Source organism: Achromobacter sp. 46006 (genome assembly GCF_059761975.1).
This window is the reverse complement of record NZ_JCBANN010000005.1, coordinates 1-110,971: the sequence shown is the minus strand read 5'-3', so window position 1 is coordinate 110,971 and position 110,971 is coordinate 1. Positions and strand designations below refer to the sequence as shown.

General features: G+C 68.1%; 107 protein-coding genes, 4 tRNA genes, 1 pseudogene and 1 riboswitch (1 of these 113 cut by a window edge). Of the genes and pseudogenes, 49 read left to right on the top strand and 63 right to left on the bottom strand.

All coding sequences use genetic code 11. From position 1 onward, the window contains the following. The 10 genes from AC6LKG_RS04630 to AC6LKG_RS04585 form a co-directional block, all read right to left on the bottom strand. A protein-coding gene (locus AC6LKG_RS04630; protein ID WP_498163065.1) for a fimbria/pilus outer membrane usher protein crosses the window boundary here: on the bottom strand, positions 1-1,667 show its 5' portion. 763 nt of this gene lie to the left of the window's left edge; 1,667 of the gene's 2,430 nt are visible here — the first part of the coding sequence; the start codon lies at positions 1,665-1,667; the stop codon falls past the left edge of the window. Further along, positions 1,664-2,377 carry a fimbria/pilus chaperone family protein gene (locus AC6LKG_RS04625; protein ID WP_498163063.1) on the bottom strand — a complete coding sequence of 238 codons (714 nt, stop codon included), beginning with the start codon at positions 2,375-2,377 and terminating at the stop codon, positions 1,664-1,666. The genes AC6LKG_RS04630 and AC6LKG_RS04625 overlap by 4 nt, the downstream gene beginning before the upstream one ends. A 69-nt stretch (positions 2,378-2,446) precedes the next feature. Further along, positions 2,447-3,082 (bottom strand): DUF1120 domain-containing protein, encoded by a 636-nt coding sequence (locus AC6LKG_RS04620; RefSeq protein WP_498163062.1) that lies wholly within the window; start codon positions 3,080-3,082, stop codon positions 2,447-2,449. 38 nt (positions 3,083-3,120) lie between these two features. Continuing rightward, positions 3,121-3,753 carry a DUF1120 domain-containing protein gene (locus tag AC6LKG_RS04615; RefSeq protein ID WP_498163061.1) on the bottom strand — a complete coding sequence of 211 codons (633 nt, stop codon included), beginning with the start codon at positions 3,751-3,753 and terminating at the stop codon, positions 3,121-3,123. A gap of 93 nt (positions 3,754-3,846) precedes the next feature. Next, a complete protein-coding gene (locus AC6LKG_RS04610; RefSeq protein WP_498163060.1) occupies positions 3,847-4,587 on the bottom strand; it encodes a hypothetical protein in 741 nt (246 codons plus the stop codon). A gap of 46 nt (positions 4,588-4,633) precedes the next feature. Beyond that, positions 4,634-5,371, bottom strand: a complete 738-nt coding sequence (locus AC6LKG_RS04605) for a DUF1120 domain-containing protein (RefSeq protein WP_498163058.1) — start codon at positions 5,369-5,371, stop codon at positions 4,634-4,636. A 173-nt stretch (positions 5,372-5,544) separates the two neighbouring features. Continuing rightward, positions 5,545-6,630 carry an extracellular solute-binding protein gene (locus tag AC6LKG_RS04600; RefSeq protein WP_498163057.1) on the bottom strand — a complete coding sequence of 362 codons (1,086 nt, stop codon included), beginning with the start codon at positions 6,628-6,630 and terminating at the stop codon, positions 5,545-5,547. Positions 6,631-6,697: 67 nt separating this feature from the next. Continuing rightward, entirely contained in the window at positions 6,698-7,342 is a 645-nt protein-coding gene (locus AC6LKG_RS04595; RefSeq protein ID WP_498163056.1) for a response regulator, read from the bottom strand. Between the two features lie 65 nt (positions 7,343-7,407). After that, the gene (locus AC6LKG_RS04590) at positions 7,408-10,689 is read right to left on the bottom strand and encodes a hybrid sensor histidine kinase/response regulator (protein ID WP_498163055.1); all 3,282 of its coding nucleotides are present in this window, start codon (positions 10,687-10,689) and stop codon (positions 7,408-7,410) included. Next, positions 10,686-11,876, bottom strand: coding sequence for an EAL domain-containing response regulator (locus AC6LKG_RS04585; protein WP_498163053.1), 1,191 nt, complete (start codon positions 11,874-11,876; stop codon positions 10,686-10,688). Before AC6LKG_RS04585 ends, AC6LKG_RS04590 begins: the two co-directional genes overlap by 4 nt. A gap of 253 nt (positions 11,877-12,129) precedes the next feature. On the opposite strand from AC6LKG_RS04585, the gene AC6LKG_RS04580 reads away from it, so the two are divergent. Both AC6LKG_RS04580 and AC6LKG_RS04575 read left to right on the top strand, forming a co-directional pair. Then, positions 12,130-12,540, top strand: a complete 411-nt coding sequence (locus tag AC6LKG_RS04580) for a hypothetical protein (protein ID WP_498163051.1) — start codon at positions 12,130-12,132, stop codon at positions 12,538-12,540. Positions 12,541-12,571: 31 nt separating this feature from the next. Continuing rightward, the gene (locus tag AC6LKG_RS04575) at positions 12,572-12,742 is read left to right on the top strand and encodes a hypothetical protein (protein WP_498163049.1); all 171 of its coding nucleotides are present in this window, start codon (positions 12,572-12,574) and stop codon (positions 12,740-12,742) included. Between the two features lie 213 nt (positions 12,743-12,955). On the opposite strand, the gene AC6LKG_RS04570 is transcribed toward AC6LKG_RS04575, so the two are convergent. The 5 genes from AC6LKG_RS04570 to AC6LKG_RS04550 all read right to left on the bottom strand — a co-directional run bounded on the left by AC6LKG_RS04570 (position 12,956) and on the right by AC6LKG_RS04550 (position 19,024). Further along, the gene (locus AC6LKG_RS04570) at positions 12,956-13,537 is read right to left on the bottom strand and encodes a fimbrial protein (RefSeq protein ID WP_498163047.1); all 582 of its coding nucleotides are present in this window, start codon (positions 13,535-13,537) and stop codon (positions 12,956-12,958) included. Between the two features lie 206 nt (positions 13,538-13,743). Further along, positions 13,744-14,490, bottom strand: a complete 747-nt coding sequence (locus AC6LKG_RS04565) for a fimbria/pilus periplasmic chaperone (protein ID WP_498163045.1) — start codon at positions 14,488-14,490, stop codon at positions 13,744-13,746. Positions 14,491-14,531: 41 nt separating this feature from the next. Beyond that, positions 14,532-17,018 carry a fimbria/pilus outer membrane usher protein gene (locus tag AC6LKG_RS04560; protein WP_498163043.1) on the bottom strand — a complete coding sequence of 829 codons (2,487 nt, stop codon included), beginning with the start codon at positions 17,016-17,018 and terminating at the stop codon, positions 14,532-14,534. 167 nt (positions 17,019-17,185) lie between these two features. Beyond that, the gene (locus AC6LKG_RS04555; protein WP_498163041.1) at positions 17,186-17,737 is read right to left on the bottom strand and encodes a fimbrial protein; all 552 of its coding nucleotides are present in this window, start codon (positions 17,735-17,737) and stop codon (positions 17,186-17,188) included. Positions 17,738-18,232: 495 nt separating this feature from the next. Then, positions 18,233-19,024 carry a sulfite exporter TauE/SafE family protein gene (locus AC6LKG_RS04550; protein ID WP_498163187.1) on the bottom strand — a complete coding sequence of 264 codons (792 nt, stop codon included), beginning with the start codon at positions 19,022-19,024 and terminating at the stop codon, positions 18,233-18,235. Between the two features lie 71 nt (positions 19,025-19,095). Between AC6LKG_RS04550 and AC6LKG_RS04545 the strand changes: the two genes are divergently transcribed. Together AC6LKG_RS04545 and AC6LKG_RS04540 are read left to right on the top strand one after the other, a co-directional pair. After that, a complete protein-coding gene (locus AC6LKG_RS04545) occupies positions 19,096-19,761 on the top strand; it encodes a response regulator (protein ID WP_498163039.1) in 666 nt (221 codons plus the stop codon). Then, the gene (locus tag AC6LKG_RS04540; RefSeq protein ID WP_498163038.1) at positions 19,758-21,131 is read left to right on the top strand and encodes a sensor histidine kinase; all 1,374 of its coding nucleotides are present in this window, start codon (positions 19,758-19,760) and stop codon (positions 21,129-21,131) included. Before AC6LKG_RS04545 ends, AC6LKG_RS04540 begins: the two co-directional genes overlap by 4 nt. Here the strand turns inward: AC6LKG_RS04540 and AC6LKG_RS04535 are convergent. The 6 genes from AC6LKG_RS04535 to AC6LKG_RS04510 all read right to left on the bottom strand — a co-directional run bounded on the left by AC6LKG_RS04535 (position 21,067) and on the right by AC6LKG_RS04510 (position 25,303). Beyond that, entirely contained in the window at positions 21,067-21,702 is a 636-nt protein-coding gene (locus tag AC6LKG_RS04535; protein ID WP_498163036.1) for an IbrB-like domain-containing protein, read from the bottom strand. The two genes, AC6LKG_RS04540 and AC6LKG_RS04535, sit on opposite strands and share 65 nt — an antisense overlap. Continuing rightward, positions 21,587-22,132: an N-acetyltransferase gene (locus AC6LKG_RS04530; RefSeq protein WP_498163035.1), complete on the bottom strand. Its 546-nt coding sequence runs from the start codon at positions 22,130-22,132 to the stop codon at positions 21,587-21,589. Before AC6LKG_RS04530 ends, AC6LKG_RS04535 begins: the two co-directional genes overlap by 116 nt. Beyond that, positions 22,129-23,352, bottom strand: coding sequence for a phosphoadenosine phosphosulfate reductase (locus tag AC6LKG_RS04525; protein WP_498163034.1), 1,224 nt, complete (start codon positions 23,350-23,352; stop codon positions 22,129-22,131). Before AC6LKG_RS04525 ends, AC6LKG_RS04530 begins: the two co-directional genes overlap by 4 nt. Positions 23,353-23,565: 213 nt before the next feature. Further along, the gene (gene mntP / locus AC6LKG_RS04520) at positions 23,566-24,135 is read right to left on the bottom strand and encodes a manganese efflux pump MntP (protein WP_498163032.1); all 570 of its coding nucleotides are present in this window, start codon (positions 24,133-24,135) and stop codon (positions 23,566-23,568) included. A 4-nt stretch (positions 24,136-24,139) separates the two neighbouring features. Continuing rightward, positions 24,140-24,319: riboswitch (yybP-ykoY riboswitch) on the bottom strand. Between the two features lie 42 nt (positions 24,320-24,361). Then, positions 24,362-24,733: a tRNA-binding protein gene (locus AC6LKG_RS04515; RefSeq protein WP_498163186.1), complete on the bottom strand. Its 372-nt coding sequence runs from the start codon at positions 24,731-24,733 to the stop codon at positions 24,362-24,364. Positions 24,734-24,982: 249 nt separating this feature from the next. Continuing rightward, the gene (locus AC6LKG_RS04510) at positions 24,983-25,303 is read right to left on the bottom strand and encodes a hypothetical protein (protein ID WP_498163030.1); all 321 of its coding nucleotides are present in this window, start codon (positions 25,301-25,303) and stop codon (positions 24,983-24,985) included. Positions 25,304-25,618: 315 nt separating this feature from the next. Between AC6LKG_RS04510 and AC6LKG_RS04505 the strand changes: the two genes are divergently transcribed. From AC6LKG_RS04505 to AC6LKG_RS04495, 3 genes are all read left to right on the top strand, one after another. Then, positions 25,619-25,813 (top strand): hypothetical protein, encoded by a 195-nt coding sequence (locus AC6LKG_RS04505; RefSeq protein ID WP_498163028.1) that lies wholly within the window; start codon positions 25,619-25,621, stop codon positions 25,811-25,813. Between the two features lie 30 nt (positions 25,814-25,843). Next, positions 25,844-26,329 (top strand): GNAT family N-acetyltransferase, encoded by a 486-nt coding sequence (locus AC6LKG_RS04500; RefSeq protein WP_498163026.1) that lies wholly within the window; start codon positions 25,844-25,846, stop codon positions 26,327-26,329. 143 nt (positions 26,330-26,472) lie between these two features. Continuing rightward, positions 26,473-27,105 carry an FMN-binding negative transcriptional regulator gene (locus tag AC6LKG_RS04495; RefSeq protein WP_498163184.1) on the top strand — a complete coding sequence of 211 codons (633 nt, stop codon included), beginning with the start codon at positions 26,473-26,475 and terminating at the stop codon, positions 27,103-27,105. Here AC6LKG_RS04495 and AC6LKG_RS04490 read toward each other — a convergent pair. Next, complete coding sequence (locus tag AC6LKG_RS04490; RefSeq protein ID WP_498163025.1) at positions 27,065-28,339, bottom strand: MFS transporter; 1,275 nt, start codon at positions 28,337-28,339, stop codon at positions 27,065-27,067. The genes AC6LKG_RS04495 and AC6LKG_RS04490 overlap by 41 nt on opposite strands. A 77-nt stretch (positions 28,340-28,416) precedes the next feature. Here AC6LKG_RS04490 and AC6LKG_RS04485 point away from each other — a divergent pair, with 77 nt between their 5' ends. From AC6LKG_RS04485 to AC6LKG_RS04475, 3 genes are all read left to right on the top strand, one after another. Further along, entirely contained in the window at positions 28,417-29,157 is a 741-nt protein-coding gene (locus tag AC6LKG_RS04485; RefSeq protein WP_498163024.1) for an ArsR/SmtB family transcription factor, read from the top strand. A 162-nt stretch (positions 29,158-29,319) separates the two neighbouring features. Next, positions 29,320-29,970: an N-acetyltransferase gene (locus tag AC6LKG_RS04480; RefSeq protein WP_498163022.1), complete on the top strand. Its 651-nt coding sequence runs from the start codon at positions 29,320-29,322 to the stop codon at positions 29,968-29,970. A gap of 227 nt (positions 29,971-30,197) precedes the next feature. Continuing rightward, complete coding sequence (locus tag AC6LKG_RS04475; protein WP_498163020.1) at positions 30,198-30,470, top strand: hypothetical protein; 273 nt, start codon at positions 30,198-30,200, stop codon at positions 30,468-30,470. An 81-nt stretch (positions 30,471-30,551) separates the two neighbouring features. Here the strand turns inward: AC6LKG_RS04475 and AC6LKG_RS04470 are convergent, their stop codons facing one another. The 3 genes from AC6LKG_RS04470 to ypfJ form a co-directional block, all read right to left on the bottom strand. Continuing rightward, positions 30,552-31,319, bottom strand: a complete 768-nt coding sequence (locus tag AC6LKG_RS04470) for a DUF1828 domain-containing protein (protein WP_498163019.1) — start codon at positions 31,317-31,319, stop codon at positions 30,552-30,554. Beyond that, complete coding sequence (locus tag AC6LKG_RS04465; RefSeq protein ID WP_498163017.1) at positions 31,316-31,852, bottom strand: hypothetical protein; 537 nt, start codon at positions 31,850-31,852, stop codon at positions 31,316-31,318. Before AC6LKG_RS04465 ends, AC6LKG_RS04470 begins: the two co-directional genes overlap by 4 nt. Before the next feature lie 218 nt (positions 31,853-32,070). After that, the gene (ypfJ, locus tag AC6LKG_RS04460) at positions 32,071-32,925 is read right to left on the bottom strand and encodes a KPN_02809 family neutral zinc metallopeptidase (RefSeq protein ID WP_498163016.1); all 855 of its coding nucleotides are present in this window, start codon (positions 32,923-32,925) and stop codon (positions 32,071-32,073) included. An 89-nt stretch (positions 32,926-33,014) separates the two neighbouring features. On the opposite strand from ypfJ, the gene AC6LKG_RS04455 reads away from it, so the two are divergent. The 4 genes from AC6LKG_RS04455 (at position 33,015) to bamC (ending at position 36,509) form a co-directional block, all read left to right on the top strand. Then, the gene (locus AC6LKG_RS04455; RefSeq protein WP_498163014.1) at positions 33,015-33,641 is read left to right on the top strand and encodes an L-threonylcarbamoyladenylate synthase; all 627 of its coding nucleotides are present in this window, start codon (positions 33,015-33,017) and stop codon (positions 33,639-33,641) included. A gap of 85 nt (positions 33,642-33,726) precedes the next feature. After that, on the top strand, positions 33,727-34,374 hold the full coding sequence (locus AC6LKG_RS04450) for a site-2 protease family protein (protein WP_498163013.1): 648 nt from the start codon (positions 33,727-33,729) through the stop codon (positions 34,372-34,374). An 87-nt stretch (positions 34,375-34,461) separates the two neighbouring features. After that, entirely contained in the window at positions 34,462-35,367 is a 906-nt protein-coding gene (gene dapA, locus AC6LKG_RS04445; RefSeq protein ID WP_498163012.1) for a 4-hydroxy-tetrahydrodipicolinate synthase, read from the top strand. 17 nt (positions 35,368-35,384) lie between these two features. Next, entirely contained in the window at positions 35,385-36,509 is a 1,125-nt protein-coding gene (gene bamC / locus AC6LKG_RS04440) for an NlpB/DapX family lipoprotein (RefSeq protein WP_498163011.1), read from the top strand. A gap of 187 nt (positions 36,510-36,696) precedes the next feature. Here the strand turns inward: bamC and AC6LKG_RS04435 are convergent, their stop codons facing one another. The 6 genes from AC6LKG_RS04435 to AC6LKG_RS04410 all read right to left on the bottom strand — a co-directional run bounded on the left by AC6LKG_RS04435 (position 36,697) and on the right by AC6LKG_RS04410 (position 43,327). After that, positions 36,697-36,924 (bottom strand): endopeptidase, encoded by a 228-nt coding sequence (locus tag AC6LKG_RS04435; protein WP_498163009.1) that lies wholly within the window; start codon positions 36,922-36,924, stop codon positions 36,697-36,699. A 217-nt stretch (positions 36,925-37,141) separates the two neighbouring features. Beyond that, on the bottom strand, positions 37,142-38,335 hold the full coding sequence (locus tag AC6LKG_RS04430; protein ID WP_498163008.1) for a ribosomal protein uL16 3-hydroxylase: 1,194 nt from the start codon (positions 38,333-38,335) through the stop codon (positions 37,142-37,144). Then, positions 38,332-40,986 (bottom strand): DNA mismatch repair protein MutS, encoded by a 2,655-nt coding sequence (gene mutS, locus AC6LKG_RS04425; protein WP_498163007.1) that lies wholly within the window; start codon positions 40,984-40,986, stop codon positions 38,332-38,334. Before mutS ends, AC6LKG_RS04430 begins: the two co-directional genes overlap by 4 nt. A gap of 167 nt (positions 40,987-41,153) precedes the next feature. Further along, on the bottom strand, positions 41,154-41,780 hold the full coding sequence (locus AC6LKG_RS04420; RefSeq protein ID WP_498163005.1) for a pyridoxamine 5'-phosphate oxidase family protein: 627 nt from the start codon (positions 41,778-41,780) through the stop codon (positions 41,154-41,156). 273 nt (positions 41,781-42,053) lie between these two features. Next, the gene (locus tag AC6LKG_RS04415) at positions 42,054-42,317 is read right to left on the bottom strand and encodes a hypothetical protein (RefSeq protein WP_063579915.1); all 264 of its coding nucleotides are present in this window, start codon (positions 42,315-42,317) and stop codon (positions 42,054-42,056) included. A 110-nt stretch (positions 42,318-42,427) separates the two neighbouring features. Then, complete coding sequence (locus AC6LKG_RS04410; RefSeq protein WP_498163003.1) at positions 42,428-43,327, bottom strand: LysR family transcriptional regulator; 900 nt, start codon at positions 43,325-43,327, stop codon at positions 42,428-42,430. Between the two features lie 86 nt (positions 43,328-43,413). On the opposite strand from AC6LKG_RS04410, the gene AC6LKG_RS04405 reads away from it, so the two are divergent. From AC6LKG_RS04405 to AC6LKG_RS04395, 3 genes are all read left to right on the top strand, one after another. Further along, positions 43,414-44,409, top strand: coding sequence for an NAD-dependent epimerase/dehydratase family protein (locus tag AC6LKG_RS04405; protein WP_498163182.1), 996 nt, complete (start codon positions 43,414-43,416; stop codon positions 44,407-44,409). A gap of 92 nt (positions 44,410-44,501) precedes the next feature. Then, entirely contained in the window at positions 44,502-45,407 is a 906-nt protein-coding gene (locus AC6LKG_RS04400; RefSeq protein ID WP_498163002.1) for an aldose epimerase family protein, read from the top strand. Between the two features lie 78 nt (positions 45,408-45,485). Then, positions 45,486-45,842: a hypothetical protein gene (locus AC6LKG_RS04395; RefSeq protein WP_498163001.1), complete on the top strand. Its 357-nt coding sequence runs from the start codon at positions 45,486-45,488 to the stop codon at positions 45,840-45,842. 5 nt (positions 45,843-45,847) lie between these two features. Here AC6LKG_RS04395 and AC6LKG_RS04390 read toward each other — a convergent pair whose 3' ends face one another. The 3 genes from AC6LKG_RS04390 to AC6LKG_RS04380 form a co-directional block, all read right to left on the bottom strand. Continuing rightward, positions 45,848-46,099 (bottom strand): hypothetical protein, encoded by a 252-nt coding sequence (locus tag AC6LKG_RS04390; RefSeq protein WP_498162999.1) that lies wholly within the window; start codon positions 46,097-46,099, stop codon positions 45,848-45,850. Positions 46,100-46,255: 156 nt separating this feature from the next. Then, positions 46,256-47,269, bottom strand: a complete 1,014-nt coding sequence (locus AC6LKG_RS04385; protein WP_498162997.1) for a zinc-binding alcohol dehydrogenase family protein — start codon at positions 47,267-47,269, stop codon at positions 46,256-46,258. Between the two features lie 26 nt (positions 47,270-47,295). After that, positions 47,296-48,090: an SDR family NAD(P)-dependent oxidoreductase gene (locus AC6LKG_RS04380; protein WP_498162995.1), complete on the bottom strand. Its 795-nt coding sequence runs from the start codon at positions 48,088-48,090 to the stop codon at positions 47,296-47,298. Positions 48,091-48,199: 109 nt separating this feature from the next. Here AC6LKG_RS04380 and AC6LKG_RS04375 point away from each other — a divergent pair, with 109 nt between their 5' ends. Continuing rightward, positions 48,200-49,111 (top strand): LysR family transcriptional regulator, encoded by a 912-nt coding sequence (locus tag AC6LKG_RS04375; protein ID WP_498162993.1) that lies wholly within the window; start codon positions 48,200-48,202, stop codon positions 49,109-49,111. Positions 49,112-49,124: 13 nt separating this feature from the next. Here the strand turns inward: AC6LKG_RS04375 and AC6LKG_RS04370 are convergent, their stop codons facing one another. Beyond that, a complete protein-coding gene (locus tag AC6LKG_RS04370) occupies positions 49,125-49,628 on the bottom strand; it encodes a DUF6496 domain-containing protein (protein WP_498162992.1) in 504 nt (167 codons plus the stop codon). A gap of 188 nt (positions 49,629-49,816) precedes the next feature. Here AC6LKG_RS04370 and AC6LKG_RS04365 point away from each other — a divergent pair, with 188 nt between their 5' ends. Beyond that, entirely contained in the window at positions 49,817-50,035 is a 219-nt protein-coding gene (locus AC6LKG_RS04365) for a dodecin (protein WP_498162991.1), read from the top strand. 684 nt (positions 50,036-50,719) lie between these two features. Here AC6LKG_RS04365 and AC6LKG_RS04360 read toward each other — a convergent pair. The 5 genes from AC6LKG_RS04360 to hpxZ all read right to left on the bottom strand — a co-directional run bounded on the left by AC6LKG_RS04360 (position 50,720) and on the right by hpxZ (position 53,374). After that, positions 50,720-51,133: a MarR family winged helix-turn-helix transcriptional regulator gene (locus AC6LKG_RS04360; RefSeq protein WP_498162990.1), complete on the bottom strand. Its 414-nt coding sequence runs from the start codon at positions 51,131-51,133 to the stop codon at positions 50,720-50,722. A gap of 124 nt (positions 51,134-51,257) precedes the next feature. Further along, entirely contained in the window at positions 51,258-51,647 is a 390-nt protein-coding gene (locus AC6LKG_RS04355; RefSeq protein WP_498162989.1) for a DMT family transporter, read from the bottom strand. A gap of 55 nt (positions 51,648-51,702) precedes the next feature. Then, on the bottom strand, positions 51,703-52,023 hold the full coding sequence (locus AC6LKG_RS04350) for a DMT family transporter (RefSeq protein ID WP_498162987.1): 321 nt from the start codon (positions 52,021-52,023) through the stop codon (positions 51,703-51,705). A gap of 272 nt (positions 52,024-52,295) precedes the next feature. Beyond that, on the bottom strand, positions 52,296-52,850 hold the full coding sequence (locus AC6LKG_RS04345; RefSeq protein ID WP_498162985.1) for an NADPH-dependent FMN reductase: 555 nt from the start codon (positions 52,848-52,850) through the stop codon (positions 52,296-52,298). A 146-nt stretch (positions 52,851-52,996) separates the two neighbouring features. Then, complete coding sequence (gene hpxZ, locus AC6LKG_RS04340; RefSeq protein WP_498162984.1) at positions 52,997-53,374, bottom strand: oxalurate catabolism protein HpxZ; 378 nt, start codon at positions 53,372-53,374, stop codon at positions 52,997-52,999. A gap of 208 nt (positions 53,375-53,582) precedes the next feature. Between hpxZ and AC6LKG_RS04335 the strand changes: the two genes are divergently transcribed. Next, a complete protein-coding gene (locus AC6LKG_RS04335) occupies positions 53,583-54,128 on the top strand; it encodes an antibiotic biosynthesis monooxygenase (RefSeq protein WP_498162983.1) in 546 nt (181 codons plus the stop codon). A gap of 14 nt (positions 54,129-54,142) precedes the next feature. Here the strand turns inward: AC6LKG_RS04335 and AC6LKG_RS04330 are convergent, their stop codons facing one another. From AC6LKG_RS04330 to AC6LKG_RS04305, 6 genes are read right to left on the bottom strand one after another with little or no spacing between them, the layout of a single operon-like run. Beyond that, entirely contained in the window at positions 54,143-54,850 is a 708-nt protein-coding gene (locus tag AC6LKG_RS04330; protein ID WP_498162981.1) for a GntR family transcriptional regulator, read from the bottom strand. Between the two features lie 23 nt (positions 54,851-54,873). Beyond that, positions 54,874-56,259: an AtzE family amidohydrolase gene (locus AC6LKG_RS04325; RefSeq protein WP_498162980.1), complete on the bottom strand. Its 1,386-nt coding sequence runs from the start codon at positions 56,257-56,259 to the stop codon at positions 54,874-54,876. Then, positions 56,256-56,438 (bottom strand): DUF4089 domain-containing protein, encoded by a 183-nt coding sequence (locus tag AC6LKG_RS04320; protein WP_498162978.1) that lies wholly within the window; start codon positions 56,436-56,438, stop codon positions 56,256-56,258. Before AC6LKG_RS04320 ends, AC6LKG_RS04325 begins: the two co-directional genes overlap by 4 nt. Positions 56,439-56,490: 52 nt before the next feature. Next, entirely contained in the window at positions 56,491-57,312 is an 822-nt protein-coding gene (locus AC6LKG_RS04315) for an ABC transporter ATP-binding protein (RefSeq protein WP_498162977.1), read from the bottom strand. A 2-nt stretch (positions 57,313-57,314) separates the two neighbouring features. After that, positions 57,315-58,166, bottom strand: a complete 852-nt coding sequence (locus tag AC6LKG_RS04310) for an ABC transporter permease (protein WP_498162976.1) — start codon at positions 58,164-58,166, stop codon at positions 57,315-57,317. 3 nt (positions 58,167-58,169) lie between these two features. Further along, a complete protein-coding gene (locus AC6LKG_RS04305) occupies positions 58,170-59,177 on the bottom strand; it encodes an ABC transporter substrate-binding protein (RefSeq protein WP_498162974.1) in 1,008 nt (335 codons plus the stop codon). 275 nt (positions 59,178-59,452) lie between these two features. On the opposite strand from AC6LKG_RS04305, the gene AC6LKG_RS04300 reads away from it, so the two are divergent. The 8 genes from AC6LKG_RS04300 (at position 59,453) to AC6LKG_RS04265 (ending at position 68,777) form a co-directional block, all read left to right on the top strand. Beyond that, the gene (locus AC6LKG_RS04300) at positions 59,453-60,364 is read left to right on the top strand and encodes a LysR family transcriptional regulator (protein ID WP_498162973.1); all 912 of its coding nucleotides are present in this window, start codon (positions 59,453-59,455) and stop codon (positions 60,362-60,364) included. 122 nt (positions 60,365-60,486) lie between these two features. After that, entirely contained in the window at positions 60,487-61,155 is a 669-nt protein-coding gene (locus AC6LKG_RS04295; protein WP_498162972.1) for a hypothetical protein, read from the top strand. A gap of 46 nt (positions 61,156-61,201) precedes the next feature. Next, positions 61,202-62,521 (top strand): MFS transporter, encoded by a 1,320-nt coding sequence (locus AC6LKG_RS04290; RefSeq protein WP_498162971.1) that lies wholly within the window; start codon positions 61,202-61,204, stop codon positions 62,519-62,521. Positions 62,522-62,686: 165 nt separating this feature from the next. Beyond that, positions 62,687-63,985 carry an imelysin family protein gene (locus AC6LKG_RS04285; RefSeq protein ID WP_498162969.1) on the top strand — a complete coding sequence of 433 codons (1,299 nt, stop codon included), beginning with the start codon at positions 62,687-62,689 and terminating at the stop codon, positions 63,983-63,985. Beyond that, entirely contained in the window at positions 63,982-65,499 is a 1,518-nt protein-coding gene (locus AC6LKG_RS04280; protein ID WP_498162967.1) for a di-heme oxidoreductase family protein, read from the top strand. Before AC6LKG_RS04285 ends, AC6LKG_RS04280 begins: the two co-directional genes overlap by 4 nt. Next, entirely contained in the window at positions 65,499-66,590 is a 1,092-nt protein-coding gene (locus AC6LKG_RS04275) for an imelysin family protein (protein WP_498162965.1), read from the top strand. The genes AC6LKG_RS04280 and AC6LKG_RS04275 overlap by 1 nt, the downstream gene beginning before the upstream one ends. A gap of 13 nt (positions 66,591-66,603) precedes the next feature. Continuing rightward, positions 66,604-67,776 carry a DUF1513 domain-containing protein gene (locus AC6LKG_RS04270; protein ID WP_498163180.1) on the top strand — a complete coding sequence of 391 codons (1,173 nt, stop codon included), beginning with the start codon at positions 66,604-66,606 and terminating at the stop codon, positions 67,774-67,776. A gap of 167 nt (positions 67,777-67,943) precedes the next feature. Further along, on the top strand, positions 67,944-68,777 hold the full coding sequence (locus AC6LKG_RS04265; RefSeq protein ID WP_498162963.1) for a mechanosensitive ion channel family protein: 834 nt from the start codon (positions 67,944-67,946) through the stop codon (positions 68,775-68,777). A 100-nt stretch (positions 68,778-68,877) separates the two neighbouring features. Here the strand turns inward: AC6LKG_RS04265 and AC6LKG_RS04260 are convergent, their stop codons facing one another. Then, entirely contained in the window at positions 68,878-69,639 is a 762-nt protein-coding gene (locus AC6LKG_RS04260) for an IclR family transcriptional regulator (protein WP_498162962.1), read from the bottom strand. 161 nt (positions 69,640-69,800) lie between these two features. On the opposite strand from AC6LKG_RS04260, the gene AC6LKG_RS04255 reads away from it, so the two are divergent. Next, a complete protein-coding gene (locus AC6LKG_RS04255; RefSeq protein ID WP_498162960.1) occupies positions 69,801-70,790 on the top strand; it encodes a Bug family tripartite tricarboxylate transporter substrate binding protein in 990 nt (329 codons plus the stop codon). 69 nt (positions 70,791-70,859) lie between these two features. Here AC6LKG_RS04255 and AC6LKG_RS04250 read toward each other — a convergent pair whose 3' ends face one another. Then, positions 70,860-71,651, bottom strand: a complete 792-nt coding sequence (locus AC6LKG_RS04250; RefSeq protein ID WP_498162958.1) for an RNA methyltransferase — start codon at positions 71,649-71,651, stop codon at positions 70,860-70,862. 119 nt (positions 71,652-71,770) lie between these two features. On the opposite strand from AC6LKG_RS04250, the gene AC6LKG_RS04245 reads away from it, so the two are divergent. The 3 genes from AC6LKG_RS04245 to AC6LKG_RS04235 all read left to right on the top strand — a co-directional run bounded on the left by AC6LKG_RS04245 (position 71,771) and on the right by AC6LKG_RS04235 (position 75,249). Further along, positions 71,771-72,556, top strand: a complete 786-nt coding sequence (locus AC6LKG_RS04245; protein WP_175135774.1) for an inositol monophosphatase family protein — start codon at positions 71,771-71,773, stop codon at positions 72,554-72,556. Positions 72,557-72,776: 220 nt separating this feature from the next. After that, positions 72,777-74,360: a TerC family protein gene (locus AC6LKG_RS04240; RefSeq protein WP_498162956.1), complete on the top strand. Its 1,584-nt coding sequence runs from the start codon at positions 72,777-72,779 to the stop codon at positions 74,358-74,360. A gap of 25 nt (positions 74,361-74,385) precedes the next feature. Continuing rightward, complete coding sequence (locus tag AC6LKG_RS04235) at positions 74,386-75,249, top strand: undecaprenyl-diphosphate phosphatase (RefSeq protein ID WP_498162954.1); 864 nt, start codon at positions 74,386-74,388, stop codon at positions 75,247-75,249. A gap of 86 nt (positions 75,250-75,335) precedes the next feature. Here the strand turns inward: AC6LKG_RS04235 and AC6LKG_RS04230 are convergent, their stop codons facing one another. The 3 genes from AC6LKG_RS04230 to AC6LKG_RS04220 form a co-directional block, all read right to left on the bottom strand. Next, positions 75,336-76,109: a UDP-2,3-diacylglucosamine diphosphatase gene (locus tag AC6LKG_RS04230; protein ID WP_498162952.1), complete on the bottom strand. Its 774-nt coding sequence runs from the start codon at positions 76,107-76,109 to the stop codon at positions 75,336-75,338. Next, positions 76,102-76,611, bottom strand: a complete 510-nt coding sequence (locus AC6LKG_RS04225; RefSeq protein WP_498163179.1) for a peptidylprolyl isomerase — start codon at positions 76,609-76,611, stop codon at positions 76,102-76,104. The genes AC6LKG_RS04230 and AC6LKG_RS04225 overlap by 8 nt, the downstream gene beginning before the upstream one ends. 131 nt (positions 76,612-76,742) lie before the next feature. Then, positions 76,743-77,426 (bottom strand): tetratricopeptide repeat protein, encoded by a 684-nt coding sequence (locus AC6LKG_RS04220; RefSeq protein WP_498162950.1) that lies wholly within the window; start codon positions 77,424-77,426, stop codon positions 76,743-76,745. A 277-nt stretch (positions 77,427-77,703) separates the two neighbouring features. Between AC6LKG_RS04220 and cysS the strand changes: the two genes are divergently transcribed. The 9 genes and pseudogenes from cysS to AC6LKG_RS04175 form a co-directional block, all read left to right on the top strand. Further along, complete coding sequence (cysS, locus tag AC6LKG_RS04215) at positions 77,704-79,158, top strand: cysteine--tRNA ligase (protein ID WP_498162949.1); 1,455 nt, start codon at positions 77,704-77,706, stop codon at positions 79,156-79,158. A gap of 20 nt (positions 79,159-79,178) precedes the next feature. Next, positions 79,179-79,823, top strand: a complete 645-nt coding sequence (locus AC6LKG_RS04210) for a DNA-3-methyladenine glycosylase family protein (protein WP_175135784.1) — start codon at positions 79,179-79,181, stop codon at positions 79,821-79,823. Positions 79,824-79,859: 36 nt separating this feature from the next. Further along, the gene (locus AC6LKG_RS04205; RefSeq protein WP_024069860.1) at positions 79,860-80,825 is read left to right on the top strand and encodes an acetyl-CoA carboxylase carboxyltransferase subunit alpha; all 966 of its coding nucleotides are present in this window, start codon (positions 79,860-79,862) and stop codon (positions 80,823-80,825) included. A 61-nt stretch (positions 80,826-80,886) separates the two neighbouring features. Continuing rightward, positions 80,887-81,996: a tRNA lysidine(34) synthetase TilS gene (gene tilS / locus AC6LKG_RS04200; RefSeq protein WP_498162948.1), complete on the top strand. Its 1,110-nt coding sequence runs from the start codon at positions 80,887-80,889 to the stop codon at positions 81,994-81,996. A gap of 184 nt (positions 81,997-82,180) precedes the next feature. Next, a complete protein-coding gene (locus AC6LKG_RS04195) occupies positions 82,181-83,446 on the top strand; it encodes an aspartate kinase (RefSeq protein ID WP_498162947.1) in 1,266 nt (421 codons plus the stop codon). Positions 83,447-83,534: 88 nt separating this feature from the next. Beyond that, positions 83,535-83,627: transfer RNA gene (locus tag AC6LKG_RS04190), tRNA-Ser, on the top strand. A gap of 262 nt (positions 83,628-83,889) precedes the next feature. After that, complete coding sequence (locus tag AC6LKG_RS04185; RefSeq protein ID WP_498162945.1) at positions 83,890-86,661, top strand: ATP-binding protein; 2,772 nt, start codon at positions 83,890-83,892, stop codon at positions 86,659-86,661. After that, positions 86,658-87,974 (top strand): EAL domain-containing response regulator, encoded by a 1,317-nt coding sequence (locus tag AC6LKG_RS04180; RefSeq protein ID WP_498162943.1) that lies wholly within the window; start codon positions 86,658-86,660, stop codon positions 87,972-87,974. The genes AC6LKG_RS04185 and AC6LKG_RS04180 overlap by 4 nt, the downstream gene beginning before the upstream one ends. Positions 87,975-87,982: 8 nt before the next feature. Further along, positions 87,983-91,081: pseudogene (locus AC6LKG_RS04175) on the top strand (hybrid sensor histidine kinase/response regulator); the annotation flags it as partial. 192 nt (positions 91,082-91,273) lie between these two features. Here the strand turns inward: AC6LKG_RS04175 and AC6LKG_RS04170 are convergent. Together AC6LKG_RS04170 and acpA are read right to left on the bottom strand one after the other, a co-directional pair. Further along, positions 91,274-94,621, bottom strand: coding sequence for an autotransporter outer membrane beta-barrel domain-containing protein (locus AC6LKG_RS04170; protein ID WP_498162941.1), 3,348 nt, complete (start codon positions 94,619-94,621; stop codon positions 91,274-91,276). Between the two features lie 321 nt (positions 94,622-94,942). After that, a complete protein-coding gene (gene acpA / locus AC6LKG_RS04165; protein WP_498162940.1) occupies positions 94,943-96,679 on the bottom strand; it encodes an acid phosphatase in 1,737 nt (578 codons plus the stop codon). Positions 96,680-96,972: 293 nt separating this feature from the next. Here acpA and AC6LKG_RS04160 point away from each other — a divergent pair. Together AC6LKG_RS04160 and AC6LKG_RS04155 are read left to right on the top strand one after the other, a co-directional pair. Continuing rightward, a tRNA-Arg gene (locus tag AC6LKG_RS04160) sits at positions 96,973-97,049 on the top strand. 158 nt (positions 97,050-97,207) lie between these two features. Further along, positions 97,208-97,284: transfer RNA gene (locus tag AC6LKG_RS04155), tRNA-Arg, on the top strand. A 214-nt stretch (positions 97,285-97,498) separates the two neighbouring features. Here the strand turns inward: AC6LKG_RS04155 and AC6LKG_RS04150 are convergent. Then, entirely contained in the window at positions 97,499-97,741 is a 243-nt protein-coding gene (locus AC6LKG_RS04150; RefSeq protein ID WP_498162939.1) for a DUF3079 domain-containing protein, read from the bottom strand. A gap of 254 nt (positions 97,742-97,995) precedes the next feature. Here AC6LKG_RS04150 and AC6LKG_RS04145 point away from each other — a divergent pair. Then, positions 97,996-98,072: transfer RNA gene (locus AC6LKG_RS04145), tRNA-Arg, on the top strand. 148 nt (positions 98,073-98,220) lie between these two features. On the opposite strand, the gene AC6LKG_RS04140 is transcribed toward AC6LKG_RS04145, so the two are convergent. After that, positions 98,221-98,817, bottom strand: coding sequence for a short chain dehydrogenase (locus AC6LKG_RS04140; protein ID WP_498162937.1), 597 nt, complete (start codon positions 98,815-98,817; stop codon positions 98,221-98,223). A 128-nt stretch (positions 98,818-98,945) separates the two neighbouring features. Here AC6LKG_RS04140 and AC6LKG_RS04135 point away from each other — a divergent pair, with 128 nt between their 5' ends. After that, positions 98,946-99,854 (top strand): LysR family transcriptional regulator, encoded by a 909-nt coding sequence (locus AC6LKG_RS04135; protein ID WP_498162935.1) that lies wholly within the window; start codon positions 98,946-98,948, stop codon positions 99,852-99,854. A gap of 6 nt (positions 99,855-99,860) precedes the next feature. On the opposite strand, the gene AC6LKG_RS04130 is transcribed toward AC6LKG_RS04135, so the two are convergent. The 3 genes from AC6LKG_RS04130 to AC6LKG_RS04120 all read right to left on the bottom strand — a co-directional run bounded on the left by AC6LKG_RS04130 (position 99,861) and on the right by AC6LKG_RS04120 (position 101,784). Continuing rightward, entirely contained in the window at positions 99,861-100,109 is a 249-nt protein-coding gene (locus AC6LKG_RS04130; protein WP_498162934.1) for a hypothetical protein, read from the bottom strand. Between the two features lie 89 nt (positions 100,110-100,198). Further along, entirely contained in the window at positions 100,199-100,801 is a 603-nt protein-coding gene (locus AC6LKG_RS04125; protein WP_498162932.1) for a helix-turn-helix domain-containing protein, read from the bottom strand. Between the two features lie 203 nt (positions 100,802-101,004). Then, the gene (locus AC6LKG_RS04120; protein ID WP_498162931.1) at positions 101,005-101,784 is read right to left on the bottom strand and encodes an SIR2 family NAD-dependent protein deacylase; all 780 of its coding nucleotides are present in this window, start codon (positions 101,782-101,784) and stop codon (positions 101,005-101,007) included. A gap of 219 nt (positions 101,785-102,003) precedes the next feature. Here AC6LKG_RS04120 and AC6LKG_RS04115 point away from each other — a divergent pair, with 219 nt between their 5' ends. Together AC6LKG_RS04115 and AC6LKG_RS04110 are read left to right on the top strand one after the other, a co-directional pair. Continuing rightward, positions 102,004-102,630 (top strand): cysteine dioxygenase family protein, encoded by a 627-nt coding sequence (locus AC6LKG_RS04115; RefSeq protein ID WP_498162930.1) that lies wholly within the window; start codon positions 102,004-102,006, stop codon positions 102,628-102,630. Between the two features lie 71 nt (positions 102,631-102,701). After that, complete coding sequence (locus AC6LKG_RS04110) at positions 102,702-103,466, top strand: IclR family transcriptional regulator (protein WP_498162929.1); 765 nt, start codon at positions 102,702-102,704, stop codon at positions 103,464-103,466. Between the two features lie 81 nt (positions 103,467-103,547). Here AC6LKG_RS04110 and AC6LKG_RS04105 read toward each other — a convergent pair whose 3' ends face one another. The 5 genes from AC6LKG_RS04105 to AC6LKG_RS04085 all read right to left on the bottom strand — a co-directional run bounded on the left by AC6LKG_RS04105 (position 103,548) and on the right by AC6LKG_RS04085 (position 108,482). After that, entirely contained in the window at positions 103,548-104,444 is an 897-nt protein-coding gene (locus AC6LKG_RS04105; RefSeq protein ID WP_498162928.1) for a GntR family transcriptional regulator, read from the bottom strand. 4 nt (positions 104,445-104,448) lie between these two features. Next, positions 104,449-105,501 (bottom strand): 4-hydroxythreonine-4-phosphate dehydrogenase PdxA, encoded by a 1,053-nt coding sequence (gene pdxA, locus AC6LKG_RS04100; protein WP_498162926.1) that lies wholly within the window; start codon positions 105,499-105,501, stop codon positions 104,449-104,451. Further along, positions 105,498-106,718: a D-threonate kinase gene (dtnK, locus tag AC6LKG_RS04095; RefSeq protein ID WP_498162925.1), complete on the bottom strand. Its 1,221-nt coding sequence runs from the start codon at positions 106,716-106,718 to the stop codon at positions 105,498-105,500. The genes pdxA and dtnK overlap by 4 nt, the downstream gene beginning before the upstream one ends. Beyond that, entirely contained in the window at positions 106,715-107,743 is a 1,029-nt protein-coding gene (locus AC6LKG_RS04090; protein ID WP_498162923.1) for a 2-keto-3-deoxygluconate permease, read from the bottom strand. Before AC6LKG_RS04090 ends, dtnK begins: the two co-directional genes overlap by 4 nt. Positions 107,744-107,954: 211 nt before the next feature. Then, positions 107,955-108,482 (bottom strand): MarR family winged helix-turn-helix transcriptional regulator, encoded by a 528-nt coding sequence (locus AC6LKG_RS04085; protein ID WP_498162921.1) that lies wholly within the window; start codon positions 108,480-108,482, stop codon positions 107,955-107,957. A gap of 200 nt (positions 108,483-108,682) precedes the next feature. Here AC6LKG_RS04085 and AC6LKG_RS04080 point away from each other — a divergent pair, with 200 nt between their 5' ends. After that, positions 108,683-109,657 carry a Bug family tripartite tricarboxylate transporter substrate binding protein gene (locus AC6LKG_RS04080; protein ID WP_498162919.1) on the top strand — a complete coding sequence of 325 codons (975 nt, stop codon included), beginning with the start codon at positions 108,683-108,685 and terminating at the stop codon, positions 109,655-109,657. 12 nt (positions 109,658-109,669) lie between these two features. Then, positions 109,670-110,971, top strand: a 1,302-nt coding sequence (locus tag AC6LKG_RS04075; RefSeq protein ID WP_498162917.1) for a sulfatase-like hydrolase/transferase, incomplete at its 3' end; no start/stop codon positions are given.

Here is a 110,971-nt window from a genome sequence, read left to right as displayed (position 1 = left end):
GCGCTGCTGTCGCCGGCCTTGCTGACATAGACCCCGGCGCTGGCGCTGCCCAGCGGAAAACTGAGTGTCAGGAAATACTGGTTGTCCGAGCGCGCCCGGGTGTCGGCGCTGAGGTCCTTTGCCGCCGACAGCGTCACCGAGGTGCGTCCGAAGCTGCGGTTCCATGACAACGTGGCGCGTTGGCGGGTGGCATCCAGGCCGCTCAGGCGGCTCGCGGTATAAGTGGCGGACAGCGCGCCCAGCGTGGGCTGGAACCAGGAGACGCTGGCGGTGTAGGTCTGGCTCGCGCGGGCCCCGGCGCGCGGGTCCTCCACGCGTTGCAGCACTTGCGCCAGGTCACGGTACCCCTCCGTCTGCCAGGTCGCCGAAAAATTGGTGGACAGCCTTTCCAGGGGCGACACGGACAGGGTCGATGTGATCTGCTGGCCCTGGAGTTTTTGTCCGGCCGCCTTTGCGCTGGAGGCGCGGATGCCGATCGAGCCGTTGATGGCGTCGCTGGGCGAGGCGGTGAGGGTGGCGGCCAGGGCGCGGTAGGAAGGGGACACCAATGCGCCGGCATTGAGGCTGGCGCGGCGCCCGAGGGTCCAGCCGTTGCTGGCGGTGGCGACCAGCGGCGTCTCGCTATCGCTGTTGCGGTAGGCCTGGTAGCGGCCGATGGCAACCGAAAGCCCCTGCGCCGTGGTGTTGCGCACCGCGCCGAACGACGCCGCAGGCACGATGAACTGCTGCCGCCCACCGCTGGCGGAAATCACCTGCACGTCCAGATCGGAATTGCCGCTGATGATGGGCACATCGGTGATGGCGTAGGCGCCGGCCGGCACCTGCGTCATCAGGATCAGCGTGCCCATCTGCCGCACTTCGATCCGGCTCGGCCCGCTGGCGATGCCGTTGAAGCCGACGCCCGACGCCTGCGTCTGTCGCAAAGCATATTCGGGAAAAAACTGAGCGCCGCGCAGCGTGCCGACCGCGAACAGCGAACCGGCGGGCGAGATCTGGCCGGCCTGGAAGGTGGCGCGCAGGCTCGGCAGGGCGTGCTGCGCATACGTGTCGCCCTGGGTGAACGTGGCGCGGCCGCCCTGCGAGTAATAGTCATGGCGGCTGCGCAGGATCCAGTCGGCGACGTTCAGGCCCGTTTCGCCATAGGCGCGCAGGTACTGGTAACCCGAATCGCCGCCGCCGCTGCGCGATCCGCTCAGGTTGTAATTGATCAACGCGGCGGTGCCGCCCGAAACATACTGGCCCTGGATTGCCTCTTCCGCGGGGGCGCGGGCCGACAGCGGCGTGACAATGTCGACCTGCGACTGGTTCGGCAACTGGGTGATGTCGGTTTCGGGATAGGCCTTGCGATAGTCCTGGCAACCTTCGTCGGACGTGCCGTCCGGCACCTTCAGGCCGACGCGTCGCAGCAGCTCGGGCGTGAAGCACAGTGTGCCTTCTTCATTGAAGCGCACGTCCATCGTGCCCTGGTCGACGCCGTTGACTCTCAGGCGCACGCGGCTGGTGCCAGGCAGGAAACGCGCCGTTTTGCTGAAGTAGGCGGCCGCTTCGGGGGAAATGCCCAAGCGTTGCAGGGTCTGGGGATCGAATTGCTGCGCGAACGCGGCGGCCGGTAGCGCCATGCAGATACAGGCGGCCAGGCCCGCCGCCGCGTTCTTGAGCCGATTCATCTTGACGGTGTCGATTTGCAGGCATTCGACAACGGGATGCCATAGCTGCCCGCGGCATAGCCGTAGACCGTGGCGGGCCAGATCGTCACGGTGCCGGTGGCGGCCGCGTGCTTGCCGGCCAGCGGCAGCTCGAAGCGCTCTCCGGGCAGCAGGTAGGTCTTGGGCAGAGGCAGATTGACGTTGGCGCTTTCCAGCCGCGCCTGCTGCGCCAGCCGCACCACATAGCCGCTGTCATTGCACAGGCGCAGCTTGTCGCCATCCACGCTGCTGGTCAGGCGCGTCCACGGGTCCTTCAGTTTTTCCAGCGCGCGCGGCTGGATGATCATCGGGATGTTCTGGCGAAAGGTGGTCTGCACCTGGTTGTCGGCGCCGCGCGCGAACGGGATGCCTTCGAACGCCACGCGCTTGAGGCGCTGCGTGGCCAGCGGGCCTTTCTTGGTCAGCATGAAACGCACCAGTTGCGATTGGCCTGCTTCCAGCCGCGCCATGGGCGGGGTGGCCACCACCAGTTCCTCGGTATCCTCGGCGGTGTTCTCGATGGTGGTGTAAAGCAATACCGGTGCGGCGTCGGTGTTCTGGACGGTCATGGTGCCCTCGCCGGTGGCCTCATCGACGATGAGCACCGAGCTTTCCGGCACGACGCCGGCGGCGCCGGCGGGGCTGGCCAGCAGGGCGCAGGCCAGGGGAACGCAAGTCAGGAAGGATTTCATATCAGCAAGCAAAAGACGTGTTGACGCCGGCCGGTCGCGGCCTGCGGGAAAGGGCCATCGGTAGAAGGCCTACGGGAAAACGGCCGACAGGCTTATCGAGCCGTCGAGCTGGACCTCGCGGCCCAGGTACAACGTGGATGTCGGCGCGATGGCCGTTTCGATCCGCACGCCTGCCGTCAGCGTGCGGCCGCTGGCCGGGCGGCGTTGCTCGCCGCTCGCCCAGGCGATCAGGTCGGCGGCGCCGATGACCGTGTCGGACTCCATCTCGCGCCACGTCGCGCCGCCATCTGACGAGACGATCAGGCGCGCCGGCGCGCCGTCGATGGTGGCGGCGTCGCGGCGCCAGCGCAGCGCGAACGCGCCCAGGGGCCTGCCGGATGCCAGGCCGATGCCATGGACCGTTTCGCCCGGCAGGCCGAGCCTGCCGCCCGCCGCGCCGCTGGCTGGCCCGTCGCCGGCGGATTGGCGCAGCGCCAGTGTCGCCGGTTGCTCGCAGACTACCGTGACGCTGCGTTGCTGCGTCGGCAGCGGCGCGGCCTCGGCGGCGCGCAGCAGGCTGCGCCTGATCTTGCCGTAGTCCACCGTTGCCCCGCCACCCAGTTGGATGCGGCAACTGTTGGCCTGCGGCGCGGGCGGCGCGGCAAGGCTCGCCGCGCTGAGCAGGGCGCCCAGCAGGGCGCAGAGGGAATGCAGGTAAGGCTTCATGATCAGCCGGAACTCCCGGCGCGAGGCGGCCGCGGCCGCTAGAGGTAGACGAGCGTTATGACCGCGCCGCCAGTGAAGGGCACCTCGGTCGCCACGCCCAGTTGGGCGCTACGATCCAGGGCCACCTGGATACGCACGGTGCCAACGAATTCACGGCCAAACGCCGGCTCGCGCGGCCCGGGCATGCTCCAGGTCTCAAGGCTGCCGTCGTCGTGGAAGAAATTGCCGACGGAGGGGTCCCAGGACTTGCCGCCGTCGCCGCTGTATATCGACTGCGTGTCCTGCTGATCCACCTTGAAGCCGGGCACCAATTGCAGCGCCCAGGAGCCGATGCTGCGCCCCGCGTCATTGCGCAGCCCGTACTGGCGGCTGGGTGACCAGCTCTTGCCACGCCCGCCGAAGAACACCATGTCCTCCTTGAACGCCACCAGGCCGGGATTGCTGTCGCTGATGGTCAGCGCCACCTTGGTCCGCGATTCGCAGGAAATGCGCAGTTCCCGGTCGATGATCGGCAATTGCGTGTAGGTGTCCTTGTTCAGGTCCTTGAGCTTCACCTTGCCGTAATTGAAGGTGCCTTGGTCGGAAATCTGGAAGGTACAGGCGCTGGGTTTGATCGAGCCCTGCACGGCAACGTTCAGCGCAGTGTTCTGTGCCAGGGCAGCCAGAGGCATGGCCGCGGCGGCGCAGGCCAGGAGATATCGGAGTTTCATCGTGTTTTGGCCATCAGCCTGCCGGGGCGGCGAGCGCGCCGGCAGGGGCGTGGATCACAGGTAGCTGAGCGTGATGGTGGTCTCGCCACGGAACGTCAGATCGGTGTTGATCGTCAGTTCAGACTTCGGCTGGATGACGGCGCCGATCACGATGTCGCCGTTGAACAGCGACGCCGACACCGGAACGGTGGGCGTGGCGGGGTCCGCGAATGTCACGTACGTCGTGCCATCGGACTTCAGTTGCGCGGCATTCGCGGCCGTGTCCGCGGCATTGGCCCATGCCGCCCGGTCGCTGCTGGTCACCACCAGCGCCTTGGCTTGCTTCCCATTGGCCGCCGCGGTGGTGTATTGGAAGTTGCGGAACTGGAACACGTAACGCCCGATGCGGGTGGTCGAGGTGGCCGCATCGACCAGGTCATAGATGTAGCCTTTCTTGGCTTCCGCCTGGATGCCGGTGGCCTTGTGGTCGAGCGCGGCGTCGGACGGCGTGGGCGCTTTGACCGTGCCGGCGACGGACAATGCGACCGCGGCGTCGCCGCCATCGCACTTGATCGACAGCGGTTGGACGATAGGCGCCAACGGCGTCTCCGCCTTGTCCTTGAGCGAAGCCGGATTGATCTTCTTCATATCGAAGGCGATCGCGCCGGAGGTCGGGGTGCAGCTTCCCGGAGAGATGACGCCGCCGACGGCGACGTTCAGTGTCGAAGGCGCCGGGGCGTTCTGCGCCGATGCCGCCGCGCTGCCTGCGCAAGCCAGCACCGCGAACAGGATCTTGCGGGTGTGGGAGTGTTTCATTGTGGCTCTCGGTATATCGAAGCGTGCGTCACGCCTGACGCGTGGATCAGAGGTAGTTCAGCGTGATGGTCGCGCCGCCCTCGAACTTGAGGTCGCCTGTCAGCTTCAGGTCCTTCTTTGCCAGGATGAGCGGAGCCAGCATCAGCTCGCCTTCGAAGGTGCTGGCCAGCACCGGCGTGGTATTGGCCTTGGGGTCGGCGAAGGACACATAATTGCTGCCGTCTTTCTTGAGCTGCGCCGTGTTCCAGCCGTTCAGATTGGAGGTGTTGTTGCTCCACGAGTTCTTGTCGTCGCTCTTGATGATCTCGGCCTTGCTGGCGACGGCGCCAGTGCCGCCGCCCGTGTACACGAAATTGCGGAACTGCATGGCGTACACGCCGACGCGGCTGTTGCCATCGGCCGGGTTGACCAGGTCATACAGCGAGTCTTCGTAGGTCGAGGTGCCGGCCGGGTGGTTCTCCATGTTGGCGCCGTATGCCTTGGAGGCCTTGGTGTAGCCAGTCACGTTCAGCGCGATCGCGGTATCCGCGGTGCAGGTGATCTTGACCTTGTTGGTGATGCCGCTGAGCATCGAAACCTTGTCGTTGTTCAACGACTTCGGGTTGATGCTCTTCATGTCGAACGTCAGGTCGCCGGAGGTCGGCGTGCAGCTGCCCGGGGCGATCGTGCCGGTGACACTGATCTTGAAGCTGGGCGCGGCGGCGGGCGCGCTCTGGGCCAGGGCGCCGGTGCTGGCGGCGCACGCCACGAGGGCGGCGAAAAGCTTGCTGGTGTGGTGTTTCATGGATGTCTGTAAAACCAAAGTGAATGCGGATCGGTTGTCGTGTGGCAGCGCGCGAGGCAGGGAAAATGCCGTTGCGCTCACCACGGAAACTAAGGTAACAACTCGACACCGCACCGCACTATCAGACGATTCCGGTACTGGCGCTTTCAAATCAGGGACGGCATCTTTCCCGGTCAGGAAGCGGGTTTCATGATGCGTGTCAGCCACGCCGCGCGCATTCGCGCCAGTTGCTCCACGGTCACGCCAGCCCAGTCCAGGGGGATCAGCCGGGCGGCGATGTTGGGCGACAGCAACGGAATACGGGCGCGCGCGACGTCATTGACCTTGGCTTTCTGGTTCGATGGCGCGTAGTACATCGCCTCCGAGAACGCTTGTTGCGCCTGCGGACTCAGGGCGTGGTTGATGAAGGCCTGCGCCGCGCTGTCATTGGGCCGGCCCGCGACGCGGGCGATGAGGATCGGGACGGCGATGGTGCCCTCGGCCGGCACGGTGGTGCCATACCCGGCCAGATTGTCGATCTGGCTCTGGCTACGGGAGTTCCAGCCTACCGCCAGCAACGCCTGGCCGCGCGAGACCAGCCAATACTGGTTGGGCCGGGGCGTCCACGTCAATGCGTTCGGCGTGAGCTTTTCCAGGTAGTCCAGGCCGGGCTGGAAATTGCCTGTGCCATCGGGGGCGCCTGCCAGACGGTTGGCCAAAGTCGTCAGCGCGATCATGCTGCCGTTGACCGCCGGGCTGGTGGCGATGGCGACCTTGCCGCGATACTTGGTGTCCCACATTTCGCGCCAGCTCTTCGGAGGCTGGGCGAAGGCCGCCTTGGCATACACCAGGGTCATGGAGTCGTACATGGCCGGCAAGGCCCAGAAGCCCATTTCGCGGCCCCTCGCGCCCAGGTCGGCGGCGTTGGGGATCAGCTTGGGATCCATGGGCGCCAGCAGCCGCTCTTCCTGCGCCAGCCGCGCATTGGGTGGATCGAGAATCACGACATCGATACGCGGCGCCATCCGTTGTGCGCGCAGTACCGACAGCGCGTTGCGGGAGTCCCGCACCGCGTAGTAGTTCACCTTGATGGTTGGATGCGCCACCTCGAACGGTCGGATCACGGCCTTCACATACTTTTCGTCGAAGCTGTCCACGCCGTAGGCCATGACCGTCAGTTCGACGGGGGCGCTTGCCGCCGCCGGCCGCGGCGCAAGTATCGCGGCAGCGCCGGCAAATGCCAGCCTGATGAGCAAACGGCCGGGATATCGATGCATCATGGATGGCACTCCCTTTTGATACCGGCGCGCCCTTTGGGGTGGACGACCCGACCTCGTGGGCGCGGCTTCATTTGAAAAGATCGTGGTTGACACCGAACATGACCAGCTCGTGGTCCGTCGCCACATCCAGCTTGCGCATCGCGGCGATCTTGTGAGTACTGATCGTCTTGACGCTGCGGTTCATGATGCGTGCGATATCGCCCACCGAGGTGCCCGACAGGAAGTGCCGCAGCACCTCCAGTTCCTTGAGCGACAAGCGGGCGATGCGCGCCGCCGCATCCTGCGAGCCGCCCGGGTGCGATGTGGACAGGGGCTGCGGTCCGCTGCGATACACCTGGTCCTTTTCCATCGTGCCCAGGGCCGTCAGGATCTCATCGAGGTCGCGGCTCTTGAAGACCACCCCGCTGACGCCTTCTTCGTACAGGCTGGATACGATCACCGGCGAGGTGATCATGGTGTGGATCAGGATGCGCACGGCCGGAAAATTGCGACGCAGGAACTGCACCAGTGCCAAGCCGTCGCCGTAGCCGTCGTCCGATGGCATGTTGTAGTCGGTGATGATGATGTCCGGCGCCAGTTCGCGCGTCTTGCGGATCAGCTCGGCCGCATTGGTGGCTTCGCCGACGATCTGATAGCGGGGCGCGCGCTCCAGCATGTTGCGTACGCCCAGTATCACAACCCGGTGATCATCGGCCAGCAGGATTCGTGCCATAAGTCTTCGCTCCTTGATTGACGCGGGCGGCGAATGCCGCCGGTCGGGTCCGGCTGGGATCGGGGCTATAGATCCTTGAATTTTTCGGTCAACTGCGCCAGCGTACTCTTGACCGCGGTTTCGAGCATGGGTGTGATTCCGTCCTCGGCTATCTTTTGCTCCAGCACGCCGCAGAAGCGCGCGATTTCCTCCGCGTTCACCACCACCAGCGAACCGCGCATGCGGTGCAGCGTGGATACGGCGGCCGCGCCATCGCGCGCCTCCAGGGCTGCGCGCATCGCGGCCATGTCTTCGCGCATGGTCGAGGTGAATGCGGCCCATAGCTGGCCGTCATGGAACTCCCTGGGCTTGGTCGCGGGGGGCGGCCCGGCGAACTTGGCGCTGATTATCCGCGCGCAGGCGGTGCTCAGGGCATCGTGCAGCGTGCGCAGGTCGACAGGCTTGATCACCCAGGCATTCAAGCCCGCCGCGAAGCCGGCGTCGCGCTGGGTCTGCAGCGCATCCGCGGTCAAGCCGATGATCGGCGCCTTGGTGCTGCGCGCGCGCAGGGTACGCACCAACTCGTAGCCGTCCATCAGCGGCATGTTCATGTCGGTGACGAGCACATCGAATTCTTCCGCGTTCCAGCGCGCCAGCGTTTCGACGCCATCGGCGCACAACGTGACTTCGCAACCCAGTTCTTCCAACTGGCGCACCAGCAGGGCGCGGTTGACCGGGTTGTCCTCCGCCACCAGGACGCGCAGGCCCAGCCGCCGCAGGCCCATATCGGGCCGGTATTCGGGCGGGGCGTCGGCGGTGTCCGTTTCGACCTGCGGCTCGCCGGCCACGAGGGGGCGTCCGCGCTGCGCCAGCGCCACCGCCTCGACGATGCTATGGCGCTGATGGCTGCTTACATGGATTTCCGACAGGCTCCATTGGGGCTTGTCGGGTCCGTCAGGGATGCACGAAACCCGCGGACCGTTCCATTCGATCGGCGGCAGGCGCTCGGGCAGCAGTTCCACCAGCACGCCTTCGCGTTTGGCCGGAGGGGCGCCGCCGTGCAGCGGACGAGCGCTGGCGCCGGCCAGGCCAAGCCAGGCGCAGGTGTCCAATGCCAGATCGGCCACCGGCGCGCGTACCCATACCGGCGGCGCGGCGATCAGCTCGCCGCTGCCCGTCAGCCGCGTCGCGTCAGCGTTGACGCGCAGCGGCAGTCGGAAGATAAACGTGCTGCCGCGGCCGGGGCTGCTGTCCAGGGTGATGCTGGCTTGCATCAGTTCGCACAGGCTGTGGCAGATATACAGGCCAAGGCCGGTGCCGGGAATGGCGTGTCCGGGACCGCTCGCCTGATAGAAGGGCTGGAATAGCTGCGGCTGCTGGTCGGCGGAAATGCCAAGGCCTGTATCGGCGATGCGCCATTCCAGAACGGTTTGGCCATCGGCGCCGTCGATCCGCGCCAGGTCTATCCGTACCCAGCCAGCCTCGGTGAACTTGATGGCGTTGCTGACGAGGTTGTTCAGTACCTGTTTGATGCGCAGGGCATCACCGTGCGCATACAACGGGATGTCGACCGCGATGGTCGAGAAAAACTGCAGGCCCTTGGCGTCGGCGGTGGCGGCATAGGACTGCAGGGTTTCCTCCGTAAGCGCGGCCGGGTCCAGGCGCTGGTCCTTTAGCGTCATCTGTCGCGATTCGATCTTGGACACATCGAGAATGTCGTTGATCACGTTGAGCAGACCGGCCGAGGAGGCCTGGATCGTGCGCAAGTAGCCGCGCTGCAGGTTGGTCAGGGGCGTGAGTCCCAGCAACTCGACCGTGCCCAGGGTGCCATAGAGCGGCGTGCGGATTTCATGGCTCATGGTGGCCAGGAATACGGTCTTGCCCGCGTTGGCGTCGTCGGCGGCGCGCTTGGCCTGGGCCAGCGCGGTCTGCACCCGCTTGTGATCGCTGATGTCGCTGAAGGTGGCGAGGATGACGTCCTCGTCCTGATAGGTCACGCGCGAGGCGCTGAAGCTCAGGTGGCGGCCATTGATCTCGACCTCGCCCGTGCCCGCCGCGCTGTCGGGGGCGAAGGTCAATTGGCGCACGATTTCGACCTCGCCCAGCCATTCGTCGGCCAGGTGGTTCCTGGCAACAATCTGGTGATCGCTGACGCGCAGCGCGCAGACGGCGACCCGCGCCGCGTCGATCACCGCGCGGTTGAACGATTCGCTCTCGACCACGCGGGCATGGCCGGCCTGCGCCGGCAATACCACCAGGTTGCGATGGCGCCGGTACAACGCCACGCTGGCGACGATACAAGCCAGTATCAGCGCGGCGAACGAGATAAGCTGCCAGCGCGCCGCCTGGAAGAACTGATCGTAGGGAACCAGATAGCTGGCGTGCCAACCGTCTTCGCACCAGGCGTCGATATGAGCGCCGTACAGGCCGAAGCGCACATCGCTTTTCACTTCTTCCAGCGCGCCGTGCTCATCCGCGCTGGGGGTGGCGGGCATGGGGCCCTGGCGCGGCGTCGTGGTCAGGTTCTGGAAGTAGACGCGCCCGTACTTCGGGTCGCCAGTGTAGACATCGCGCATTTCAATGAAGGTCGCCAGCACCAGGTCGCGCTTGGGGGTGTCGGGCAGCCACAGGGCGTCCGGCAGCTCGATGGCGCTGTACACCACATAGCCGACACGGTCCTCGCCGCTGCCGAGCAGATTGACGCTGATCCAGCGATCGCCACCGGGACTGCTGTGTGCCTGCTTGGTATAGATCAGCTCGCGCACCCGGTTCGCCGACAGCGGGCAGCGCCACCAGCGGTGCACGTCGTCTGTCATCGAGTCCTCGGAGCAGGGCACCGCGATGCTGACCGCGCTGTTCAAGTCAAGCAGGAATGCCTGCATGCCGGGCTGCTGCCAGGCGCTGCGGTAGGTGCCGTAAACGCTCGATAGCGCGGCCGCCACGGTCTGCAGGCGGCGGCTGTGGTCGCCGCCTGTCGACGGGTCGCCGCGGCGGACCTTGATGATATACGGCATGGCCAGGCTTTCGCGTTGGCCTTCATAAGTGTTGGTAGTGGCGTCGCTGTCGATCAACTCGAAGGACGCCGTGCCGCCCTGTGGCAGCGACAGGCCGAGCCGCACCGCCTCGTTCTTGGTGGCGCGGGCCAGAAAGGACTCCTGGCCATGCAGGTTCATGGCCAACTGCTGGAAGTGCGTGCGGGCCTCGTTGCTCGCCAGATTGATCAGGCTGTTGATCACCCAATAGCACAGGACCAGCATCACGACGGCCAGGATCAGCGTCACGATGAACAGCACCTGTACGCGCAGCGAAACCCGGGCGAGGTCGCCGATGGACGCGATGGGAGTGTGTCGGGGCGCGGCGCGCATCATCGCGAGACGACGGGATTCCGTTTCAGGAAACCCAGCAGCAATTCCGGGGTCAGGGCACGGGAAATCAGAAAGCCCTGCGCCGTATCGCATTGCATTTTCTTCAACAACGCCAGTTGCTCCCAGGTTTCGACGCCTTCGGCCACCACGTTCAGGGCCAGTCGCCGGCCGAGCGACACGATACTCTCGACAGCGGCCTGCGCGCCGTCGTCCGCGATGCAGCGGCTGATCAGGGAGCGATCGATCTTGAGTTCGGTGAAGGGCGTGGACACCAGGTTGAACACCGAACTGTAGCCTTGGCCGGAATCGTCCTGGGCCAGACCGAAACCCTTCATCCGCAGGCGGCAGGCACCCGCGTAGTAATCGCTTATCTCGTCCGTGGTGGTGCCCTCGGTCAATTCGAAGCAGATATCCTGTGGGTCGCCGCCCAAGCGCATGACGTGGTCGTAAAGGCGGTCCGGCAGATCCGCGTCTTGCAGCAGGTGCGTCGGCAGATTTACGGACACCTCCACCCGGAAGTCTTGTTGCTGCCAGGCGTGCTGCGCCGCGATCGTCTGCGCGAGCATTGACAATAGCAGGTCGTCTTCGAGCTCGTCCAGTATCAAGGCGGGCAGGAATTGGCCTGGCAGCAACACACTGCCGTCTGGCCGCACCCAGCGCACCAGCGCCTCCGCGGCGGTGATGGTGCTGTCGGCAATGCGCATCTTGGGTTGGAACCAGGCGCGGATCTCGCCCGAATCCAGCGCATGCTGCAGTGCCGCACGATCGAACATCTGCCCGGAAACCAGCGACTCGGCCTTCAGCCGCGAGGCCGCCTTGAGCTTGGCCACCAGGGCGATGATGGCCTGTGGCTGCGCGGGCTTGGACAATTGGTCTATGACCCGCATGCCGAGGGTCTTGGCGACCAGGCTGGCGCCCGAGATCAGGCGTTTGGGCGAAGAGCTGATCACCGCCAGCAGCGGCGGCGTTTCGTAGGTGGACAGGCGCTGGATAAGCTGAACGCCGTCCAGTTCGGGCATGAGCAAGTCGCTCAGCACCAGGTCATAGTGGTGTTTTTCCAGCAGGCGCAAGGCATGACAGCCGTTCTCGGCGGTTTCCACATGGGCGATGCCGGCCTGCAGAAACAGGTTCCTCAGGTACTCACGTTGCAAGAGCTGGTCATCGACGATCAGGACGCGATAGGACAGCATGATTTGTAATCTCCAGAGGGGCGCCGCTACCCGTCCGGGCGCGCAACGGGCCCCGCGGGAGCGGCGTGCCCGCGTCGGCGGCCGGTAAATCGGCTATTGGAGCAGCCACTGGTCGCGGCCGATATCAGACATTTCCGAATCGATGGCGTGCCCCCGGGGGAGATATTGCAGAGGTCTTTCAGAACCGTCTGATTGGCGGGTGCCGCCGGGCCTTCTAGACTCGCCGGTCCTGACCAGACCGTTTCATTCAGCCGTGGCCCATTTCGCCTTTCTGCACAACCTGCACGTGCACGCCCAATACATCGATCGTGCCGCGCGGCTGGCCGCCAGCCTCCGGCCCTCGGTGGCCGCCATCAGTTTCTATACCGAGACGCAGGCCAGCCTGTATGCGCGCGAGGCGGCGCCGGGCAGGCACTATCTGCTGGTCGAGGGGCGCTCGGTGTGGTTGCAGCGTTTTTTTTCGGTACCGCATTGCCCGCAACTGGCCGGCGTGATCGCGGTGGTGACCGACCGGCCCGGTTCGGCCGAACGCGCCAAGCTGATGCTGGCCGGCGCCGACATCTGCCTGCCGGGCGCGACCCTGCCAGGCGAGGTGGTGGCTGCGCTGTCGGCGCTGGCGCGGATGGAGCGTCGCCTGGCTGTCGCGGGTGGCGTCAAGCCATGACAGAGTGGCCTTGAGCCGATGGTTCCGTAGCATGCGAAAGAACTGGCGCTCTTGCGTTCTGGCGGGGCTGATCGTGTTTGTCGCCGCGCTCGCTTGCGTTCTGTACCTGCAAGGCTCGCCTCGCGCCAAGCACGCGGCCATCGCCATCGTCTGGGCGCTGATCGGTATGCTCTGGCTGGGCTACAGGGTCTGCCGCCGCTGAGTGCCCAGGCAGGCCGATCCGAAGTGCGTCGGCTGCGCAGCGCGTTGGCACGGTATTGCCCCGGTGGGCGTTCCGCGGCGGCGGCCGTGCCCGGCAGTAGTTCGCCTGCATCGGCCGGCAACGCCGCCTTGATTTCCCGTTCCGAAAGCGGCGCCAGCATGAGCGCCGCGTTTCAAGGGGGATGCGGTCGTGGCGGCGTTGCCCGAGCAGCGCCTAGAAGTAAGTCAGCGAGTAAGTGGCGCTGGCCGAGATTGAACCGGTGCCGGAGGCAGCAGGCCCCGGCCCGCCGACCACGGACAGCCGGGCGAAATAGCGCAACACGTTGCTGCCATCTCGCAGTTGCACCGCATTGGCCGCGGTGGGCGCGGCGCCGATCGTGATTGGAGACAGGTTGTCGCTGTCCAATAGCTGGACGGCGACGGAGGTGGCGGTGCCCGCGTTGGTGATTTTGCCCAGGGCCGCGTTGGTGATGGCGCCGAGAAACTGCACGCCGACCTTTGACAGCCTGCCCGCCGGATTGGCGTTGGCGCCTGTATCCTGCGCGAATTGGCAGCCGGCCAGATGAATTTCAATCGGGACAGAGTCGGAAAACTTGCTTGGCGCGTTCAGCATGTTCTTCGAGACCTGGCCCAGGTCGATGGTCATATCGTTGTCGCCGGTCGATATGGAGCAAGGTGCCTCGGTGACGGAGCCTGAAAAGGTGATGGTGCCCTGGCCCATGTCACCGGCTGCGATGCCCACGGCAGGGAGGGCAAGCAAGCCGATGGCGGCGGCGAGGATTGTTTTCTTGATCATCGGATGGGTTCCTTTAGGTTGATGGGGGAGTTGGCCTCTGGAAGAAGGCAGATTCATGAACAAAAGTGAAGATCTATCTCAGGGTCGAAAGGCGTGCATGCTTCGCCCGATTCCATAGCGAAATTCTCCTTACGAAGGTTTCTGATGGTCCGCTTTCGTTCGGACCGGCGATAACGGTCGCGCGGGTCTGCCGCATGTCGTTTCACTTATTCATTCACCCGCTCCTCGAACACGCATTTGGCCGCCGCGCAGCGATATCGGCTCATGCGCAGGCCGCCATAGTCATCCACATTGCCCAGCATCATCTGGCTGGCGCCGGCAGGCAGTTGCAACTTCAGCGTCTGCTCGGCGAAGGGCGCCAGCATGATGGGCGTTGCAAAGCCGGGCAGGGGCTGCTTGCGGTCCTGGCCTATCCAGATCACCGTGGCGTAGTAGGGGGAGGCGTTCTTCAGTGTCAGCGCCTGGGCGCCGGCCTGTATCTGCAGGCTCTTCTCCGGTTCCGCCTCGCCCCGCTCGGCCAGCTTGGCCGGGCGCAGGAAGAGCTTCAGTCGGCTTTGCGTGGTCAACTGCAGGATGTTGGCGTCGGTCTTGGGCGGTTCCGGCGGAATCTCGCGCACGTTGAAATAGAACAGGGTCTCGCGGTCCTGCGGCAGGCTCGCGGCCAGGCCTTCGTTGGCGCGCATGATGCGCACCTGGGCCTTTTTGCCGCCATCGATCCGTTGCAGCGGCGGCAACGCCATCAGGTCGTTGACCGTATTGCCGTCGGCGTCCTCGACCCAGGTTTGCGCCAGGTAGGGCGTGTCCTGGCTTTCGTTGCTCAGCACGACCGATACCGATTTCTGGCTGCCGCCCATGATGATGCGGGTGCGGTCGACATTGATGGCCGCCTGGGCGTTCAGCCCCCAGGCGAGGGCGGCGCCCAGCAACAGGGCCCGCAGATGTCCGTTTTTCATGTTTGCTCCTTGCAGGAAATGGAGGCGCCCCGAAGAGTGGTTCATTGGCAGGGCAGGGGCCGCGGCCCCTGGTCGATGGGCGCCGTGGCTGGCAGCGTCAGGCGGCATTCGGTGGTGCCGGCCCAGGTCACGGTCAGCGCCTCGCGGTCGTCGGGTTCCACGTTCAGGTACACCAGCCCGCCGTCGGCCACCATGCCCGCGGTCTTGCCGCTGCGGGCGGACAGCACCAGCGCACCCAGGGGCGGATGGCCGCCGCTGGCCAGTTCGATGCGGCCCAGCACCTGCTCGCCATGGCTGGCGCTGACGCGGGTGTAGCCGATGGCGCCTTCGGTCAGCACCTGATTGATCATCGCGTCGGCCACGTCCACCCCCTCTGGCAGGGCGTTGACGTCCACCGCCAGGTTGCTCTCGCGGTAGCTCGACACGCCGTTGACGACGGCGATGCCGAAGCGGTTGGTGACGCCGTTGCCGTTTTCGATCCGCACGCCGGCGATGCCATCGGTGTCGATCATCACGCGGGGCTCGTTGCCCGCCGCGGGCGGACCGAAGGCCGCGCCCTCGGCGGTGGCGGTCAGCGAGCCGTACCAACTCAGGCCGGCACTGCGATACTGGCCCGGCTGCAGGGTGAAGTCGCCAGCGGCGCGGCCATAGGACGTCCGGCTCTGGATATTGCCGCTCAGGCTCTGGTTGCGCGAGTCGTCGCCGCGCTCGTCGCTGGCGCTCAGGTTCCAGGTGGTGTCGGGACTGCTGAAGTCGGTGTAGCCAACGTTCTGCTGCATGCGGCCGCCGCCGTTCTGGTAGCCGTAGCTCAGATGGCGGGTATCGCCTAGCGGGATGCTGATGCTGGCGTAGATCTGGTTCTGAACCGGTCCATAGAAGCCCTGGGTGCGCGCCAGGGACAGCGACAGGTTGACATTGCGCAGCGGCCCGAAGCTGGCGTTCTTGTTGAGCGACAGCATGTAATGGTTGTTGCCCGCCTTGTCGTTCCAGTAGTTGAGCCGGCTCAGCGACAGGGAAACACTCAGTTCCAGGGGCCGGATGTATTGGCTGTAGGAAACGGTGTAGCTTTGCTTTTCATCGCGGAAGTCCCCGCCATGCGCGGCCGAGCGCACGATGAATTCGCGCATCGACAGGAAGTGCCGCCCCGAGAAGCGGTAGCCCATGAAGGCCAGCGTGCTGCCCAGGTCGTCAAAGCTCTTGGCGTAGTTGATGCGGTAGCTGTAGCCCGCATGCCGCGGCGCCGACGAATACGGCAGGCGCGCATCCGAGCGCGTGACATCGGCGGAAACCGCGCCCCATTTGCCCATGTTCTGCCCCGCGCCCAGCGCCAGTGCGCGGTAGTTGTCGGCGGTTAGGATCAGGCCGCCATACAGGGAGGTGTTGTTGAACGCGCCCCAGGTGGCTTCGCCCGTCACGAAGCGCGGATCGGCCACGTGGTTGCCGCTGGGGCCGCCCAAGAGCGGGCGTCCCAGCGAGAGCTGGTAGCGCAGGTTGCCCTTGCGCGTCATGAACGGCACGCTGGCGGTGCTGACCTGCCAACTGCGCTTGGTGCCGTCGCTTTCCTGCAGCGTCACATCCAGGTTGCCGCTGATGTTCTGGCTCAACGCCGGCAGCACGAACGGACCGGGCGACACCCGGGTCTGGTACAGCAGGCGGCCGTTCTGGCTGACCGTCACTTCGGCGTTGCTGCTGGCGATGCCGGTGATCTGCGGCGCGTATCCCTGCAGCGATGGCGGCAGCATGCGATCGTCGCTGGCCAGCGTCACGCCGGCGAAGCGGAATGGATCGAAGATGGCGGATGACAGGTAGCTCTGGCCCAGCGTCAGCTTCGAGTGCCATTGCGGCAATGCGCGGAACAGGTAGGTCTGCGGCAGGACGAAGCGCGTTTGCGACTGGCCGCCGCTGTCGTAGCGGCTGTACTGGTAGTCGCCGCGCAGGCGCCAGGCGCCCAGGTTCAGGCCAGCGGTGCCGTACAACGTATAGCTTGCCGAGGCCGAGCCCTGGCGCGGCATGTAGCGGTTGGCCAGCAGGTTGTAGTCCAGGATCACGCCGTTCACGCCATCGCTCCAGCGCGCGGGCGGAATCCAGTCGGGGTCCTGGTATTGCAGCCAGGCCTGCGGCACCGTCAAGGTCAGGCTCTGGCGTTCGGCGCTGTAGACCGCCCGGCTGTCGGCGGTGTTCAGCTCGATGCAGGGGCCGCCCTGGGCGCCGTCGACCGTGGCCAGGCGCGCGCGGATGTCATCCCGCAGGTTCAGCATGTCGACCATATCAGGAGTGACACAGAACACCGTGCCGTCGCCGGCCACCGGCACCGCCCGGACCAGGGTCTGGCTCTGGATCAGCCGCCGATCCAGGTAGATGTCGAGCAGGTAGCTGCCGGGGGCGACATAACCATCGCGGCTGAAGGTCGAAAGATCGATGTTGCTCTTGTCTTTGATATTGAGAAAGCCGATGCTGAATTCCGTTGCCTGTGCCGCGCACGCAAAAGTACTGATCGCCACGAAGGATGCCAAACGGGCCATGGTCATGATGTCTGCTGCCGAATCGCCGGCCTGAAGGGGTGCCGGATTGTCTCGGCGTCGATACGGCGGCGCTGCGCGGCCGCCTCGGTAGGGTAAGGCTCGCGCGCGGGCCTGGCCCCGCCACCAGCGGGGCGGGGGGCGCGGGCGCGCGCGCGACGGGTGGGATCAGCCGTTCACTTGTAGTTCAGCATGTAGGTGACCTTGGCCGTGACCGAACCCGCGCCGGCCGCGGTTGCCGAGTTGCTGGCGATGCGGGCGAACAGTTGCAGGCTGCCGTCGCCGTTGCGCATTTCGGTCTCGCTGCTTCCCGTCGTGAAGTTGAGGTTCGTGTTGTCGCGGTTCAACATCTGGATGGCGACGTTCGTGGCGTTACCCGTGTTGGGGACCATGCCGCTGGTGCTGGTCAGGCCGGGAAACGAGACCGACACCTTCGACAGCGGGGCCGCGGTTGCATTAGCGGCGGGCGTAGCGAAGCTGCAGCCCGTCAGGTGGATCTCGATCGGCACCGCCGTACCGAACTTGCCCGTGCCGGTCAGCAAGTTCTTGGAGACCTGGCCCAGGTCGATGGCCAGGTTGGTGTCGGCCGCCGACACGGAGCACGGCGCTTCGGTGACCGAGCCGGTGAAGGTAATGGTGCCTTGGCCCATTTCGCCGGCGGCGAATGCCGCGACCGGACCGAGCAGGGCGGCGGTGGTGACGGTGGCGAGGAGCGTCTTCTTAAACATGGATAGTCCTTATGTGATATCCGTGGGGATGGCCTGCGGGGGTTGCCGCGCAGTGGTTGAAAAAAACGATGGGTCGGGAAAAAATTATGGGTTTGGCTGGCGCATTTTTTTTCGAGGGTCCATAGAGGGATCTATGGGTCCGCAGGGAAATGCGCGCCATGGGGTTGATATGTGGAATGCGGCCGTGGCGCGATCCGCGCAGCGCGGCGTGCCGGCGTGGCCAAGCGAGTCACAGCGGCGGGTTTGGGGGGTGTTGGCCGCAGGGTGCGCCGTCGATGCGGGCACGCGCACAGGCGCGGCCGGCGGCGAGTCGATCGCGACCCGCCAGGCATACGAAGGGATATGAGATCTTTTCGTCATGCAAGGCATCTTGCATGGCGGCGATTATCTGATCGTTAACACGATCCAGAGGCAGGGGCGGCGTCTATCGCGCCGCCTTAAGCGGTTGTGGGAGGTGGCCCCGCGACAGGGCCGAAGAGCGCTGGCGGGCGCCGTTCAGGCGCGCCAGGCAAGCACGCCGGCAACCACCACGCAGACCACGGCGAACACCCGTTGCAGCACTGCCTGCGGCACGCGCGGCGCCAGCATGCGGCCGCCCGCCATGCCGACGATGGCCGCGCCGACGAAGGCCCATTGCGCCGCCGACAGCGTCAGGCCGTGCAGCAGGGCGGAACTGACCGTGGCGGCCGACACCAGCGCGATGACCATCAGGGACGTGGAGACGATGCTGATCATGCGCGCATCGCTGAAGTGCGTCAGCGCCGGCACGATGATGAAGCCGCCGCCCACGCCCAGCATGCCGGTGCACAGGCCCGACACGGCGCCGATGCCGCCGAGCGTGGCGGCGGTGAGCCGGTTCCAGACGAAGCGGCCGGTCTCGGGCGACAGCCGGCAGGCCTTGGGCGGCGCCTCGGGCGCGCCGTCGACCGCCGCGCGGCGGCGCGATTGCTGCACCATGCGCAGCGCCACCAACAGCATCACGCCCGCAAAAGTCAGACTAAGCCAGTGTGCCGGCAGATGGCGCGCCAGCGACAATCCCAAGGGTGCGGTCAGTGCGCCCACCGCCGCCATCAGCATGGCGGCCTTGTAGCGCACCAGGCCGCGCATCAGGCCCTGCAAGGCGCCGACCGCCGACGCGATACCCACGGCGATCAACGCCACTGGCGCCGCCTGCGTCAGGGTCAGGCCCAGGCCGAACATCAGCGCGGGCACGGCCAGGATGCCGCCGCCCGCGCCGGTCAGGCCAAGGGAGACGCCGATACACAGTCCAAGCAGGGTTGCGGTCATCATTTTTAATGACTTTTAGAAATTAGCTTATTACTTCAGATAAGTATAACGTGCCGGGACGGGGTGCCGTGATGCGCATTTTGTTGATCGAGGATGACGCCTCCATCGCCTTGGCGATCCAGGTCGGGCTGGGGCTGCAGGGCTTCCTGGTGGATACGGTCGGCTGCCTGCGGCAGGCCGACCTGGCGCTACAGACGTCGCATGTCAGCGCCTGTGTGCTGGACCTGGGCCTGCCCGATGGCGACGGCATGGCGCTGCTGGCGAAGTGGCGCGCGCGGCGCGAGACCCTGCCGGTGCTGGTGCTCAGCGCCCAGTCCGAGGTGTCGCGGCGCATCGGCGCACTGCGCGCCGGCGCCGACGACTACGTCCCCAAGCCATTCGACCTGGACGAACTGGGCGCGCGCCTGCACGCGGTGATACGGCGCGCGGCCGGGCATTGCGCCGATCGCATCGACCACGGCCGCCTGACGCTGTTCCTGTCGCGCGGCGAGGTATTGTTCGATGGCGTCCGCGTCCCGCTGCAGCGGCGCGAGCTGGCACTGCTCAAGACCCTGTTGCAGCATCCCGGGCAGATCCTCACCATGGACCAACTGCGCGACAGCCTCTATGGCTTCGACGACCGGGTCGAGAGCAATGCCGTCAACGTGCACATCCACAAACTGCGCCGCAAGTTTGGCGCCGGCCTGATCGAAACCGTACGCGGCTGGGGCTACCGGCTGGGGACGCCGGGGCCATGAGCCTGCGCGCCCGCCTGATGCTGTTGCTGGGCGCTGTCTGGCTGGTTGTGGGTGGCGCCGTGACACTGTGGGTGTTCGAGCGCGCCAGCGCCGAACTCGACGCCGCGCTGGATTCGCGCCTGGCGGCTTCGGCGGCGATGGTGGCGCGCCTGATGGCGCCGCCATTGCCGCCGTCGCCGCCCGCCAGCGACATGGTGGCGGCCATCGGCCGGCCGGCGAGCGGCGGCGTGGCCTGCGAAGCGGATTCGCGCGGCGGCGCCAGGCGCACTTGCTCGCCCGACGGACCGGCGCTGGAGGCCGCGCCGCTTGGCTTTGGCTCGCTTGCCCGCGACGGTGCCGTATGGCGCACCTACGCCCTCGATACAGGCGAATTGCGCGTCATCACCGCCGGCCGCGTGGACATCCGCAAGGCGCTGCACCGCGAGATGGTCTGGACGGCCCTGGCGCCGGGCATGGCCGGCCTGCTGGTGGGGATCGTGCTGTTGTGGTTCGGCGTGGGCCGTGGCCTGGCCATGGTCGAAGGGTTGCGCCGCCGGTTGGCGCGCGAAGAGCCCTGGCTCGCGCCGGACCTGGCCGGCGATCGGGTCCCGCGCGAACTCATGCCGTTCACGCAGACCCTGGCAAACCGGTCGCGGCGCATGGAAGAAATGTTGCGGCGCGAGCGCCATTTCTCGGATCAGGCGGCGCACGAGATGCGCTCGCCGGTCACCGCGATCAAGGCGCACCTGCAGGTGTTGCAGCGGTTGCCAACGGCGGCCCGGGATGCCGCAAGCCAGCAGGCGATCGCGCACGCCTTGCAGGGCACCGTGCGGCTGGAACGCCTGATCGAACAACTGCTGATACTGGCGCGCGCCGATGGCTGCGAGGCGGACGCGGCTTGCGATGCGGTGGCGGTGCTGCAGTGGGTGGCCTGCCGCAAACCTGCCCGCGTGCATTGGCGCATGCCCGTCGGCCAGCCGTGGGCGGCCCTGCCGGATGCCCTGCTCGATTGCGCCGTGCGCAACCTGGTGGAAAACGCCCTCAAGTATTCGCCCCAGGACATGCCGGTGGAGGTCGACGCCAGGGTGGCCGCCGACTGCCTGGTGGTGGGGGTGCGCGACTACGGCCCGGGGTTGAGCGCCGCGCAGTGCGCGCGGGCGACCGAACCATTCTGGCGCGGCCAGCGCCAGGCCGAGGGCGCGGGGCTGGGGTTGTCGATCGTGGCCACCATCGCTGCGCGCCATGGCGGCAGGCTGGCGCTGGCGCCGGCCACGGGCGGCGGCCTGTACGCCTGCCTCACGCTGCGCCTGGCCGAGGGGCCGCGGGCTACTCCCAGGAACGCGAGTACTGGTGATCCTGGAACAGTTCAGGCAGGCCAGACACCTGTTTGAAGCGCAGCACCTCGTCGTCGTCCATGCCGAGCTGGCGCGCAACGTCGGCATCGCTCCAGCCGGCTTGCAGCAGGCGCACCACGATGTCGGTCATGGGCATCACGCCGTGCACGCCGCGGGCGCGGTTGTGGCGGATGGTGGCGGCGATGCGGTCGGCGGCCGCATCGCGGCCGGGACGGATCGTGACCAGCGGCAGGTAGCCGTGCAGGCGCGACTGGATCGGGCCTTTCTTCTTGCCGACGCGCTGGCGGTGGAAACCGTCGACCACCACGTAGCGGCGCGGCGCGGCCTGGTGGGCGACGATGGGCTGGGTGTAGCCGTCGGCCGCGATCGACAATTCCAGCAGGCGCATTTCCGGGGGCGCGACACTATTGGGGTTGTAGTCATTGGCCTCGACCTGCGGGCCGGGGACCCACTGCACGCAATCGACCGGCTCGGCCGCGAAAGGGCTGTGCTCATGCAGGCAGCGCCGGATCCGGTTGATGGCATCGATGCGCGAGGTCAGGGGCAGGTCGCGCAGTTCCTCGAACAAGGCCCGGGCCCGGTTCTCCAGATCCGTTACGTGTGGCATGCGTGTTCCTTTTCAAGGTGACCCAGTTTCCCCGGGAGGTTTGGACCTGGAAGCCGTGCGGCAGCAGCAGCGCCGCGCAGTCGCGCGGCACGCGCAGCGTGCAGGGCTGGTCGCGTTCGTCGATGAATTCGAGCACCTGGCGGCGCAGCTCGCGGAACAGGCCGCGCTGGCGTGCTTCGGGCCGGATGTAGCCGTCGCGGATGCGGACGGCGCCGGTCAGAAGTTCGATGCCGATGAAGCCGAGCAGGCGCCGCTGGCCGCGCCGGCGCACCACGAACCAGCGGTGGCGCGCGCTGTCGCTCAAGGGGTAGCCGCCGCAGTCGCGCCGCACGGTGGCGCTGGCGAAGAAGCGGCCCATCTGGGCGAAGAACGCAGCCTCGTCTTCGTAGGAGTTCAGGCGCAGGAAGTCGTATTGGTTCAGGGCGGTCATGAGTGCGTCCGCTGTGTCGGTGCAACCACGATGTCGATGTCGCGGCGCGCGGGGCCGAACGACAGCGAGCGGGCCATGTCCTGCTTGAGCAGCGACAGGCCGATGCGCCGCCAGGACGGCTGCGCCTTGCGGTTTTCGAGATCGGGAACGCCGGCGTCTGGCCACTGCGCCAGCGGTTGGCCATGCTGTTCCCACCAGGTGATGAAGACGTCGATGCGGCGCGCATACACCTGGCGCAGCGTGGCGGGCATGCTGTCGAGCAGGAAGAGGCTGTACTGGCGCCAGGTGCTGAAGGTGGGTGGCAGGCCGAGGCCGCCGCGATAGCCGAGAAAGCGCTGGCGGCAGTAGCGCGCGGCGTAGTTGGCGCCTTCGACGCGCCTGACGGCGCGAAACCAGGTGGCGGGCTCGAGCTTGTGGAACAGGTCCAGCCCCTTGCGCTGGTCGTCGCCGTAGGGCTGGCAGATGCGCATCTGCGAGAACGCCACGCCGGCGCGCAGCATCTGGTCGTAGAGGCGGTTGTAGGGGTGGCGGTGCTCGCCGGTGTAGCGCCAGAGGTCTTCGAACTTCCAGTCGTAGATCGGGAAGAACGTGACGGCTTTGTCGTTTTGCCTGTCGCGCGTGCTCCAGGCCAGCGCCTTGCGCGCGCCGGGTGGCGTCCAGGCGCACTTCTTGCTGCGGCGCTTGACCGCCAGGTAGCGGTTGAGCGATTCATCGGAGCGGATGCCGACCAGGAACGCGGTGGACGCATCGCGCGACAGCCATTGGTTGAATTCGGGCACGAATTCCTCGAATTCCATGCGATGGCGGAAGAAGGGGAAATAGTCGGGGTTGTTGATCACCGCGGGATGCTGCGGCAGCGGCCGGATCCACTCGGCTTCGCGGCCCGGCTCCCAGGCGCACCAGTAGGGTTCGCGCAGGCTGGAGGCGTTGCGCAGGTTGATCGGCAGGCAGATCCACCAGGGGTGGACGTCGGGCCGCTGGAACATCTCGGTGACGTGCGCGATGGTGGCCTGGTATTGGCCTTCGAGGTCGATGAAGATGGCGTGCACCGGGCCGCGGCCCATTTCGCGCGCGACCTCCAGCGCCAGGTGCAGGGTGACGGAGCTGTCCTTGCCGCCGGAGAACGCCACGCAGACGCGCTCGAAGTGCTGGAACACCAGGCGGATACGCGCCCTGGCGGCTTCGAGGACATTGCAGTCGCGGTAATGCTTGACCGCCATTCTTTCCCTCCATTCGCACGGCGTGCCGGACGCGCCGCGCGTGTGCAGCCGCGGCGCGATGTGTCTGCCGGCCAGGGGAAATTTATGCGTATCCGCCGCGACAGGCCTGTGAGGATAGCCCGAGCGCGAGGTGTCAATGCGGTCAATGCGTCCGACATTGATGGAGACGTACGAGCTGCGCCGCGACGCGCGCTGCGCGAGCCGGCGCGCGCGTCACGCTGCCTTCAGGTGCTCGTACAGGATGGTGGCGCCGATGCCGATCAGCGCCAGGCCGCCCAGCACTTCGGCGCGCTTGCCGGCGACGTTGCCGATCAGGCGGCCGACCATCACGCCCAGGGTCACCATCAGCATGGTGGCCAGGCCGATGGCCAGCGCGGTGATGGCGATGTTGTTGTCGATGAAGGCCAGGCTGACGCCAACCGCCATGGCGTCGATGCTGGTGGCGAAACCGGTGACGGCCAGCAGCCAGAAGGAATGGCGGGCGACCGGCGGCGCGGCTTCGTCATGGTCCGCGCGCCAGCCGTTGCGGATCATCATGCCGCCCAGGATACAGAGCATGACGAAGGCGATCCAGTGATCCCATTCCTGCACGTAGCGTGCGGCCACGGAGCCAAGCGCCCAGCCGATCACGGGCGTGATGGCTTCGATCACGCCGAATATCACGCCAGTGCGCAGGGCTTCGGACAGGCGGGGCTTGTGCAGGGCGGCGCCCTTGCCGACGGCGGCGGCGAAGGCGTCGGTGGACATGGCGAAAGCCAGGACGAGCGTGGAGAGGGCGTTCATGCGGGAGAGGCTCCGACCGGGCGAAACACACAGACCGTCCATATCGCCCGGTCGTGAGCTATGGATCAGTCCGTGGTCTCGCCTGACCGTGTCGGTCGCGCGCGCCATGGCCAGGTGGGCCAAGAGTGTTGACGCGGGCGCTTCCGGCCGGGGCCGGAAGAGGCTACTCCCCAAGGAGGCTTGCAGTGTACCAAACGGCGCATGGCGCCGGTGTGACACGGCGGGTTCAGGTCAGCCGGGCGCCGTTGGGGACGTCATGCTCGGGCGTCACCAGGATGGTGTGGTCGTTGGCGTCGGCCAGCCCCAGCACCAGCACTTCGGAGCGCACCGGGCCGACCTGGCGCGGCGGAAAATTGACGATGCCCAGGATGCGCTTGCCCGGCAGTTCCTCGAGCGTGTAGCGGCCGGTGATCTGCGCCGAGCTTTTCTTGACGCCGACACCGGCGCCGAAATCGATGGTCAGCTTGTAGGCCGGCTTGCGCGCCTCGGGGAACGGGTCGGCGGCGACGATGGTGCCGACGCGGATGTCGACCTTCATGAAGTCGTCGAAGCTGACGGTGGGAGCGGGCGGGGTGGCGGGATCCTGGGTGTAGTGCATGGGCGTGGGCGATCGGTTCATGGGGAGCGGGCGGCGATGCCCGCGATGGTCCCGCATCATGCCAGATCGATGCCGCCGATGGTCGGGCGCAGGCCGGCCGGCGCGGCCAGGTCAACCCGCGCGATGCGGCCGGCGTCCCTGGGCGCGCGGCGGATTCGGGCCTCGCGGGCCACGGACCGGCCGCGCGAAGGCGGCGGGAAGCAGCGCGGTGGCGGGCGGGCGCATGGGCGCGGGGCCTTCAATGACGCGTCATGATTTGGCGGCGGCCGTGGAGGCGCTTTTCTTGCCGCGCGGCTTGGCCGCTGGCGTTTCGGTTACCGGCGGCGTGTCGAACTCCTGTTTGTTCCGTTCGCCCCGCGGGGTGTTTTCCGGATGGGGTTTGGGAAAGGCCCAGGGCTTCGTTTTCTGATCCATTGCTTGTACTCCTTGCACAGGCGGAACAGTAGCATTTGCCGTGGCCGTGAGTAAGTGAGGGTTGACGTCAATATTCATCGCATCGTGATGAGGTAAATCGGCAAGCGCGGCATCGCGCCGGCTGCTATACGACCGCCGCGACGGCGGTGCGTTCACTGATTGATGGGAGCGGGTTTCGTGAGGGGTTGTCGAGGGGGCCGCGATACGGATCGCGGGCCGGGCGCGCGGGCCGGCGCGGAGGCGCAATATACCCGGTTGGCGCGCCGCGCGTGCCGCGACGCCTGCCGCTACCCGCGTGGCGGCGCCTGTGCCGCGCGCGGATAGCGGAATTCTACCGCGCCCGCGCCGCGCCTGCGCCCGCGGGCATCATCCGGATGGCATCCGGACTCATCCGTTTGCATCGGCAAAAGTCTCTATTGCATGCGGCGATGGCGGGACTACGATGGGGCTCGCGCACATAGGGAGGAAGCTATGGACACGACCAAGGAATGGTATGCCTCCGTCAAGGAATGGCAGCGCGCGCGCGATGAACTGACCAGCGCCATCGCCGCGATCAAGTGGCCCGACCCCACGCCGGATTGCCTGGCCACTTATGACCGCGCCTATGCGCATGAAACCGCGGCGCGCGAGCGCATGAAGCTGGCGTACGAACGCGTCCGACGATAGGGGCGCGGCGCGGTTGCTACACTGCCGCGCATGAAGCAACCTACCAACCCCCTGATGATCAGGATGGCGCGCGCCGATGACGCGGCGGCGCTTGAAGATGTGCTGACGCGCACCTACGAAGGCACCTGGCAGCCACAGATGACGCCGGAGAAATACCGGTACTTCCTGGACAGCGGCAAGATCCCCCGCTATGTCGCCGAGCGCGGCGCGCGCTTCCACGTGTGCGAGGTCGAAGGCCGCGTGGCCGGCATGGTCGATTGGGAACAGAACTTCATCTGGGCGCTGCACGTGCACCCGGATCTGCAGCGCCGCGGCGTCGGCGCGGCGCTGCTGGCCGTGGCCGAGGCCGGCATGCGCGCCGACGGGCACGCCGAGGCGCGGCTGGAGACCGATACCTTCAACACGCAAAGCCGCGCGTTCTACGGCAAGCAAGGCTACGCCGAGATCGACACCTATCCCGACGAGGAATGGGATAGCGGCTTCACCACGGTGCTGTTGGTCAAGCCGCTGGCCTGAATGCCGGCCGCGCGTGGGAGGGCGGCCGTCCGGCCGTTTCCGGGCTTGTGCCCGTGGCCCCATGATTCGATGCGCATCTGGCTCTGGCAATGGGGCCAGGGCGGCGCTATGGTGTGCCTTTTCCCCCGCCCACGCCATCCGCCATGTACCTGCCGTCCGCTTTCCGTGAAGACTCGCTGGAGGTCCAGCACGATTTCATCCGCGCGCATCCCCTCGGGGTGCTGATGACCAGCGGGGAGGGCGGGCTGATGGCCAATCACATGCCCTGTCTGCTGTATCCCGACGGGCCGCAAGGCGTGCTGCGCCTGCATATGGCGCGCGCCAATCCGCAATGGCGGGAGCTGGCCGCGGGCGCGGAATGCCTGGTGGTGTTCCATGGCGCGCAGGCCTACATCACGCCGTCCTGGTATGCCACCAAGACCGAGACGCACAAGGTCGTTCCGACCTGGAACTTCGTCGCCGTGCATGTCTGGGGCCGGCCGACAGTGCATGACGAGCCGGCCTGGGTGCGAGCCCAGATCGGCGCGTTGACCGATGCGCAGGAGAAGGCCCGGGTCCTGCCCTGGCGGGTCGAGGACGCACCCGAGGATTTCATCGCCGCGCAGATGCGCGCGATCGTCGGCGTGGAGATCGCCATCACGCGCATCGAAGGCAAATGGAAGGTCAGCCAGAACCGCAACGCTGCCGACCGCCAGGGCGTGGCGGCCGGGCTGGCGGGCGAGCAGGGCGATGCGGTCATGGCCGGCCTGGTGGCGCGTCGCGGCGGGCTGGACTGACGGGGCGGGGCGCGCCCCGGCCGTACGCGAGGCAGGCAAGCGCGGCCGCCTGCAAGGCCGCCGCCAGCGCCAGGAACCAGAACATGGGATGCGGCCCCTGGCCGGACAGCGCGCGCAGTACGCCGAACACGGCGGGCGCGAAGGCATAGGCGGCCTGCGACAGGGCCACGATCAGCGGCACCACCCGCGCCGCGTCCGCGCCCGTGAATTCCGCCTGGGCGATCAGCGGCGGCAGCGAAGTGGCGTTGCCGATGCCGGCGCCGAACAGCAGCACGCCCAGCCATACCGCCCAAGGGTGGTCCATGGCCAGCATCAGCACCAGCGAACCGGCGATCTGCGCGCCATACGACAGGCAGGCCACCAGGCGCCGATCGGCCGCCGGCGGCATCAGCCAGCCCACCAGGCTGCGGCCGGCGACGGCGCTGGCGGTTGCCAGCCCCATGGCGATGCCGGCGGTCTGCGCGCCCAGCAGCGGCGCCAGCAGCGACAGCAGGTGGGCGATCAGGCCGATCTGCGCGAACAGGCCCAGCGCCATGCCCGCGGCCAGCGACAGGAAGGCGCGGTCGCGCCATAGCCGCGGCACGGGCGGCACGGCGGCGCCGCTGGCCTGCGCCGGCCCTTCCGGGGGCAGGCCGTCGGGATGCTGGCCCAGTTGCCGGGGGGTGACGGCGAATACCTGGCGCGCCAGTAGCGCGATGACGATGACCATCGCCACGCCGACCCACCAGGCGGCCTGCGCGAAGCCATGGCGGCCGATCAGGAACACCCACAGCGGCGAGAACACGATGCCGCCAACGCTGGCGCCGTTGTAGGCCATGCCCAGCGCGGCGGGCCGGCGCCGCACGAACCATGGCGCGATCAGCGCATTGACCGCGGCCGCGCCCAGCGTCACCCAACCCATGCCGGAGAACACTGCCGCCCCATACAACTGCCATGGCGCGGCGGCGCGCGCCCAGCCGGACACGCCCAGCGCCAGCGCCACCGCGCCCGTCACCGTCACCGCCGGCACGCCCCATCGCCGGTACAGGCGCGGCAGATTGGCCACGATCAGCGTGCCGCACAGGAAATGCAGCGTGACGGCGGCCGATACCAGCGCCACGCTCCAGCCGGTGCGCTGCACGACCGCGTGCAGGAACACGGGCGGGCCGTAAAAGCCCACGCCCCAGCCGAAGATGGCCAGCACGAAGGTGGCCTGCAGGACGGTCCAGCCGAAGAAACGTGAAGGGGTGCGCATGGCGGTGCGGGCTGTCTTGTTGCGATGACTCGCAGTATGCTTGCGCCTGCACACAACACTTTGGCCTGGGCCGAATCATGGAATCCGAGTTCGCCGACATCAATCTCTCGGCTGTCGCCGGCGCCATCGCCGATCCGGCGCGGGCTCGCATGCTGTGCCTGCTGCTCGATGGCCGCGCCCGCACCGCCACCGAACTGGCCGCGGCCGCCGACATCGGCGCGTCCACGGCCAGCAGCCATTTCCAGCGGCTGCGCGAGCAGGGCCTGGTGGCGCAGGCGGCGCAGGGCAAGCACCGCTATTACCGGCTGGCCAACGCCGACGTGGCGAGCGCGCTGGAGGCCCTGCTGGTGGTGGCGGGGGCCGAGCGCACGCCGTTCAAGCCCAATACCCCTTTGGCGCTGCGCGAGGCGCGCACCTGCTACGACCACATGGCCGGCACCCTGGCGGTGCGTATCCACGATGCGATGCTGGCGCGCCGCTGGCTGGCCGCCGATGGCGCCGATTACGCGCTGACATCGCTGGGCGAGGCCTCGCTGGCGCAGTTGGGGGTCGATGCGGCATGGGCGCGCCAGCGCCGCCGCCGGTTCGCCTGCCCGTGCCTGGACTGGAGCGAACGCCGTTCGCACCTGGGCGGCGCGCTCGGCGCGGCGCTGCTGGAAGCGCTGTTGCAACGCGGCTGGGTCGCCAAGGACCTGGACTCGCGCGCGCTGTCGGTCACGCGCAAAGGCGCGCGGCAGTTCCCCGCATTTTTCGGCATGCCCGGGGAGGCGGCCGCCGATGCGGTGGACTGGAACCACAAGGGCGGCCACGCCGCCTAGCGCATAAGGGCGGCCACGCCGCCTGGCGTCCGCGGGGCCGGTGTCCACCCGGTTCCGCACGCTTTCCCTCGAATTCGCTTTCGCCCCCCCGCGGACCGGCAGGCCGCGCAGGGGGCGCACATCTTTTTTTCATCGGGCATTTGCCCTGTACAGGAGGTGGCCTTGCCTACGCTGGCCCTGCACGTATTCCGCCGCGCCTTGCCTTTCGTGGCGGAACTGCGCATCGACGTCAACCACGGCCCGCGCGAAGTGGAAGCCGAACTCGATGCCATCCATGACCGCATGAACCGACCCTCGGATCGCCTGCACGGATTGCCGGAGGTTCAAACCGACATCCCTGGCTTGGTGCTGCGCCACCGCGAAGCCGATGGCGAGTATTACGTGTATGTGGTGGACGCGCGGCGCGGCCGGCTGGCAGGCTATACGGTGTTCAACCGGCTGATCGAGGTGGGCCGGCGCGCCGATCCCTACGTGCGCGCGCCGCATTCGAAATACGCGGCGCCGTACCAGGGCATGGGCCTGGCCACGGCGGTCTACCGCTGGGGCCTGGACGCGGGGCTGTGCATCATGAGTGGCGCGCGCCAGTCGGTCGGCGCCCATCGCCTGTGGCAGGGGCTGGCGCGCCACTATCCGCTGGGCTATGCGGATCTGCGGCACAAGCGCCTGACGTATCTGGGCCCGGCGGTGACGCCACAGGTGCTGGACGATCTGCATACCCGCATGTTCCTGCTGGGGCGCGGCTGGCGCCTGCCGGATTATCTGCGCGCCACCGGCATGCAGGCGGGCGCAAGTGCGCTTTCACAACAGCCCTAGGGGTAATCCCCGGGACGGATCAGCGCGGGGCGGCCGGGCGGGTCTTGTCATGCGCCTGTAAGCCGCGCCCCGCCTGCCTGTCGGCGCTGCCGTCCGGCAGGCGGCGGAAACGGGGACGCAATTTCGGCATTGCAACAATGTTTCCATTGGCAGCCGGCGTTACAAAACATATCCGAACTGTCATGGACAGCAGGAGTATGCTGGTCCGTAGAAAGAGGGCATCCGAAGTGCATCAGAACAACTTGATCTACAAGGGATACCGGCTTACGGCCAAGGTTTCCCGGGGCGACGGCGCTGAAGTCCAGGCGCTGCCCAGCGGCCCCGTTTTCATCGCATCGATCATGGTGGTCCAGGCGGGCGCCGTGCAGGAAGGTGGCGACGAATACCCCGTGCCACGCTTTGCCGAGGGCGGCTTTGTGTACAGCCCGCGCGAGGCGGTGCATGCCGCCATCCTGCATGGCCGCGAGATCGTCGACGGCCTGACCCACATGTCTTCCTGACGCCATGGCGCGCCGCCAGGGCGCGCCATGGCAGGCAGGCGCCGCCGCGCCCCGGGCGCTGCGGGCGCTCGCACCCGCGCCTTAATCGGCGGCGAAAACCGCCTTCCAGTCGCGCGTCTTGGCCAGCGTCAGCACGCTGGCCGATTGTTCCAGGATGGTCACGGCCTTCTTCAGTTCCTCGGCCGGGGCGCCGTCTTCCAGGATCACCATGCGGGCGTTGCGTGCATCGGCCATTTTCACGTCCGACATCTTGCCGTGGGTCTGGTAGACCTGGGTCCAGTCCATTTTCTTGCCGGCCTTGAGGGCGATCGGCTCGATATAGGTGAGCGCGGTGCTGCCGGCCGCGCGCACGGCGAAGGCGAAGTCGGCGGTGTGGCCGCTGCTGCCCTTGGCGCGCGCGCCCTTGACCATGCGGTTGGGGCCGACACCGGCCGCCAGCGCCCGGCCCACCTGGGCGCGAAAGCGCAGTTGGCTGAAGCGCGGCATCCATTTGGCGCATTGGAACGACAGTGCCATGGCCAGCTTGACGGCGTCCCACAAGGCTTCCTGCAACTGCTCGTTGGGACCGGTGGCGACGATGGCGCCGGAGTTGTCGAAGTGCGCGAGACTCACCCCCGGGGTTTCGTTCAGGAGGTCGATGCGCTTGGCCGCCACCTCGATCCCATAGCTGGAGGCGTGCATCGCGGTCTCGCAGGCATCGGTGAGATAGAAGGTGTCGTCGTCCGGATGGGCGATGAAGAACGCCGCGTGCTGGCCATCCAGGCCCAGCGTCATCGGCGAGATCGCGCGGATCGCGTGTTCGCCGGCCGGCAGGACGGTCCAGCCGGCGGCTTCCAGGAAATTGCTCATAGGATCAGTTCGATTTGTCGGCCCTTGAGGGGATGCGCGAAACCGCCGGTCAGGGTCAGGTTGGCCCTCGGCAGGAAATACTGCATCAGCTCGGCGATCGTGTGCAGGGCGGGCACGATGGGCTCGGCGTAGCCTTCGCCCTCGTCGACCCAGATATGTTCGTGGCTGCGGTCGGCCAGCGGTTTGCGGTAGTGCGGCCGCCCCTGGCCCACCAGGCTGGTGTGGAAGGCGTCGTCGGTGTCCACGCCGAAGACGCGGTGCGGGCCGACGAACAGGCTGGCGCAGAACGCCTCCGGCAGGAAGATGGTGGCCTGGCCATGCACGTCGGTGCGGGCGCCGCGGTAGATGGCGCGGAAGATCACGTCATCGCGCACTTCGCCCTTGACGCGACAGGGGCTGGCGAATTCCAGCCATTGGCTGTCGCTGGCGGCCGGCTTGGGGATCCAGGTGATCTGCCTGACCGTTTCCTTGGGCTCGGCAAGGATCTCTTGCACCTCATCAACGGTGATTAACGGTTCGAACTTGTTGGCCATGGAATGGATCTGGTAGCGGAAAATGCGCCGGGCCGCCCCTGTCGCCGCGGCGGGGCGGGGAGCATGCTGTTCGCGCCGGACCGGCCAGCGGGAAAAGCCCCCCTGTCCGGGGAGCCCAGGCCCGCGCGGCGGTCGCGGCGCGGGGGCGTAATCTTACAAGATGAAGACGGCGCCGGTCCGGGGCTGGATGGATATCCAGCGAAAGCCGGGTCCGCGCGCTACAGTGAACTGGCGGCGAAAGTATCGCATTGCTTGAGGTTGCCGCTGTCCAGGCCGCGCTTGAACCAACGCACGCGCTGCGCCGACGAGCCATGGGTGAAGGCGTCGGGCACCACGTAGCCCTGGCTCTGTTTCTGCAGGCGGTCGTCGCCGATGGCGGTGGCGGCGGCCAGCGCTTCCTCGACGTCGCCGCTTTCGAGGATGTTGCGCGCGGCGTTGGCGCGCTGGGCCCACAGGCCGGCGAAGCAGTCGGCCTGCAGTTCCATGCGAACCGACAGCGCGTTGGCCTGCGACGGGTTGCGCCGGCGCAGGTTGTCGACCTGGTCGGAGATGCCCAGCAGGTGCTGGACGTGGTGGCCGACCTCGTGCGCGATGACGTAGGCCTGGGCGAAATCGCCGGGCGCCTTGAAGCGGTTCTGCAACTCGTCGAAGAACGCCAGGTCGATGTAGACCTTGCTGTCGCCGGGACAGTAGAACGGCCCCATGGCCGCCTGGCCCGTGCCGCAGGCCGTGGGCGTGGCGCCGCGGAACAGCACCAGCTTGGGCGGCACGTACTGGCGGTTGAGGTCTTTCTGGAAGATGGCGCTCCAGGTGTCTTCGGTCTCGCCCAGCACCTTGGAGACGAAGCGCGCCTGCGGGTCGTTGGCGGGCGGCCGCGCGGCCGGGCCCTGTTGCTGCTGGGCGGGCGGGCCTTCGGCCATCTGCAGCACCACGCTCGGGTCGACGCCGAAATACATGGCCACCAGGGCCAGCACGATGGTGCCGATGCCGATGGTGCCGCGGCCGCCGATGTGCGGCCCGCTGGCGCGGCGGTCTTCCACGTTGTCGCTTTCGCGGGAATCGTCCAGGCGCATACTGTGTCTCCGGGCGGGCCGGCAAGGCCGCCATGTGTTGCCATGGCCGCCAATGGTGAAGCGGCCTTCAAGAGTGTTAGGATAAACCCATGGCTCTCCATTTAGATATCCACCCCGCGAATCCCCAACCGCGCCTGCTCAAGCAGGCCGCCCAATGGCTGAACGACGGGGGCCTGGTGGCGGTGCCCACCGATTCCAGCTACGCGGTGGTCGCGCGCCTGGACGACAAGAACGCGGCCGACGGCCTGCGCCGCCTGCGCGGCCTGGACGAACGCCACCACCTCACGCTGCTGTGCCGCGACCTGGCCGAGATTGGCCACTTCGCGCGTGTCGACAACCGCCAGTACCGCCTGCTCAAGGCGGCCACGCCGGGGCCCTGGACCTTCATCCTGGAAGCCACCAAGGAAGTGCCGCGGCGCGTTTCGCACCCGTCGCGCAAGACCATCGGCATCCGCGTGCCGGATCACGCCGTCATGCTGGGCCTGCTGGAACAGATGGGCGCGCCGCTGCTGTCCACCACCCTCATCCCGAAGGGGGAAGACGACGCCCTGAACGACGCCGAGGCCATCCGCGAGCGCTACGACCACGACCTGGCCGCCATCATCGATGCCGGCGCCTGCCCGCATTCGCCGACCACCGTCATCGACCTGACCGGCGCCGAGCCGGTGGTGGTGCGGGTGGGCCGCGGCGATCCGGCCACGCTGGGCCTGGCCTGAAGCCCGGCCGCGCGCGCCAGCGGGGCGGCCGGCCGTCCGCCCGCCGCGCATTTCTTCACGCGGCTCCTCTACAATCCGGTTCGCCATGAACGACATCATCCAAACCATCGCGGTCTACGCGATACCGGTCATCTTTGCCATCACCCTGCACGAGGCCGCCCACGGCTACGTGGCGCGCATGTTCGGCGACCCGACCGCCTACCAGGCGGGGCGCATCAGCCTGAACCCGGCGCGCCACATCGATCCGGTCGGCACGTTGCTGGTGCCGGTGGTGATCCTGCTGACCTCCAAGCTGCTCGGCAGCCCCGGCATGCTGTTCGGCTGGGCCAAGCCGGTGCCGGTGGATTTCGGCCGCCTGCGCCGTCCCAAGAAAGACATGCTGTGGGTGGCGCTGGCCGGGCCCGCCGCCAACCTGCTGATGGCCATCCTGTGGGTGTTTTCGCTGCGCCTGTTCCTGGAAACCGGCATGCAGGAGAGCTTCTGGTTCGAGATGGCCATGGCCGGCGTGCAGGTCAACCTGGTGCTGATGGCGCTGAACCTGCTGCCGATCCCGCCGCTGGATGGGGGACGCATCCTTTTCAGCCTGCTGCCGAACCGCCTGGCCTGGCAGTATTCGAAGATCGAGCCCTACGGCCTGGTCATCGTGGTGGTGCTGCTGGTCACCGACGTGCTGTGGATATTGATGCGTCCGGTATTGGCTTTGGGGACGGCGATCGTCCAGTGGTTTCTGTAGGAATTTGGCCAATATCCGTTAAACTCAGCGGTTTCACTGATTCTGGCCCTGGGGCATCCCGCCATGGGGCTTTGGAGCCCTTCATTTATGGCATCCCCTGCAACCGCCGCAGGCGTTAATTTCCAGGGCAGCATGGTGGCCCTCGTCACCCCGATGCAGCCCGATGGCAGCCTGGACTACGCTGCCTACCGGTCGTTGATCGACTGGCACATCCAGGAAGGAACCGATGCACTGGTGGTGGTGGGCACCACCGGGGAATCGCCGACGGTCTCCATGGAAGAGCACGCGGAACTGATCCGCGTGGCGGTCGAGCATGCGGCGGGCCGCATCCCCGTCATTGCCGGCGTCGGCGCCAACTCCACCGACGAAGCCATCCACCTCACGCGCCACGCCAAGGCCGTGGGCGCGCAGGCCGGGCTGTCGGTGGTGCCTTACTACAACAAGCCGTCCCAGGAAGGCCTGTACCGCCATTTCCGCACCATTGCGGAAACGGTCGACCTGCCGACCATCCTGTACAACGTGCCGGGCCGCACCGTGGCCGACATGAGCAACGAAACGGTGCTGCGCCTGGCGCAGGTGCCGGGCATCATCGGCATCAAGGACGCCACCGGCGACATCGCCCGCGGCGGCCTGCTGCTGCGCGAGGCGCCGGCCAGCTTCCAGGTGTTCAGCGGCGACGATCCCTCCGCCGCCGCCCTGATCCTGCTGGGCGCGCGCGGCAACATCTCCGTCACCGCCAACGTGGCGCCCAGGCTCATGCGTGAGTTGTGTGCCGCCGCCCTGGCGGGCAACGTGCCGAAGGTGCGTGAACTTAATGCGCATCTGGCCCGTCTGAACAAGGCTTTGTTCGTTGAAGCCAACCCCATCCCCGTCAAGTGGGCGCTGGCCGAAATGGGCCGCACCGCACTGGGCTACCGGTTGCCGCTGGTGGAACTGGGCGCGCAGCACCACGAAACGGTGCGTCGCGCGCTCCAGGAAACGGGCCTGCTCTAAATATCGTGAGGATACGTATGAACAAGCGTCATGCCGGTTTGTCGGCATTGATGTCTCTGGTGTTGTTGGCCGGCTGCAGCGAGGTCAACCAATTCCTGGGCAATGAAGAGTCCGTCAATTACAAGAGCGCCGTCACCCAGCGTGGCGAGCCCTTGAGCATCCCGCCCGACCTGACCCAGGCCGCCAGCGATCCGCGCTACCGTGCGCCGGCCTCGGGCTCCACCACCTACTCGCAGTTCCAGCAGCAGGGCCAGGCGCAAGCCAGCGCCCCCAAGACCAGCAATGTGCTGCCCGGCCGCCAGGACATGCGCGTCGAGCGTGACGGCGACCTGCGCTGGCTGGTGGTCGATCGCCCGCCCGAGGACGTGTTCCCGCGCCTGGTCGACTTCTGGACCGAAAACGGCTTTACCGTCGCCAGCAACAACCCGGCCGCCGGCCTGATCGAAACCGACTGGGCGGAGAACCGCGCCAAGATCCCGGAAAGCTGGCTGCGCCAGGCCCTGGGCGCGGTGCTGGAATCGGCCTGGGATAGCGGCGAGCGCGAAAAATTCCGCACCCGCGTCGAGCGGGTCAACGGCCACACCGAAATCTTCGTCAGCCACCGCCAGATGCTCGAAAAGCGCGTGGGCGGCGATGGCATGCAGGTGCAGTGGCAGAACGGCAAGGAAGATCCAGGCCTGAACGCCGCCATGCTGGCGCGCATGATGGTCTATCTGGGTACCGACGTCGACAACGCCCGCAAGCTGGTGCAGCAGGCCGAGGCCGCGCCGCAAAAGCCGGCGGTGCAGCAGGACGTGCGCGCCCAGGGCGCGGCCCTGATCGTCAGCGAATCGTTCGACCGCGCATGGCGCCGTGTCGGCGTGGCGCTGGACAGCGGCGGCTTCTCGGTCGAAGACCGCGACCGTTCCGCCGGCGACTACTACGTGCGCTACGTCGACACCGACACCGGCGAGAAGATCGACCAGCCGGGCTTCTTCAGCCGCATGTTCTCGGGCGACAAGAAGGCCGAGGCGCCGCAGTACCGCATCCACCTGAGCGCCAGCGGCGACCAGACCAACGTGACGGTCCTGGATGCCAAGGGCACGCGCGACAACAGCGCCACCGCACAACGCTTGCTGAGCGTGTTGAAAGACAAGATGTGATGCCGCTCCGGCGGGCGCCCTGGCGCCCGCATGGACCCGTAAAGGCCCCTCCGGGGCCTTTTCTTTTGGCCGCGCAGGCATGGGCCGGCATGGCGCGTTCAGGGCGCGATGGCCCGCGCACAAAAAAAAGACCCCGGCGCGGGGCCGGGGTCTTGTGTTCCTGGATCAGGGCGGGGGTGTTTGCTGATCAGGAAGCGGGCGTGGTCGCGCCGCCTGGGGCATTGGAGCCGCCGCCGGGCGTGCTGCTCGGGGCAGGAGCGGGCGCCGGCGAGGTGGCCGGCGGCGTGCTGGAAGGCGCCGGGGCGCTGGCGCCCGGCGTGGGGTTGTTCGCGGGGGCCGGGGCATCTTCCTTCTTGTTGCACGCGCTGAGCGAGACCGCCAGCACCGACGCAATAATCAAGGTTTTGCTCATCATTTTTGGACTCCTGTAGATGACGACTCTTGAAACCCCGTCAGGGGAAACCAGAATCCAGGCTACAGGAACGCGTAAGCCTTGCGAGTGTGAAAGTTAAAAAGGTCGCATCCCAACGGCAACAAACCTTTCCGCGCGGTGTGATGTCTTGCTTTATGTGACCCTGCGCATAGACCTCATTGCGTTCTGTGCAAGACGGATACGCGCAGGTTTCCGGATACTACGAGGCGACGTAATGGATCCAGCCCGAGTCGAGCCAGTCCGCCAGGCAGGCGCGCGCCTCGTCCGACAGGCGTGCGCAGGCCGGATCGGCGCAGTCCAGGCTGCGCGCATCGGCCAGCTTGCATAGCGCGGGCGTCGCGGGCGTCATGGCGGTTTCGCCGTTGATGAAAAGCTGCTTGCCGCGATAGAGCATGCGGCTGCGGCGGTCCAGCACCAGCCTGCCGCGGGCGGGCCAGTCGTCTTCCAGGTCCACGTCCAGGCCTTCAGGGCCGTCGAACACGCTGAGGTTGCTGGGCTCGGTCAGCCAGCAGCCCAGGAAGCGCGAGGCCAGCGCGTCGTCGAAACGCAGCTTGCTGACGGTGTCGAGCGTGGCCTGCACCAGCGCATCCGGCACCTGCGCCGGCGTGGCCACGGCGGCCTGGGCCGGATCACGGTAGACGGCCGACAGCTTGGGACCGGGCAGCGCCGGTTCGCCGTAGGGACCGCCCAGCAGGCCGACGCGCGCCATCACCTGATCGGCGGCGGCTTCGAGCAGGCCGCGCGCCAGCGTGGCCTGCGTGGGGGCGCGGAAACCGATGGAGATGGTCATGCAGCCATCGCCGGCGGCGATGCCGTCGTGCGCGGCCTGCGGCGGCAGGTAGAGCATGTCGCCCGGCGCCAGCACGGCCTGTTCCTCGGGCTGGAAATGGCTGAGGATCTTGAGCGGCAGGCCGGGTTCGAGCGACAGGTCTTTCTGGCGGCCGTAGCGCCATTCGCGCTCGCCGGCCGCCTGCAGCAGGAACACGTCGTAGCTGTCGAAGTGCGGGCCGACGCCGCCGCCGTGGCTGGCGATGCTGATCATCACGTCGTCGAGCCGCGCGTCGGGAATGAAGCGGAACTGCTGCATCAGTTCGGCCGCGGCGTCGCTGTGCAGGTCGACGCTTTGCACCAGCAGGGTCCAGTCGCCTTCGTTGTCCTTGGGCAGGCGGGCGAAGGGGCCGTTTTCCATCTGCCATTCGCCATTCTCGCGCCAGATCAGACGCGATTCGACGTCGTCGCGGCGCGCCAGCTTCTTGATCGCGGCGATGGTCACCGGCGGCTTGAAGTCGGGGATGGCCTGGCGGATCAGCAGCGGCTTCTTCTGCCAGTAGCGGCGCATGAAGTCGTTGGGGCTCTGGTTGCCCAAGAGCGGCAGGGGATGGTCGAGGTTCATTGCAGGTGCTTCTTCAGGCGGTAGAGGGCGTCCAGCGCTTCGCGCGGGGTCAGGCTGTCGGGGTCGATGCCGGCGAGTTCCTCGCGCAGCGTGTCCAGCGCCTCGATGGCGTCGGCGCGGTCGGCTTCGGCGCAAGCCTGCGCGTCGGCCTCGGCCGCGGCCGAGAACAGGCCGAGCTGCGGCGTGGGCGCGCCTTGCGCTTCGAGCCGTTCGAGTTCGCGGGTGGCCTGGCGGATCACGGCGGCGGGCACGCCGGCGCGCTGCGCCACCTGGATCCCGTAGCTGCGGCTGGCCGGGCCTTCGCGCACTTCGTGCAGGAACACGATGCCGCCGGCCGACTCGGCCGCGGCCAGGTGCACGTTGGCCGCAGCGGGCTGCTCGGCCGGCAGGCGCGTCAGTTCGAAGTAGTGGGTGGCGAACAGCGTCAGGGCGCGGTTGTGCGCCAGCAGGCGGCAGGCGATGGCCCAGGCCAGCGCCAGGCCGTCGTAGGTGGAGGTGCCGCGGCCGATCTCGTCCATCAGCACCAGGCTGTTGGGCGTGCTGGCCGCGAGAATGGCGGCGGCCTCGGTCATCTCCATCATGAAGGTCGAGCGTCCGCCGGCCAGGTCGTCGGCGGCGCCGATGCGGGTGAAGATGCGGTCGATGCGGCCGACGCGGGCGCGCGCCGCCGGCACGAAGCTGCCGATGCGCGCCAGCAGCACGATCAATGCCACCTGCCGCATGTAGGTCGATTTACCGCCCATGTTGGGGCCGGTGATGAGCAGCATGCGGCGCGCGGGATCGAGGCGGCAGCCGTTGGGCGTGAAGCGTTCGATGGCCTGTTCGACCACCGGATGGCGGCCGGCGTCGATGTCGATGTCGGCCTGCTCGGACAGTTCGGGCGCGATCCAGTCGTGGCGCCGCGCGTGGTCGGCCAATGCCGCCAGCGTATCCAGTTCGGCCAGCGCGCCGGCGCAGTCGGACAGCGGCCGCACGTGTTCGGCCAGCACGTCCAGCAACTGCTCGAACAGCCACTTCTCGCGCGCCAGCGAGCGGTCCTGCGCCGACAGCACCTTGTCTTCCCAGGTCTTGAGTTCCGGGGTGATGTAGCGTTCGGCATTCTTGAGCGTCTGGCGGCGGCGGTAGTCTTCGGGCACCTTGGCGGTCTGGCCCTTGGTGACTTCGATGTAGAAGCCATGCACGCGGTTGAATTCGACGCGCAGGTTGGCGATGCCGGTGCGCTCGCGCTCGCGCGCTTCCAGTTGCACCAGGAAGTCGCCGCCGTCGGCGGCCAGGGCGCGCAGTTCGTCGAGTTCGGCGTCGAAGCCGGCGGCCAGCACGCCGCCGTCGCGGATCGCCACGGCCGGTTCGGCGGCGATGGCGCGCACCAGCAGGGCGGCCAGCGCCGGGTCCACCGACAGGTGCGAGACCAGGTCGTTCAGGCGCGGCGCGGCGGCCATCGGCGCGACCAGGTCGCGCAATGCGGGCAGCGCCTGCAGCGCGTCGCGCAGGCTGGCCAGTTCGCGCGGGCGCACCGAGCGCAGCGCCAGCCGCGCGGCGATGCGTTCGATGTCGGGAAAGGCGTTGAGCGCGCCGCGCAGCGTCTCCAGCAAGCCTGCAGAGCCGAAGGTCTGTTCGACGTCCATGCGGCCGGCCAGCAGCGTCGAGATGGCGTGCTGGCGGGCCTGGGCCGGAGCGTTGTCGCGCAGCGGATGGTGCAGCCAGCGGCGCAGCAGGCGGCTGCCCATCGGCGTGCGGCAGCCGTCCAGCAGCGAGAACAGCGTGGGCGAATCCTCGCCCGACAGCGTTTGCGTCAGTTCGAGGTTGCGGCGCGTGACCGGATCGAGCAGCACGAACTGGCCAGGCCGCTCGGCCGACAGGCTCTGCACGTGCGCCAGCGCCTGCGACTGGGTGCGGGCGGCATAGCGCAGCAGTGCGCCAGCGGCGCAGATGCCGGCCGGCATGTCTTCGATGTCGAAGCCCGCCAGCGTGTCGGTCTTGAAATGCGCCAGCAGGTGCGCGTGGGCGCCGTCGCTTTCGAAGTGCCAGTCCGGCACGCGCGAACGCGCGCCTTCGAACGGGAAGTCGAATTCGGCGCTGTCGGCGCAGACGATCTCGGCCGGCGCGATGCGATGCAGCTCGGATTCGAGCTGCGCCGGCGCGCATTCGGTGACGCGGAAGTCGCCGCTGGCCAGGTTCAGCCAGGCCAGCCCGGCGCGCGGCGCGCGCGCGTTGCCGGTGACGAACACCGCGGCCAGCGCGCGGTCGGCCTTGGCCGGCAGCAGCGCGTCGTCGGTCAGCGTGCCTGGGGTGACGATGCGCACGATGCGGCGCTCGACCGGGCCCTTGGAGGCCGCGGGATCGCCGATCTGCTCGCAGATGGCGACGGACTCGCCCATCGCCACCAGCCGCGCCAGGTACTGCTCCATCGCGTGCACTGGCAATCCGGCCATCGGGATGGGGGTCCCGTTGGACGAGCCGCGCTTGGTCAGCGTCAGGTTGAGCAGGCGCGCGCCGCGTTCCGCGTCTTCGTAGAACATTTCATAGAAGTCGCCCATGCGGTAGAACAGCAGCAGGGGGCCGGCCTCCGCCTTCAGGCGGAGGTATTGCTGCATCATGGGAGTGTGGCCGGCGTGGGCCTCGGCGGCGGTGGTCTGTGTTGCGGAATTCATGCCCGTGATTGTATCGGGCCGGGGCGGGGCGGTGGAGCTGAGGCAGAGGGGGCGCGGCGCCCCCCCGCCAGGTTGCCCGGCGCGGGAACCTTCAGGCCAGGAAGGGCAGCAGGACGATGCCGTGGACCAGCACGAAAATGCCGACGAGGCTCATGGAACCGCGCGTCTCAGTACAACGTGCTGGCGACCCGCGCCGGCAGGTCGCGGTCGTAAGCCACGCCATCGAAGGTGCCAGCGGTCAGGTCGGACAGCATGCGGCCGACGCTGGGCAGCGCCGTGCGCGGGATCTGGGTGGCGGGGTCCCACAGCCGCGAGCGCAGCAGGGCGCGCGAGCATTGGAAGAACACTTTCTGTACGTCGACGATCAGGACCGAGCGCGGCTGCTTGCCGTCCATCTCGAACCGTTGCAGCAGCGCCGGGTCGACGCTGATGCGCGCGCTGCCGTTCACGCGCAGCGTTTCGTTGACGCCCGGAATCAGGAACAGCAGCGCCACGCGTGGTTCGGCGAGGATGTTGCGCAGGCTGTCGATGCGGTTGTTGCCGCGCCGGTCCGGCAGCAGCAGGGTCTTTTCGTCCTCGACCACGACGAAGCCGGCGGGATCGCCGCGTGGCGACACATCCAGGCCGTCGGGCCCCGAGGTGGCCAGTGCCGCGAACGGTGCGGCCTCGATGAAGGCGCGGTAGTGCGGGTGGACGTGGTCCACTTCCTTTTTCAGGGAAGCTTCGCCTGGTTCGCCATACAGGGCCTGCAGGGCGGCGGCGTCGGTGATGAGATGGCTGGTGTCCTGGGGCATGGCGAAGGCTCGGTGGGTGTGCGCGGATACTAGCGATTCCCGTTGCCTGTGACAACCTGCGTGCGGCGTGCTGCGGACACGCCCCCGGCAAGGGCAGGCGCCGGTTCAGCCTTCCTGGCCGTAGCCGAAGGGCCAGCGGCGGCGGGTGGGTTCGGGCTTGGCGGTGTCTTCTTGCATGTTTTTCTCCGTAGGGTGCGCTTCGGGGAATTCTATTTCCCGAGATGTAACAGCATTGCAAGGGATCGTTAGCACTCTATCGCCACGGGCCGCGGGCTAGTCGGCCGCGAACAGCGTGACCTGGCGTTCGAGCGCGTAGGTGGCGCGGTAACTGGCGGGCGTGGCGCCGCGATCGATCAGCAGCAGGCCTTCGCGTTCGGCCGCGGCCAGCACGTCGCGCAGTTTCTGGCCGCCATCCAGGCCGGTGGCTTCCTGCAGCCGCCGCAGGGGCAGGTAGTCGCCATTCTTCACGCCGGCCAGGCGCGGGAAGGCGCTGAGCCAGATGCTGCGGCTGGGTGGGGAATTGATCAGACTGGTCATGGGGTGAGGCTCCCTTGCGGTCGGATTACTGTATGAATGAACAGTATATCCGAACGTCAGACCGAATCCCGGCGGCATGTCGCATCGGCACGGAGCCTGGCCCGTCGGTATCAGCGCGCTGCCCCCGTATGGGCCAGCAGGCATTGCACCAGCGCGTCGAACACCGTTTTGCAGCGCGGGCTGGCACGCAGGTCTTCGTGCATGGTGATCCAGGTTTCGAGCTGGAATGACACATGGTCGGGCAACACGGGCACCAGTTGGCGGTCGCGGCGGGCCAGCGCCACCTGGCAGAAGCCGATGCCCGCGCCGGCGCGGATCAGGGCCAGTTGCGCCAGGTCGCTGTCGGCCCGCAGGGCGAAGCGGTCGCGGCTCCAGGGGACCGCCAGGCGCTTGCCGGCGCCGCGCAGGAAGGGGGTTTCGGCGTCATGGCCGATGAGCGTGTGGCCGGCCAGGTCGGCCAGCGTGGCGGGCGTGCCGCAGCGGCGCAGGTAGTCTTTGCGCGCGTACAGGCCGATGTCGACATGGCCGACCGGGCGCGCGATCAGTTGGTCCTGCTTCGGCGGCGCCATGCGCACGGCGATGTCGGCTTCGCGCAGCAGCAGGTTCTGCACGCGGTTGGTGGGGGCCAGCTCGAGGGTCAGGCGCGGGTGTTCGCGGCGCAGGCGCGCCAGCACCGGGGGCAGCACCTCGATGCCGATGACCTCGCTGGCGGAGATTCGCACGGTGCCGGCGACACCGGGGCCTTGCGCGGCAGCCGCGCGTTCCAGGGCCGCGGCATGGCTGTGCATGGCTTCGGCGTAGCCGCGCAGGGCCAAGGCGGCATCGGTGGCCAGCAGGCCGGTCTGCGAGCGGGTGAACAGGACCTGGCCCAGGGCCCGTTCGAGCGCCACGATGTGGCGGCCCACGGTGGGCTGGGTGATGTCCAGCGCCCGCGCGGCGCCCGACAGGGAGCCCTCGGCGAGCACGGCGAGAAAGCTGCGATAGAGTTCCCAGCCGATCGGTTTGGTCATGCATAAATGTATAGCCGCAGGGCGAAGTTCGGCAATTTATTTCGTATGGCCACCGCGCCAGAATGGTCGCCATGGATTCACGGGAGATGACCATGACGATGATCGAATCGAGCCGGCCGGGCACCGCGCTGGTGCTGGGCGCCACGGGCGGCGTTGGCGGCGAGGCGGCGCGCCGGTTGCGCGACGCCGGTTGGGGCGTGCGCGCGTTGGCGCGCGGGTTGGCGACGGAAACGGCGCAGCGCGACGGTATGACGTGGCTGCGCGGCGATGCCATGAATCGCCAGGACGTGGCGCGGGCGGCGCTGGGGTGCGAGGTGATCGTGCATGCCGTCAATCCGCCGGGCTATCGCCGCTGGGGCGAACTGGTGTTGCCGATGATCGACAACACCATTGCGGTGGCGACCGCCCAGGGCGCGACGATCGTGCTGCCGGGCACGATCTACAACTATGGGCCGGATGCGTTTGCGGTGCTGCGCGAGAGTTCGCCGCAGCATCCGCTGACGCGCAAGGGCGCGATCCGGGTGGAACTCGAACGCCGCCTGCGGGCGGCCAGTGAACGCGGCGCACGCGCGCTGGTGCTGCGCGCGGGCGATTTCTTCGGCCCGCGCGCCGGCAACAACTGGTTTTCGCAAGGACTGGTCAAGCCGGGGCGGCCGTTGCGGCGCATCAGCAACCCGGGGGCGCCGGGGGTGGGGCATCAGTGGAGCTATCTGCCGGACGTGGGCCGGGCGCTGGTCGAGCTGCTGGCGCGGCGCGAGGCGCTGGCGCCATTCACCGCCCTGCATATGGCGGGGCATTGGGATCCGGACGGCGCGCGGATGACGGCGGCGATTGTGCGGGTGGCGCGCCGCCACGGCCTCGACCCGCGCGTGGCCGCGTTTCCGTGGGGATTGCTGCGGCTGGCGGCGCCATTCTCCGAGACCGTGCGCGAGCTGCTGGAGATGCGTTACCTGTGGCGTCAGCCGCTGCGCATGGACAACGCGCGCCTGGTCGGCGTGCTGGGCGTCGAACCGCATACGCCGCTGGACGAGGCGGTCGCGGCGACGCTGCGCGGGCTGAATTGCCTGCCGGCCGCGGCCTGAAGGGGGGAGGCGGCGCATCCGGCTTGCTGGCGCCGGACCGGGCCATGCACAATGGCGCCACGCGGCCGTTTGCAGCGCCGCGGGAGCGTCCGATGCCTGATTTGCCCTTTCCCGCGACGCTGGATGCCAGCGAACGCGTGACCATCGCCCACGGCCCGCACCGCGCCGAGTTCGCGCCCGGCGGCGGCGGGCGCCTGACGCGCCTGTCGACCGATGCGCACGACTGGATCGTGCCGCTGGCCGAGACGGATTGGCCGCCCGCGCAATGGCCGCGCGCCGGTTCCTATCCGCTGGCGCCGTACTCGAACCGGGTGCGCGACGGGGTGTTTACCTTTGGCGGCGCGCGGCATGCGCTGCAATCCTTGCCGGGACGGCCGCAGTCGATCCACGGCGGCGCCCTGTACCAATCCTGGCAAGTGCGGCATCTGGCCGACGATGCGGTGGACCTGGTGCTGCGCCAGCCTGCCGGTGTGCTGGGCTGGCCCTGGGCCTTCGAATGCGTGCAGCGCTACCGGCTGGATACGCGCGGCCTGTCGCTCACGCTCCTGATGATCAACGACAGCGATGCGCCGATGCCGTTCGGCTGTGGCATCCATCCGTATTTCACGGCGACGCGCGTGGCCTTGCATGCGCGGCGCATCTGGCCGGCCGATGCCGATGGCCTGCCCGGCGCCAGCCAGACCACCCACGTGCGCGAGCTGGGCCAGTCGGCCGAGGGCTGCGATACCTATCTGTCGCAGTGGGGCGGCCGCGCCACGCTGCATTGGCCGGATGGCCATGAACTGGCGCTGCACGCCGATCCGGCTTTCGCGCACTTGGTGGTCTACTCCGCGCCGGGAGCGGATTTCCTGTGCGTGGAGCCGGTTACCAATGTGGCCGACGCCTTCAATCTGGCGGCGGCGGGCGAGACGCGAACCGGCCTGCGGGTGTTGGCGCCGGGGGAACGTTTCAGCGCGTCGATGCTGCTGGCGCTGCAGGCGCCGCGCGCCGTGCGTTGACGGCGAGCGGCGATGCCGCTGGCGACGGGCGGACGCTCCGGCGATAATCCGGCAAAAACCCAATCCAGGAGTCGTGACGTGAAAAAGCTCAGCACCGAACAATTGCAGGCGGCCGCCGAAACGCTGCGCCGGGTGCAGGCCAGGCTGGCCCGTTCGGGCAACATGCCGCTGGAACCGACGATCTACGCCTGCGCCAAGGGATTCCGGCGCAACGTGCCCGACTATGTCTGGTCGTGGCTGTCTGGGCTGCTGGCGCCGCACAAGAGCCTGTCGGCCTGGATGGACGCGCACCAGCCGGGCTGGCGCGATGGCAAGATTCCGGCCGCGGCAGTGTATGCGCGTACCGAGAATGGCTGGTTCGACTGGTTGATCGCGCAACTGGAAGACGAGATCCGCGATCCGCACGCCCGCGTCCGGCGCGACGGGCGCGCCTGAGCGCCTCAGGCGCGGCGGCGGCGCGCGCGCAGGCGCCGCTGCAACAGGCAGAGGGTTTCCAGCACCGCGGCCGCCAGCAGCGCGGCCAGGATGGAGCCGAGCACCAGCTCGTCCCACATGCGCGGCGGACCGACCCGGAACTGGATGGTGTCGAACACCAGCCCGCTGGTGACGCCCGCGACGATGACGGCCTTCCAGCCGTGCAACGGCACCAGCCGCAGCATCAGCAGGGCGACCGCCACCATGCCCCAGAGCATGGGTTCCAGCGCTTGGTCGGACAGGTAGGAAATCAGAGCAAACTCCCGAAAGCGCGGCGGCGGGCTGTCGATCCGCCGCGCGCAGTCGGCTTTTTACCTCTTTCCGCGCGGCAATGCGAGACGCCCGTCCCAATTTTTGCGCCGCGCCGGGGCGTGTCAGAAGCCTTCCAGCACCACTTTGCCGCGCGCCTTGCCGCTTTCGATGAAGGCGTGGGCGCGGCGCAGGTTTTCGGCGTTGATGCGGCCGTAGTGTTCGCCCAGCGTGGTGCGCAGGGTGCCGTTGTCGATCAGCCGCGCGGCCTGGTTCAGCAGCTCGTGCTGGGCGATCAGGTCGGGCGTGTTGTGCAGCGGCCGGGCAAACATGAATTCCCAGTGCAGCGAGGCCGACTTGCCCTTGAGCAGGCGCACGTCGATGGCCGCCGGGTCGTCGATCAGCGCGATCTTGCCCTGCGGCGCGATGGCCTCGGCCAGTTGCGGGAAATGCTGGTCGGTGTGGGTCAGGCCGGCGATGAAGCCGACCTGCGGATGGCCGATGCGCTTGAGCTCCTCGGCCAGCGGGCGGGTGTGGTCGATGACGTGATGCGCGCCCAGCGCGGTGACCCAGGCCTGGGTCTCGGGCCGCGAGGCGGTGCCGATGATGGTCAGGCCGGTCAACTGGCGCGCCAGCTGCACCAGGATCGAGCCGACGCCGCCGGCCGCGCCGACCACCAGCAGGGTGCCCTGGCTTGGGGCGGCGTTGTCCAGCACGCGCAGGCGGTCGAACAGCAGTTCCCAGGCGGTGATGGTGGTCAGCGGCAGCGCGGCGGCCTGGGCGAAGTCCAGGCTCTGCGGCATGCGGCCGACGATGCGCTCGTCGACCACGTGCAGCTCGCTGTTGGCGCCGGGGCGCGTCAGGGCGCCGGCGTACCAGACGCGATCGCCGGGCGCGAACAGGCTGGTCTTGGCGCCGACGGCGCGCACGATGCCGGCGGCATCCCAGCCGATGATCTCGGGCTGGCCGTCCTTGGGCTTGCGGTTGGCGCGGATCTTCACGTCCACCGGGTTGACGGAAATGGCCTTGACCTCGACCAGCAGGTCATGGTCGCCGGGCACGGGCTCGGGCGCGGTGATGTCCTGCAGCGATTGCGGATCGGCGGCGGGCAGGTTCTGGAAGTAGGCGATGGCTTTCATGGGGTTCTCGAAATGGGAAACGGGGATCAGGCGATGGTGCGGACCACGCCGCCATCGACGCGCAGGGCGGCGCCGTTGGTGGCCGAGGACTGGCGCGAGCAGGCGTAGACGACCATGTTGGCCACTTCCTCGACCGTCGCCAGCCGGCGCAGCAGCGAGCTGGGGCGGTGCTGGGCGATGAAATCGCGTTCCATCTGCGCTTGCGCCACGCCCTGTTCCCTGGCCATTTCGGCGAAGAAGTCGACCACGCCTTCGGAGCGGGTCGGGCCGGGCAGCACGGCGTTGACGGTGACGCCGCTGCCGGCGGTCAGCTCGGCCAGCCCGCGCGAGACGCCCAGCAGCGCGGTCTTGCTGACACCGTAGTGGATCATCTCGGCGGGGATCTGCAGCGCCGATTCGCTGGAGATGAAGACGATGCGGCCCCAGTCGGCGGCCAGCATGCGCGGCAGGTAATAGCGCGACAGGCGCACGCCGCTCATGACGTTGGTGTCGAGCATGTAGCGCCAGTCGTCGTCGGTGATTTCGGTGAATGACTTGGGGGCGAAATAGCCGGCGTTGTTGACCAGGATGTCGACATCGGGATGGGCGGCGCAGATCGAGGCGGCGCCGTCGGCGGTGGACAGGTCGGCCTGCACGGTGTGGACCTGGGCGCCCGGATGCTGGCGCGCGACGGCGTCGGCGGCCTGCTTGAGCTTGTCGGCGTTGCGGCCATGCAGCACGACCTGGGCGCCGGCCTCGGCCAGGCCTTGGGCGATGGCCAGTCCGATGCCGCCGGACGAGCCGGTCACCAGGGCCTTCTTGCCGTCGAGTTCGATTTTCATGGGGGACTCCAAAAGCGTGGGGGTGACGCCATCATTACCCAGTGGCGAATGCGGAAAAACCGGCTAGCATCGGACTCAGTTTCAATGAATTTTTGAAAATGAGCCCTTCATGGTTCGGTTTGAAGACCTGCGCATCTTTGTGGCGGCGGCGGATCACGGCAGCTTTTCGGCCGCGGCGCGCGAGCTGGATTTGACGCCGGCGGTGGCCAGCGCCGCGCTCAAGCGATTGGAACTGTCGCTTGAAGCCCGCCTGTTCGTGCGTTCGACGCGCAGCCTGCGGCTGACCGGCGATGGCGAGCGCTACCTGGAGTACGCCCGCGCCGCGCTATCCAGCCTGCAGGCCGGCCAGAGCGCGCTGGCGCGCGACAAGACGGCGATCTCCGGCACGCTGTCGTTGTCGATTCCCTCGGACCTGGGCCGCCATGTGCTGCTGCCCTGGCTGGACGACTTCCAGCAGCGCCATCCGCGCGTGAATTTCCAGGTGCGCATCAGCGACCGGCTGGCCGACCTGTACCGGCAACCGGTCGATATCGCGCTGCGCTACGGCACGCCTGGCGATTCGGGCCTGGTGGCGCTGCCGCTGGGCGAACACAACCGCCGCGTGGTGTGCGCCGCGCCGGCTTACTTCGCGCGCCACGGCATGCCGCGCACACCCGCCGACCTGCGCCGCCACAACTGCCTGTGCTTCGTGCTGGGCGAGTCGCTGCACGACCGCTGGGCCTTCGAACACGAGGGCGGGGCGCTGACCGTGGCGGTCAAGGGCGACCGTGTCGGCGACGATGGCGACCTGGTGCGGCGCTGGGCGCTGGCCGGCCACGGCGTGGCCTACAAGTCGCGCTACGACGTGCTCGCCGACCTGCGCGCCGGGCGGCTGGTGCAGGCCTTGCCAGACTACATCGGCGAACCGTCGCCGCTGCACCTGCTGTGCGTGCACCGCATGCTGCTGTCGCCCGCCGTCAAGCGCCTGCGTGAATTCCTGCAGGCGCGCCTGCGGGAATTCGAGGCCGGCGCCACGCCGTGATACGCCCGCGCGCTCAGTGATGGGCGGCGGCGCGGTTGGCGGCGCGGGTGCGCGCGGCCTTTTTGGCGGCGGCAGAGCGGCCCGCCGCGCCCTTGGTGGCGGCGGCCTTTTTCGCGGCGGCCGAACGATCCGCCGCCGTGCGCCGGCTGGCCGTCTTGGACGCATGGCGCGACAGCGCGGATTTGGACGCCGGCTTGGCGCTTTCACGCTTGAGGGCGCGGGTGGTGGCGCGGGAGCGGGTGGCGGATTTTGCGTGGCCGTCGTGCGCCGCCTCGCTGTCCTGCTTGGCCTTGCGCCGGGTGGACGCGGCCGCCTTCTTCGGCGTGGGCAGGTCGACGCCGGCGCGGCGCGCCTTCGACAGGCCGATGGCGATGGCCTGCTTGGTCGAGCGCGCGCCGTGCTTGCCTTCGCGCACGTGGTCGATTTCCTCGCGCACGAATTCGCCCGCTTGGGTGGATGGGGACTTGCCTTGCTTCTTGTCGCGCGCGGCGCGTTGCAGCGTTTTCCGTTCAGGCATGACAACCTCCTGGCTTGCGTTTCAGAAGCGAGACCGGGACGCGGACGAGGCCGCGCCGACGGAACTCGTAACACCACTCTATGCCCCACGCGGTATCCTGTGTGTTCGAATGGATTGCCGGTCGTAAGCGCCGGAACCCCGCGCGCGGCCGACGATTCGCAACGCTTCCCCCTTAAAGGAGACAAGCCATGTCGAATCATGTCTACAAGCAGATCGAACTGGTGGGCTCGTCCACCAAGTCCACCGACGATGCGATCAGCAAGGCCATCGAACGCGCATCCGAAACCCTGCGGAACCTGGATTGGTTCGAGGTCACCGAGGTGCGCGGCCACATCAAGGACGGCAAGGTGGCGCATTGGCAGGTCGGGCTGAAGATCGGCATGCGCCTGGAGGACGGCGACGCCTAGCATCGCCAGCGCGCGTTGCGGGCGCGCGGCGCTCATGCCGAGGCCGCAGGCGCGTCCGCGCTGCTGCGCCTTTTTTGAGCGGTCTTTGCAAGTGCTTGTCGGATAAGCTTTTTTTCAGCTTGTCATGAGACTGTTCAGAGGTTTGTCCACATTCGATGGGGACAAGTGCGGCGGCGCGCATGCAGGGACGCCGCCTGTGCATGGCGGGCCGCGCTCGGCCCCGCCGCTGCGCCCTTATTGACCAGCAGGCGCAAGGCATTGGCGGCAAAGGGAATTTTGCCGCTGGGCGCAGGCTGTCCTCAGCCTTATCCACATTTCCCGGGGACAACCGGGAGAGTGGCGGCACGGGATTGGGCGATTCTTGAGCAGCACCTGCAGGCAGTTGATGTGCAAGGGAAAAATCCACCTGCCCTCATACTGTCCTCATGCTTGTCCACAGAATGCTGGGACAAATGCCGGCCGGGTGGGGGCAAGTCCGCGGGAGGCGCGCGAGGCAGCCCGGATACAGTGGATAAGTCCGGCGGGCATGCGCTGCGGGCGCGATTGCGCATTTTTTGACCGGCACGCGCAAGTGCCTGGCCCGCCAGGCTTTTTTTCACCTGCCCCCGGACTGTCCTCACACTTCTCCACAGCGGGCGGGGATATCCGGGCGCGCCCGCTTCGCTTGCAACCAGGCGGTTGCCGCTAGGCCGTGCCGGCTTTGGCGCCCGCCGCCAGCAGCTTGTCGCCGCCATGCTGCCTGAGCGCGGCATCCAGCGCCTTCTGATAGTCGGGCTGCGCGCTTTCGAGACGCGCCAGTCCGTCCTGGGTCAGCACGGTATAGACCCCGCGCTTGTCGTCCGGACACAGGTCGCGGATGGTGAGGCCGGCGCGTTCCAGCCGCTCGACCATGCGTGCCACCGAACTCTGGTGCAGGCCCAGGTGCGCGGCCAGTTCCTGCATGCGCAGCTCGCTGTCGGGCGAGCGGGCCAGGATTTCCAGCGCGCGGTACTCCGACAGCCCGAGCCGGTGGCGGGCCTGCAGCATGCTGCCCAGGTCGGCCTCGACATCGGCGACGATTTGAATCAGTTTGAGCCATGCATCACTTTTTCTGGACATGAGCTGTGTGCTCCCTTTGCTGGACATTCGATTGGCCATTCTCCCATATGTATGTCCATGCAAGTGGCCGGACGACCGGGGCCCGCGGGCGCAGCGCGCCCGGCGGGCCGCGGCGGATCGCCATTCAAGCGGGCTGGGCGCGCTTGCGGCCGCGCAGCCTGGCGCTGTCGGCCAGTTTCAACCAGACCACGCCGCCGATGATGACCGCCAGCCAGAAAGCCTGGGCCAGAGTCAGCGGTTGATCGAGCAGGATGCTGCCGAAGACGGCGGCGCCGACCGAGCCGATGCCGGCCCATACCGCGTAGCCGATGCCGACGTCGATGGATTTCAAGGCGACACTGAGCGCATACAGCGTCAGCAGGAAGAACACCGCGGCGGAGATCGACCAGCCCGGTACCGTGAAGGCCTGGCTGCCGCCGACGCTGAGGGCGTAGCCGATTTCGAAGGCGCTGGCCAGCAGCAGCATGATCCAGGCGCGGCCGTTGCCCGGCTTGGTTGGGTTGATGGTGCTCATGTTGGATTCCTTGTTGTGTACGGGGGAGTAAGGGTGAATAGACGGTTGCGGGGTGTCAGGCCGCGCCGCTGAGCCGCAGGCCCACCACGCCGCCAATGACCAGGGCGATGCCGACGGCCTTGCCCGGGTTCAGCCGCTGGCCGAAGAACAGGGCGCCCAGTACGACGATGCCGACGCCCGCCACCGAGGTCCAGATGGCGTAGCCGACGCCGACGTCGAATGTCAGCAGGGCCAGGCTGAGGAAGTAGGTGGCGATCGCCCCGCTGACCAGCGTGGCGGCAGTCCAGCCGAAGCGGGTGAAGCCCTTCGCGTTGCCCGCGGCAATGGCGACTGCGATTTCAAAGACCACGGCGATTGCCAGATATAGCCAACTCATGATGAAGCTCCTTGTGCAGAGGGTGTGCCCCGGGGCGGGGCGTGCGGACATTAAAATGCATGTGCATGCATATTAATGAGGATTCCGGAGTGCGTCAAACTATTTGCGCGTGCATGTAGTTCACCGGGGGGGAGCCACTGCGCCCGCGCGCTCGGACGGCGGCGGTCGATAAAAAAAGCCCCCCGACGCATCGGGGGGCTTGATCGCCCGGAGGTAGGCGGGCGATCGGCGCCGGGCGGGGGGCGGCGCCCCGGGCCCGGCAGCGGCGGCAATCAGCTATTGAACTTCTTGACCCAGTCGACGTAGCGGTCGATCCAGCCTTGCAGGAACTTGCGCGTGCCTTCGTTGGTGATGTTGTACTGGTCGTCGATCAGGCCGTCGGTGTATTGCAGGAAGACTTCGGGCGTGGTCAGGGCGATGGCGCCTTCAGCCGCCAGGATGTTGCGCAGGTGCTGCTGCATGAGGGCGGTGCCGGCGGCGCTGGGCGAGGCGCCAAGGATGCCGACGGCCTTGCCGGCCCACGAATTCTGGCCCCACGGACGAGTGCCCCAGTCGATCGCGTTCTTGATGGCGGCAGGCACCGAGCGGTTGTGCTCGGGCGACACGAACAGGATGCCCTGGGCATCGAGGATCTGTTGCTTGAGCTTGGCCGCGGGCGCGGGCAGGTTGTTCTCGTTGTCCTGGTTGTACAGCGGCACGTCGCCCAGGCTGACGTAGTCGAACTTGAAGTCCGCGGGAACCAGTTTTTCCAGTGCGCGCGCCAGGCGCAGGTTGATCGATGCGGCGCGCAGGCTGCCGACGAAGACGGCGATCTTGTAGGTGCTCATGGGGTGGGGCTCCTGTGTCGGGGATGGTCCAGTGTAGACCTGTCCTCATGATGGCTCAATGTCGGCGAACCCATAAGGTTATGGGCGGTGTTGACTTGTGTCAGGGTGCATCGGCCCGGCCCATTGCCGCAGGCGGCGCGGCCGCTTCATGCGGTCATCAGGCTGACGTGCGCCGACACCACGCGCCAGCCTTGCGGCGTGCGCATCCAGGTCTGGCTCTGGCGGCCGATGCGGTCGCTGCCATCGCGCTGGAATTCGATATGGGTGGTGGCGAAATCACGACCATAGGTGGTGATGGCGGTGCGCAGCACACGGCGCGCCAGGCCTTGCGGCGACCGGGCGGCGCGGAAGGCGCGGATCGCATCATAGCCGTAGAGGTTTTCGCCGGCGCCGTAGCGCAGTGTGTGCGGGCTGTTCCAGAACAGTTCGTCCAGCACCTCGACCTGGTTGTTGACCAGGGCGGTTTCGTAGCGGGCGAAGGCCGCGGTGATGTCGGCGACGACGTCGGGCAGATTGATGTCCATGGATTTTCTCGGGTGGCTCAGGAATGCACCGTCGTGGTGCATGGTTTAGGGTAATCACCAATATGGTGTGTGTTGCGGTGCGCAAATCCACCCTGTGCGGAGCGCCGCCAGCCGCGCGCCGGGGCGAATGCCGCGCCGCCGAGCTGGCATGCCGCTTGCTAGGGTTTACACCACATAACAGGCTGCACCTCGCTCCAGGAGTTTCATCATGTCCAGTTCCGCCGTTCCCGCCCCGGTCACCATGCTGGTGACGCGGCACATCACGCCCGAACGCTACAGCGACTTTCTCTCGTGGATGCGCCAGGGCGAAATCCTCGCCGCCGGCTTTCCCGGCTTTCTCGGCTCCGGCGTACTGCAGCCGCCAGAGGGCGGCGACCAGTACCAGATCGTGCTGCGCTTTAACGACGAGGCCAGCCTCAACCGCTGGGAACAATCGCTGCCGCGCCGCATGTGGCTGGAGCGCGGCGCCGCGCTGGTGCGGGCCAGCCACGCGCGCCGGGTCAGCGGCATGGACGGCTGGTTCGGACCGCAACATGCCGCCGGCGCGCCGCCACGCTGGAAGCAGGCCGTGAGCATCTGGCTGGCGTACTTCCCGGTGTTGCTGGCGTTCACGCTGTTGGTAAGCGAGCATCTGGCGTCCCTGCCGGTGTTCTGGCGCGCCCTGCTCACCAGCGTGACCATGACGCCGGTGATGGTGTACATCTGCATTCCTTTTGTCACGCGCCGGCTGGCGCGCTGGTTGCGGCCGCGCTGACACCGACCGCGCCGCTAGGCCGCCTGCGCGCGGCGCGTGGCATAGAGCCGGTGCAGCGTGATCTTGCGCACCGCGGCCTGGCTGTCGTCGATATGCGCCTGCAGCAGCGCCGTGGCGCGTTCGGCGTCGTGCGCCAGGATGGCGTCGAGGATGGCGCCGTGTTCCGTGTAGGTGCGGTCGATGCGATCGGGCTGGGTGAAGTCGAGCCGTCGCACGATGCGTATGCGTTCGGTGGCCGCGCGGTGCACGCGCGCGATCTCCGGGTTGCCGGCGGCGGCCACCAGATCCATGTGGAAGCGTTCATCGAGTTCCGCCAGCCATTCGCCATCGCCCGAGTGCTGGGCGGCGTCGACCCGCCAGGTATCCACCAGTGGTTGCAGTGCGCGCAAGGGGTCGGGGATCTGGCCCGGCGCGCAGAGGGCGCGCACGGCGGCGATTTCAAGCACGCTGCGCAGTTCGTAGAAATGGTCTAGCGTGTCGAAGTCCAGCGGTTTGACCAGCCAGCCGTTGCGTTGGCGGACTTCCAGATAGCCTTCGCGTTCGAGCCGGAACAGGGCTTCGCGCACCGGCGTGCGGCTGACCCGCAGGCGCTCGGCGATCTCGGTTTCGGTGAAACGGTCGCCCGGCGCCAGGCGGAATTCGAGGATGTCGTGCTTGAGCGTGCCGTAGGCCGAGTCGGCCAGGCTGCGGGGCGTGTCGATGACGGCGAATGCGGAATCCATATCCGGACCTCGGTGCGGCGGAGCTATACGGGGCGGGTGGTGGCGGTGCCGGCCTGTTCCAGCCGCCGGGCGGCCAGCAGGCAATCGGCTTCGCGCCACGGCGCGGCGATCAATTGCACGCCCAGCGGCAGGTGCGCGTCGGCGCCGATGCCGGGCCAGACCGGCGCGACACATACCGGCAAGCCCAGGCAGGAGAGCGGTTGTGTCAGCAAGCCCATGCTGGCGCGGGCCGGCAGCGTCTGGCCGGCCAGCGCCAGGCTCTGGGTGCCGATGGCCGTGGCGGGCACCGGCGTGGCCGGGGCGATCAGGACGTCGTAGTCGGCGAACAGCGCCAGCGCCTCGCGGTAGGCGCGCTGGCGCACCCGCTGGGCCTGTTGCACCCAGGAGGCCGGCACCAGGCTGCCGGCGACCAGGCGGTCGCGCGAATGCGGTTCGTAGTAGTCGTAATGGGTGACCAGGCGGCGGCGATGCAGCGCGCCGCCTTCGGCCGCGGTGATCACGAACGCGGCGGCGCGCGCCTGCGCGGCGCTGGCCAGTTCGACGCTGGCGCTGGCCCCGAGCGCGCGCGCGGCCAGTTGCACCGCCTGGCGCGCCTCGGGACCGGTCCAGTGGGCGAAGTAGCCGCCCAGCACGGCCACGCGCAGCGGACGCGCCGAGGCCAGTTCCGCCAGCACGGGTTCGACCGGACGCTGGCCGCAGGCCGCGTCCTCGGCGTCGGGGCCCTGCAGGGCGTCGTAGACCGCGGCCAGGCCGCCCGTGTTGGCCGCGAACGGACCCAGATGATCGAGGCTGCCGACAAAGGGAAACGAACCGGTGCGGGGCAGGCGGCCGAAGGTCGGCTTCAGGCCGAACACGCCGCACAGCGATGCGGGTACCCGGATCGAGCCGTTGGTGTCCGAGCCCAGCGTCAGCGGCACCAGTCCGCCGGCCACCGCCGCGGCGCTGCCGCCGGAAGAGCCGCCGGCGATTCGGCCGAGGTCGTGCGGGTTGTGGCAGGCACCGTAGTGCGAGTTCTCGGTGGTGAAGCCGTAGGCGTGCTCATCCATGTTGAGCGCGCCCACCAGCACCGCGCCGGCCTCGCGCAGGCGCGCCACCAGCGTGGCGTCGCGCCGCGCGGGCGGATTGGCGGCGTTGACGCGGCCGCCAGCCAGCGTCACTTCGTCGGCGGTGTCGAACAGGTTCTTGACGGCGTAGGGCACGCCGGCCAGTGGCGGCAACGTCTCGCCGCGCGCCCGGCGCGCGTCGATGGCGGCGGCCTCCTGCCGGGCGCGGGCTTCGGTGATGCTGGTGAAGCAGTTGTAGCGCGCATCGGCCGTGCGGATGCGCGCCAGCGTGGCTTCCAGCACCGCCGCCGCGCTGCGTTCGCCATTGCGGATTTGCCGCGCGAGGTCGAGCAGGGCGCTGTTCACGGGCGGAACACCGAAGCCGATTCCAGCTCCACCGGCAGCGCTTCGTCGATGAAAATCGAGGCGATGTCGTGGATGCGGCTGAACTGCTGCGCCACTTCGGCGGCGGCCGGCTCGCGCAGGGCATAGCCGGCCAGCGCCAGCGCGCTGCGTACGTATTGGTCGATGGTTTCCTGGGTCATGGCGGGCTCCCGGCGGGGGATGGATGGAACGGACGGATGGCGGCGCGCGGGCTTACCTGCGCACCTCGCGCTGGAAGATCTCCAGGCTCAGTTTCTTCATGCCGATGAAGCTGGGCTCGGACAGCGTCTCGACCGTGCGCGGGCGGGCGTCGCCGTAGTCCAGTATCTCGGCCACCCGCGTCGGGCGCTTGGTCAGCAGCAGCACCTGGTCGGCCAGGTACACGGCTTCCTCCAGGTCGTGCGACACCAGCAGCATGGTGGTGCCGGTCTGCATGAAGACCTCCTGCAGTTTTTCGCGGATGAACAGCGTCATCTCGAAATCCAGCGCCGAGAACGGCTCGTCCAGGAACAGCACCTCGGGTCCGGGCGCCAGCGCGCGCATGATCGAGGCCGTCTGCTGCTGGCCGCCCGACAGTTCGTAGGGATAGCGCTTGAGGTCGAACTTGACGTCGAACGAGGCCACCAGTTCTTCCACCCGCGCATCCACCTCGGCCTTGCTGCGGCCTTCCAGCCGCAACGGGTAGGCGATGTTGTCGATGGTGCGCAGCCACGGGAACATGGCCTCGCGGTAGTTCTGGAAGACGTAGCCGATCTTGGTCTGGGCCAGCGATTTGCCGTCGAACAGGATCTCGCCGGCATCGATGGGGATCAGGCCCGCGATCATGTTGATCAAGGTCGATTTGCCGCAGCCGTTGGGGCCGAACACCGAGACGATCTTGCCCTTGGGGATGTCGAGGTTGAAGTCCTCGTACAGCGGCCAGCCGGCGAAATACTTGGTCAGGCCGCGGATGGTGATGTGGGTGCCGGCCGGACCCGGCTGGAACGGCGCGGGCACGGGGGCGGGGGCGATGACGGGGTTGATGACTGTGGACATGATTATCGGCCGCTCCAATGGACCACGCGCTTTTCCAGCACCAGGAACAGAATGTTGAGAACGTAGCCGAGCGCGCCGGCGGCCAGGATCGAGGCGTACATGTCGCGCACGTTCAGCACCTGCTGGGCGTTGATGATGCGGTTGCCGAGCCCGCTGTCCGAGCCGATGAACATCTCGGCCACGATCACGATGACCAGCGCCATCGACACGCCGCTGCGCAGGCCGACGAAGGTGGGCTGCAGGCTTTCCCAGATCAGCACGTCCTTGAAGATCTGCCAGCGCGAGGCGCCCATCACCCGCGCCGCCATCACGCGCTGCTTGCGCGCGTTGATGACGCCGTAGGCGCTGTTGAACAGGATCACCAGCACCGCGGCGAAGGCGGCGATGGCGATCTTGTTCATGTCGGTCACGCCGAAGATCATCAGGAACAGCGGGATCAGCGCCGACGACGGCGTCGAGCGGAAGAAGTCCACCAGGAACTCGACGCTGCGGTAGGCCTTTTCGTTGCTGCCCAGCAGCACGCCCAGCGGCACGCCGATGACGCCGGCGATGACGAAGGCCTGCAGCGTGCGGCTGACCGAGGCCAGGAAATCGCCCAGCAGCGGACCACCGGCCATGCCCTTGGCCAGGGCCACCAGCGTGGCGCCGGGCGTGGGCAGCAGCACCGGGCTGACCAGTTGCAGGCGCACCACCAGGTCCCACACCACGTACAGCGCCAGCGGGCCGATCAGCGGCAGCAGGCGCGCGGCGGTCCAGGTGCGCGGCGGGCGCGAGACCGCGGGTGCGGCGGCGGCCGGCTTGGCCGCGGCGGCAGCCAGCGCCGGGCTGGCGCGGTTGGCGTTGCTCGCTTCCATGGTTCAGCCCTTGTACAGCATCGAGGCCACGTCCACCTTCTGCGCGAAGATGCCCTTGTCGGTGAACAGGTCGAAGAATTTCTGGAAGTACTGGATGTCGCTGGGGGTGAACTCGTTGTAGAGCGTGTAGGCGGCCAGCGGCACGGCTTCGGTCATGGGGCCTTCGATGGCGGTGTAGCCCTTCATGAAGGGGCGCGCTTCGTCGGGTTTGGTACGGATCAGCTCGATGCCGCGGGCATAGGCGGCGATGAATTTCCTGCTTTCCTCTGGATGCTTCTTCAGGAATGCGGTGGTCAGCGAGGCCGAGCCGCCGAACCACGGCGCCATCGGATCGCCCAGCACGTATTTGGCGATCACGCCCGCTTCCAGCACGCGGGTGGTGCCGTTCAGGCGGCCGACCGTGCCGGTGGGTTCAAGTGTGTAGCAGGCGTCCAACTGGCCGGCGGCGACCGCGGCCACGTGCTGGCTGATCGCCAGCTCGACCACGGTCGCCCCGGTTGCGCCGGCGCGCTCCAGTACTGCTTTGGCCAGCGTGGAATTCTGGATGCCGGGACCAGAACCGACCTTTTTCCCCTTGAGGTCTGCGATGGATTTGATGGGACTGTCTTTCGCGACGATGAACTCGTCCAGCACGTTCTTGGCGTTGCTGGGGTTGGAGGCGAAAATCCTGAACAGGCCGGGCGAGGCGATCTCGCCGATGGCCAGGTTGGCCGAGCCGGTGCCGTTGGCGCTGCCGTCGGCGCGGCCCGCCAGCATGGCTTCCATGACCTGCTGGGCGCCGGCGAACTTGAGCGCCTCGACGTTCAGGCCGGCTTCCTTGAAGTAGCCTTTCTCGATGGCCGCATAGAACGGCAGGCCGGCGGCGACCGGCCAGTAGCCGATGCGGATGACCGGACCGGACTGTGCCCGCACCAGGGCCGGCGCGGCCAGCGTGGCGGCGCCCAGCGCGGCGCCCTGCATCAGCCGGCGGCGGGTGGCGTTGAAAGCGAAGGGCGCGGGGCGTTGGGTCATGCGGAACTCCTGGTCGAAAGAGGGACGGGCGCTTGTAGACAAGCTTGCATACCAGTCATCAAGCAAGACCCGTGCCAACCTTCGCAAGCCGGTTTTTTGGCCCTGGCGGGGCGATCATGGCGCGTTGCGTGAACCATGCTGGTGCATGCGGCACCGCGGCAGGGCGTGGCCGCCGTGGCGCGCACGTTCCGCCAGGCGTAGGATGTGCGCAGGCCGGGGCTGCCGCCCCGCGGTTCCAGGAAGAAAGGCGCGCCCGCACGCGCCGCGGCGTGGATATGAATACCCGTTTTGTCGAAGCGTTTCTGTGGTCGGCCCGCCTGGGCAGTTTCCGTGCGGCCAGCGACCGCCTGCACATCACCCAGGCGGCGGTGGCAAACCGCATCGCCTCGCTCGAGGAGGACATCGGCGCGCGCCTGTTCGAACGCGATGCCAAGGAGCTGCGGCTGACGGCGGTGGGCACGCGCCTGCTGGATTATGGCGAGCGCCTGATGCAGTTGCGCCAGCAGATCCTGTCGCTGGGCCGCACCGGCGACGAGGTGTTCGGCCTGGTGCGCATCGGCGCCATCGAGACGGTGGTGCATACCTGGCTGATCGGTTTGCTGACCAATCTGCGCTCGACTTACCCGGGCATCGAGGTGCAACTGACCTCGGAAACCACGCGCGCGCTGCATCGCGGGCTGCGAGAGGGCACGCTCGACATCGCCTTCCAGACCGATCTGCTGACCGACGCCGGCATCATCAGCATGCCATGCCTGCCGATGGAGATGGGCTGGGTCGGGCCGGCGGGCGATGAAGAGACGCTGACGCTGCGGCAATTGCTGAGCGAGCCGGTGCTGACCATGAGCCCCGGCTCGCAGCCGCACGAGGCGCTCAAGGGCCTGTTCCGCGAGGCGGGCCTGCCGCTGGGCAAGGTGCACTGCGTCAGCTCGATCTCGGCGCTGGCGCGGCTGGTGCGCAGCGGTTTTGGCCGCGCCCTGGTGCCGTTGCCGCCGATCTACGAATACGTGGCGCGCGGCGAGGTGCAGATGATCCGCTGCGACGTGCCGGTGCCGCCGCAGTTGCTGGTGGTCAGCTACCTGGAGGGCGCGGGCTCGGATGCGATCCGGCTGGTGGCCGAACTGGCCTGCCGCGCCTCGGACCAGTACACCGCGTCGGCCACGCCGCCAGGATTCGCGTCCGCGCAATAGCGTTATCCCTAGGCCGGCTTTCAGTAATTCTGTTGCTGGCGTCAAAAATTACTCGTTTGGCGGGCCGGGCCGAGTCGGCCGAAGATGAGTCCCTTCCGCAATCGAAGGGATCTTCCTTTTCCATGAGCCAAGCCACCACGTCCCCCACGCCCAACGGCATGCTGTTCGTCGCCTGCGACGTCGATCCGGTCTTCGAGACCGATTTCAATCGCTGGTACGACCGCGAGCACATCGAGGAGCGCGTGCGCATCCCCGGCTTTCTGTCCGGCGCGCGCTATGTTTCGCTGTCCGGCGGCCGCAAGTATCTCGGCCTGTACCGCACGCAATCGCTGGGCGCCTTCACCAGCCCGGACTACCGCGCCGCCTTCGAGCGCCAGACGCCGTGGTCGGTGGCCAACCTGGACCGCATGCGCGATCCGATGCGCCGTGTGTGCGCGGTGCAGGCCGTGACGGGCTTCGGCAGCGGCAGCCACATCGCGGTGCTGCCGCTGGTCTATGGCGGCGATGCGGCGGGCCTGGCGGCGCGCGCCGCCGAGGCGGGAGACGTCCTGGCGCAGGCGGAGGGCTTCGTCCAGTCCTATTTGCTGGCGCCGGATGCGGCGCTCAGCGGTCCCTTGCCGCGAGAATCGATGGCCAATCGCCGCCTCGACCCGCTGTTCGTGATCGAGGCCAGTTCGGCTGCCGCCGCGAGCGCCATGGGCAAACAGGCCGCGGCCGCGTTCGGCACGCGGGCCGCCGACAACTGGCTGCTGGCTCTGGGCTGGAAGCTGGCCGCGGCCGACCTGCGCTGAGGCGCGCGCCGCGACAACGCCACACACACCGCATAGGGACAATCCAATGGCTGAGAACACTTTGCACGCGCCGGCTGCCGCGCACCGCGGCGCGTCGCCGGACAAGATGAAGAAACTGGCGATGGCCAGTTCGGTCGGCACCACGCTGGAGTGGTACGACTTCACGGTCTACAACCTGATGGCGGCGCTGGTATTCAATGCCATCTTCTTTCCGTCGTTCGACCCGCTGACCGGCACCATCCTTGCATTCTCGACCTACGCGGTCGGCTATGTCTCGCGGCCGCTGGGCGGTTTCGTCTTCGGCCACCTGGGCGACCGCCTGGGCCGCAAGTTCGTGCTGGTGGCCACGCTGGTCATCATGGGCGTGTCGACCGGCCTGATGGGCATGCTGCCGACCTACGCGCAATGGGGGGTGTGGGCGCCGGCGGCGCTGGTGGCGCTGCGCTTCGTCCAGGGCGTGGCGTTGGGCGGCGAGTGGGCCGGCGCGGTGCTGCTTTCGATGGAACACGGCAAGCCGGACCAGCGCGGCCGCAACGCGTCCTTCACGCAGATCGGGCCTTCGTGCGGCACGCTGATCGGCACCGGCTTCATCGCCCTGATCTCGCTGTGGCTCACGCCCGAGGCGTTCCAGGCCTGGGGCTGGCGCGTGCCGTTCGTGTCGAGCGTGGCGCTGGTGCTGTTCGGCCTGTGGCTGCGCCGCGGGGTCGAGGAAACGCCGGTGTTCCTGGAAATGGAACAGAAGCGCGAGACCGCCAGTACCCCGATCAAGGAGGTGCTGGCGCAACACTGGCGCCAGCTACTGGTGGCGGGCGGTTCGCGCATCGGTTCGGACGTGCTGTACGCGCTGGTGGTGGTGTTCACGCTGACCTACGTGACCACGGTGCTGCATCTGTCGCGGCCGCTGGCGCTGGGCGCCACCATGCTGGGCGCGGCGCTGAACGCCATCGCGGTGCCGCTGTTCGGCCACCTCTCGGACCGGATCGGACGGCGTCCGGTCTACCTGGCGGGCGCGCTGCTGGGCATGGCCTGGGCCTTCGTGTTCTTCACGCTGATGGACAGCGCGCATCCCGTGGCCATCTGCGCCGCCGTGGTGGTGGGCCTGTTGATCCACGCGATGATGTACGGACCGCAGGCCGCTTTCGTCACCGAGCAATTCCCGGGCCGGGTGCGCTATGCCGGCGCCTCGCTGGCCTACACACTGGCCGGCATTGTCGGCGGTGGCTTTGCGCCGCTGATCATCGCCAGCCTGTTCAAGTCGTGGAATTCGACGCTGGCGGTATCGCTGTACGTGGCCGCCGCGCTGGTGGTGACCGCCGTGTCGGTGCTGGCCGCCACGGAAACCGCCAAGGCGCCGCTGCGGCGTTGAGCGCCCGGGCCCCGCCTGCAATGTGTCCATTTCATTCGGAAAAACGTCAGGTAGCTGACTTAATTCTGAATAACAAACGAAAATTGTTTACACTCGCATCCACAAAATTCAAGTCTGGACGGGGCCGCCGCGGGGTGGACCCTGTCCACGTTACGGGAGAAAGTGATGCGCAAGTTGTTGTTGGGGGCGGCGCTGGCCGCCGCGGTGTTCGGCGGCACGGCTCACGCCGCGGCGGAGCCCAAGGCCGTGGTCGCCAATTATTCGGACCTGGCGCTGGCCGGCTATGAAGACGCGCTGACTTCCGCCAAGGCGCTGCGCGAGGCCGTCAACGCCCTGGTCGCCAAACCCAGCGCGGACACGCTCAAGGCTGCCCGCCAGGCCTGGCTGGATGCGCGCGTGCCGTACCAGCAGACCGAGGCGTTCCGCTTCGGCAACCCGATCGTCGACGACTGGGAAGGGCGCGTGAATGCCTGGCCGCTGGATGAAGGCCTGATCGACTACGTCGACGCCTCCTACGGCACCGAGAACGACGAGAACGCCTACTACGCGGTCAACGTCATCGCCAATTCCAGGATCTCTGTGGGCGGCAAGACCGTCGACGTCAGCGAGATCACGCCCAAGCTGTTGTCCGAGGTGCTGCACGAGGCCGACGGCAACGAGGCCAACGTGGCCACCGGCTATCACGCCATCGAATTTCTGCTGTGGGGCCAGGATCTGAACGGCACCAACCCGGCGCCGGCCGACCGCAAGGGCACGCCGCAGGAACGCCATGCGGGCGACCGCCCGCACACCGACTACGACGTCAAGCATTGCACCGGCGGCAACTGCGAACGCCGCATCGCCTACCTGAAGGCCGTGACCGACCTGCTGGTGAGCGACCTGGAAGAGATGGTCGGCAACTGGCAGAAGGACGGCGCCGCGCGCAAGGCGGTGGAGGAAGACCCCAAGGCCGGCCTGGTGGCGATGTTGACCGGCGTGGGCAGCCTGTCGTACGGCGAGCTGGCCGGCGAGCGCATGAAACTCGGCCTGATGCTGCACGATCCCGAGGAAGAGCACGACTGCTTCTCGGACAACACCCACAACTCGCACTTCTACAACCAGATCGGCATCCGCAACGTCTACCTGGGCGCCTACACCCGGGCCGATGGCAAGAAGCTGCAAGGCGCCAGCCTGTCGGAACTGGTCAAGGCGCGTGATCCCAAGCTGGACGCCGAAGTGCGCGCCAAGCTCGACGCCACCGTGGCCGCCATGCAGGCCATGAAGACCCGCGCCGAGACGGTCGAGACCTACGACCAGATGATCGCGGACGGCAACAAGGAAGGCAACGCGGTGGTGCAGGCCGCCATCGACCGCCTGGTCGACCAGACCCGCAGCCTGGAGCGCGTGATCACGCTGCTGGACCTGGGCAAGGTCGCCATCGAAGGTTCCGACAGCCTGGACCAACCCGACGCCGTATTCAAGTGAAGCTCGTATTCGCCGCCGTACTGGCGGCGTCGGCTCATGCCGGCGCCGCTGCCGCTCCTGCCGTGCCCGCCGGGCGTGACGATCTGAGCGCCGAGGACCTCAAGCGGGTCCTCGCCATCACCGCGCCGACCCGCGATTTCTCCAAGGCCGAGGCTTTCGAGACCATGCAGGCCGGCGCCACCACCACCAACAAGCTCATCAACGCCGACATCTTCTCGCAGCCGTCGGCCAACATGAGCTTCGAGCGGCGCCAGGAATTCCAGGTCGGCAACGGCCTGTTCCGCAAGGACTGGGTGTCCGCGCCCGCGTCCACGCAGGCCTCCGACGGCCTCGGGCCGCTGTTCAACGCGCGCTCCTGCCAGGCCTGTCACACCAAGGACGGGCGCGGCTCGGTGCCGGGCTTCGATCCGCTGGAGCGTCCCGACGCGGTGGCGCTGCTGCTGCGCCTGGCGGTGCCGGAAGGCCCGGACCGCGGCCATCCGCGCCTGGCGCCGGGCGAGATCGCGCTGCTGCCCGAACCCGTCTATGGCGTGCAGTTGCAGAACTTCGCGGTGGCCGGCCTGCCGGCCGAAGGCCGCATGGAAATCGAATACACCCCGGTCACCGTCAAGCTCAATGGCGGCGAGACCGCCACCCTGATGAAGCCGGCCTACCGCATCGACAACCTGGGCTACGGCCCGATGCGCAAGGACACGCAGATCTCGCCGCGGCTGGCGCCGCCGATGATCGGCCTGGGCCTGCTGGAATCGATCCACGAGGCCGACATCCTGGCCAACATCGGCGCCGACAAGCGCGATGGCATCGTTGGCAAGGCCAACTGGGTGACCGACGCGCGCACCGGCCAGCGCGCGCTGGGCCGCTTCAACCTGAAGGCCGGCCAGCCCACCGTGGAGCAGCAGAGCGCCGCCGCGTTCTCCAACGACATGGGGCTGTCTACGCCGCTGTTTCCCAACCACTACGGCGACTGTACGCCGGCGCAGCCTCAGTGCCTGGAGATGCCGCACGGCGCGCAGCCGCGCTTCGGGCCGGAGGAAGTGCCGGCCAAGCTGATGGACTTCGTCACCACCTACTCGACCAACCTGGCGGTGCCGCAGCGGCGCGATGCCGACGACGCCCGGGTGCTGGCCGGCAAGAAGCTGTTCTACGAGGCCAATTGCGTGGCCTGCCACGTGCCCAAGTACGTCACCAGCCGCAATGCGAAGCAGGCCGAGCATCGCTTCCAGTTGATCTGGCCGTACACCGACATGCTGGTGCATGACATGGGCGATGACCTGGCCGATGGCGTGTCCGACGGCTCGGCCAGCGGCCGCGAATGGCGCACCCCGCCGCTGTGGGGCATCGGCCTGACCAGGACCGTCAACCCCAATGCCACCTGGCTGCATGACGGCCGCGCCCGTACCTTGCTGGAGGCGGTGTTGTGGCATGGCGGCGCCGGCCAGCCGGCGCGCGACCGCGTGGTGGCGATGACGCCCGCAGAACGCGCCGACCTGATCCGTTTCCTGGAGTCGCTGTGATGGCTATCTTTGATGCACGCTGGCGTGCGCCGGTCCAGGCCCTGGCCGCGCTGGCGCTGGCCTGGCCGCTGGCCGCCGGCGCCGAATTGCCTGCCGATCTGGGCGAGCGCCTGGCGCAAGGCTACGCGCGGCCGGCGGCCGCCGGCATGGTCGCCGCCGCGACCGACCTGGAAGGCGCGCTGGTCCCGTGGTGCGGCAGGCCGGATGCGGCCGGCGCCAAGCGGGTGGAAGCGGCTTTCGCCGACCTGGCGCTGGCCTGGGCGCGGCTCGAACCGCTGCGCTTCGGACCGCTGGTGCAGGCCAACCGCTACGAGCGCCTGGCGTTCTGGCCGGACACGCGCGGCGTGATGCCGCGCCAGGTGCGGGCTGTGATCGCCGCGCAGGATGCCGACCTGCTCAAGCCGGGCGCGCTGGCCGGGCGCAGCGTGGCGGTGCAGGGGCTGCCGGCATTGGAGTTCGTGCTGTATGGCGAGCCGGCGTTGCTGACGCAACAAGACGCGCCCACCTTTGCCTACGCTTGCGGCTACGCCCGCGCGCTATCGGCCAACGTCGCCGCGATCTCGCGCGACGTGGCCCAGGCCTGGGACGGCAAGGCCGACTTCGGCCGCCAGTTCGCGCGGCCGCGGGCGGGCAATGATCTCTACCGTGACCCGCAGGAAGTGGCGGCCGAAGCGATGAAGGCGCTGTCCACCGGCCTGCAGTTCGCGCGCGACGTGAAGCTGCTGCCGGTGCTGGGCGCCTCGGCCGATGGCGCCAGGCCCAGGCGCGCCGCCTTCTGGCGCAGCGGGCTGTCGACGCGCACGCTGGCCGCCGGCCTGGACGGCCTGGCGGCGTTCTACCAGGCGGGCGGATATGCCTTGCCCAAGGGCGAGGACTGGATGGCGGGCGCGGTGCTGGCCGAACTGGGCAACGCGGCGCGCGCGCTGCGCGAGGTGCCGGCGCCGCTGGAGCGGGCGCTGGGCGATGCCGAAGGGCGCCGCCTGCTGGGGCTGGCGGCGTTGACGCTCAAGAACGCCAAGGCCATCGTTGACCAGGACCTGGCGCCGGCGCTGGGCGTGACTATCGGCTTCAATGCGCTCGATGGCGACTGAGCGCGACCGCATGATGGCCGGCATCGCTGGCAGTGTGTCGGCCGGCAACCAGCCGACGCGGCCCGCGCGGCGCGATTTCCTGGCCTGGGGCGCGGGCGGCGCGCTGGGCGCGGCTCTCGGCTGGCCGCGGCAAGCGCTGGCCGTCCCCGGCGACGATGCCCAGGCGCGCTATCTGGCCGCGCGGCAGCGCGGCGGCCGCGACGAGGCGGTGGTGCTGGATGGCGCCGGCCAGGACCGGCGCGTGGTGCCGATGCCCGCGCGCGGCCATAGTTTCGCGATCGACGCGCCAGCCGAACGCGCCGTGGTGTTCGGCCGCCAGCCGGGCTTTTTTGCGCTGGCGTTCGACCTGGGCGGCGCCCGCCCGCCGCTCGAACTGCCATTGCCGGAAAACCGCCATTTCTTCGGCCACGGCGCCTATTTCGACGGCGGCCGGCTGTTGGCCGCGACCGAGAACGACTTCGACGGCGGCCGCGGCGTGCTCGGCATCTACGATGCCACGCCGGGCGGCGGCTACCGCCGCATCGGCGAATACGATACCGGCGGCATCGGGCCGCACGAGGTGCTGTTGATGCCCGACGGCAAAACGCTGTGCGTGGCCAATGGCGGCATCCTGACGCATCCGGACTACGGCAAGCTGGAACTCAACCTGGATACCATGCGGCCGTCGTTGGCGTATCTGGACGCGGCCAGCGGCGCGCTGCTGGAGCGGGTCGAGCTGGCGCCCGAGCTGCAGCGCCTGTCGATCCGTCATCTGGCGCTGGCTGGCGATGGCAGCGTCTGGTTCGGCTGCCAGTACATGGGGCCGGCCGGCGACCGGCCGGCGCTGGTGGGGCGCCATCGGCGCGGCGCGCAGCCGGTGCTGTTCAACGGCCCGCAGGACACATTGCGCGCGATGCGCAACTACATCGGTTCGGTGGCGGCGGACGCGGCCGGCGCCGTGATCGCCACGTCCAGCCCGGTGGGCGGGCGGGTGCTGTACTGGGATGCCGCCAGCGGCCGCTGCCTGGGCGAGACCCGCCTGGCCGATGGCTGCGGCGTGGCGCCGGCGACCGACGCCGGCTTTCTCGTCAGCAGCGGCCTGGGCGCCATGGTGCGCACCGATGCGTCGGGCGGCCAGCGGCCGGTGCTGGCGCCGTCGCGCGAGCGTTCCTGGGACAACCATTTCCGCAAGGTCGCGGCCGCTTGATGCGGCCGCCGCCACGCCCGACCGGGGCGATGCGGCTCATGCGATGGCCAGCCAGAGGGCCAGGCGCCTTACAAAGCCTGACACACCGGAAGCGCGCGACGGCCCTTTCCGCAAGACGCATCTGATAAAGTTTTCGGTTGTCTTTTTTGCATGAGGGAGCGACAACGATGGAAGACGCGTTGAAGGAATTCAATGCCTGGGCCCCCAGGCTGGTGGACCTGGGCATCAATCTTCTCGTGGCCTTGCTGATCCTGGTCATCGGCTGGTGGGTCTCGGCATTGCTGGGCCGCTGGGTGCGGCGCATCGCCACGCGGTCCAGCAAGATCGATCCGACCATCGTGCCGATGTTCTACAGCACCGTGGTCTGGACGGTGCGCATCTTCACCCTGATCGCGGTGCTGGCACGCTTCGGCGTGCAGACCGCCAGCCTGATCGCCGTGCTCGGCGCCGCCGGCCTGGCCGTGGGCCTGGCGCTGCAGGGCACGCTGCAGAACATCGCGGCCGGCATCATGCTGCTGATCCTGCGTCCGGTGCGCGCCGGCGAATACATCGGCCTGAGCACGGGCGCCGAGGGTACGGTCGAAGAGGTCGGCCTGTTCCTGACGCGGCTGGTGCAGGTCGATGGCATCCACCTGACGCTGCCCAACAGCACCGTCTGGAACGCCACCATCACCAACTACAGCCGCAACAAGACGCGCCGCCTGGATATCCCGGTGCCGGTGCGCTATGGCGATGATCTGAACGCGGTGGTGTCCAAACTGCAGCAGATCGTCGCGGCTAATCCCAATGCCATGCAAGACCCGCAGCCCATGGTCAAGGTCGTCGACTACAAGGAAAACGGCGTGGTCGTGAATGTGCGGGTGTGGGCCGAGGCGGCCAAGTACTGGGATTTGCGCTGGGACCTGTATCAGCAGATCCGCAGTTCACTGGAGGCGGCGGGCTTCCAGGCGCCGATCCCGCTGCGAGAGATCCAGAATCCCAAGGCTGGTGCCGCGGCCTGACCGGCGGGCGGCAAGGCAACGGGCGTCCGGCGCAAGGCGGACGCCCTTTTTTCATTGCGCCAGCCGCGCGCCGCAATCGGCGGCGGGCGTGGCGCCGGATTCAGGCCTGCACCGCCAGCCGCGCCAGTTCGGCCTTGATCCAGCCGGCGATCTCGCGCTGGCGCTGCGCCGGCATGCGATCGATGATGGCCGTGACGCTGACCGCCAGCAACGGTTCGCCGTGGGCATCGAGCAGGGCGCAGCCCACGCCCAGCGCGCCGCGCACGGCATGGTTGCCCACCACCGAATAGCCGCGCGCGCGGGTGTTCTCGATCAGGCGGAACATTTCCTGCGGCGTCATGCCGCCGTACTCGTCCAGGCGGCTGGAGTTGCGCTCGACGATGCCGCGAGCGACGTCATCGGGCAGCGCCGCCAGCAGCGCCATGCCGCCCGAGCCCACGCCCAGCGGCTGGCGCTTGCCGGCGTAGGTCGCCAGGATCTGCACCGGATAGCTGCCGATCTCGCGATGCAGGCTGATGGAATCGTCCTCGTCGCGCACCACCAGGAACACGGCATCGCCGGTGCGGTCCGCCAGCCGCCGCAGCACCGGCAGCAACTGGCGCACGCGCGGGTCGCGCGAGCGGGTGTCGGGGTCCACCGCCAACTGGGCGCGGTATTTCTTGGTGCCCGCCACCGGCAGCACCAGGCCCGCGTCGAGCAAGGCCGCCAGCAGGCGGTAGATGGTGGGACGCTGGATGCCCGTCAGGCGGGCGATATCGGTCACGCTGAGCCCGTCGGGCCCTTGGTCTCGCAGGGCGGCCAGTACGGCCAATCCGCGCCGCAATGTGCGTGGGCCTGCGGCCGCGGCATCGCTGTCTTGCATGCAACTCTCTGAAATCTTGGGGGTTATGGCGGAATGGTTGAGGGAAAACCATAGTCCGTAGAGTGGACTCTACCTTGATGCACCGCTCATGTATAGATCAGAATGCACCATCCAATAATTCGAATCGTCCATCTAATGGACAGTATCAGCACGGAGACTATATGAAGACCGGTCACAAGCCTGGACTGCGGCGCTTTGCCGCCACGCTGTTGGCTACCGCCGCAAGCGCTTTCGCCATGGGTTCCGCCCAGGCTGCCTATCCCGATAAACCCGTCCGTATCGTGGTCGGCTTTTCCGCCGGTGGCACCACCGACGTGATCGCCCGCATCATGGCCAAGGAACTCACCGAGAGCCTGGGCCAGTCGTTCGTGGTCGAAAACAAGCCGGGCGCCGGCAGCAATATCGCCACGGACATGGTGCAGCGCGCCGCGCCCGATGGTTACACGCTGCTGTTCGTGGCGGTCACCAGCGCCATCAACCAGACGCTGTACAAGAACGTGTCGTTCGACCTGACCCGCGATTTCGCGCCGGTGGCGCTGGGCGCCAAGGTGCCGAACATCCTGGTGGTCAATCCGCAAGTGCCGGTGAAATCGGTGCAGGAACTGGTCGACTACGCCAAGAAGAACCCCGGCAAGCTGGCTTTCGCCTCTTCGGGTAGCGGCACCTCGATCCACATGGCGGGCGAGCTGTTCAAGATGAAGGCCGGCATCGACGTGCTGCACGTGCCCTACAAGGGCAGCGCGCCGGCCATTACCGACCTGATCGGCGGCCAGGTGCAGTTCATGTTCGACAACATGCCGTCGGCCTGGCCGCACGCGCAATCGGGTAAGCTGCGCGCGCTGGCGGTGACCACCGCCGAACGCTCCAAGAGCGCGCCGGACCTGCCCACCATGCAGGAAGCGGGCTTCGCCAACTTCGACGTCTCGTCCTGGTTCGGCCTGATCGCGCCGGCCGGCACGCCGCCGGATGTGATCAACAAGCTCAATGCCGCCATGGTCAAGGCGCTGGACAAGCCTGAAGTGCAGACCAGCTTCGAAAAGCTGGGCGCCGTGGGCGTCAAGACCACGCCGGCCGAGTTCGGCCAGTTCATCAAGTCGGAAGTGGAAGGCTGGGCGCCGGTGGTCAAGGCGTCGGGCGCCAAGGTCGACTGAACACGCGCTTCGCGCCGCGGCGGGACAACCGCCGGCGGCCGATGACAGGGGACGGGCGGATGCCCGTCCCTATTTTTTTGCGCCGTCGTCGCGGCGGACGCTGGCCAGCATGGCGGTGCAGACGCCGCGCATCATGTCGACTTCGTCGCGGCTCAGGGCGGCCCTGGCAAAAAGATGCCGCATGCGCGGCAGCAGCTTCTTGGGATGGGCCGGGTCCAGGAACCGCACGCCCACCAGGGCTTCTTCCCAGTGCGCCAGGAAGGCCTGCACCGCTTCGCCCGAGGCCGGCTCGGCGCCGCGCGAGGGTGTCTGCGCGGTGGAGGCGGGCAACAGCGCCGCGCCCTGGTCCACCAGCAGCGCGTAGCGCAGCTCCCAGGCCGCCAGTTGCAATGCCTGGGCCACGTTCAGCGAGCTGTACTCGGGGTTGGCCGGGATGTGGCAGATGCGGTGGCACAGCCCGATCTGGGCGTTGGTGAGGCCGGCGCGCTCGGTGCCCAGCACGACCGCGGCGCAGCTCTCGGCGGTTTCCGCCAGGTGGGCACAGGCCAGCTCTGCCGCCTGGCGGATGTCGCAGGGCGGGGGGCCGAGGTCGCGCACCCGGGCGGTCAGGGCGAACGCCAGGGTCACGGGCGCCAGCGCCTCTTCCAGGGTATCGTAGAGGCGCGCGTTTTCCAGCACATCCAGGGCGCCGCTGGCCAGGGCCACGGCTTCCGGCTGGCGGGTCACATCGGCGAATTTGGGCCCCACCAGCACCAGTTCGGAAAAGCCCATCGTCTTGATGGCGCGGGCCGCCGAACCGACGTTTCCGGGGTGGCTGGGGTTCACCATGATGAAGCGAACGCGTGAAAATGCTTGAGTCATTTAAAATGGCACGTTTGGCTTAGTGCCTTCCTGGTTTTTTGGGCCGGTTTCCCCCTGTCGGGGACGGCGTATCCGGGAGGGCGGCTAGCGGCCTACCCACCGCATACGTACGGAATTTTATGCACCCGATGCTCAACATCGCCATCAAGGCGGCCCGCCGTGCCGGCACCATCATCAACCGTGCCAGCATGGATTTGGAACGACTCAGCGTGGCTCGCAAGGGGCCGCGCGATTATGTCACGGAAGTCGATCGCGCCGCCGAGGAGTCCATCGTCGAGACGCTGCGCGCCGCCTACCCGGACCACGCGGTCCTGGGCGAGGAGTTCGGCCTGCAGGGGCCCGACCAGGCCGAATTCCAGTGGATCATCGATCCGCTGGACGGCACCACCAACTTCATCCACGGCCTGCCCAATTATGCCGTGTCGATCGCCCTGACCCAGCGCGGCCAGGTCACGCAGGCGGTCATCTATGACCCGTCGCGCAACGAACTGTTCACCGCCAGCCGTGGCAGCGGCACCTTCCTGAACGACCGCCGTGTGCGCGTTTCGGGCCGTACCCGCTACCACGAGGCCCTGCTGGGCGCGCACTGGCCCAATTCGGGCGACCTGGAGCAAGGCTCGGCGCGTTTCCGCGCCATGGCCGAAGGCAGCACCGGCGTGCGCCGCCTGGGCGCCACCGTGCTGGACCTGGCCTACGTGGCCTGCGGCCGCCTGGACGGCTTCTGCGGCGTGGGCCTGAAGCCCTGGGATCTGGCGGCTGGCAGCCTGATGGTGCTGGAAGCCGGCGGCCTGGTGGCCGACTTCGACGGCGAGCAGGGTTGGATGGATTCGGGCAACGTGCTGGCCGCCAGCCCGAAGATCTTCACGCAGATGCTGACCGCGCTGAACCCGGCGCCGGCGGCCTGACGCCGTTGCGCGTTGTTGCCCGAAAAACCGGCCGAAGGCCGGTTTTTTTCTGGCAGAGCCAGCGCTGGCGAAGGGCGGGCCGCGAGGTGTCCGGCGGGCCCGTGACGGGTGTCGGGCGCCGTCAGAGCACGCGCCGTAGGCCATCCGCACGACCCGTGTCACCGGCGTGTCACGCATTTTCCAGGTACGATTATCGGTCGTGTAACTTCTGGAGCTCCTGATGGAGTGGCTGCTGGACCCCGCTGCGTGGGTCGGCTTGCTTACCCTGGTCGTCCTTGAGATCGTCCTGGGAATCGATAACCTGATTTTCATCGCCATCCTGGCGGACAAGTTGCCTCCGTCGCAACGCGACCGCGCGCGCATCGTTGGCTTGAGCCTGGCGCTGGTCATGCGGCTGGGCCTGCTGTCGGTCATGTCGTGGCTGGTCACGCTGACCACCCCCCTGTTCTCGATCGGACCGCTGTCGCCCTCGGGGCGCGACCTGATCCTCATGGCGGGTGGCTTCTTCCTGCTGTTCAAGGGCACCATGGAGCTGCACGAGCGCCTGGAAGGCGGCCAGCACGGCGGCGCTTCCGGGCCGCGCGTGTACGCCAGCTTCTGGGTCATCGTGACGCAGATCGTGGTGCTGGACGCGGTGTTCTCGCTGGACTCGGTCATCACCGCGGTGGGCATGGTGGATCACCTGGCCATCATGATGATCGCCGTGGTCATCGCCATCGGCATCATGCTGCTGGCCTCCAAGCCGCTGACGCGCTTCGTCAACGCCCACCCGACGGTGGTGGTGCTGTGCCTGGGCTTTTTGCTCATGATCGGCTTCTCGCTGCTGGCCGAGGCCTTCGGCTTCAAGGTGCCCAAGGGCTACCTGTACGCCGCCATCGGCTTCTCGGTGGCGATCGAGGCCCTGAACCAGGTGGCGCGCCGCAACCTGCTCAAGCTGGACGCGCGCCGTCCGATGCGCGAGCGCACCGCCTCGGCCGTGCTGCGCATGCTGGGCAAGCGTCCGCCGGCCGACGAACCCGACCTGCCCAGCGCCGACGGCCCCGCCATCCCCGCCTTCGGCGTCGAGGAACGCAACATGGTCAGCGGCGTGCTGACGCTGGCCGAACGCTCGATCCGCTCGATCATGACGCCGCGCACCGACGTGTCGTGGATCAACATCGACGACGATCCCGAGACCATCCGGCGCCAGATCACCGACGCGCCGCACAGCTTCTTCCCGGTCTGCCGCGGCTCGCTCGACGAGGTGCTGGGCATCGCCCGCGCCAAGGAACTGGTGGCCGACCTGATCACCGAGGGCCGGGTGCGCCGCAACCGGCTGCGCGATCCGATCATCGTGCACGAGTCGATCGGCATCCTGCGCCTGATGGACACCCTCAAGCGCTCGCGCGGCCAACTGGTGCTGGTGGCCGACGAGTTCGGCGCGATCGAGGGCCTGGTGACGCCGATCGACGTGTTCGAGGCCATCGCCGGCGAATTCCCCGACGAAGACGAATTGCCCGACATCGTCGCCGACGGCCCCAATACGTGGAAGATCGACGGCGCGGCCGACCTGCACCACGTCGAGCAGGTGCTGGAAACCGAAGGCCTGGTCGATGACGCGCAGGACTTCTCCACGCTGGCGGGCTACCTGCTGTCGCGCTTCGGCCACCTGCCCAAGCCGGGCGACGTCTGCGAATACGAGATCCACCACGACCATTTCCGCTTCGAAGTGCTGGAAATGGACGGCCGCCGCATTGCTCTGGTGCGCGTCGAGAAGCGCGCGCCCGAGCCGCTGGACGAAGACGCCGCGCTGACCAACGACTAGATGCCTTCAAGGAAACCTTGCCATCGTGACTGATACCACGCTCTATCTCATCAAGGCCTTCATCCTCGGCATCGTCGAGGGCCTGACCGAGTTCATCCCGGTGTCCAGCACCGGCCACCTGATCGTCATCGGCGATTGGCTCAACTTCGAATCCAGCCAGGGCAAGGTGTTCGAGGTGGTGATCCAGCTCGGTTCGATCCTGGCGGTGATGTGGATCTTCCGGGCGCGGTTGCTGCAACTGATCCGCGGCACCCTGACCGGCGTGCCGAGCGAGGTGGCCTTCACCCGCAACCTGCTGATCGCCTTCCTGCCGGCGGCGGTCATCGGCGCCATCTTCATCAAGTCCATCAAGCAGGTGTTCTACCACCCCGGCGTGGTGGTGGTGACACTGGTGCTGGGCGGCCTGATCATGCTGTACGTGGAGCGCCGCACCCGCCACACTCCTGGCGACGTGCCGGGCGCGGCCGACGACACTGCCTCGGACGAGCGCGCCACCGCTCGCACCCTTGAGCAGATCACCTGGAAGCAGGCGCTGGGCGTGGGCGTGGCGCAATGCCTGGCGATGATCCCGGGCACCTCGCGCTCGGGCGCCACCATCATCGGCGGCATGATCGCCGGCATCCAGCGCAAGACGGCCACCGAGTTCTCGTTCTTCCTGGCCATGCCGACCATGCTGGGCGCGGCCGTGTACGACATGTACAAGAACATGGATCTGCTGACCCAGCACGACCTGTCAGGCATCGCCGTGGGCTTCGTGGCGGCCTTCCTCAGCGCGATCGTGGTGGTGCGGGCGGTGCTGCGCTTCGTGGCCAATCACACCTACCGGGTGTTCGCCTGGTATCGCATCGTGTTCGGTGGCGTCGTGGCCGCCTGGATCCTCACCCGCTGAGGCCGGCGCCGCGGGCGTTGACGAAACAAAGGGCCGCGTGCGATACGCGGCCCTTTGCTTTGGGTCGGTGCGGCGGGGCCGCCTGGCTAGGCGGCTGTTTCCAGGTCGTAGAACTGCGGCCCGTCGCGGTCGATGACCAGCCATCCGCCACGCGGCGGCGAAACGTGGTCACAGTCCCAGTCGGGCAGCACCCAGCGCTCACGCTTGCCGCCGTCGACCTCCAGCACGTGGCGGGCGGGGCGATGCGTGTGCCCGTGCACCATGATGGCCACGCCGCTGTCGCGGAAGGCCTGTTCGACGGCGCCGGCATTGACATCCATGATCTCCATGGACTTGCCCTGGTTGGCCATCTGGCTTTCGCCACGCGCCTGCTGCGCCATCGCCAGGCGCTCGGGGATGGTCTTGGCCAGGAAGGCGGCCTGCCATTGCGGGTTGCGCACCATCTGGCGGAACTGCTGGTAGGCCGCGTCGTCGGTACAGAACTCGTCGCCGTGGGTCAGCAGCACATCGCCAAAGTCGGTCTGCAACAAAGCTGGCTCGGGCAGCAGCTTCGCGCCGACGGCGTTGGCCAGCTCCTCGCCGATGAGGAAGTCGCGATTGCCGCGGCCCAGCCACAGCGGGATGCGGCTGGCGGTGGCGCGCAGCGCGGTCAGCGCCGTGGCCAGCCAGGGCGGCGCGGCGCGGATCACGTCGTCGCCGATCCAGGCGTCGAAGATGTCGCCCGGCAGCACCAGGGCGGCGGCTTCTTCCTCGGCCGCCCGCAGGAAGGCCAGGAAGGCCTCCGCCGTGGCCGGCGTGGCCGGCCCCAGGTGCAGGTCGGATGCCAGCCAGATCGGGCCGGGCAGGGCGATCTTATTCAAGAACTTCGGCCTTCTCGATGATCACGTCGTCGTTCGGCACGTTCTGGTGGAAGCCCTTGTTGCCGGTCTTGACGCCCTTGATCTTGTCGACCACGTCGGTGCCTTCGGTAACGGTGCCGAACACGGCGTAGCCCCAGCCGTTCGGCGTGGGCGCGGTGAAGTTCAGGAAGTCGTTGTTGGCGACGTTGATGAAGAACTGGGCGGTGGCCGAGTGCGGGTCGCTGGTGCGGGCCATCGCCACGGTGTACTTGTCGTTCTTCAGGCCGTTGTTGGCCTCGTTCTCGATCGGGGCATGCGTTTGCTTCTGCTTCATGCCGGGTTCGAAGCCGCCGCCCTGGATCATGAAGCCATCGATCACGCGATGGAACACCGTGCCGTTGTAGAAGCCTTCCTTGACGTAGGTCAGGAAGTTCTCGACAGTCTTGGGCGCCTTGGCGGCGTCCAGGGTGATGACCATGTCGCCTTGGTTGGTGTGAAGCTTGACGCGGGGATTGGTGCTCATGGCTTTGGTGCCTTCAGAGGTGGAGTGGGAGGGGGCGGCCGCGGGCGCGGCGCTGACGAGCGCCGGAGCAAACGCCAGCGCGAACGAGCACGCCGTCAGGCGCAGCAGGTTGAGAGGGGAATAGCGGGACATCATTTGTGTTGCCTATCCTTTAGCATGGTTTCGACTTCGCGGGCCTTGTCCTGCATGCCCGGCACGCCTTCCTTGGCGGCCTGCCTGTAGGTGCGCAGGGCCAGCAGCAGTTGCAGGTCGCCCAGGTTGGCGCGCGCGGCGGCGTAGCCCGGGTCGGCGCGCAAGGCCATTTGCAGGGCGTCCTGCGCCTTTTCAAGTTCGCCCCGGCTGGCATATAGAGCCGCCAGGTTGTTCCAAGGTTCCGGCAGCTCGGGGAAGCGGGTCGTCATCTCGGTGTAGATGTCGATGGCCTCGGCCTTGCGGTCGAGCTGGGCCAGGGCGCGCGCGTGCTGGAACATCAGTTGCACGTCGGTGCCGCGCTGGTCCTTGATCTCGGCTTCCCGTTTTTCGATCATCGCCAGGGCTTCGGCGTTGTCGCCGCGGTTCAGCAGGCGCTCGATATGAGTCGTGATCTGCGAGGCGGAGGGCTGCAGGCGGGTGTCCACGCTGGGCTGGGCCGCCTTGAGCAGATTGGCCAGGCCTTCCCAGCCGCCCTCGGGCGGAATCGGGTCCAGGGTGGTGCGGCGGGCATTGGGGTTCTCGCCCGAGCCGCCGGCCATGGATTGGGCCTGGGCGCCGGCGAACGGCGAGCCGGCCATTGCCAGGGCGAGCAGGGCGACGCAAAAACGCGGCTTGAGAGTCACGTGGGCATCCGTTAAAAGTCGTGGCCGGCAGGCGCTGACGCGCGCGACCGGGCCGCTTGCTATACTTGACGACCGCCATTTTAGCCTTGGTTGAGTTTTTGGCTCGACATTGGGTAAAAGGGGGCCTGCCGGAGCAGATGAGGGGTTGCTGCCAGAGCAGATGCCGAAGCACGGACCGGGGGCTTGCCTACCTCTGGCCAGCCCGGAAGGTATCGTCCTTCGGGCGCAACCTTTTCCGCGGCCGCCCCGGAAAGAACTGGATCACATCACTCGCGCCATGCTGCAAATCTACAACACGTTATCGCGTACCAAAGAACCGTTCAAACCGGCCCAGGCCGGCCAGGTGCGCATGTACGTGTGCGGCATGACCGTGTACGACTTCTGCCATCTCGGCCACGCCCGCATGCTGGTGTCGTTCGACGTGGTGCAGCGCTGGCTGCGCGCCAGCGGCCTGGCGGTCGACTACGTGCGCAACATCACCGACATCGACGACAAGATCATCCGCCGCGCGGTCGAGACCGGCCGCCGCATCGGCGAGGTCACCGAGTTCTACATCGCCGCCATGCACGCCGACGAGCGCGCGCTGGGCGTGGCCTCGCCCGACCGCGAGCCGCGCGCCACCCAGTACGTGGGCGAGATGCTGGACATCATCGGCAAGCTCGAACAGAAGGGCCTGGCCTACCAGGCCGACGACGGCGACGTGAACTACGCGGTGCGCGGCTTCGAGGGCTACGGCAAGCTGTCCGGCAAGACCCTGGACGACCTGCGCGCCGGCGAGCGCGTGGCGGTGGGCTCGGCCAAGCGCGACCCGCTCGACTTCGTGCTGTGGAAGTCCGCCAAGGAAGAAGAACCCGCCGATACCAAGTGGGAATCGCCCTATGGCCTGGGACGTCCGGGCTGGCACATCGAGTGCTCGGCCATGAGCAAGTCGCTGCTCGGCCTGCCGCTGGACATCCACGGCGGCGGTCCCGACCTGAAATTCCCCCACCACGAAAACGAGATCGCCCAGACCGAGGGCGCCTTCGGCGGCGTGCTGGCCAACATCTGGATGCATTGCGGCCCGCTGATGGTCGATTCGGACAAGATGTCCAAGTCGCTCGGCAACTTCCGCACCATCCGCCAGACCATCGCCCAGGGCGAACCGGCCGCCGACGCGGCCGACTACCGCGTCAACCCGCGCGAGGCCGAGATGGTGCGCTTCTTCATCGTGCGCAACCACTACCGCAGCCCGCAGAACTACACGCCGGACAACCTGGTCGACGCCCAGAACGCGCTCGACCGCCTGTACCAGGCGCTGCAGAACGTGGCGGCCGACGACCAGGGCATCGACTGGAACGAACCCCAGGCGCAGGCCTTCAAGGCCGCCATGGACGACGATTTCAACACCTCCGGCGCGATCGCGGCCCTGTTCGAGCTGGCCTCCGAGGCCAACCGCGGCAAGCGCGCGCGCAGCGCCGGCCAGCTCAAGGCCCTGGGCGGCCTGCTGGGCCTGCTGCAGCAAGAGCCGGCGGCCTATTTCCAGTCGTCCACCCGCTACTCGGCCGCCGGCATGGAGCAGGGCGCGCGTCCCGAACTGGATGCCGCCGCGATCCAGGCCCGCATCGACGCCCGCGCCGCCGCCAAGGCCGCCCGCGACTTTGCCGAGGCCGATCGCATCCGCGCCGAATTGCGCGAAGCCGGCATCGAACTCGATGACAAACCCGGCGGCCTGACGCAGTGGCGTCGGGCGTGACCCCCCTGGATACGCCAGACATGTCCATCGCCGCCACCGAGATTCCCAAGCCCGACTATTGGGAAGCCGCCGTCGCCCACCTGATGCGGCGCGACCGCATCCTGAAAAAGATCATTCCCCAGCACCCCGAGGTCTGGCTGACCTCGCGCGGCACGCCATTCGTGACGCTGGCGCGCGCCATCATCGGCCAGCAGGTCTCGGCCAAGGCGGCCGACGCCGTCTGGGACAAGTTCCTGGAAGCCGCCGGCAAGCGTCCCACCCCGGTGGCGGTGCTGCGCGTCGGCCTGGAAGGCCTGCGCGCGGCCGGCCTGTCGCAGCGAAAGGCCGAATACGTGCTGGATCTGGCGGTGCATTTCGGCGAACGCCGGGTGCACCCCGAGAAATGGGCGGCCATGGACGACGAGGCCGTCATTTCGGAATTGACCGCCATCCGCGGCATCGGACGCTGGACGGCGGAGATGTTTTTGATTTTCAATCTGCAGCGGCCCGATGTCCTGCCGCTGGATGATCCTGGGTTGCTCAAGGCAATCTCGCTACACTATTTCAGCGGCGAGCCTGTCTCGCGCTTCGAGGCTCGCGAAGTCTCGTTGGCGTGGCAACCCTGGCGTACCGTGGCAACCTGGTATCTGTGGCGCAGTCTGGAACCGACGCCGGTCCAATACTGACGCAATCCAGGTCGCCCATCTACGGAACCACACTACATGCGCAATACATTTCTGGAATTTGAACAGCCGCTCGCCGAGCTTGAGAACAAGATCGAGCAGCTGCGCTATGTGCAGGCCGATTCGGCGGTGGACATCTCCGACGAGATCGGACGTCTGCAGCAGAAGAGCCAGTCGCTGGCCAAGGAAATCTACGCCAAGCTCACGCCTTGGCAGACCGCGTTGGTCGCGCGCCACCCCCAGCGCCCCTATACGCTGGACTACGTGCGCGAGATCTTCACCGACTTCCACGAGTTGCACGGCGACCGCATGTACGCCGACGACCAGTCCATCGTGGGCGGCCTGGCGCGCTTCAATGGCACGCCCTGCATGGTGATCGGCCACCAGAAGGGCCGCGACACCAAGGAACGCGCCGCGCGCAACTTCGGTATGCCGCGTCCGGAAGGCTACCGCAAGGCCCTGCGCCTGATGCGCCTGGCCGAGAAGTTCGGCATTCCCGTGTTCACCTTCGTCGACACCCCGGGCGCCTATCCCGGCATCGGCGCCGAGGAACGCGGCCAGTCCGAGGCCATCGGCCACAACCTGTACGCCATGGCCGAACTGAAGGTGCCGGTGATCGTCACCATCATCGGCGAAGGCGGCTCGGGCGGCGCGCTGGCGATCGCCGTGGGCAACGCCGTGCTGATGCTGCAGTACGCCACCTATGCGGTGATTTCGCCCGAGGGCTGCGCCTCGATCCTGTGGCGCAGCGCCGACAAGGCGCCCGAGGCCGCCGAGGCGCTGGCCATCATCGCCCCGCGCCTGAAGGACCTGGGCCTGGTCGACCGCGTCATCAACGAGCCCGTGGGCGGCGCGCACCGCGACCCGCGCGTCATGGCGCGCCTGCTGCGCCGCGCGCTGGGCGATGCCCTGCGCCAGTTGCAGGGCATGACGCCCGAGCAACTGGTGGAACAGCGCGTGCAACGCCTGCTGTCCTACGGCGCCTTCCAGGAAGTGCGCGCCTGAGCGAAGCGCGCGCGCCGGCCTTGGCCGGCGCCGCGGCCGCTTCCGGCCCGCGCCCGCCGCCATGACTTCCCGCCCCACGCCCGTTTCGTCCGCCGCGGGGGCCATCTTTCCCCATCCCGTTTCGCCCGACCTGGCCGCTGCCCTGCGCCGCGCCCTGCAGGCCCTGCCGCAACCGCCACGGCGCTTCGCCGTGGCCGTCAGCGGCGGCGCCGACTCGGCCATGCTGGCGGTCCATGCCGCCGCCGTGGCGCGGGAGCTGGGCGCCGGCGTGGTGCTGCTGCATGTGCATCACGGCCTGCAGGCCGCCGCCGATGGCTGGCGCGATCAGGTCCAGGCACTGGCCGGCCTGCTGGGGCTGCCGCTGCGGCAGGCTCGCGTCGAGGTCGACGCGGCCGGCGGCAAGGGCATCGAGGCCGCCGCGCGCGACGCCCGCTATGCCGCGCTGGCGCGGCTGGCGGACGAGGAGGGCGTCGGCCTTGTCCTGCTGGCGCACCACCGCAACGACCAGGCCGAGACCGTGCTGCTGCGCCTGCTGCGCGGCACCGGGCTGGCCGGCATGGCGGCCATGGCGCCGCTGACATCGCGCGGTGGCCTGTCCTATCTGCGGCCCTGGCTCGATCAGGACAGGCAAACGATCCTGCAAGCGGCGCGGCAATTCGCCGACGCGACCGGCTGGCAGCCGGTGCAGGACCCGACCAACGCCGATCCGCGCTACACCCGCGCCGCGCTGCGCGAGCTGCTGGCGCCGGTGCTGGATGCGCGCTGGCCCGGCTGGCGCGCCATTACCGCCCGCCATGCGCGTCATATGGCCGAGGCCGGCGAGATCCTGGCTGAGGTGGCGCGCGAGGATCTGGCCGGACTCGAACCCGGGGCGGACGGCGCCAGCTTCTCGCTGGCGGCATGGCGCGAGCTGTCGCCTGCGCGGCAGGTCCATGTGCTGCGTCACTGGCTGGAGCGCAATGGCGCGCGCATGCCGACCGAGGCACGCATGAACGATCTGCTGCGGCAGTTGCGAGGGCTGCACAGCCTGGGGCATGACCGTCAACTGCGGGTGCAGCAGGCCGGCCACGTGATCCGCTGCCATCGCGGGCGGGTCTGGATCGAGACGCGCGCGGACATGGATTCGCCGGCGCCAGGCCCGCGCAAGGCCGGCCAGCCGGGCATCGAATGACGCCGGGACGCGCAAATCCACCCGCAGGCATGGCCGCCTTCTGGCCGAAACGACATTTTTCCGGAAAAAACGACCGTTCCGTGGAAAGAAAATTCCATGGTCTGCGCAAATTTTTACCGTCGGGATAGAATATGAGGTTTTGCCCGTCACGACTCTTGCGGCGGGTTTCCAGCCAGAGTACGAGATGTCCCTGATCGTTCATAAATATGGCGGTACCTCGATGGGCTCGGTCGAGCGCATCCGGAACGTGGCGCGACGCGTCGCGAAGTGGCACGCCGCCGGCCACCAGGTTGTCGTGGTGCCCTCGGCCATGGCAGGCGAAACCAATCGCCTGCTGGGCCTGGCGCGCGAAATCACGCCCCAACCCGACGCGCGCGAGCTCGACATGATCGCCGCCACCGGCGAGCAGGCCAGCAGCGGGCTGTTGGCCATCGCGCTGCAAGCCGAAGGCGTCGCCGCCCGCAGCTACGCGGGCTGGCAGGTGCCGGTGCGCACCGATTCGTCGTTCACCAAGGCCCGCATCACCTCGATCGACGACGCCCGCATCCGCGCCGACCTGGACGCCGGCCGCGTGGTCATCGTCACCGGCTTCCAGGGCGTGGACCCCGAGGGCCACATCACCACCCTGGGCCGGGGCGGCTCCGACACCTCGGCCGTGGCCGTGGCGGCCGCGCTCAAGGCCGACGAATGCCTGATCTATACCGATGTGGACGGCGTCTACACGACCGACCCGCGCGTGGTGCCGGAAGCGCGCCGCATGGCCGTCATCTCTTTCGAGGAGATGCTGGAAATGGCCTCGCTGGGCTCCAAGGTCCTGCAGATCCGCTCGGTCGAATTCGCCGGCAAATACCGGGTGCCGACGCGGGTGCTGTCCTCGTTGACCGACCCGCTCATCCCGCTCGACCAGGAAATGTGTTCGGGCACGCTGATTACTTTTGAGGAAGACGAAAAAATGGAAGCCGCCGTTGTCTCCGGCATCGCCTTCAGCCGCGACGAAGCCAAAATCACCCTGCTGGCCGTGCCCGACAAGCCCGGCATCGCCTTCTCGATCCTGGGTCCGGTCGCCGCCGCCAACATCGACGTCGACATGATCGTGCAGAACCAGTCCGTGGCCGGCACCACCGACTTCTCGTTCACCGTGAACCGCAACGAGTTCGCGCGCGCCGTCGACCTGCTCAAGCGCGAAGTCATCCCCGCCGTGGGCGCGCGTGAGCTGTCGACCGACGAGAAGGTCGCCAAGGTCTCGATCGTCGGCATCGGCATGCGCTCGCACGTCGGCGTTGCGAGCCTGATGTTCCAGACCCTGTCGCAAGAGGGCATCAACATCCAGATGATCAGCACCAGCGAGATCAAGACCTCGGTCATCATCGACGACAAGTACATGGAACTGGGCGTGCGCGCGCTGCACAAGGCCTTCGGCCTGGACCAGGCGCCCGCCGCCAAGGCCTGAGCGCAACGGCTTCGGCACGTTTTTTTCCCGCCCGCGGCCCTGCCGCGGGCAACAGTGTAAAAAGTCGTGCTAGAATCTCGTTCTCTTCGGAGATGTGCCCGAGAGGCTGAAGGGGCTCCCCTGCTAAGGGAGTATGTGGCTAAAAACTGCATCGTGGGTTCGAATCCCACCATCTCCGCCAGATTTCCGGCCTGGTCCGCCAGGCCGGTAAAAAACCCGCAGAACTCACGTTCTGCGGGTTTTTTTTGGTCCGAGCCCGGCGGGCCTGGAGCCGTGCGCCCCTGAGGCAGGGCGCGGCACCAGCGCCGCGCGGCCTTGCGGGCCGCCTGCCGCGCTTTGAGAATATTCTTGGCTTGGCCATGCGGACGGAAATCTATGATCGCCGCATGATGGTAAATCCCCGTTCCCGGGAAGCATTGACGGCGACGGCCCCTGGCCTGCCGATGCTTCTGTTGCACATGTTTGCCGTGGCGCTCACGGCGTGCATCCTGGTGGGAACGGCGCTCTACGCCTATTGGTCCTTCACCGGCGAGGTCTCGAAGTACCGCCGCCGCATGAATGCAGGCGCCTACAACGCCCAACTGTATTTCGACCAGCGCGAGGCGCTGCTGCGCTCGGTGGCGGCCTCGGCGGTGCGCAACACCGACCACATGCCGGCCGCGCGCACGCCCAGGACCTTCGGCGCCACCGGCCAGATCAGCGTGACGCCGCTGGTCGACGCCACCGGCAGCTACGAATGGGCCCTCGTCCTGACGCCGCGCGATCGCGCCAACGTGGCGCAATTGCGCGCCCACATCGTCTATGCGCCGTCGGCGGACGAGGCCGTCACGCGCCTGCCGGTCCGCGCCGACGGCGGTTCCGCGCCCATGTCGATCGAAACCGCCCGCTGGCTGGCGCAGGCCTTGCGCCTGCGCGACGCGCGGCCCGGGCCGGACGGCCGCACGCCGATCGTCTGGCTGCGCCCGCCCATGGACGAGGCCAACCGGTTGTTCTTGTACACCCCCGCTGACGTTGCCGGCGAGGAACGCACCTGGATCGGCCTGGAGGTCGGCGGCCTGGGCAGCATGGTCGAGGCGGAATGCGCCAGCGACGGCGCCGGCTACGCGTTGTACGACGGCCATGGCGCCATGGCGCTGCACGGCGGCCACCTGCCATCGCGGGCGGACGAGACGCCGGCCCTGCTGTCGCGCGATTCGTTCCACCTGCGGGGCGACGGTTGGTGGCCGCAGACGCTGGTGCTGGTCAAGTCGGTCGGCGAGGCCGGCTGGCGGCTTGCCTACTACGTGCCCATCGGCGACCTGCTCGAAGACGGCGCCGGCGCGTTCTGGGCCGCCGGCGCCGTGGCCATGGCGCTGATCCTGCTGGTGCTGCTGGCGGTGCGCCACATCCGCGACCGGCTGGTGCGGCCCGCGCGGCGGCAGTACGAGGCGCTGCTCGACAGCGTGGCGCTGAACCGCAAGATCGTCGACGTGGCGCCGGTTGGCCTGTGCCTGCTGCGGCGCGCCGACGGCGCCCTGTTGCTGTCGAACGCGGCCGCGCGCCAGTGGCTGGGCGAACAGGACCACTGGCGCCAGGCCCTGTCGCGCGCGGACGCCAGCACCGCGGGCGAGGAATACACGCTCGCCGATGGCCGCAGCGCCTACGTGGCCTTCGCCGCCACCACCTACCAGTCCGAAGACGTGGTGCTTTGCGGCATCAGCGACATCACCGCCCAGAAAAACGTCGAGCGCGCGCTGCGCCAGGCCAAGCAGGCGACCGACCGGGCCAGCGAATCCAAGGCGATGTTCTTCGCCACCATCAGCCATGAAATCCGCACGCCGCTCTATGGCATCCTGGGCACGCTCGAGCTGCTGGCCCTGACCGGCCTGAGCGCCCAGCAACAGCAGTATCTCGGCACCATCCAGCAATCGTCCTCGACCCTGCTGCGCACCATCAATGGCACGCTCGACCTGTCGCGCATCGAGGCTGGCCGCGAGGAACTCGACATTGCCGCGTTCTGCCCCGCGGACCTGGCCGAGCAGGTGATGGCTAATTACGCGGCGCGCGCCCGCGCCAAGGGGCTGGATGTCTACGCGGTCACCGAGGTCGGCATGCCGATGACGATGCTGGGCGATTCGATCCGCATCCTGCAGATCCTCAACAACCTGGTCAGCAATGCCGTCAAGTTCACCGAAGCCGGCCGGGTGGTGCTGCGCGCCTGGGCCACGGCCGATGGTTCGGGGCGCGCGCGCCTGCGATTCCAGGTGGCCGATACCGGCCCGGGCATCTGCGAAAGCCACCGCGCGCGCCTGTTCGAGCCGTACTTCCGCGTTCCCGCCGGCCACGACGGCGATATCGCCGGCACCGGGCTGGGGCTGACGATCTGCCGGCGCCTGTCGGACCTGATGGGGGGCACGCTGTCGGTGGTGAGCGAGGAGGGGTTGGGCACCAGCATCTCGTTCTGCCTGACGCTGGAAACCGGCGACGCGGCCGCCGGCCCGCCGGTGGCGCTGCAGCCGCGGCCGGTATACGTGGATGGCGCGGTGCCGGAAGTGGTCGACAACGTGCGCGGCTGGCTCGACGCCTGCGGCGCGATCGCGCTGCCGTACCGCAGGGCGGCCGATGGCGCCGAGCCGGACGGAGCGGTGCTGGTGCAGACCTGGCCGCCGTCAACCCCGGAGCCGCGCTGGACGCACCAGCGCGTGCGGGTGTTGGCGCCCGGCGCGCAACAGGACGCCTTCATGGCCAGTGCCGCCGGCGGCGTGGCCAGCGCCTTCAATCCCGTGAGCATCTGCCGCGCGGTGCAGATGGCGCAGGACGGCGTCGAGCGCGGCGCGCTGGGCGCGGACGGCGCACCGCAACGGCCGCTTGGGCTGCGGGTGCTGGTGGTCGAGGACAACGTCATCAACCAATTGATCCTGCGCGAGCAGCTCGAACACCTGGGTTGCGTCGCAACGCTGGCCAACAACGGTGACGAGGCGCTGCGGCAGTGGCGCGAGCAGCCCTTCGACCTGATCCTGACCGACCTGAACATGCCCGTCGTCAATGGCTATGAACTGACGCGGGCGCTGCGGGACGGCGGCCACGCCGGTCCCATCATCGGCCTGACTTCCAGTTCGGCCGCCGAGATCGCGCAGCGCGCGTTGGCCGCCGGCATGAGCCAGGTGCTGTGCAAGCCCTTGCCTTTCATGGTCCTGGCCCAGACCCTGCACGGCGTTGCAAAGGATATGACGTGAAACAGCTCTCCGATTACAAAGTGCTGGTCCTGGACGACCACGCCCTGCAATGCCTGCACCTGCGCGACCTGCTGCAGCATGCCGGCTTCGGACAGGTGGATACGGTCGGAACCGCCGCAGAGGCGCTGGCCCGCATCCGCGCCGAGGGCTACCACCTGGTGCTGATGGACATCAGCATGCCGGGCATGGATGGCGTCCAGTTCATCCACGAACTGGCCCGCCTGAACCTGCGACCGATCCTGGCCGTCGCCACCGCATGCTCGCGCCGCATGGCCAACAGCGTCGGCCTGATGGCCAAGGAAAACGGCTTTTCGATGTTGGGCACCTTCGTCAAGCCCGTCACCGGCGAGCAGATCGCCGGCCTGGCCGAACGCCTGCAGCGGCGCCTGGCACCGGAGATGGCCGGCGCGCCGGCCGGGCCGGCCGACCACGGCCACCTGCTGGATCGCGACAGCATCGAATGCGCGTTGCGCGACGGCAGCATCCAGGCCTGGTTCCAACCCAAGAAATCGCTGGCTTCCGGCGCCATCGTCGGCGCCGAGGCGCTGGCGCGCTGGCAACACCGCGGCCTGGGCCTGCTGCTGCCCGGCGCGTTCCTGCGCCCGCTGCGCGGGCACGGCCTCGACCGCCTGCTGCTCGGACGCATGATCGAGGACAGCCTGGCGGCTTATCGTGCGTGGCGCCAGCGCGGCTTTCGCGTGCCGGTCTCGATCAACCTGCCGGTCAGCCTGCTGGATCACCCGCAATTGCCGGATGAGCTGCATGACCAGGTCACCGATGGCGGCATTCCCGCCGAGGACGTAACATTCGAACTCCTGGAAGACGACATGACGGTGGCGCCCGGCAATTACTACATGGGCGCGAGCCGGCTGCGGCTGAAGGGGTTCGGCCTGTCCCAGGATGATTTCGGCAAGGGCTATAGTTCGATGTACAGCCTCATTTCCACGCCGTTTACCGAGTTGAAGATCGACCGCGCCTTCGTGCATGGCGTGACCCGTGACGAGGTGCGCGCGGCCGCGTTGGTATCGTCGGTGCAACTGGGGCGGCAACTGGGGTTGCTGGTTACGGCCGAGGGGGTCGAGACCATGGAAGACCTGCAATTCCTGCGCCGCATCGGCTGTGACTGCGTGCAGGGCTTCCTGATTTCGGCGGCGGTGGACCTGGCGGCATTCAATGAACTGCTGGCCAACGAACCCAGCCACCATGGCGAGCCGCGCCCCGCCGTTCCGCACGAGCCACCAGCGGGCCCGCGGTTCGGCGTCAACGGGCAACCGGGCCTGTACGGGACGCCCATTCGTGTGAACCGGCCCTAGAAGCACCTATGAAACTGGATACGCCGCTCATCAAGGTCATCCGCGCATCTCGCCGCCTGAACATCGCGCTGTTCGGCGCCTTGCCATTGTTGCTGGCGCTGGGCGGTTTGCTGTATTGGGGAAGCCAGCGCATCCTGCAACAGGAAGAAGAAAAGCTGCGGGTCGACTTCACCGTGCTGGTTGGTTATATCCATGCCCACGAGAGCGTGCTGCAGGGCCTGTACGCACAGGGCCTGAACCCCGATGGCCGGCGGCTGGTGGCGCCGACGCCGGTCAGCGAGACCACGGGAATCGACCGCGCCTCGTGGGCATTCTTCGACGGCCAGCATGCCATTGCCGCCATGCCCTTCTCGCTGCTGTGCCAGAGCCCCGACTCCTGCCCCGTGAGCAACGGCATTTTCACGGGCATCGGCGGGTATCTCTCGGATTTCTATTCCACCCGCTGGGCGGCGTCGGTGTATCCGGCGGCGCCGCTGTTCGTCATTTCCCCGAGCCAGCAGGTCAGCCTGAGCGTGCCGGCGATTTCCACCGCGGCCGGCTACGAGCCGCTGACCCGGCAGACATTCCTGTCGGTGGTGGCGACGGTGCAGCAGGCCGCCGGCGGCGCCGATCCCGAGGATCGGTCCGGCAGCGAGGGGCCGCGGGTGGCATGGCTGCGCGACGCCGACCTGCCCAATGCCGTCATCGGCATGCTGCCGGTGATGCTGCCCCTGAATGCGCGCGATGGCGCCGTGGCCACCCGCCGCAACGTCTATGCGGTGTCGCTGCTGAACCGCGGCCGTGTCAGCATTTCCGAGCGCGTCCTCAACCAGCCGCTGTATGACCAGTTCTGGCTGCAGCACCGCGATGGCGCCATCCTGTTCGGCGACGGCCCGCCGCCGCGCGTGGAATCGGCCGGCTTCCATTTCGGGGGCGATGGACTGGTGCTGCGCATCGCCGACAGGAGCGGCGCCTGGACCGGCTACTACAAGCTCAACTACGGCAGCTTCTTCCGCGCCAACATGTGGCTGCCGCTGACGGTGCTGCTGATGCTCGCGCTGGGCCTCGCGGCCGGGGCCGGCTACCTGCTCTGGTACAACCGGCGCGTGATCCAGCCGGCCGAGATCGCCCATCTCGACATGGTGGAAAGCGAGGAATTCAACCGTACCGTGCTCGACACGGCGCCCGTGGCGCTGTGCGTGCTGTCGCGGCTCGAAGGCCGGGTGGTATTCAGCAATGCGCTGGCGAACCAGTGGCTGGGCATCGGCGTGGGCGAACAACCGCAGGATTCGCCCGAGGCCAACAAACTGCTGCGCCAGGTGCTGGGCGCGACCCGGCCGGGCACCATCGAGACCTTCCGCACCCACGAGGGACGACCGTTGTTCGTCGCCTTCGCGCCGACCCGCTACAAGAAGCAGGACGTGGTGCTGTGCGCCTTCGCCGACATCAGCGCGCGCGCCGAGATGGAGCACACCCTGGCCCAGGCCAAGCAACAGGCGGATCGCGCCAACGAGGCCAAGTCCACGTTCCTGGCGACCATGAGCCACGAGATCCGCACGCCGCTGTATGGCGTGCTGGGCACGCTCGAAGTGCTTTCCCTGACCAAGCTGGACGACGAGCAGCGCCGCCATGTCGATCGCATCCAGGATTCGTCGGTGATCCTGCAGCAACTGATCAGCGACATCCTCGACATCACCAAGATCGAGTCCGGCCAACTGGCGCTCGAAATGGATGGCTTCGATCCGCGCGAGCTGCTCGAGAACTGCATCGCCTCCTATGCCGGCATGGCCGAACAGAAGGGGCTGGTCATCTACAGTTGCGTCGACACCGGGACGCCCGCCTGGGTGGTGGGGGATGGCGGCCGGATCAGGCAGATCCTCAACAACCTGGTCAACAACGCCATCAAGTTCACCGATTCGGGCCATGTGGTGGCGCGCCTGCGGGCCGAGCCTCTGCCGGAAGGCCGGGTCCGCCTGCATTTCCAGGTGGTCGACAGCGGGGTCGGCATCAGCGCCGAAAACCAGGCATGCCTGTTCGAGCCGTTCTATCAGATCGATAGCGGATCGCACCTGGTGCGGGGCGCGGGCATCGGCCTGTCGATCTGCGCCCGGCTTGCGCAATTGATGGGGAGTAGCATCCAAGTGACCAGCGAACTGGGGTTGGGCAGCAGTTTTTCGATCGCCATCGAGCTGGACACGGCCGAGCCGCCACCCGGGCCGTCGCCACGGCTGGACGGGCTGCGCGTCTACGTGCGCAGCGCGCGCAAGGAATTGAGCGACAACATCTGCCATTGGCTGATCTATTGGGGCGCGCAGGCCAGCATCGCGCCGGCGTCGTTGACGCGGGACGAGGCCCGCGACGGGGTGCTGGTGGATGTGCACATTGCGGGCGATGCGGCCGCGCCCACCGAATGGCACGGACCGGTGGTGTCGGCGGGAGGCCGCGACGTGCATGGCGCCGCGCTGTACCGGGCCGACCGGCACTATCTCTCCAGCATTGGGTTCGCGCTCGAACGCTGGGCCTGCGGCGACACCGATAGCGCCCGCGAAGTCGCTTCGCCGCACTACGCGCCGCTGAACCTGCGCATCCTGGTGGCCGAGGACAACCCGATCAACCAGGTGACGATGTGCGACCAGCTTGAACAGTTGGGCTGCCAGGTGACGCTCGCGCCCGATGGCGCCGAGGCGCTGGCGCAATGGAACATTGGCGTGTTCGATGTGGTGCTGACCGATGTCAACATGCCGCGCATGAACGGCTACGAGCTGGCCGGCGCGCTGCGTGCGCAGGGCGTGACGGTGCCCATAATCGGCGTCACGGCCAATGCGCTCAAGGACGAAGAGGCGCGTTGCAAGTCGGCGGGCATGAGCAGTTGGCTGGTCAAGCCGATCAAGCTGAGCCTGTTGTGGAACCAACTGCGCGCGCATCGCGGCGGACGGATGCCGACGGCGGCCGCCGAAGCCGCCGCGCGCGCCCCTGGCGCGCCGCCCATCGTCGGCAAGTATCGCGATGTCTTCCTGCAGACCATGACGCAGGATCTGGCGCGGCTGGAGCAGGCCCACGCCGCGGGCGATGCGCGCGAACTGCGCTCGGTGCTGCATCGCATGCGCGGCGGCTTTGCCGCGGTGCAGGCGATGGATCTCTACCAGCAGGCCGAACACGCCGAGGAACGGCTGGTTGCCGATGGCCTGAATGACGCGGCCAAGACCCTGCTCTCACGGCCCTGGAGGCCGAGTTGCGCAGGACCTTGGCCGACATCTGAGGCGCGCCGCGGCGCCGCGGGCATGTGCGTGGCGGCCGCCGCCTGTCGCGGTTCCTGGCCGTTACCAGCGATAGCTGACATTGACCATGCCGCCGTAGCCGTGCTGGGCGCCATTGCCGGTCTGGCCGAAGACATGGCCCGACACTTGCGCCGTCCTGCCGACCCGGCCTTCCGCGCCCACCTTCAATTCGAACGCGTTGCGCGCCGGTTGCGCCTGCAGCGTGGTGCTGCCCATGCGCACCGCCGGCCTGGCGTTGTCGCGCAACCAGTTGGCTTCCAGGAACGGGCGCACGGCGGGCTTGGCCGCGCCCGTGGGCGCGTCTTGCGGGTAGAGGCGCACGCCGACGCGCGACTGCCAGGCGCCGTCGTTGCCGCTGCGCATGCGCGTGCCCTGCAGCGTCGCATCGCGCGCGTCGTAGCGGCTGTAGACCCACTGCGCGTTCGGTTCGACCACCAGCGCTGCCAGCGCCGAACCGGCGGCGAAGGGCTTGAGGGCGTAGCCGGCTTCGAGCGAGGCGCTCCAGACGTTGGAGCGGTAGCGCACCGAGCCCAGTTCGCTGCTTATCTGGTTGCTGTAGCGGCCGTACTGCAACCAGGTGTCGGCGTAGGCGCCCAGGCGGGTGGCGTCGTTCTCGTAGAAGGTGCCATAGAGCCCGGCGGAATAGCCCGACACCTTGCCGCGGGCGCGGGCATGGGTACGCAGGCCGCTGCCGGGCAGGATCAGCGTCGATACCGAACGGCTGCGCGCGTCGCCATAGCCGCCCATCAGGCCGGCATACAGCGCGCCGTCACGGCCGAGCGGGGCCTTGAGCAGGTCGCCGCCCAATTGCAGCATGGCGCTGTCGGTGGCGACATCGACGCGGCCCTCGGACATGCGCAGGCCGCTATCGTGGCGGCCCTGCACGCGGGCCCACAGGCCGCGGCCGTGGCGCGCGTCGGTGTCGCCGTCGGCATAGGCCGGCACGCGGTCGTGCAGGCCGTGGCTGAACAGGCGCGTGGCGGCCAGGCGGTTGCCGGCGTAGGCGCCGCTTTCGGGCGATACGTTCTTGAAGCCGCCGCCGGGCAACACGGGGTCGGGCGGGGCCACGGGGGGCGCCGGATCGCCGGGATCGGCCGGATCGGTGGGGTCGACCGGGCCGGGCGGGTTGACGGGCGGGGTGTAGTCGGACGTCAGGTACCAATCGGGCGCGATGCCGCCGTTGCCGCCGCGCACCAGGCTGTAGTCGTAGCCATTGAGCGAGACAGTGTCGACGCTGGCGCGGTAGCCGGTGGAGCCGCTGTCCAGGCGGAACGCATCGGCCGTGGTGGTGCCGCCGTTGATGGTTTCGACCACGCGGATGCCGTAGGTGGTCTGGCCGCCGCTGCCGCCGGCGTTGACGATGCGCAGGGCGGTATTGCCGGAGGTGGTGCCGCCATCGATGACCAGCCTGTCGGTGGGCGAGGCGTCGTCGCCCAGGCGTGTGTTCAGCACCAGCGTGCCGCCGCCGATGTAGTTGTTGACGGTCAGTGTCTTGAAGCCGTTGGCGCCGGCCGGCGCCGCGAAGGCGACGGTGCCGGCGTTGGCCAGCGTGCCCAGGCTGGAGTCGCCGCGCACGTTCCAGGTACTGGTGTTGTCCAGTTCCAGGCGATTGATACGGCCATTGCCGCGTTGCACCAGGGCGCCGGTCAGCTCCGAGCCGTTCTTGAGCGAGACGTCGACCGTGCCGCTGTCTGCCAGCACGTCGCCGCTGAGTCGGGCGTTGGTCGCATCCAGCGTGACCTGTTCGCTTTCGATTACGGTGGATACGCCGCCGCTGGTCACGGTGACGGCGCGGGAATGCAGCAATACGCCGTTGTCGGCATTGCCGCCCGCGCGCGCGATGATGGTTGAATCGGACACCAGGAACGTATGGCCGCCACCCGAAGCCAACAGGCCGACGCCGTCCTGGGTTTCGATACGGCTGCCGTTGCGCAGGGTGACGGTATTGCTCAGGCCGGCGCCGGTGAGATAGCTCCAGATGCCGTTGGCGCCGGCCCCGCGCGTGGCCAGAACGGTGTTGTCCAGCGTGACCGCCGCGCGGTTGCTGACGGCCAGGCCGCTGGCATTGGCGCCGCTGGTCTCGACCTGGGTATTGCGCGCCGACAGGCTGGCGCCGGAGCCGCTGGCGAACAGGCCGTAGGCGCTGGCGCCGCGGGTGGTGATGGTGGCATCCTGCAGTTCGAGGGTCGCGCCGCCCAGGCGCGCCAGCGCGCCGACCGCGCCGTCGCCAGCGGTATCGATGGCGACCCGCGTGGCCTTGATGCTGGCCGAGCTGCCGTATTCGCGCGACAGGTACAGGCCGTGGGCGTTGGCGTCGCGGGTCTTGACACTGCCGTCGACCAGCGTGACCTTGCCGCCGCGGTTGTCCACGCCCACATGGGCCGAGGAAATGTCGAAGCCGGTGGCCGAGAACGCCGTGCCGGCGGACGGCAGCCAGACGCCGGTGCCGTAGTTTCCCAGCGCCGAGATCGAGACGTTCTCGATTTCGGCCGAGGTGTCCTTGGCGTTGATGTTGATCCCGTAGCTGAAGTCGCCGGTGGCCGTCAGGGCGGCGTTGCGGATCGTGGCGGTGGACGGCGCGCCGCTGCCGGCGCTGAGCATCACTGCCGAGCCGCCGGCGGTCAGGCTGCCGCCGTCCATCTCGAAGCGGCCGCCTTCCACGCGCGCGCCCACGCCGTTGGCGGCATTGACTTCGGTGTTGTACAGAGTGACCAATGCGTTTGCGCCGCGGACGCTGACGCCATCGCTGTAATTGCCGGTGGTGGTGATGCTGCCGTCCTGCACGGTGACGCTGGCGCCACTTTCGGCGGCGGCGCCGGCGGCGTTGTAGCCATTGGTCTTGATGGTCACATCGCGGGCGACGATGGTCGAGCCCGCACCTGTCGCGCTCAGGCCGCGGCTGCCGCCGTTGATGGTGGTGATGCTGCCGCCATTGAGGTCGATGCGGCCGCCGGACTGCGCATGGGCGCCATGCGAGTACGAGCCCAGGGTGAAAATGTCGCTGCCGCCGATGGTGATCAGGCTGCCGGCGCCGGAGGCCGACAACGCGTGGGCGCCCTGGCCGGCGCCCAGCGTCTCGATGACGCTGCTGGTCAGGGTCACGCTACCGCCGGCACTGGCGCGCACGCCGATGGTGCTGGCGGTGGTGGCCGAGCCGGCGGTAATCGTCACGCCGTCGCCGCGCACGGCGTTGCCCGCAACCGAGACGTCGAGGGCGGCGCCGCTGCCCTCATAGGTCAGGGTGGCGCCGTTGTCGAGCAGGCGGTCGACGTTGCCCGACGGGTCACTGACAATGACCTGGCCGAGTTCGGCGGCCTGGAGGGGGGAGACGAGGGCTGGCAAGGTGATCGCCAGCAACCCGAGCATGATGGGGTTGAGGTGGCTGTGCATGGGTGGGTTCCTTGGCCCCTGGCCTTGGCATACCCATACACATCGAACAGAACCGGATCTAAGGAAGCTGGAGCCGCTGAAGCGTACTGGTGCGTATCGGACAAAGGCGATGACGTGGCAGTAGCTTTCATGGTGGGTTCCGGGCGGTCTCGAAAAAATAAGACGATTCTTAGAAGCGCTGCATTGATTTGCAGGAATCGTAAGGAGTTGAAAACGCCGGCCCGGTCTCGTGCATCCGGGCCGGCGTGGCTAGCGGCTTGGCGGCGACGCCCGTCGATCGGGCGTACCCGGCCGGCACGCGCGCGCCGGCCGGGTGCTGGCTCAAGCGGGGAATGCGAGCGCGTTTGTCAGGTCGCCCATGGGCTGCTGGCCGCGCGCTTTCATCGCGTCGTCGCGGACCTTCAGCCCGTTCAGGGTAGGCAGGTCGAACACCCGGGTGATCAGGCGCAGAATCGAGCCGGTGTCGTAGATGGTGTGGTCGACGCGGCCTTTCCTGGCGAAGGGCGACACCACCAGCGTGGGGATGCGCGTGCCGGGGCCCCAGCGGTCGCCTTTGGGCGGCGCCACGTGATCCCACCAGCCGCCGTTTTCGTCCACGGTGATGATGACCACCATGTTCTGCCATTGCGCGCTTTTGCGCAGACTGTCGACGATGTGGGCGATATGGCGATCCCCCGAATCCACATCGGCGTAGCCGGCGTGCATGTTGAGGTTGCCCTGCGGCTTGTAGAACGTCAGCGGCGGCAGCCTGCCGGCTTCGGCATCGGCCAGGAATTTATTGGTGGAGGACAGGTCGCCGAGGCCGCCATCGCGCAGATGCGCGGTGCGCGCCGCGGTGCCAGGGCCGGTGCTCTGGAAATAGTTGAAGGGCTGGTGATGCGCCTGGAAGTTGGGCGAGGACGGGAAGCCGCTGTTGGCTGTCGAGTCGATGGCCGCCTGCCAGCCGCCCGCGTACCAGGCCCAGTCCAGGCCCTTGGCGCTCATCAGGTCGCCGATGTTGTCGTGCTTCTGCGGCGCCATGAACACCGACGCCGGATCGGCCTGGGTCGGATCGGCAGCGTCGCGCGAGAACGCGGGCCAGTACGGCGGGCCCATCGTGTTCACGCCGTAGCCGTCGGGCGTCAGCGCGCTGGCGCCGAACTGCGGCGCGCCGGTGAGAGCGCTGGCCGGCGAGGCGGGCTTGGGCTGCAGGTTGGGGTCGGCGGGGTCGGCGCTCTGCAGTTGCGCGATCTGGCCGCGCACGTTGATCGAGGCGCTGGCCAGGTCTGGATAGATGGGCGGCTGGGCCGCGATCAGGTATTGGTGGTTGAGGAAAGAGCCGCCGAAGGCCCCCTGGAAGAAGTTGTCGCACAGCACGAATTCCTCGGCCAGCTTCCACAGGCGCAGGTTGTACGCGGAATCGCTGTAGCGGCCCATGACCAGCGCGCCGGAGTCGGCCCAGGCAACGAAGCGGTCGTTCTTGCCGCCGTTGATCTGCATCTGGTTCTGGTAGAACACGTGCCAGAGGTCGCGCGTGACCACGGCCTGCGGCAGCGGTTCGCCTTGCGGCCCGCGCAGGTCGAACGGCGCGTTGGGCAGGTTGTTCATGTAGGCCGCGCTTTCGTCGACCTGGTACGTGATGTGGTTGGCCTGTTGCGAGGTCGGCACCATGCCGCCCCATACTGGCGGCAGCACCGGCAGCGTGGTGCCGTCGCGGTCCCGCTGGGTGTAGTCGGCGGCGGTGAGCGCCGACAGCGGCTGCTCCACGCCGGGGAAATTGGCGAACAGGTTGTTGAAGCTGCGGTTCTCCGCGAAGATCACGACCACTGTCTTGACGTTCTGGCGTAGTTGCGTGGTGAGATCCGGCGCCGGCGTGGCCGCGGGTGGCGCGTCATCGTCGCCGTCATCGCTGGAGCAGCCCGCCAGCGCGCCCATGGCGGCGGCGCTGGCGCCGAGCGCGGCAATGCCGGTCAGAAAGCCGCGGCGGGTGGCGCGGACAGGGGTTGGGGCATCGCGGGCGGGGTTAGCCGCGGGCGCCGCGGCATCCTGCGCGAGCGCGCTTTTTTCTTTTTCAGACATGGTGGTAGACCTTGCGAGAGGGAAGGCGCCCTGTCATTGCGCCGTGAAGTCGCCGGATGACAGCCGGCATGCACGACGCGCTAGGCTAGAGAGGCAAGGTGCTATCGGTGTGACCATCCGCTGTCAGAAAGCTGTACGCGGGCGGCGCCCGCGCAAAATTCACCGCAACTGGTGCTCGGGGTGAAATCCGCATGAAAGTCGGGCCCGCCGCCTATCTGCGCATGTTTGGCATGCTGGCGGTTGACTTGCACATATTGCGAAACAACGCTATGATTCAAGGCTTACTTTTTCACGCGCCCGTAGCTCAGCTGGATAGAGTACCTGGCTACGAACCAGGGGGTCGTAGGTTCGAATCCTGCCGGGCGCGCCAGTGAATTTGTACGAAAGCATTTGTACGTGTACGAAGTACCTTTGTACAAAAGTCGGCAGTAAAAATGTCGGCAGTAAGAATGCGGCAGTAGAAATGTTGGCATTAAAATAGCAGTGCGGTGGCAGTTTGGTGTGATACAATTCTGCCTCTTTACCGGAGCGCCCGTAGCTCAGCTGGATAGAGTACCTGGCTACGAACCAGGGGGTCGTAGGTTCGAATCCTGCCGGGCGCGCCAACTCACTCGATGGTAATCATCGATAGGGTCGGATCGGTAAATGCGTTGCTAAATGAATGGAAAGGCCTTTGATCCCGGATCGAAGGCCTTTTTGTTTTGCCGAAGCCACGCGGTTCGGAGTTTCGCGGTGCCGGTGCTTCGCGGTTCAATCGCTGCCCGGTTCGATGCCGTGCTTCGGTGGGGCGCCGCCGTTGCCGCGGTCTTTTTTCGCGCCTCAGTTTGCCATGCCGGCAGATGTGGCAGCCTTGCCGGTGGTGTCGCTGGAGCAGGCTTTTTCCACGTCGTCGTCAAGGCCCCAATCGCCCACGGTGTACCAGTCATCGCCCAGCAGTTCGGCTGGATGCATGGTGCGATCGGAGCCGTTGCCACAGGCCAGCTCGTCGGTGGGACAGTAGCGGTCGCAGCCCCAACAGATGCGTTCGGGATGCTTGGGGTGCAGGGGAAACTTCTTGGCCATGGCAGTGCCTCCTGGGCCCGCGAGCTTCGCGCGGGATGTGTCGCTTCCAGCGTAGCGCATGGCGCAGGCGCGAAGCTTGATGTGACGCAAGCCACGCCTGCGCCCGCCTCGTGCCCGGTCAGCGCACACCCGGGTCCGTGCCATGCTGCGCATCTGTCCCGCCGTGTGTGGCTTGGGCCAGTGCGGGTACATGCCTTGAGTCGCATCGATTTGCGGACCTTCGCGGCTTCATGCTATAAACACGCCTCTTTAGCGCGCCCGTAGCTCAGCTGGATAGAGTACCTGGCTACGAACCAGGGGGTCGTAGGTTCGAATCCTGCCGGGCGCGCCACTTATTCCGATCCGCGTCGATTCGTCGGCGCGAGCAAGGGGCGCTGGCCCCAGGGCCATCGTCGGCGACGCTGGTTCAGCAAGATAGCCTGACGGCCTGGCGGTCATTCGCCAGGCCGTTCTCGTTTGCGCGGCCGTTTTTCCATCCGTCACCAGACGCGATAGGTGCGTCCGGTCAGCGCGCCTTCGACGCTGCGGCGGTACGCCAGCGCCACGCGGTCGGCAGGGGCGGCTTCGAAGCCGGGGAAGTACGGGCCATAGCCGTTCCATGACTCGCGCAGCACGGTTGGACTGACCGAATTGATGCGCGCGCCCGCCAATTCCACGGCCGCGCCGCGCACGAAGCCATCGATGGCGGCATTGACGGCCGAGGCGTTGGCGCCGAAGCGTATCGGTTCGTCGCTGACGATGCCGCTGGTCAGCGTGATCGAGCCGCCCTGGTTGAGGTAATGCTGGCCGATCAGCGCCAGGTCGACCTGGCCCAGCAGCTTGTCGTGCAGGCCGATGCGGAATTGCTCGGCGCTCATTTCGGCCAGCGGGCCAAAGTGCAGGCCGCCAGCGGTGGAGACGATGGCATCGACCTTGCCGACCTGTTCGAACAGGGCGTGGATGCTGTCGCTGCGGGTGATGTCGACCTGGTACTGGCCGCGGGTCTTGCCGACGGCGATGAGGTCGTGGCGCGGGCCCAATTCGCGGGCGACGGCGCGGCCGATGGTGCCGCTGGCACCGACGAGAAGGATCTTCATGGAAAACTCCTGGCATGTATTTGCTGGACGCGGACGGGTTGTGCGCGCATGAATCCATTCTGCGGTTTCCATTCCTATGGAAAAATGCGGGAATGGTTGCAACACTTCATACCCAGGGTACTTAATTCATGGATCGTCTACTCAGCATGGAGGTGTTCGTGGCGGTTGTCGAACTGGGCAGCCTGACCGCGGCGGCGGCGCGCCACGAGATGTCGGCGGCCATGGCGGCCAAGCACATCAAGGGCCTGGAGGCGCGGCTCGGCCTGCGGCTGATGAACCGCACCACGCGCCGCCAGAGCCTGACCGAGGCGGGCCAGGCCTATTACGCGCGCTGCAAGGCCATCCTGGCCGATATCCGCGAGGCCGAACAGGGCGCCGAAGCCTTGCGGGTCGCGCCGCGCGGCACGCTGCGCATCACCTCGACGGTGTCGTTCGGTTCGTTCGCGCTGGCGCCGGCGATTGCCGACTACCTCGACCGCTATCCGGACGTGAGCGTGGAACTGGCGTTGAGCGACGTGGTGGAGGACCTGGTGGCCTCGCGCTACGATCTGGCGGTGCGCATCGGCGAGCCGCGCGATTCGGGCCTGGTGGCGCGCCGCATCGGCAGTTACCAGATGATCATCTGTGCATCGCCGGCCTATCTGGCGCGCCATGGCACGCCCGCGACGCCGGCCGATCTGGGCCGCCACCAGTGCCTGGATTTCTCCCATTGGAGCCGCCGCACCGGTTGGCGCCTGGGAGATGGCGAGGGCGAAGGCGGGCAGGCCGACTATCCGCCGACCAGCCGTTTCCTCGCCAACAATGGCCAGGCGCTCAGGCAGGCGGCATTGGCCGGCTTCGGCATCGTGCTGCAACCCGAGCTGCTCCTGGCCGAGGACGTGCACGCCGGCCGGCTGACGCCTATCCTGCGGCCTTACTGGCCGGCCGCGCGGCCGGTCACGCTGCTGTATCCGAAGGACCGGCAGGCGTTGCCCAAGCTCACGACGTTCGTGGAATTCGTCGTGGCGCGGTTCACGGGGAAAACGGGGCGGCGGTAAGGGGCGTCAGGCGCGTCGTCGGTCAACCGCGGTCAGGTTCAGACCGCTTTTGAGCAACTGGTAGGCCTGCCCGCCCAGCCACGCGACTTTCTCGCCGGAGCTGGTGCGGCAGACGCAGTGCGTCCTGGGATCGAAGCGGGACGTGCCCAGCGCGGAATAGGCGTCGGGGTCCGCCACGAATCGTTCGATACGATACAGCGTGCCGTCGGGGGCGGTGGCCAGGACATCGGTCAATCGTCTTGCGGTTCCGAGCATTTTGGGTACCTCCCATGCGCGGGCCGTTCTTTGCGCGGCGCCATCATAGTTGTTCGAACATGTTCATCGGGTCGGGCGATGGCCCGGCGTCAATGAAAGTGTCCTCCTAACGATGCATCATCGAGCTGTTCGGGCGTGACTCCCAGGGCTGCCGAAATGCGGTCCAGGATGATCTGGCGGGGCCGCGGGCGGGGCCTTTCCAATTCGATGTAGATGGAGTGGTCGACTCCCAGCCGGGCAGCCATGTCAGCGGTGCTGATGTTCAGGTGCTCGCGCCAGGCGCGTATCAGGCTCCAATCGTTGCCGGTTTTTAGACTTGCTACAGCTGATGGTACGACGTTTTTCGGTGTCGCGGGCGGTTGGCGCGTGGTCTCGGGGCGGAAGGCGTCGCGCACGGTGTTGAGGGCCTGCGCGCCGCCGCCGGCGTCGACCGGTGGCGGCGCGGCGCCGGGCTCGGCGGTGAAGAGGGTGCCGTCATTGATCTGGCGGTACAGGTTCTCGCCGACCCAGGCGAGGGCCTCGCCGTTATCGAGCATGCATTCGCAATCCAGGTGGTAATTGCTGGGAATGCTCTCGAGTTTGGCGATGGTTTCCGTGGTTGTGGCGTGGCGCACCACGCGGTGCAGCACACCGTCGGGCGAGCGCACGAACACGTCGGGAAGTCTCCAGGAAAACGGAATGATGATCTCCACGCCTGCAATGGTTTGGTGCCACTGTATCCCGCAGCGTACGCGATGAGATGTGGGGTTTCCCCTGCATCGCGGACGTTTGTCGATGGTAGTCCCGATCGCCGCGAACATCTTCACGAATCTTCACGCAAGCGCCGCGCCGGCGCGTTACCGCTGTCGCTGCCGCGGCGCTCGCGTCTGCTTGCGCCGGCACGCGCGCGGGATGCTCAGAAACCGGCCGCCGCCAGCAAGCGCGGCATGAGCCCGGCGGCCGCGCCGCGCAGATTGAAATGGGCGTGCGGGTCCAGCGGCGTGGCGGCGGGATTGACCTGGACCACGGTGGCGCCGGCACGCAAGGCGCGCAGCGGCAATTCGGCGGCGGGCTGGACCAGGGCCGAGGTGCCGATGCTGAAAAACAGATCGCAGTCGCCGGCCGCCGCCAGCGCGGCTTGCCAGGCGTCGGCCGGCAGGCTTTCCCCGAACCAGACGACGCCGGGCCGGATTGGCGCGCCACAATGGCTGCACGCCGGAGGCGCGAGCGCGCGGCCCGCGGCCGGTTCGCTGTGCGGCGCGGAGTCCGCGGCGATCGTGGCGCGGCGCTCGCAGGCGCTGCAGCGCGGCGCGTGCAGGCTGCCGTGCAGATGGATCACGTCGTGGCTGCCGGCGCGTTCATGCAGGTTGTCGACGTTCTGCGTGATCAGTGTCATCGCGGGCACTCGCCGTGCCAGTGTGGCGATGGCGCGATGGGCCGCATTTGGCTGGGCGCGCGCCACCTGGGCGCGGCGCCATTCGTACCAGCCCCATACCAGATCGGGTTGCGCCGCAAAGGCTTGCGGGGTGGCGAGCGCGCGGGCGTCGAAGCGCGCCCACAATCCGGTCAGGGGATCGCGGAACGTGGCGATGCCGCTTTCGGCGGATACGCCGGCGCCGGTGAAGACGGCCACGCGCCGCGCCCGCGCCAAGGCGTCGGCAAGCGCGGGGGGGATGGGAACAGGAATGGTGTCCATGCCAGGCGGGCGATGATGAGCAAGTCCGATACGCTGCACGCGTGCGCCCCGCGCTGTCAAGCGCGGCATGGCGCCGCGCGCGTGAATGGGCGCGGCGCGGACATGGCCGCGGCAGGCGGTGATTGCGACAACCGTCCCAAATCGTGGATACTGGAACGCCAAATTGGGATATGCAATGGCCGGGCCCATGGCGGGCCACGGCCGCTCCGGAGACACGCAATGCCCGAAGTCCTTGCCGGCCTGGACCGCCTGCGTCATTTCATCGCGACCGCGACCCGCCTGGCCACGCCCGCCGGGCTGGCGCAATCGCCCGAACTGCAGGCGGCGTTCACGGCCCTTATCGCGCACGACGATTGGCTGCCCGAAGCCTGTACCGTGCCGCATCCGCAGTACTACCAGCAATACCTGCTGCATTGCGATCCGCTGGAGCGGTTCTCGATCGTCAGCTTTGTGTGGGGCCCGGGGCAGCAGACGCCGGTGCATGACCACGAGGTGTGGGGCTATGTCGGCATGCTGCGCGGCGCGGAGGTGAACCAGCGCTATGCGCGCGATGCCGCCGGCAGGCTGGCGCCGCGCGGCGGGCCCGAGACGCTGCGGCCTGGCGACGTCGAGCGGCTGTCGCCGCAAGAGGGCGACATCCATCGCGTCTCCAATGCCTTCGACGATCAGGTCTCGATCAGCGTGCACATGTATGGCGGCAATATCGGCGCGGTCTCGCGTCACGTCTACGATCCGGCGACGGGACTGGCCAAGCCGTTCGTGTCGGGGTATTCGGGCGCGGCCGTGCCCAATCTTTGGGACCGTTCGGCGGCGGTGCGCGCGGCCCTGCCGGCCCAGGCCGCGTGAGGCGCCCGCGGGCCTGTTCGCGGCGCGCGCGTCGTGCTATGTTCGCGTCCTAAATATTGGGAAACCAGGAAATGGACAAAACATTGCTCAAGGGGCTGATGGTGCTGGAGGCGGTCACCGACGTCGACAACCCGCCGCGCACCATCGATGCGCTGGCCGCGCGCGTCGGGCTGACACGCAGCAATACGCACCGCACGCTGCAAACCCTGATCCACGCCGGCTACGTCGTGCGCGACGAAGATGGCGGCGGCTACCGCGGCGCGGTGCGGCTGTTCGAGCTGGCGGCGCGCCAACTGGGTCAGTTGGACCTGCGCAAGCTGGCCGCGCCCTTCATGCGCGCGCTGGCCGACCAGACCGGCGAAACCGTGCATCTGTCGGTGCTGGACGGTTTCGACGTGGTGTACGTCGACAAGATCGACAGCCCGCAGCCGATCCGCGCCTATTCCATGGTGGGCGGGCGCGCCCCGGCCTATACGGTGGCCACTGGCAAGGCGCTGCTGGCATACCAGGCCGAGGGCTACATCGAGCGCTACGCCGACAAGCTGGAGCGGCACACGGCGGCAACGTTGGTGTCGATGCCGTTGCTCAAGGAAGAGTTGCGCAAGGTGGTGCGCGCGGGCTACGCGATCAATCGCGGCGAATGGCGCGAAGGGGTGGGCGGGCTGGCGGTAACGCTGTTCAACAGCCTGGACCAGCCGGTTGCGGCGGTCGGCATCTCGGGGCCGCTGGACCGCTTGAGCGCGGCGCGCATGAAGCAGTTGGCGCCGGACGTGGCCGCCTGCGCCCAGGCGATTTCGCGCGGCCTGGGGTACCGGCGCGGCTTCCTGGGTGAATGAACGCCGTGGCGACTCGCGCGGGTCCGTAGGCGGGCGGCCCGGGCAGCGCCTGTGCGAGGCGCCGTTTGATGTGGCCAGGTCCTAGCGGCCGCCGGCGCGCAGCCGCGCCAGTTCGGCGGACAGCTCGGCCACCAGCGCCTGGGCCCGCGCCAGCGGGTCGTCGGCGCTGGCCGCGGCGGGAGCGCCGCTGGCGGGCGCATCGCGCAGGCGGGGCTGCACGTTTTCGTGGCCCACGCTGACGTCGACATCGAACACCAGTTGCTCTGCGCGATGCCAGGTGCTGAACCATTCCAGGGGCTGGCCGTGCTGGTCCATGCCCTGTCCTTCGAGCATCAGCAGGGGAGTGCCTGCCGCGACCTGCAGCAGGCCGGCCAGGGCGGCATCGGCCGCCACGGCCCGGATCTGGTTGCGGCCGGCGCCGGGATGCAGGCCGAATCGCCGCGTCAGCACGCCGTGCAGCGAGGCGTTGGTGAGTTCGTCGGCGCGCAGTCCGGGCACGGCCGCGGCCGGCAGCCAGGTGCGGACGTAGGCCAGCGGCGCGTCGGCGACGTGGCGCAGCCGTTCCAGCAGCAGCAGGTCGCTGCTGCCGAAGAATTCGGCCACCGCCTTCGGCGGCTCGGCCGGCGCCAGGTCCAGCACGCGCGTCTTGAGGGTCACGCCCGATTGCGCGAACTGTTCGTACAGGCCGGTGGAGCGCTGCACCAGGCGCCGGTGTTCGCGTGGCGCGGCCACCACCGCCGGGCGTCCGGCCTCGCGCTGGATCAGGCTTTCGGCGGCCAGTGCCGACAGCGCCTGCCGCACCACGCTGCGGGCCACGCCGAAGTGTTCGCACAAGGCCGCCTCGCTGGGCAGCAGGGCGCCGGCGCCGAGCTTGCGGCTGCGGATGTAGCCGCGCAGCAGCGCCGCCACCTGGGCATGCAGCGGGACGTCGCCGGAACGGTCCAGCGCGGGCAAATCTTCAGCGTTGGCGGGCGCCATGCAATCAACCTCCTGTTTGAGCCCGCGCAGTTTCCCATACATGCGTCCAGCCGGGGGCCAGATGCGCGGCGCGCTCGGCGGCCAGGATCAGACTGTCTTCGCGGGCGATGCCCTGGCCCGCGATGTCGAACGCGGTGCCGTGATCGACCGACACGCGCACCACCGGCAGGCCGACGGTGATGTTAACGCCGTCGTCGCCATAGACGGCCTTGAAGGGGGCGTGGCCCTGGTCGTGGTAACAGGCGATCACGAACTGCCACTTGCCGCGCACCGCCTGGGGGAACAGCGCGTCGGCGGGGATCGGGCCGGCCGCCAGGATGCCGGCGGCGTTGGCCTCGGCCACGGCGGGCGCCAGGATGTCGGCGTCTTCGGTGCCGAAGATGCCGTTTTCGCCGGCGTGCGGGTTCAGGCCCGACACCGCCACCGGACGGTCGCCGCGGCCCAGGGCCTTGGCGAACGAGCCGGCCAGGCGCAGCACCGCGCGCATGCGCGCCGGGGTCAGGTCTTCGATGGCCTGGCGCAGCGACACATGGGTGGTGGCGTGGAAGATGTAGAGGTCGCCGGCCGACAGCACCAGCGAGAAGGTCTTGACGCCGAACTCGTGCGCCAGCAGCTCGGTGTGGCCGGGCCACTTGTGGCCGGCGGCGTGCATCGCGGCCTTGTTCAGCGGGGCGGTGACGATGCCATCGACTTCGCCGGCGCGCGCCAGGGCGCAGGCGGTGGTGACAAAGCGCACCGAGCCGTCGCCGGCGTCGGCGCTGATCTCGCCCAGCTTGACGTGGCCCAGCGACGGGCCGGCCTGCAGCACTTCGATGGTGCCGGGCGTGTTGGTGGCGTCGGCGGGGCGCTCGACGCGGCGCACGATGGCGGGGTCGCCGCCCAGGCCGCGCACCGCGTTGACCATGACGTCGACGTCGCCGATCACGACCAGGCGCGCCTTCTGGCGCAGTTCGTCATGGCCCATCAGCATCTTGGCCGTGATCTCCGGCCCGATGCCGGCCACGTCGCCCAGGGTCACGGCCAACAGTGGCAGCTTGGGGGCAGGGGTTTGTGTCATCGCTTGAATCTCCTGTCGCGGATCGCGCGCACGGCGCGAACCAGTACGTCTTCGGTGCCAAAGCCGCCGGCCTTGGTCACCACGGGCAGGCCGTCGGCCGTGCCTCCGGTCAGCGTGCCCAGGGGCACGCCGCCCATCACTTCATCCACCAGGGCGATGCCGCTGGCGCCCAGCGCCAGCAGCACCTGGCGCGCGCCGTCGCCCCCGGTGGCGACCACGCCGGCGGCGCGCGAGGCGCCGATGGCCTGCGCCGCGAGCGCGCCCAGGCGCCGCGCGACGGCGTCGGAATCGAGGCCGTCGCGCTGGCCCTCGGGCGCCAGTAACAACAAGGTGCCGGCCTGCCGCGCGCCGTCTTGCGCATGGGCTTGCAGCAGCGGCGCGCTCCAGGCCTGCCAGGCCGCATCGTCGGCCAGGTCGGCCAGGCCGGGCGCCCAGGTGCGGGCGCCGTCGGCTTGCAGCGCGGCGGCCTGGGCGCGCGCGGCGCTGTGTTGCGAGGTGACCACCACCACGACCGGCGCGGTCTGGTCGGCACCGGCCCAGACGCGGGCCAGCGGCACCGCCAGGCCGCCCGCGCCCACCGGCAGGGCGCGTTGGCCCAGCAGGCCGATGGCGCGCGCCAGCCGTTCCAGGTCGGGCTCGTCGCGCGCATCGACCACCACGGTGGCGCCGGCCCCGGCGATGCGCGCGGCCAGCGATTCGGGGGCTTCGCCCGGAACGGCCGCGACGTGTGCACAGCCCAGCAGGGTCGGGATATGGCTTTCGGTGACGGGTGTGACCGGGTCGGTGGCGGCCGAGGTGTCCGTGACCGGCTGGCCGTTCACCATGAGCACGCCGTCTTCCACCGTGCGGCCGGTGGCGGGGAAGGCGGGGCAGACCACTGCGATGGTGTCCGCGCCCCAGGCCTCGCGCGCCGCGTCGATCTCGGCCTTGAAGGCGCCGCGCAGCGTCGAGTCCACTTTCTTGTACAGGCGCGAGACGCCGGCGGCGCGCAGCCGTTCGACGTTGCGCCGGATCACTGCGCCGGCTTCCGGGGCCGGCAGGGCGCGGCTGTGGGTGGTGACCGCCAGCACGTCGACATCGTCGGCGGCGGGGGCGGCCAGCGCCTCGTGCGCGCCGTCGATCGACAGGCGGGTGGTCCAGCCGGCCCGCACGAATTGCACGGCGGTGTCGCCGGAACCGGTCAGGTCATCGGCGACGATGGCGATGGCGGGATTCAAAGGGCCTCCCCGCGCGCCTCGCGGTAGTTGCCGCCCGGGCCGGCGTCGGCGGCGTCCTCGGACTTGAGTTCACCGGCGCGCTTGAGGAAGAACGAGGCCAGCAGCGGTGCCAGGATCGAGCTGATCAGCACACACGCGGCGACCTGCGCGGTGGCGGTCGAGACGTATTGCTGAAAGTTGGGGTCGGCGGCCGCCACCACGGCCGGCGTGGCGATGGCGTTGCCGGCGGTGGTGCCGGCCGCGAAACCCAGGCCGCTCTTGCCGCCACGGCGCAGGATCAGGCGATAGCCCAGGTAGACCAGGCCGCCGGTGATGGGGCTGATGATCAGGCCCAGGATCAGGCCGCTGATGCCGCCATTGACCACGGCGCCCAGGTTGATGCCGGTGCCCAGCGCGAAGGCGAAGAACGGGATCACGATGTTGGGCACGGGCTTGAGCACGTCGCGCCACTTGGGATCGAGGTTGCCGACCACCACGCCCAGCAGGAACGGCACCAGGGCGGCGACCAGGGCGATCATGGGGATGTCGGCCAGGCCCGAGGCGCCCAGGAACAGCAGGCTGAAGAATGGGCCGTCGTTGACGGCGCTGGCAACGTAGGCGCCGCGGTCGCGGGCATCGCCGTACTGGCCGGTGTAGGCCAGCCACAGGCCGCCGTTGCTGTTGTCGAAGGCGGCCAGCAGGGCCAGGATCGACACGCCCAGCACGCCGTCCAGGCCGACGTAGCTGCCCAGGATGATGATGAGGGTGGCGGGCACCAGGGTCTTCATCAGCAGGATGGTGCCGGCGGTGGCCAGGATCGGGCCGCCAGTGCGGGCGTTGACGTGGGTGCCGGTGGCGAAGATCAGCAGCGCGATCAGCGGCAGGGCGCTGTTCTTGAACAGGGCGGTGGTGAAGCCGCCGATGGCCAGCGCGTCGGGCGCGAAGGTGCCGAGCAGCGAACCCAGGATCAGCGGTACCAGCATCAGGCCGCCGGGGATTTTCTGCATCGTGCCAAAGAAGGGCGAGCGGGTGGTTTCGGTCGTCACAATCGGAGTCTCCAGGGGGATTTTCTCGCGGCGCAGACGTTCATGCGTGCGTCTGTCGGGGGGTTGAAAGCCGCCAGTGTACACCTGTACGTACAGCATGTACGTACAGGATGGCGCGCTGTGGCGGCGGCGCGACGCCGCCACAGCCATACCGCAAGTGCCCCACTGCGTGGCCCGCGCAGCCCATCAGGGAGCCCGGCCCGCCGCCCGCTCATCCGTAATGCGCGCGCCGGGTTCCGCCTTCGCGGCGGCTGGCCTTTTCCGCCACGATGTTGTCCCGCGCCATGCGCCGCCCGCGCTCGCCGATGCGGCCCAGCAGGTCGCGCAGCAAGGCGACCTCGGCCGCGTCCAGGTCCTGCACCAGCAGGTCGTTCAGGCGCATGACCTCGGGCAGCAGGGCGTGATAGCGGTCCAGGCCTTCGGCCGTGGCCTGGACCCGCACCACGCGGCGGTCGGACGGGTCGGGCAGGCGTTGCAGCCAGCCCTTTTCACACAGCGCCCCCAGCGTGCGCGAGGTGCGCGCCAGATCGAGCCGGGCGGCGCTCGCCAGTTCGGCCGAGGTCATGATGCCGCCCTCGACCGCGCACGCCAGCAGGCGCCATTCGCGCCGCGTGATGCCGAACCGGCCCTCGCACAGCCGCACGAAGACGGGGTTGGACTGGGCCCAGGCCTGGTAAAGCTGGTACATCAGCATCCCGGCCAGCGGATGTTCATGTTCTGCGGGGTCTTGCGGGGGCATTGTCGTCTCCTGCCTGCGGCGCCGCGGACGTCGCGCGGCGCATATCGTTATGGCGAGTATTGGCAGGGACCTATCGTTATGGCAAGTACTGGATTAGATCAAGCAATCTCCGCGGCGCTACAGTCGTTGCGCCGATCCGGCCATGGCCCGACATGCAGAAACATAACCGACAGCGGGCCGCAGTCACCAGGGAGACAACTGTGCGAAATTGGATATCCTGCGCCGCGTTCGCGGTGCTTGCGGCGGCTTCGGCCGCGCCGGCCTGTGCCCAGCAGGCGCCGCTGGATGGCGCCTTGACCATCGTGGTGGGCTATCCGCCAGGCGGCAGCTCCGACCGCATCGCGCGGCTGGTCGCCGACCGCCTCAAGGACCGCCTGGGCGTGACGGTCGTGGTCGAGAACAAGACCGGCGCCGGCGGCCGCATCGCGGCGCAGGGCTTGCATGTCCTCGCCGAACGCCAGAATGTGCTGATGCTGGCCAATCCCGCCGTGATGGTGGTGGCGCCGCTGGTATATGCCGAACCGGGCTATGACGCCCGCAAGGATTTCAAGCCGGTCTCGCTGGTCAGCCGCTACAAGTTCGCGCTGGCCGTGTCGGCCAGTTCGCCGATCCATGACATCGCGGCGCTGCGTCGCTGGCTGCGCGAGCATCCGCGCGATTTCACGGTGGGCGTGCCGGCCACCGGCAGCCTGCCGCATTTCTTCGCCCTGATGCTGGGCCGCGCCATCGAACAGAAGCCCGAGGTGGTGGGGTATCGCGGTTCCGCGCCGCTGATCTCCGAACTGATCGGGGGCATCCTGCCGCAGGCCGTGGACACGCTGGACACGCTGCTGCCGCAGCACCTGGGCGGCAAAATACGCATCCTGGCGACCTCGGGCGAGGCGCGCGATCCGCAGTTGCCCGAGGTGCCCACCTTCCGTGAGGCCGGCATCGATCTGGCGGCCGACGGCTGGAATGCATTCTTCGCGCCGGCGTCGATGGCCCCGGCCAAGATCGAACGGCTGGCCACGGATATCGCCGCGGTGATGCGCGACCCCGCCATGCAGCGGGCTGTGCGCGCGTCGTACCTGGAGCCGGTGTCGGCCGATGGCGCCGCCACCGCGCGCGAACTGGATGCCTATCGCAATCAGTGGGAGCCGGCGGTGCGCGCTTCCGGTTTCACGGCGACCCAATAGGAGCGGGCAACGATGAGCGCGGTGCAGAATGTGTTGTTCATCATGGCCGACCAGTTGCGGGCGGATCACCTGGGCTGCTATGGCCATCCCTATTTGCGAACGCCGAGCCTGGACGCGCTGGCCGCGCGCGGCGCGCGCTTCGAGCGGGCCTTCGTCAATTCCGGCGTGTGCGGTCCCTCGCGCATGAGCTACTACACCGGCCGCTATCCCTCGCGCCACGGCGCCACCTGGAACCGGGTACCGCTGTCGGTCAACGAGGTCACGCTGGGCGAATACCTGGCCGGGCAGGGGCGCGACCTGGCGCTGGCGGGCAAGACTCACGTCATTCCCGACCGCGCCGGCATGGAGCGCCTGTCTATCGACGGCGGCTCCGAGCTGGGCGCGCTGCTGTCGCGCGGCGGCTTCATCGAAGTCGACCGCTATGACGGCCACCATGAACCCGGCGCGGAAAGCGGCTACCCGGCCTTCCTGCGCAGCCACGGCTACGACAGCGCCGACCCCTGGACCGACTACGTCATTGCCGGTGTCGACGCGCACGGGCAGGTGGTCAGCGGCTGGAACATGCGCAACGCGCACTTGCCGTCGCGCGTGGCCGAGCCGCACTCCGAGACCGCCTACATGACCGACCAGGCGCTGCGTTTCATGCGGCAGCGCGGCGGCCAGCCCTGGGTGCTGCACCTGAGCTACGTCAAGCCGCACTGGCCCTACATGGCGCCCGCGCCCTACCACCAGCGCTATACGGCCGATCAGTGCCTGCCGGCGCGCCGCAACCGCGAGGAACTGGCCGGCGCGCATCCGGTGGTGGCTGCCTACCGCCAGCACGAGGAAAGCGTCAGCTTCTCCACCGATGAATGCGTACGCGTGGTGCGCCCCGCCTACCAGGGCCTGATCCACCAGCTCGACGACCACCTTGGCCGGCTGTTCGACTACATGGAAGGCGCCGGCCTGATGCGCAACACGTTGATCGTGTTCACCGCCGACCATGGCGATTTCCTGGGCGACCACTGGCTGGGCGAGAAGGAACTGTTCTACGACACCGTGCAGCGGGTGCCATTCATCGTCATGGACCCGTCGGCCGCGGCCGACGCAACGCGCGGCCAGGCGTTGGCGGACATGGTCGAAAGCGTGGACCTGGTGCCGACAGTGCTGCGCGCACTGGATGCGCCAAGGCCGTGGCACCGGCTGGAGGGGCGCGAACTGCAAACCGTGCTGCATGGCCGTGGCGCCGACGAGCCTTGGCGCGATTGCGTTTTCTCGGAGCTGGACTACAGCTTCCGCCAGGCGCGCCTGCTGCGCGGCAAGACGCCGCAGCAG

Bases quoted from the DNA above. Each gene is read 5' to 3' on its own strand.
- AC6LKG_RS04625 (WP_498163063.1), bottom strand. From the start codon at position 2,377: ATGAAATCCTTCCTGACTTGCGTTCCCCTGGCCTGCGCCCTGCTGGCC.
- AC6LKG_RS04620 (WP_498163062.1), bottom strand. From the start codon at position 3,082: ATGAAGCCTTACCTGCATTCCCTCTGCGCCCTGCTGGGCGCCCTGCTC.
- AC6LKG_RS04615 (WP_498163061.1), bottom strand. From the start codon at position 3,753: ATGCCTCTGGCTGCCCTGGCACAGAACACTGCGCTGAACGTTGCCGTG.
- AC6LKG_RS04610 (WP_498163060.1), bottom strand. From the start codon at position 4,587: ATGAAACACTCCCACACCCGCAAGATCCTGTTCGCGGTGCTGGCTTGC.
- AC6LKG_RS04605 (WP_498163058.1), bottom strand. From the start codon at position 5,371: ATGAAACACCACACCAGCAAGCTTTTCGCCGCCCTCGTGGCGTGCGCC.
- AC6LKG_RS04600 (WP_498163057.1), bottom strand. From the start codon at position 6,630: ATGATGCATCGATATCCCGGCCGTTTGCTCATCAGGCTGGCATTTGCC.
- AC6LKG_RS04595 (WP_498163056.1), bottom strand. From the start codon at position 7,342: ATGGCACGAATCCTGCTGGCCGATGATCACCGGGTTGTGATACTGGGC.
- AC6LKG_RS04590 (WP_498163055.1), bottom strand. From the start codon at position 10,689: ATGATGCGCGCCGCGCCCCGACACACTCCCATCGCGTCCATCGGCGAC.
- AC6LKG_RS04585 (WP_498163053.1), bottom strand. From the start codon at position 11,876: ATGCTGTCCTATCGCGTCCTGATCGTCGATGACCAGCTCTTGCAACGT.
- AC6LKG_RS04575 (WP_498163049.1), top strand. From the start codon at position 12,572: ATGCGAAAGAACTGGCGCTCTTGCGTTCTGGCGGGGCTGATCGTGTTT.
- AC6LKG_RS04570 (WP_498163047.1), bottom strand. From the start codon at position 13,537: ATGATCAAGAAAACAATCCTCGCCGCCGCCATCGGCTTGCTTGCCCTC.
- AC6LKG_RS04565 (WP_498163045.1), bottom strand. From the start codon at position 14,490: ATGAAAAACGGACATCTGCGGGCCCTGTTGCTGGGCGCCGCCCTCGCC.
- AC6LKG_RS04560 (WP_498163043.1), bottom strand. From the start codon at position 17,018: ATGACCATGGCCCGTTTGGCATCCTTCGTGGCGATCAGTACTTTTGCG.
- AC6LKG_RS04555 (WP_498163041.1), bottom strand. From the start codon at position 17,737: ATGTTTAAGAAGACGCTCCTCGCCACCGTCACCACCGCCGCCCTGCTC.
- AC6LKG_RS04550 (WP_498163187.1), bottom strand. From the start codon at position 19,024: ATGACCGCAACCCTGCTTGGACTGTGTATCGGCGTCTCCCTTGGCCTG.
- AC6LKG_RS04545 (WP_498163039.1), top strand. From the start codon at position 19,096: ATGCGCATTTTGTTGATCGAGGATGACGCCTCCATCGCCTTGGCGATC.
- AC6LKG_RS04540 (WP_498163038.1), top strand. From the start codon at position 19,758: ATGAGCCTGCGCGCCCGCCTGATGCTGTTGCTGGGCGCTGTCTGGCTG.
- AC6LKG_RS04535 (WP_498163036.1), bottom strand. From the start codon at position 21,702: ATGCCACACGTAACGGATCTGGAGAACCGGGCCCGGGCCTTGTTCGAG.
- AC6LKG_RS04530 (WP_498163035.1), bottom strand. From the start codon at position 22,132: ATGACCGCCCTGAACCAATACGACTTCCTGCGCCTGAACTCCTACGAA.
- AC6LKG_RS04525 (WP_498163034.1), bottom strand. From the start codon at position 23,352: ATGGCGGTCAAGCATTACCGCGACTGCAATGTCCTCGAAGCCGCCAGG.
- mntP (WP_498163032.1), bottom strand. From the start codon at position 24,135: ATGAACGCCCTCTCCACGCTCGTCCTGGCTTTCGCCATGTCCACCGAC.
- AC6LKG_RS04515 (WP_498163186.1), bottom strand. From the start codon at position 24,733: ATGCACTACACCCAGGATCCCGCCACCCCGCCCGCTCCCACCGTCAGC.
- AC6LKG_RS04505 (WP_498163028.1), top strand. From the start codon at position 25,619: ATGGACACGACCAAGGAATGGTATGCCTCCGTCAAGGAATGGCAGCGC.
- AC6LKG_RS04500 (WP_498163026.1), top strand. From the start codon at position 25,844: ATGAAGCAACCTACCAACCCCCTGATGATCAGGATGGCGCGCGCCGAT.
- AC6LKG_RS04495 (WP_498163184.1), top strand. From the start codon at position 26,473: ATGTACCTGCCGTCCGCTTTCCGTGAAGACTCGCTGGAGGTCCAGCAC.
- AC6LKG_RS04490 (WP_498163025.1), bottom strand. From the start codon at position 28,339: ATGCGCACCCCTTCACGTTTCTTCGGCTGGACCGTCCTGCAGGCCACC.
- AC6LKG_RS04485 (WP_498163024.1), top strand. From the start codon at position 28,417: ATGGAATCCGAGTTCGCCGACATCAATCTCTCGGCTGTCGCCGGCGCC.
- AC6LKG_RS04470 (WP_498163019.1), bottom strand. From the start codon at position 31,319: ATGAGCAATTTCCTGGAAGCCGCCGGCTGGACCGTCCTGCCGGCCGGC.
- AC6LKG_RS04465 (WP_498163017.1), bottom strand. From the start codon at position 31,852: ATGGCCAACAAGTTCGAACCGTTAATCACCGTTGATGAGGTGCAAGAG.
- ypfJ (WP_498163016.1), bottom strand. From the start codon at position 32,925: ATGCGCCTGGACGATTCCCGCGAAAGCGACAACGTGGAAGACCGCCGC.
- AC6LKG_RS04455 (WP_498163014.1), top strand. From the start codon at position 33,015: ATGGCTCTCCATTTAGATATCCACCCCGCGAATCCCCAACCGCGCCTG.
- AC6LKG_RS04450 (WP_498163013.1), top strand. From the start codon at position 33,727: ATGAACGACATCATCCAAACCATCGCGGTCTACGCGATACCGGTCATC.
- dapA (WP_498163012.1), top strand. From the start codon at position 34,462: ATGGCATCCCCTGCAACCGCCGCAGGCGTTAATTTCCAGGGCAGCATG.
- bamC (WP_498163011.1), top strand. From the start codon at position 35,385: ATGAACAAGCGTCATGCCGGTTTGTCGGCATTGATGTCTCTGGTGTTG.
- AC6LKG_RS04435 (WP_498163009.1), bottom strand. From the start codon at position 36,924: ATGATGAGCAAAACCTTGATTATTGCGTCGGTGCTGGCGGTCTCGCTC.
- AC6LKG_RS04430 (WP_498163008.1), bottom strand. From the start codon at position 38,335: ATGAACCTCGACCATCCCCTGCCGCTCTTGGGCAACCAGAGCCCCAAC.
- mutS (WP_498163007.1), bottom strand. From the start codon at position 40,986: ATGAATTCCGCAACACAGACCACCGCCGCCGAGGCCCACGCCGGCCAC.
- AC6LKG_RS04420 (WP_498163005.1), bottom strand. From the start codon at position 41,780: ATGCCCCAGGACACCAGCCATCTCATCACCGACGCCGCCGCCCTGCAG.
- AC6LKG_RS04415 (WP_063579915.1), bottom strand. From the start codon at position 42,317: ATGACCAGTCTGATCAATTCCCCACCCAGCCGCAGCATCTGGCTCAGC.
- AC6LKG_RS04410 (WP_498163003.1), bottom strand. From the start codon at position 43,327: ATGACCAAACCGATCGGCTGGGAACTCTATCGCAGCTTTCTCGCCGTG.
- AC6LKG_RS04405 (WP_498163182.1), top strand. From the start codon at position 43,414: ATGACCATGACGATGATCGAATCGAGCCGGCCGGGCACCGCGCTGGTG.
- AC6LKG_RS04400 (WP_498163002.1), top strand. From the start codon at position 44,502: ATGCCTGATTTGCCCTTTCCCGCGACGCTGGATGCCAGCGAACGCGTG.
- AC6LKG_RS04390 (WP_498162999.1), bottom strand. From the start codon at position 46,099: ATGCTCTGGGGCATGGTGGCGGTCGCCCTGCTGATGCTGCGGCTGGTG.
- AC6LKG_RS04385 (WP_498162997.1), bottom strand. From the start codon at position 47,269: ATGAAAGCCATCGCCTACTTCCAGAACCTGCCCGCCGCCGATCCGCAA.
- AC6LKG_RS04380 (WP_498162995.1), bottom strand. From the start codon at position 48,090: ATGAAAATCGAACTCGACGGCAAGAAGGCCCTGGTGACCGGCTCGTCC.
- AC6LKG_RS04375 (WP_498162993.1), top strand. From the start codon at position 48,200: ATGGTTCGGTTTGAAGACCTGCGCATCTTTGTGGCGGCGGCGGATCAC.
- AC6LKG_RS04370 (WP_498162992.1), bottom strand. From the start codon at position 49,628: ATGCCTGAACGGAAAACGCTGCAACGCGCCGCGCGCGACAAGAAGCAA.
- AC6LKG_RS04365 (WP_498162991.1), top strand. From the start codon at position 49,817: ATGTCGAATCATGTCTACAAGCAGATCGAACTGGTGGGCTCGTCCACC.
- AC6LKG_RS04360 (WP_498162990.1), bottom strand. From the start codon at position 51,133: ATGTCCAGAAAAAGTGATGCATGGCTCAAACTGATTCAAATCGTCGCC.
- AC6LKG_RS04355 (WP_498162989.1), bottom strand. From the start codon at position 51,647: ATGAGCACCATCAACCCAACCAAGCCGGGCAACGGCCGCGCCTGGATC.
- AC6LKG_RS04350 (WP_498162987.1), bottom strand. From the start codon at position 52,023: ATGAGTTGGCTATATCTGGCAATCGCCGTGGTCTTTGAAATCGCAGTC.
- AC6LKG_RS04345 (WP_498162985.1), bottom strand. From the start codon at position 52,850: ATGAGCACCTACAAGATCGCCGTCTTCGTCGGCAGCCTGCGCGCCGCA.
- hpxZ (WP_498162984.1), bottom strand. From the start codon at position 53,374: ATGGACATCAATCTGCCCGACGTCGTCGCCGACATCACCGCGGCCTTC.
- AC6LKG_RS04335 (WP_498162983.1), top strand. From the start codon at position 53,583: ATGTCCAGTTCCGCCGTTCCCGCCCCGGTCACCATGCTGGTGACGCGG.
- AC6LKG_RS04330 (WP_498162981.1), bottom strand. From the start codon at position 54,850: ATGGATTCCGCATTCGCCGTCATCGACACGCCCCGCAGCCTGGCCGAC.
- AC6LKG_RS04320 (WP_498162978.1), bottom strand. From the start codon at position 56,438: ATGACCCAGGAAACCATCGACCAATACGTACGCAGCGCGCTGGCGCTG.
- AC6LKG_RS04315 (WP_498162977.1), bottom strand. From the start codon at position 57,312: ATGTCCACAGTCATCAACCCCGTCATCGCCCCCGCCCCCGTGCCCGCG.
- AC6LKG_RS04310 (WP_498162976.1), bottom strand. From the start codon at position 58,166: ATGGAAGCGAGCAACGCCAACCGCGCCAGCCCGGCGCTGGCTGCCGCC.
- AC6LKG_RS04305 (WP_498162974.1), bottom strand. From the start codon at position 59,177: ATGACCCAACGCCCCGCGCCCTTCGCTTTCAACGCCACCCGCCGCCGG.
- AC6LKG_RS04300 (WP_498162973.1), top strand. From the start codon at position 59,453: ATGAATACCCGTTTTGTCGAAGCGTTTCTGTGGTCGGCCCGCCTGGGC.
- AC6LKG_RS04295 (WP_498162972.1), top strand. From the start codon at position 60,487: ATGAGCCAAGCCACCACGTCCCCCACGCCCAACGGCATGCTGTTCGTC.
- AC6LKG_RS04290 (WP_498162971.1), top strand. From the start codon at position 61,202: ATGGCTGAGAACACTTTGCACGCGCCGGCTGCCGCGCACCGCGGCGCG.
- AC6LKG_RS04285 (WP_498162969.1), top strand. From the start codon at position 62,687: ATGCGCAAGTTGTTGTTGGGGGCGGCGCTGGCCGCCGCGGTGTTCGGC.
- AC6LKG_RS04275 (WP_498162965.1), top strand. From the start codon at position 65,499: ATGGCTATCTTTGATGCACGCTGGCGTGCGCCGGTCCAGGCCCTGGCC.
- AC6LKG_RS04270 (WP_498163180.1), top strand. From the start codon at position 66,604: ATGGCCGGCATCGCTGGCAGTGTGTCGGCCGGCAACCAGCCGACGCGG.
- AC6LKG_RS04265 (WP_498162963.1), top strand. From the start codon at position 67,944: ATGGAAGACGCGTTGAAGGAATTCAATGCCTGGGCCCCCAGGCTGGTG.
- AC6LKG_RS04260 (WP_498162962.1), bottom strand. From the start codon at position 69,639: ATGCAAGACAGCGATGCCGCGGCCGCAGGCCCACGCACATTGCGGCGC.
- AC6LKG_RS04255 (WP_498162960.1), top strand. From the start codon at position 69,801: ATGAAGACCGGTCACAAGCCTGGACTGCGGCGCTTTGCCGCCACGCTG.
- AC6LKG_RS04250 (WP_498162958.1), bottom strand. From the start codon at position 71,651: ATGACTCAAGCATTTTCACGCGTTCGCTTCATCATGGTGAACCCCAGC.
- AC6LKG_RS04245 (WP_175135774.1), top strand. From the start codon at position 71,771: ATGCACCCGATGCTCAACATCGCCATCAAGGCGGCCCGCCGTGCCGGC.
- AC6LKG_RS04240 (WP_498162956.1), top strand. From the start codon at position 72,777: ATGGAGTGGCTGCTGGACCCCGCTGCGTGGGTCGGCTTGCTTACCCTG.
- AC6LKG_RS04225 (WP_498163179.1), bottom strand. From the start codon at position 76,611: ATGAGCACCAATCCCCGCGTCAAGCTTCACACCAACCAAGGCGACATG.
- cysS (WP_498162949.1), top strand. From the start codon at position 77,704: ATGCTGCAAATCTACAACACGTTATCGCGTACCAAAGAACCGTTCAAA.
- AC6LKG_RS04210 (WP_175135784.1), top strand. From the start codon at position 79,179: ATGTCCATCGCCGCCACCGAGATTCCCAAGCCCGACTATTGGGAAGCC.
- AC6LKG_RS04205 (WP_024069860.1), top strand. From the start codon at position 79,860: ATGCGCAATACATTTCTGGAATTTGAACAGCCGCTCGCCGAGCTTGAG.
- tilS (WP_498162948.1), top strand. From the start codon at position 80,887: ATGACTTCCCGCCCCACGCCCGTTTCGTCCGCCGCGGGGGCCATCTTT.
- AC6LKG_RS04195 (WP_498162947.1), top strand. From the start codon at position 82,181: ATGTCCCTGATCGTTCATAAATATGGCGGTACCTCGATGGGCTCGGTC.
- AC6LKG_RS04185 (WP_498162945.1), top strand. From the start codon at position 83,890: ATGCTTCTGTTGCACATGTTTGCCGTGGCGCTCACGGCGTGCATCCTG.
- AC6LKG_RS04170 (WP_498162941.1), bottom strand. From the start codon at position 94,621: ATGCACAGCCACCTCAACCCCATCATGCTCGGGTTGCTGGCGATCACC.
- acpA (WP_498162940.1), bottom strand. From the start codon at position 96,679: ATGTCTGAAAAAGAAAAAAGCGCGCTCGCGCAGGATGCCGCGGCGCCC.
- AC6LKG_RS04150 (WP_498162939.1), bottom strand. From the start codon at position 97,741: ATGGCCAAGAAGTTTCCCCTGCACCCCAAGCATCCCGAACGCATCTGT.
- AC6LKG_RS04140 (WP_498162937.1), bottom strand. From the start codon at position 98,817: ATGAAGATCCTTCTCGTCGGTGCCAGCGGCACCATCGGCCGCGCCGTC.
- AC6LKG_RS04135 (WP_498162935.1), top strand. From the start codon at position 98,946: ATGGATCGTCTACTCAGCATGGAGGTGTTCGTGGCGGTTGTCGAACTG.
- AC6LKG_RS04130 (WP_498162934.1), bottom strand. From the start codon at position 100,109: ATGCTCGGAACCGCAAGACGATTGACCGATGTCCTGGCCACCGCCCCC.
- AC6LKG_RS04120 (WP_498162931.1), bottom strand. From the start codon at position 101,784: ATGGACACCATTCCTGTTCCCATCCCCCCCGCGCTTGCCGACGCCTTG.
- AC6LKG_RS04115 (WP_498162930.1), top strand. From the start codon at position 102,004: ATGCCCGAAGTCCTTGCCGGCCTGGACCGCCTGCGTCATTTCATCGCG.
- AC6LKG_RS04110 (WP_498162929.1), top strand. From the start codon at position 102,702: ATGGACAAAACATTGCTCAAGGGGCTGATGGTGCTGGAGGCGGTCACC.
- AC6LKG_RS04105 (WP_498162928.1), bottom strand. From the start codon at position 104,444: ATGGCGCCCGCCAACGCTGAAGATTTGCCCGCGCTGGACCGTTCCGGC.
- pdxA (WP_498162926.1), bottom strand. From the start codon at position 105,501: ATGACACAAACCCCTGCCCCCAAGCTGCCACTGTTGGCCGTGACCCTG.
- AC6LKG_RS04085 (WP_498162921.1), bottom strand. From the start codon at position 108,482: ATGCCCCCGCAAGACCCCGCAGAACATGAACATCCGCTGGCCGGGATG.